Source organism: Vibrio sp. YT-17 (assembly GCF_033337375.1).
GTDB classification, from domain to species: Bacteria; Pseudomonadota; Gammaproteobacteria; order Enterobacterales; family Vibrionaceae; genus Vibrio; species Vibrio alginolyticus.
This window is the reverse complement of the sequence record NZ_JAWOQP010000001.1, coordinates 173,015-288,357: the sequence shown is the minus strand read 5'-3', so window position 1 is coordinate 288,357 and position 115,343 is coordinate 173,015. Positions and strand designations below refer to the sequence as shown.

General features: G+C 45.3%; 115 protein-coding genes, 1 tRNA gene and 1 riboswitch (2 of these 117 running past the window's edge). Of the genes, 69 read left to right on the top strand and 47 right to left on the bottom strand.

The window, feature by feature from the left end:
- From rplB to rplQ, 24 genes are all read left to right on the top strand, one after another.
- Nucleotides 1–332, top strand: partial view of a 50S ribosomal protein L2 gene (gene rplB / locus R7F67_RS01305; protein WP_005383168.1) — the 3' portion only. It extends 493 nt beyond the left edge of the window; 332 of the gene's 825 nt are visible here — the last part of the coding sequence; its start codon lies off the left edge, out of view; its stop codon occupies nt 330–332.
- Between the two features lie 21 nt (nt 333–353).
- Entirely contained in the window at nt 354–632 is a 279-nt protein-coding gene (rpsS, locus tag R7F67_RS01300) for a 30S ribosomal protein S19 (RefSeq protein WP_004394525.1), read from the top strand.
- A gap of 10 nt (nt 633–642) precedes the next feature.
- Complete coding sequence (gene rplV / locus R7F67_RS01295) at nt 643–975, top strand: 50S ribosomal protein L22 (RefSeq protein WP_005383164.1); 333 nt, start codon at nt 643–645, stop codon at nt 973–975.
- 18 nt (nt 976–993) lie between these two features.
- Nucleotides 994–1,692 carry a 30S ribosomal protein S3 gene (gene rpsC, locus R7F67_RS01290; RefSeq protein ID WP_005383161.1) on the top strand — a complete coding sequence of 233 codons (699 nt, stop codon included), beginning with the start codon at nt 994–996 and terminating at the stop codon, nt 1,690–1,692.
- 11 nt (nt 1,693–1,703) lie between these two features.
- Complete coding sequence (gene rplP / locus R7F67_RS01285) at nt 1,704–2,114, top strand: 50S ribosomal protein L16 (protein WP_005379577.1); 411 nt, start codon at nt 1,704–1,706, stop codon at nt 2,112–2,114.
- Entirely contained in the window at nt 2,114–2,305 is a 192-nt protein-coding gene (gene rpmC, locus R7F67_RS01280; protein WP_005379576.1) for a 50S ribosomal protein L29, read from the top strand. The genes rplP and rpmC overlap by 1 nt, the downstream gene beginning before the upstream one ends.
- Entirely contained in the window at nt 2,305–2,559 is a 255-nt protein-coding gene (gene rpsQ, locus R7F67_RS01275) for a 30S ribosomal protein S17 (RefSeq protein WP_005379575.1), read from the top strand. The genes rpmC and rpsQ overlap by 1 nt, the downstream gene beginning before the upstream one ends.
- A 162-nt stretch (nt 2,560–2,721) precedes the next feature.
- Complete coding sequence (gene rplN, locus R7F67_RS01270) at nt 2,722–3,093, top strand: 50S ribosomal protein L14 (protein ID WP_004410450.1); 372 nt, start codon at nt 2,722–2,724, stop codon at nt 3,091–3,093.
- 13 nt (nt 3,094–3,106) lie between these two features.
- Nucleotides 3,107–3,424, top strand: a complete 318-nt coding sequence (gene rplX / locus R7F67_RS01265; protein ID WP_005379574.1) for a 50S ribosomal protein L24 — start codon at nt 3,107–3,109, stop codon at nt 3,422–3,424.
- A gap of 23 nt (nt 3,425–3,447) precedes the next feature.
- Entirely contained in the window at nt 3,448–3,987 is a 540-nt protein-coding gene (gene rplE / locus R7F67_RS01260; protein WP_005379573.1) for a 50S ribosomal protein L5, read from the top strand.
- Nucleotides 3,988–4,004: 17 nt separating this feature from the next.
- A complete protein-coding gene (gene rpsN / locus R7F67_RS01255) occupies nt 4,005–4,310 on the top strand; it encodes a 30S ribosomal protein S14 (protein ID WP_004410442.1) in 306 nt (101 codons plus the stop codon).
- Nucleotides 4,311–4,339: 29 nt separating this feature from the next.
- Nucleotides 4,340–4,732 carry a 30S ribosomal protein S8 gene (gene rpsH, locus R7F67_RS01250; protein ID WP_005379572.1) on the top strand — a complete coding sequence of 131 codons (393 nt, stop codon included), beginning with the start codon at nt 4,340–4,342 and terminating at the stop codon, nt 4,730–4,732.
- A 13-nt stretch (nt 4,733–4,745) separates the two neighbouring features.
- Entirely contained in the window at nt 4,746–5,279 is a 534-nt protein-coding gene (gene rplF / locus R7F67_RS01245) for a 50S ribosomal protein L6 (RefSeq protein ID WP_005379570.1), read from the top strand.
- 9 nt (nt 5,280–5,288) lie between these two features.
- A complete protein-coding gene (gene rplR / locus R7F67_RS01240; protein WP_005379568.1) occupies nt 5,289–5,642 on the top strand; it encodes a 50S ribosomal protein L18 in 354 nt (117 codons plus the stop codon).
- A 14-nt stretch (nt 5,643–5,656) separates the two neighbouring features.
- A complete protein-coding gene (gene rpsE, locus R7F67_RS01235; protein ID WP_004745894.1) occupies nt 5,657–6,160 on the top strand; it encodes a 30S ribosomal protein S5 in 504 nt (167 codons plus the stop codon).
- Nucleotides 6,161–6,167: 7 nt separating this feature from the next.
- Entirely contained in the window at nt 6,168–6,344 is a 177-nt protein-coding gene (gene rpmD / locus R7F67_RS01230; protein ID WP_005379565.1) for a 50S ribosomal protein L30, read from the top strand.
- Nucleotides 6,345–6,349: 5 nt separating this feature from the next.
- Nucleotides 6,350–6,784, top strand: a complete 435-nt coding sequence (gene rplO / locus R7F67_RS01225; RefSeq protein ID WP_005383155.1) for a 50S ribosomal protein L15 — start codon at nt 6,350–6,352, stop codon at nt 6,782–6,784.
- 20 nt (nt 6,785–6,804) lie between these two features.
- Nucleotides 6,805–8,139, top strand: a complete 1,335-nt coding sequence (secY, locus tag R7F67_RS01220; RefSeq protein WP_005379562.1) for a preprotein translocase subunit SecY — start codon at nt 6,805–6,807, stop codon at nt 8,137–8,139.
- Between the two features lie 38 nt (nt 8,140–8,177).
- Complete coding sequence (gene rpmJ / locus R7F67_RS01215) at nt 8,178–8,291, top strand: 50S ribosomal protein L36 (RefSeq protein ID WP_000868186.1); 114 nt, start codon at nt 8,178–8,180, stop codon at nt 8,289–8,291.
- Nucleotides 8,292–8,440: 149 nt separating this feature from the next.
- Entirely contained in the window at nt 8,441–8,797 is a 357-nt protein-coding gene (rpsM, locus tag R7F67_RS01210) for a 30S ribosomal protein S13 (RefSeq protein ID WP_005383154.1), read from the top strand.
- Between the two features lie 18 nt (nt 8,798–8,815).
- Entirely contained in the window at nt 8,816–9,205 is a 390-nt protein-coding gene (gene rpsK / locus R7F67_RS01205) for a 30S ribosomal protein S11 (protein ID WP_001118870.1), read from the top strand.
- A gap of 27 nt (nt 9,206–9,232) precedes the next feature.
- On the top strand, nt 9,233–9,853 hold the full coding sequence (gene rpsD, locus R7F67_RS01200) for a 30S ribosomal protein S4 (protein ID WP_005383146.1): 621 nt from the start codon (nt 9,233–9,235) through the stop codon (nt 9,851–9,853).
- A gap of 24 nt (nt 9,854–9,877) precedes the next feature.
- Nucleotides 9,878–10,870 (top strand): DNA-directed RNA polymerase subunit alpha, encoded by a 993-nt coding sequence (locus R7F67_RS01195; RefSeq protein WP_005383143.1) that lies wholly within the window; start codon nt 9,878–9,880, stop codon nt 10,868–10,870.
- Between the two features lie 26 nt (nt 10,871–10,896).
- Nucleotides 10,897–11,277, top strand: coding sequence for a 50S ribosomal protein L17 (rplQ, locus tag R7F67_RS01190; protein ID WP_005383141.1), 381 nt, complete (start codon nt 10,897–10,899; stop codon nt 11,275–11,277).
- A gap of 135 nt (nt 11,278–11,412) precedes the next feature.
- On the opposite strand, the gene R7F67_RS01185 is transcribed toward rplQ, so the two are convergent.
- Nucleotides 11,413–11,892, bottom strand: a complete 480-nt coding sequence (locus R7F67_RS01185) for a DUF2780 domain-containing protein (RefSeq protein ID WP_017820297.1) — start codon at nt 11,890–11,892, stop codon at nt 11,413–11,415.
- A gap of 153 nt (nt 11,893–12,045) precedes the next feature.
- A complete protein-coding gene (locus tag R7F67_RS01180; RefSeq protein WP_005383137.1) occupies nt 12,046–12,666 on the bottom strand; it encodes an FKBP-type peptidyl-prolyl cis-trans isomerase in 621 nt (206 codons plus the stop codon).
- 232 nt (nt 12,667–12,898) lie between these two features.
- Between R7F67_RS01180 and R7F67_RS01175 the strand changes: the two genes are divergently transcribed.
- Nucleotides 12,899–13,495 (top strand): LysM-like peptidoglycan-binding domain-containing protein, encoded by a 597-nt coding sequence (locus tag R7F67_RS01175; RefSeq protein WP_213889136.1) that lies wholly within the window; start codon nt 12,899–12,901, stop codon nt 13,493–13,495.
- Nucleotides 13,496–13,586: 91 nt separating this feature from the next.
- On the opposite strand, the gene R7F67_RS01170 is transcribed toward R7F67_RS01175, so the two are convergent.
- Nucleotides 13,587–14,048: a GNAT family N-acetyltransferase gene (locus R7F67_RS01170; protein WP_017820295.1), complete on the bottom strand. Its 462-nt coding sequence runs from the start codon at nt 14,046–14,048 to the stop codon at nt 13,587–13,589.
- A gap of 142 nt (nt 14,049–14,190) precedes the next feature.
- Here R7F67_RS01170 and dbpA point away from each other — a divergent pair, with 142 nt between their 5' ends.
- Complete coding sequence (gene dbpA / locus R7F67_RS01165; protein WP_005379583.1) at nt 14,191–15,570, top strand: ATP-dependent RNA helicase DbpA; 1,380 nt, start codon at nt 14,191–14,193, stop codon at nt 15,568–15,570.
- A gap of 54 nt (nt 15,571–15,624) precedes the next feature.
- Here dbpA and R7F67_RS01160 read toward each other — a convergent pair whose 3' ends face one another.
- Both R7F67_RS01160 and cpdB read right to left on the bottom strand, forming a co-directional pair.
- Entirely contained in the window at nt 15,625–16,203 is a 579-nt protein-coding gene (locus R7F67_RS01160; RefSeq protein ID WP_005379584.1) for a Crp/Fnr family transcriptional regulator, read from the bottom strand.
- Between the two features lie 97 nt (nt 16,204–16,300).
- Nucleotides 16,301–18,262, bottom strand: a complete 1,962-nt coding sequence (gene cpdB / locus R7F67_RS01155; protein WP_047101902.1) for a 2',3'-cyclic-nucleotide 2'-phosphodiesterase — start codon at nt 18,260–18,262, stop codon at nt 16,301–16,303.
- A 275-nt stretch (nt 18,263–18,537) separates the two neighbouring features.
- On the opposite strand from cpdB, the gene cobA reads away from it, so the two are divergent.
- The 5 genes from cobA (at nt 18,538) to cysC (ending at nt 24,447) form a co-directional block, all read left to right on the top strand.
- Nucleotides 18,538–19,413: a uroporphyrinogen-III C-methyltransferase gene (cobA, locus tag R7F67_RS01150; RefSeq protein ID WP_031780800.1), complete on the top strand. Its 876-nt coding sequence runs from the start codon at nt 18,538–18,540 to the stop codon at nt 19,411–19,413.
- 59 nt (nt 19,414–19,472) lie between these two features.
- Entirely contained in the window at nt 19,473–20,381 is a 909-nt protein-coding gene (cysD, locus tag R7F67_RS01145; RefSeq protein ID WP_005379592.1) for a sulfate adenylyltransferase subunit CysD, read from the top strand.
- Between the two features lie 18 nt (nt 20,382–20,399).
- Nucleotides 20,400–21,830 (top strand): sulfate adenylyltransferase subunit CysN, encoded by a 1,431-nt coding sequence (gene cysN / locus R7F67_RS01140; protein WP_017633444.1) that lies wholly within the window; start codon nt 20,400–20,402, stop codon nt 21,828–21,830.
- Between the two features lie 250 nt (nt 21,831–22,080).
- Nucleotides 22,081–23,805, top strand: a complete 1,725-nt coding sequence (locus R7F67_RS01135) for an SLC13 family permease (protein ID WP_054574242.1) — start codon at nt 22,081–22,083, stop codon at nt 23,803–23,805.
- 24 nt (nt 23,806–23,829) lie between these two features.
- Nucleotides 23,830–24,447, top strand: a complete 618-nt coding sequence (cysC, locus tag R7F67_RS01130; RefSeq protein ID WP_033906013.1) for an adenylyl-sulfate kinase — start codon at nt 23,830–23,832, stop codon at nt 24,445–24,447.
- 89 nt (nt 24,448–24,536) lie between these two features.
- Here the strand turns inward: cysC and R7F67_RS01125 are convergent, their stop codons facing one another.
- The 7 genes from R7F67_RS01125 to R7F67_RS01095 all read right to left on the bottom strand — a co-directional run bounded on the left by R7F67_RS01125 (nt 24,537) and on the right by R7F67_RS01095 (nt 30,167).
- The gene (locus tag R7F67_RS01125; protein WP_005379599.1) at nt 24,537–25,442 is read right to left on the bottom strand and encodes a TIGR03899 family protein; all 906 of its coding nucleotides are present in this window, start codon (nt 25,440–25,442) and stop codon (nt 24,537–24,539) included.
- 322 nt (nt 25,443–25,764) lie between these two features.
- Nucleotides 25,765–26,259: a DUF3299 domain-containing protein gene (locus R7F67_RS01120; protein WP_005379600.1), complete on the bottom strand. Its 495-nt coding sequence runs from the start codon at nt 26,257–26,259 to the stop codon at nt 25,765–25,767.
- Between the two features lie 4 nt (nt 26,260–26,263).
- Nucleotides 26,264–27,523 carry an ABC transporter permease gene (locus R7F67_RS01115; protein ID WP_213891728.1) on the bottom strand — a complete coding sequence of 420 codons (1,260 nt, stop codon included), beginning with the start codon at nt 27,521–27,523 and terminating at the stop codon, nt 26,264–26,266.
- The gene (locus R7F67_RS01110; protein ID WP_042522447.1) at nt 27,520–28,248 is read right to left on the bottom strand and encodes an ABC transporter ATP-binding protein; all 729 of its coding nucleotides are present in this window, start codon (nt 28,246–28,248) and stop codon (nt 27,520–27,522) included. Before R7F67_RS01110 ends, R7F67_RS01115 begins: the two co-directional genes overlap by 4 nt.
- Nucleotides 28,249–28,300: 52 nt before the next feature.
- Nucleotides 28,301–28,954: a zinc uptake protein ZrgA gene (zrgA, locus tag R7F67_RS01105; RefSeq protein ID WP_017633449.1), complete on the bottom strand. Its 654-nt coding sequence runs from the start codon at nt 28,952–28,954 to the stop codon at nt 28,301–28,303.
- A 134-nt stretch (nt 28,955–29,088) separates the two neighbouring features.
- A complete protein-coding gene (locus R7F67_RS01100; RefSeq protein WP_080996158.1) occupies nt 29,089–29,388 on the bottom strand; it encodes a DUF2607 family protein in 300 nt (99 codons plus the stop codon).
- Nucleotides 29,389–29,615: 227 nt separating this feature from the next.
- Nucleotides 29,616–30,167, bottom strand: a complete 552-nt coding sequence (locus tag R7F67_RS01095) for a YtfJ family protein (RefSeq protein WP_182015966.1) — start codon at nt 30,165–30,167, stop codon at nt 29,616–29,618.
- A 215-nt stretch (nt 30,168–30,382) separates the two neighbouring features.
- Between R7F67_RS01095 and R7F67_RS01090 the strand changes: the two genes are divergently transcribed.
- Entirely contained in the window at nt 30,383–30,583 is a 201-nt protein-coding gene (locus R7F67_RS01090) for a DUF1107 domain-containing protein (RefSeq protein ID WP_005379612.1), read from the top strand.
- 70 nt (nt 30,584–30,653) lie between these two features.
- On the opposite strand, the gene msrA is transcribed toward R7F67_RS01090, so the two are convergent.
- Nucleotides 30,654–31,292, bottom strand: coding sequence for a peptide-methionine (S)-S-oxide reductase MsrA (gene msrA, locus R7F67_RS01085; RefSeq protein ID WP_017633451.1), 639 nt, complete (start codon nt 31,290–31,292; stop codon nt 30,654–30,656).
- 167 nt (nt 31,293–31,459) lie between these two features.
- Here msrA and R7F67_RS01080 point away from each other — a divergent pair, with 167 nt between their 5' ends.
- Genes R7F67_RS01080 through R7F67_RS01065 form a run of 4 tightly spaced genes read left to right on the top strand, consistent with a single transcriptional unit; the run spans nt 31,460 to nt 37,737 of the window.
- Nucleotides 31,460–33,172: an autotransporter assembly complex protein TamA gene (locus R7F67_RS01080; RefSeq protein WP_005383121.1), complete on the top strand. Its 1,713-nt coding sequence runs from the start codon at nt 31,460–31,462 to the stop codon at nt 33,170–33,172.
- The gene (locus R7F67_RS01075) at nt 33,169–36,933 is read left to right on the top strand and encodes a translocation/assembly module TamB domain-containing protein (RefSeq protein ID WP_213869769.1); all 3,765 of its coding nucleotides are present in this window, start codon (nt 33,169–33,171) and stop codon (nt 36,931–36,933) included. Before R7F67_RS01080 ends, R7F67_RS01075 begins: the two co-directional genes overlap by 4 nt.
- A 44-nt stretch (nt 36,934–36,977) precedes the next feature.
- Nucleotides 36,978–37,325, top strand: coding sequence for a gamma-glutamylcyclotransferase (locus tag R7F67_RS01070; RefSeq protein WP_033906019.1), 348 nt, complete (start codon nt 36,978–36,980; stop codon nt 37,323–37,325).
- Between the two features lie 49 nt (nt 37,326–37,374).
- On the top strand, nt 37,375–37,737 hold the full coding sequence (locus R7F67_RS01065) for a DUF2799 domain-containing protein (RefSeq protein WP_182015963.1): 363 nt from the start codon (nt 37,375–37,377) through the stop codon (nt 37,735–37,737).
- 73 nt (nt 37,738–37,810) lie between these two features.
- Here R7F67_RS01065 and ppa read toward each other — a convergent pair whose 3' ends face one another.
- Together ppa and fbp are read right to left on the bottom strand one after the other, a co-directional pair.
- Nucleotides 37,811–38,341, bottom strand: coding sequence for an inorganic diphosphatase (gene ppa / locus R7F67_RS01060; RefSeq protein ID WP_005379635.1), 531 nt, complete (start codon nt 38,339–38,341; stop codon nt 37,811–37,813).
- A gap of 127 nt (nt 38,342–38,468) precedes the next feature.
- Entirely contained in the window at nt 38,469–39,485 is a 1,017-nt protein-coding gene (gene fbp / locus R7F67_RS01055; protein WP_005383114.1) for a class 1 fructose-bisphosphatase, read from the bottom strand.
- Nucleotides 39,486–39,797: 312 nt separating this feature from the next.
- On the opposite strand from fbp, the gene mpl reads away from it, so the two are divergent.
- From mpl to thiQ, 5 genes are all read left to right on the top strand, one after another.
- Nucleotides 39,798–41,156: a UDP-N-acetylmuramate:L-alanyl-gamma-D-glutamyl-meso-diaminopimelate ligase gene (gene mpl, locus R7F67_RS01050; RefSeq protein WP_213883842.1), complete on the top strand. Its 1,359-nt coding sequence runs from the start codon at nt 39,798–39,800 to the stop codon at nt 41,154–41,156.
- Between the two features lie 5 nt (nt 41,157–41,161).
- A complete protein-coding gene (locus tag R7F67_RS01045) occupies nt 41,162–41,800 on the top strand; it encodes a flavin prenyltransferase UbiX (RefSeq protein WP_025768362.1) in 639 nt (212 codons plus the stop codon).
- A 37-nt stretch (nt 41,801–41,837) separates the two neighbouring features.
- Nucleotides 41,838–41,974: riboswitch (TPP riboswitch) on the top strand.
- 72 nt (nt 41,975–42,046) lie between these two features.
- Nucleotides 42,047–43,039 (top strand): thiamine ABC transporter substrate binding subunit, encoded by a 993-nt coding sequence (gene thiB, locus R7F67_RS01040; RefSeq protein WP_025768363.1) that lies wholly within the window; start codon nt 42,047–42,049, stop codon nt 43,037–43,039.
- A 41-nt stretch (nt 43,040–43,080) separates the two neighbouring features.
- Nucleotides 43,081–44,667: a thiamine/thiamine pyrophosphate ABC transporter permease ThiP gene (gene thiP, locus R7F67_RS01035; protein ID WP_017820277.1), complete on the top strand. Its 1,587-nt coding sequence runs from the start codon at nt 43,081–43,083 to the stop codon at nt 44,665–44,667.
- Nucleotides 44,667–45,371, top strand: coding sequence for a thiamine ABC transporter ATP-binding protein (gene thiQ, locus R7F67_RS01030; RefSeq protein ID WP_005379648.1), 705 nt, complete (start codon nt 44,667–44,669; stop codon nt 45,369–45,371). Before thiP ends, thiQ begins: the two co-directional genes overlap by 1 nt.
- 18 nt (nt 45,372–45,389) lie before the next feature.
- Here the strand turns inward: thiQ and R7F67_RS01025 are convergent, their stop codons facing one another.
- The gene (locus R7F67_RS01025; RefSeq protein ID WP_005379650.1) at nt 45,390–46,337 is read right to left on the bottom strand and encodes a LysR family transcriptional regulator; all 948 of its coding nucleotides are present in this window, start codon (nt 46,335–46,337) and stop codon (nt 45,390–45,392) included.
- A 92-nt stretch (nt 46,338–46,429) separates the two neighbouring features.
- Between R7F67_RS01025 and R7F67_RS01020 the strand changes: the two genes are divergently transcribed.
- Complete coding sequence (locus R7F67_RS01020; protein WP_053349696.1) at nt 46,430–47,506, top strand: alkene reductase; 1,077 nt, start codon at nt 46,430–46,432, stop codon at nt 47,504–47,506.
- Between the two features lie 63 nt (nt 47,507–47,569).
- Here R7F67_RS01020 and R7F67_RS01015 read toward each other — a convergent pair whose 3' ends face one another.
- From R7F67_RS01015 to argR, 4 genes are all read right to left on the bottom strand, one after another.
- A complete protein-coding gene (locus R7F67_RS01015; protein WP_017820275.1) occupies nt 47,570–48,007 on the bottom strand; it encodes a universal stress protein in 438 nt (145 codons plus the stop codon).
- A 45-nt stretch (nt 48,008–48,052) separates the two neighbouring features.
- Nucleotides 48,053–50,632: a TRAP transporter permease gene (locus R7F67_RS01010; protein ID WP_115385708.1), complete on the bottom strand. Its 2,580-nt coding sequence runs from the start codon at nt 50,630–50,632 to the stop codon at nt 48,053–48,055.
- 291 nt (nt 50,633–50,923) lie between these two features.
- Entirely contained in the window at nt 50,924–51,892 is a 969-nt protein-coding gene (locus tag R7F67_RS01005; RefSeq protein WP_005379657.1) for a TAXI family TRAP transporter solute-binding subunit, read from the bottom strand.
- 405 nt (nt 51,893–52,297) lie between these two features.
- A complete protein-coding gene (gene argR / locus R7F67_RS01000) occupies nt 52,298–52,768 on the bottom strand; it encodes a transcriptional regulator ArgR (RefSeq protein ID WP_005379659.1) in 471 nt (156 codons plus the stop codon).
- A 359-nt stretch (nt 52,769–53,127) separates the two neighbouring features.
- Between argR and mdh the strand changes: the two genes are divergently transcribed.
- Nucleotides 53,128–54,063: a malate dehydrogenase gene (gene mdh, locus R7F67_RS00995; protein ID WP_005379660.1), complete on the top strand. Its 936-nt coding sequence runs from the start codon at nt 53,128–53,130 to the stop codon at nt 54,061–54,063.
- Between the two features lie 113 nt (nt 54,064–54,176).
- Nucleotides 54,177–54,368 (top strand): hypothetical protein, encoded by a 192-nt coding sequence (locus tag R7F67_RS00990; RefSeq protein ID WP_005379661.1) that lies wholly within the window; start codon nt 54,177–54,179, stop codon nt 54,366–54,368.
- Between the two features lie 93 nt (nt 54,369–54,461).
- On the opposite strand, the gene ispB is transcribed toward R7F67_RS00990, so the two are convergent.
- The gene (ispB, locus tag R7F67_RS00985) at nt 54,462–55,433 is read right to left on the bottom strand and encodes an octaprenyl diphosphate synthase (protein ID WP_005383097.1); all 972 of its coding nucleotides are present in this window, start codon (nt 55,431–55,433) and stop codon (nt 54,462–54,464) included.
- A gap of 256 nt (nt 55,434–55,689) precedes the next feature.
- On the opposite strand from ispB, the gene rplU reads away from it, so the two are divergent.
- From rplU to folA, 6 genes are all read left to right on the top strand, one after another.
- Nucleotides 55,690–56,001, top strand: a complete 312-nt coding sequence (rplU, locus tag R7F67_RS00980) for a 50S ribosomal protein L21 (RefSeq protein WP_005383096.1) — start codon at nt 55,690–55,692, stop codon at nt 55,999–56,001.
- 20 nt (nt 56,002–56,021) lie between these two features.
- Complete coding sequence (gene rpmA / locus R7F67_RS00975; RefSeq protein WP_005383095.1) at nt 56,022–56,279, top strand: 50S ribosomal protein L27; 258 nt, start codon at nt 56,022–56,024, stop codon at nt 56,277–56,279.
- Nucleotides 56,280–56,491: 212 nt separating this feature from the next.
- Nucleotides 56,492–57,664: an Obg family GTPase CgtA gene (cgtA, locus tag R7F67_RS00970; RefSeq protein WP_042522432.1), complete on the top strand. Its 1,173-nt coding sequence runs from the start codon at nt 56,492–56,494 to the stop codon at nt 57,662–57,664.
- A gap of 195 nt (nt 57,665–57,859) precedes the next feature.
- Nucleotides 57,860–58,660: a threonine/serine exporter family protein gene (locus R7F67_RS00965; protein WP_005379664.1), complete on the top strand. Its 801-nt coding sequence runs from the start codon at nt 57,860–57,862 to the stop codon at nt 58,658–58,660.
- Nucleotides 58,660–59,133, top strand: coding sequence for a threonine/serine exporter family protein (locus R7F67_RS00960; RefSeq protein ID WP_005379665.1), 474 nt, complete (start codon nt 58,660–58,662; stop codon nt 59,131–59,133). The genes R7F67_RS00965 and R7F67_RS00960 overlap by 1 nt, the downstream gene beginning before the upstream one ends.
- Nucleotides 59,134–59,203: 70 nt before the next feature.
- The gene (gene folA / locus R7F67_RS00955; protein WP_017633464.1) at nt 59,204–59,704 is read left to right on the top strand and encodes a type 3 dihydrofolate reductase; all 501 of its coding nucleotides are present in this window, start codon (nt 59,204–59,206) and stop codon (nt 59,702–59,704) included.
- A gap of 72 nt (nt 59,705–59,776) precedes the next feature.
- Here the strand turns inward: folA and apaH are convergent, their stop codons facing one another.
- The 6 genes from apaH to lptD all read right to left on the bottom strand — a co-directional run bounded on the left by apaH (nt 59,777) and on the right by lptD (nt 66,537).
- Nucleotides 59,777–60,583 carry a bis(5'-nucleosyl)-tetraphosphatase (symmetrical) ApaH gene (gene apaH, locus R7F67_RS00950; protein WP_054728446.1) on the bottom strand — a complete coding sequence of 269 codons (807 nt, stop codon included), beginning with the start codon at nt 60,581–60,583 and terminating at the stop codon, nt 59,777–59,779.
- A gap of 15 nt (nt 60,584–60,598) precedes the next feature.
- Complete coding sequence (gene apaG, locus R7F67_RS00945; protein WP_206971392.1) at nt 60,599–60,979, bottom strand: Co2+/Mg2+ efflux protein ApaG; 381 nt, start codon at nt 60,977–60,979, stop codon at nt 60,599–60,601.
- Nucleotides 60,980–61,054: 75 nt separating this feature from the next.
- Entirely contained in the window at nt 61,055–61,864 is an 810-nt protein-coding gene (gene rsmA / locus R7F67_RS00940) for a 16S rRNA (adenine(1518)-N(6)/adenine(1519)-N(6))-dimethyltransferase RsmA (RefSeq protein WP_005379669.1), read from the bottom strand.
- Complete coding sequence (pdxA, locus tag R7F67_RS00935) at nt 61,861–62,859, bottom strand: 4-hydroxythreonine-4-phosphate dehydrogenase PdxA (protein WP_005383085.1); 999 nt, start codon at nt 62,857–62,859, stop codon at nt 61,861–61,863. The genes rsmA and pdxA overlap by 4 nt, the downstream gene beginning before the upstream one ends.
- On the bottom strand, nt 62,849–64,132 hold the full coding sequence (surA, locus tag R7F67_RS00930) for a peptidylprolyl isomerase SurA (protein ID WP_258624973.1): 1,284 nt from the start codon (nt 64,130–64,132) through the stop codon (nt 62,849–62,851). The genes pdxA and surA overlap by 11 nt, the downstream gene beginning before the upstream one ends.
- A gap of 59 nt (nt 64,133–64,191) precedes the next feature.
- Entirely contained in the window at nt 64,192–66,537 is a 2,346-nt protein-coding gene (gene lptD / locus R7F67_RS00925; protein ID WP_005379673.1) for an LPS assembly protein LptD, read from the bottom strand.
- A gap of 266 nt (nt 66,538–66,803) precedes the next feature.
- Between lptD and djlA the strand changes: the two genes are divergently transcribed.
- Nucleotides 66,804–67,658: a co-chaperone DjlA gene (djlA, locus tag R7F67_RS00920; RefSeq protein ID WP_005383076.1), complete on the top strand. Its 855-nt coding sequence runs from the start codon at nt 66,804–66,806 to the stop codon at nt 67,656–67,658.
- A 140-nt stretch (nt 67,659–67,798) separates the two neighbouring features.
- Here djlA and R7F67_RS00915 read toward each other — a convergent pair whose 3' ends face one another.
- The 5 genes from R7F67_RS00915 to leuA form a co-directional block, all read right to left on the bottom strand.
- Entirely contained in the window at nt 67,799–68,581 is a 783-nt protein-coding gene (locus R7F67_RS00915) for a DUF547 domain-containing protein (protein ID WP_258475904.1), read from the bottom strand.
- Nucleotides 68,582–68,916: 335 nt separating this feature from the next.
- Entirely contained in the window at nt 68,917–69,519 is a 603-nt protein-coding gene (leuD, locus tag R7F67_RS00910; protein ID WP_005383071.1) for a 3-isopropylmalate dehydratase small subunit, read from the bottom strand.
- Nucleotides 69,520–69,530: 11 nt separating this feature from the next.
- Nucleotides 69,531–70,931 carry a 3-isopropylmalate dehydratase large subunit gene (gene leuC / locus R7F67_RS00905; RefSeq protein ID WP_005383069.1) on the bottom strand — a complete coding sequence of 467 codons (1,401 nt, stop codon included), beginning with the start codon at nt 70,929–70,931 and terminating at the stop codon, nt 69,531–69,533.
- Between the two features lie 194 nt (nt 70,932–71,125).
- On the bottom strand, nt 71,126–72,217 hold the full coding sequence (gene leuB, locus R7F67_RS00900; RefSeq protein ID WP_258494449.1) for a 3-isopropylmalate dehydrogenase: 1,092 nt from the start codon (nt 72,215–72,217) through the stop codon (nt 71,126–71,128).
- An 82-nt stretch (nt 72,218–72,299) separates the two neighbouring features.
- Entirely contained in the window at nt 72,300–73,847 is a 1,548-nt protein-coding gene (gene leuA, locus R7F67_RS00895; RefSeq protein WP_005379685.1) for a 2-isopropylmalate synthase, read from the bottom strand.
- Nucleotides 73,848–74,366: 519 nt separating this feature from the next.
- Between leuA and R7F67_RS00890 the strand changes: the two genes are divergently transcribed.
- The 8 genes from R7F67_RS00890 (at nt 74,367) to R7F67_RS00855 (ending at nt 85,191) form a co-directional block, all read left to right on the top strand.
- Entirely contained in the window at nt 74,367–75,164 is a 798-nt protein-coding gene (locus R7F67_RS00890) for an SH3 domain-containing protein (RefSeq protein WP_318056773.1), read from the top strand.
- Nucleotides 75,165–75,316: 152 nt separating this feature from the next.
- Nucleotides 75,317–75,865 (top strand): phosphatase PAP2 family protein, encoded by a 549-nt coding sequence (locus R7F67_RS00885; protein ID WP_005379690.1) that lies wholly within the window; start codon nt 75,317–75,319, stop codon nt 75,863–75,865.
- Nucleotides 75,866–75,868: 3 nt separating this feature from the next.
- Nucleotides 75,869–76,915, top strand: a complete 1,047-nt coding sequence (locus R7F67_RS00880; RefSeq protein ID WP_047101943.1) for an MJ1255/VC2487 family glycosyltransferase — start codon at nt 75,869–75,871, stop codon at nt 76,913–76,915.
- Nucleotides 76,916–77,468: 553 nt separating this feature from the next.
- The gene (gene calR / locus R7F67_RS00875) at nt 77,469–78,428 is read left to right on the top strand and encodes a LysR family transcriptional regulator CalR (protein WP_005379693.1); all 960 of its coding nucleotides are present in this window, start codon (nt 77,469–77,471) and stop codon (nt 78,426–78,428) included.
- A gap of 293 nt (nt 78,429–78,721) precedes the next feature.
- Nucleotides 78,722–80,530 carry an AMP-dependent synthetase/ligase gene (locus R7F67_RS00870; protein WP_053349689.1) on the top strand — a complete coding sequence of 603 codons (1,809 nt, stop codon included), beginning with the start codon at nt 78,722–78,724 and terminating at the stop codon, nt 80,528–80,530.
- 449 nt (nt 80,531–80,979) lie between these two features.
- Entirely contained in the window at nt 80,980–82,704 is a 1,725-nt protein-coding gene (locus R7F67_RS00865) for an acetolactate synthase 3 large subunit (protein ID WP_005379695.1), read from the top strand.
- 1 nt (nt 82,705) lies between these two features.
- The gene (gene ilvN / locus R7F67_RS00860; RefSeq protein ID WP_053349688.1) at nt 82,706–83,200 is read left to right on the top strand and encodes an acetolactate synthase small subunit; all 495 of its coding nucleotides are present in this window, start codon (nt 82,706–82,708) and stop codon (nt 83,198–83,200) included.
- A 110-nt stretch (nt 83,201–83,310) separates the two neighbouring features.
- Nucleotides 83,311–85,191: a diguanylate cyclase gene (locus R7F67_RS00855; protein WP_318056770.1), complete on the top strand. Its 1,881-nt coding sequence runs from the start codon at nt 83,311–83,313 to the stop codon at nt 85,189–85,191.
- Between the two features lie 54 nt (nt 85,192–85,245).
- Here R7F67_RS00855 and R7F67_RS00850 read toward each other — a convergent pair whose 3' ends face one another.
- Nucleotides 85,246–85,932, bottom strand: a complete 687-nt coding sequence (locus R7F67_RS00850; RefSeq protein ID WP_080659233.1) for a GntR family transcriptional regulator — start codon at nt 85,930–85,932, stop codon at nt 85,246–85,248.
- A gap of 157 nt (nt 85,933–86,089) precedes the next feature.
- Nucleotides 86,090–87,502, bottom strand: coding sequence for a pyruvate kinase PykF (pykF, locus tag R7F67_RS00845; RefSeq protein ID WP_005392243.1), 1,413 nt, complete (start codon nt 87,500–87,502; stop codon nt 86,090–86,092).
- Nucleotides 87,503–87,935: 433 nt separating this feature from the next.
- Here pykF and R7F67_RS00840 point away from each other — a divergent pair, with 433 nt between their 5' ends.
- Nucleotides 87,936–88,697 carry a DeoR/GlpR family DNA-binding transcription regulator gene (locus R7F67_RS00840; protein ID WP_005379701.1) on the top strand — a complete coding sequence of 254 codons (762 nt, stop codon included), beginning with the start codon at nt 87,936–87,938 and terminating at the stop codon, nt 88,695–88,697.
- 110 nt (nt 88,698–88,807) lie between these two features.
- Nucleotides 88,808–90,640 (top strand): glutamine--fructose-6-phosphate transaminase (isomerizing), encoded by a 1,833-nt coding sequence (gene glmS / locus R7F67_RS00835; protein WP_033906046.1) that lies wholly within the window; start codon nt 88,808–88,810, stop codon nt 90,638–90,640.
- A gap of 82 nt (nt 90,641–90,722) precedes the next feature.
- Here the strand turns inward: glmS and R7F67_RS00830 are convergent, their stop codons facing one another.
- Nucleotides 90,723–91,805, bottom strand: a complete 1,083-nt coding sequence (locus tag R7F67_RS00830; RefSeq protein ID WP_005379703.1) for a glycerol dehydrogenase — start codon at nt 91,803–91,805, stop codon at nt 90,723–90,725.
- A gap of 353 nt (nt 91,806–92,158) precedes the next feature.
- On the opposite strand from R7F67_RS00830, the gene dhaK reads away from it, so the two are divergent.
- Genes dhaK through ptsP form a run of 3 tightly spaced genes read left to right on the top strand, consistent with a single transcriptional unit; the run spans nt 92,159 to nt 96,269 of the window.
- Nucleotides 92,159–93,217, top strand: a complete 1,059-nt coding sequence (gene dhaK / locus R7F67_RS00825; RefSeq protein WP_138938979.1) for a dihydroxyacetone kinase subunit DhaK — start codon at nt 92,159–92,161, stop codon at nt 93,215–93,217.
- Between the two features lie 15 nt (nt 93,218–93,232).
- Complete coding sequence (gene dhaL / locus R7F67_RS00820; protein WP_005379705.1) at nt 93,233–93,868, top strand: dihydroxyacetone kinase subunit DhaL; 636 nt, start codon at nt 93,233–93,235, stop codon at nt 93,866–93,868.
- Between the two features lies 1 nt (nt 93,869).
- Entirely contained in the window at nt 93,870–96,269 is a 2,400-nt protein-coding gene (gene ptsP, locus R7F67_RS00815) for a phosphoenolpyruvate--protein phosphotransferase (protein ID WP_225466386.1), read from the top strand.
- A gap of 80 nt (nt 96,270–96,349) precedes the next feature.
- On the opposite strand, the gene dhaR is transcribed toward ptsP, so the two are convergent.
- The 5 genes from dhaR to R7F67_RS00790 all read right to left on the bottom strand — a co-directional run bounded on the left by dhaR (nt 96,350) and on the right by R7F67_RS00790 (nt 104,609).
- Entirely contained in the window at nt 96,350–98,275 is a 1,926-nt protein-coding gene (dhaR, locus tag R7F67_RS00810) for a dihydroxyacetone kinase operon transcriptional regulator DhaR (RefSeq protein WP_054576652.1), read from the bottom strand.
- A 145-nt stretch (nt 98,276–98,420) separates the two neighbouring features.
- Entirely contained in the window at nt 98,421–98,951 is a 531-nt protein-coding gene (locus R7F67_RS00805) for an MltR family transcriptional regulator (RefSeq protein WP_005379708.1), read from the bottom strand.
- Between the two features lie 86 nt (nt 98,952–99,037).
- Entirely contained in the window at nt 99,038–100,186 is a 1,149-nt protein-coding gene (locus R7F67_RS00800; RefSeq protein ID WP_225466385.1) for a mannitol-1-phosphate 5-dehydrogenase, read from the bottom strand.
- A 111-nt stretch (nt 100,187–100,297) separates the two neighbouring features.
- Nucleotides 100,298–102,250, bottom strand: coding sequence for a PTS mannitol transporter subunit IICBA (locus tag R7F67_RS00795; RefSeq protein ID WP_225466384.1), 1,953 nt, complete (start codon nt 102,248–102,250; stop codon nt 100,298–100,300).
- A gap of 595 nt (nt 102,251–102,845) precedes the next feature.
- Nucleotides 102,846–104,609 (bottom strand): lysophospholipid acyltransferase family protein, encoded by a 1,764-nt coding sequence (locus R7F67_RS00790; protein WP_064368969.1) that lies wholly within the window; start codon nt 104,607–104,609, stop codon nt 102,846–102,848.
- Between the two features lie 232 nt (nt 104,610–104,841).
- Here R7F67_RS00790 and R7F67_RS00785 point away from each other — a divergent pair, with 232 nt between their 5' ends.
- Entirely contained in the window at nt 104,842–105,561 is a 720-nt protein-coding gene (locus R7F67_RS00785) for an SIMPL domain-containing protein (protein ID WP_225466383.1), read from the top strand.
- A gap of 223 nt (nt 105,562–105,784) precedes the next feature.
- Nucleotides 105,785–106,060 carry a hypothetical protein gene (locus tag R7F67_RS00780; RefSeq protein ID WP_005379716.1) on the top strand — a complete coding sequence of 92 codons (276 nt, stop codon included), beginning with the start codon at nt 105,785–105,787 and terminating at the stop codon, nt 106,058–106,060.
- 95 nt (nt 106,061–106,155) lie between these two features.
- Here the strand turns inward: R7F67_RS00780 and R7F67_RS00775 are convergent, their stop codons facing one another.
- The 6 genes from R7F67_RS00775 to rpsU all read right to left on the bottom strand — a co-directional run bounded on the left by R7F67_RS00775 (nt 106,156) and on the right by rpsU (nt 112,018).
- A complete protein-coding gene (locus tag R7F67_RS00775; protein WP_017633488.1) occupies nt 106,156–106,959 on the bottom strand; it encodes a MetQ/NlpA family ABC transporter substrate-binding protein in 804 nt (267 codons plus the stop codon).
- A 263-nt stretch (nt 106,960–107,222) separates the two neighbouring features.
- Nucleotides 107,223–107,298, bottom strand: a tRNA-Ile gene (locus tag R7F67_RS00770).
- Nucleotides 107,299–107,453: 155 nt separating this feature from the next.
- Complete coding sequence (gene rpoD / locus R7F67_RS00765) at nt 107,454–109,316, bottom strand: RNA polymerase sigma factor RpoD (RefSeq protein ID WP_005395986.1); 1,863 nt, start codon at nt 109,314–109,316, stop codon at nt 107,454–107,456.
- Between the two features lie 99 nt (nt 109,317–109,415).
- Nucleotides 109,416–111,182, bottom strand: coding sequence for a DNA primase (dnaG, locus tag R7F67_RS00760; RefSeq protein ID WP_005379719.1), 1,767 nt, complete (start codon nt 111,180–111,182; stop codon nt 109,416–109,418).
- 149 nt (nt 111,183–111,331) lie between these two features.
- Nucleotides 111,332–111,775 carry a GatB/YqeY domain-containing protein gene (locus R7F67_RS00755; protein WP_005379720.1) on the bottom strand — a complete coding sequence of 148 codons (444 nt, stop codon included), beginning with the start codon at nt 111,773–111,775 and terminating at the stop codon, nt 111,332–111,334.
- Between the two features lie 27 nt (nt 111,776–111,802).
- Nucleotides 111,803–112,018, bottom strand: a complete 216-nt coding sequence (gene rpsU, locus R7F67_RS00750; RefSeq protein ID WP_001145625.1) for a 30S ribosomal protein S21 — start codon at nt 112,016–112,018, stop codon at nt 111,803–111,805.
- Nucleotides 112,019–112,248: 230 nt separating this feature from the next.
- Between rpsU and tsaD the strand changes: the two genes are divergently transcribed.
- Nucleotides 112,249–113,265 carry a tRNA (adenosine(37)-N6)-threonylcarbamoyltransferase complex transferase subunit TsaD gene (tsaD, locus tag R7F67_RS00745; RefSeq protein ID WP_005379854.1) on the top strand — a complete coding sequence of 339 codons (1,017 nt, stop codon included), beginning with the start codon at nt 112,249–112,251 and terminating at the stop codon, nt 113,263–113,265.
- A 176-nt stretch (nt 113,266–113,441) separates the two neighbouring features.
- The gene (locus R7F67_RS00740) at nt 113,442–114,257 is read left to right on the top strand and encodes an alpha/beta fold hydrolase (protein WP_005379855.1); all 816 of its coding nucleotides are present in this window, start codon (nt 113,442–113,444) and stop codon (nt 114,255–114,257) included.
- 34 nt (nt 114,258–114,291) lie between these two features.
- On the opposite strand, the gene plsY is transcribed toward R7F67_RS00740, so the two are convergent.
- Entirely contained in the window at nt 114,292–114,903 is a 612-nt protein-coding gene (gene plsY, locus R7F67_RS00735) for a glycerol-3-phosphate 1-O-acyltransferase PlsY (RefSeq protein ID WP_005379857.1), read from the bottom strand.
- Nucleotides 114,904–115,153: 250 nt separating this feature from the next.
- Between plsY and folB the strand changes: the two genes are divergently transcribed.
- A protein-coding gene (gene folB, locus R7F67_RS00730; protein WP_053350198.1) for a bifunctional dihydroneopterin aldolase/7,8-dihydroneopterin epimerase crosses the window boundary here: on the top strand, nt 115,154–115,343 show its 5' portion. It continues 170 nt past the right edge of the window; only the first 190 of its 360 coding nucleotides appear in the window; the start codon lies at nt 115,154–115,156; its stop codon lies off the right edge, out of view.

The window sequence follows — 115,343 nt, the reverse complement described above, 5'->3', positions numbered from 1 at the left end:
TTGCTCGCGACGGTGCGTACGTAACTATCCGTCTACGTTCTGGCGAGATGCGCAAAGTTCTTTCTGAAGGCCGTGCAACAATCGGTGAAGTTGGTAACTCTGAGCACATGCTACGTGAACTTGGTAAAGCAGGTGCATCACGTCATCGCGGTATCCGTCCAACGGTTCGTGGTGTTGTAATGAACCCGATTGACCACCCACATGGTGGTGGTGAAGGCCGTACTTCTGGTGGTCGTCACCCAGTATCTCCTTGGGGTATGCCTACTAAAGGCTTCAAGACTCGTAAGAACAAACGCACTGACAAGTACATCGTACGTCGTCGTAACAAGTAATCTATATAAAGAGGAATCGCCATGCCACGTTCTCTCAAGAAAGGTCCTTTTATTGACCTACACTTGCTGAAGAAGGTAGAGAAAGCGGTGGAAAGCGGAGACAAAAAGCCTATTAAGACTTGGTCCCGTCGTTCAATGATCATCCCTACGATGATCGGTTTGACCATCGCTGTCCATAATGGTCGTCAGCACGTACCAGTATTTGTAACTGATGAAATGATCGGTCACAAACTGGGTGAATTCGCACCAACACGCACTTACCGCGGTCACGCTGCGGATAAGAAAGCTAAGAAGCGCTAAGGAGTAGATAATGGAAGCAATTGCTAAACATAACTTTGCTCGCATTTCGCCTCAGAAAGCTCGCTTAGTTGCGGATCTAATCCGTGGTAAATCTGTTGACCAAGCTCTAGAAATCCTAACGTTCAGCAACAAAAAAGCTGCTGCACTAGTTAAGAAAGTTCTAGAGTCTGCTATCGCTAACGCGGAGCACAACGAAGGTGCAGATATTGACGATCTGAATGTCGCAAAAATCTTTGTAGATGAAGGCCCAACCATGAAGCGTATTATGCCTCGTGCTAAAGGTCGTGCGGATCGTATCTTGAAGCGTTCAAGCCACATCACTGTTGTTGTAGCAGATCGCTAGAGACTAGGAGAGTAAGCAATGGGTCAAAAAGTACATCCAAATGGTATTCGTCTAGGCATCGTTAAGCCTTGGAATGCTACATGGTTTGCTAACACCAAAGATTTCGCTGACAACCTAGACGGCGACTTCAAGGTACGTCAGTTCCTTACAAGTGAACTGAAAAAAGCGTCTCTATCACGTATCGTTATCGAGCGTCCTGCTAAGAGCATCCGTGTGACTATTCACACTGCTCGTCCAGGCGTTGTTATCGGTAAGAAAGGTGAAGACGTTGAGAAGCTACGCGCAGCTGTAGCTAAAATTGCAGGTGTACCAGCGCAAATTAACATCGCTGAAGTACGTAAGCCTGAACTAGATGCGCAACTTGTTGGTGACAGCATCGCGTCTCAGCTAGAGCGTCGTGTTATGTTCCGTCGTGCTATGAAGCGCGCAGTACAAAACGCAATGCGCCTAGGCGCTAAAGGTATCAAAGTGGAAGTAAGCGGTCGTCTAGGCGGCGCTGAAATCGCACGTTCAGAGTGGTACCGTGAAGGCCGTGTGCCTCTACACACTCTACGTGCTGACATTGATTACGCAACTTCTTCGGCTCACACTCAATACGGTGTGATCGGCATTAAAACTTGGATCTTCAAAGGTGAAATCCTAGGTGGTATGCCAGCAGCTAACGCTGTAGAGCCTAAAGGCGACAAGCCTAAGAAGCAGCGTAAAGGCCGTAAGTAAGGAGTCGACAGATGCTACAACCTAAACGTACTAAGTTCCGTAAGGTTCAGACTGGTCGTAACCGTGGTCTAGCTAAAGGTACTGATGTAAGCTTCGGCGAATTCGGTCTTAAAGCTGTTGGCCGTGGTCGTCTAACTGCTCGTCAAATCGAAGCGGCACGTCGTGCAATGACACGTCACGTTAAGCGTCAAGGTAAAATCTGGATCCGTGTGTTCCCAGACAAACCAATCACAGAAAAACCACTTGAAGTTCGTCAAGGTAAGGGTAAAGGTAACGTTGAGTACTGGGTAGCCCAAATCCAACCTGGTAAGGTTATGTACGAAATGGGTGGTGTACCTGAAGAATTGGCACGTGAAGCGTTCCGTCTTGCGGCACGTAAACTGCCTTTCAAAACTACATTTGTAACTAAGCAGGTGATGTGATGAAAGCACAAGATCTACGCGAGAAAAGCGTTGAAGAGCTTAACGCTGAGCTAATGAATTTGCTACGTGAACAGTTCAACTTGCGCATGCAAGCTGCGACTGGTCAACTACAGCAAACTCATACTCTGAAAGCTGTACGCCGTGATATCGCACGTGTGAAAACTGTTTTGACTGAGAAGGCAGGCGCATAATGAGCGAAGTAAAACGTACTCAACAAGGTCGTGTTGTTAGCGACAAGATGGACAAGTCTATCACTGTTGCTATCGAACGTTTCGTAAAACACCCAATCTACGGTAAATACGTAAAACGTACGACTAAAGTACACGCACATGACGAGAACAACGAGTGTGGCCTAGGCGACACAGTTGAAATCGCAGAGTGTCGTCCACTGTCTAAGACTAAGTCTTGGACTTTGGTAAAAGTTCTAGAAAAGGCGAAGATTTAATCTCGTTAATTCTATGAAACTAAAGCGGCTCCAAAATATTTTTGGAGCCGTTTATTTTTTGACTACCCAATCACAAAAAAGGGTGGTACAATTCGCGTCCCTTTTAAAGAGGCAGCCCGACCCGTGATGGGTCTAGTTATTAATATTTAGCGGAGCACTAACATGATCCAAATGCAAAGTATGCTGGACGCAGCTGATAACTCAGGCGCACGCAGCGTAATGTGTATTAAGGTTCTGGGTGGCTCTCACCGCCGTTATGCACATATCGGTGACGTCATCAAAGTTACTGTGAAGGAAGCAATCCCTCGCGGTAAAGTTAAAAAAGGTGATGTTCTGAAGGCGGTGGTAGTGCGCACCCGTAAAGGCGTACGTCGTCCTGACGGTTCTGTCATTCGCTTCGACCGAAATGCTTGCGTATTGCTAAACGACAATACTGAGCAACCAATCGGTACACGTATCTTTGGTCCTGTGACACGCGAACTTCGTGGCGATAAGTTCATGAAGATCGTTTCACTGGCTCCAGAAGTTCTGTAAGGAGCACGTAGAAATGGCAGCTAAAATCCGTCGTAATGACGAAGTAATCGTTCTTGCTGGTAAAGACAAAGGCAAGAAAGGTAAAGTAACTAAGGTTCTAGCAACTGGTAAAGTTATCGTTGAAGGTATCAACCTAGTTAAGAAACATCAGAAACCTGTTCCAGCTATGGGTATCCAAGGCGGTATCGTAGAGCAAGAAGCAGCTATCGACGTTTCTAACGTGGCTATCTTTAACGCAGCTACTGGTAAAGCTGACCGTATCGGTTTCCGTTTTGAAGACGGCAAAAAAGTTCGTTTCTTCAAGTCTAACGGCGAAACCGTTTCTAACTAATAGAAGTAATTTGGAGTTCTACTATGGCGAAACTGCATGATTACTACAAGTCGTCTGTAGTCGCTGAACTGACCAAACAGTTCGGTTACACAAGCGTCATGCAAGTCCCTAGAATCGAGAAAATCACCCTAAACATGGGTGTTGGTGAAGCAATCAACGATAAGAAACTGCTAGAAAATGCAGCGTCTGATATGGCAACGATCTCTGGTCAAAAGCCACTTATCACAAAAGCGCGCAAATCTGTTGCAGGTTTCAAAATCCGTGAAGGCTACCCTATCGGTTGTAAAGTAACCTTGCGTGGCGAACGTATGTGGGATTTTCTTGAGCGTTTAATTAACATCGCTCTTCCACGTGTACGTGACTTCCGTGGTGTTAGCGCTAAGTCTTTTGACGGTCGCGGTAACTACAGCATGGGCGTTCGCGAGCAAATCATCTTCCCGGAAATCGACTTTGATAAAGTTGATCGAGTACGCGGTCTAGACATCACTATTACGACGTCTGCTGGTACTGATGAGGAAGGCCGTGCTCTGCTGGCTGCCTTTAACTTCCCATTCCGTAAGTAAGGTGAAGGGTTACTGTTATGGCTAAAAATTCAATGAAAGCACGTGAAGCAAAACGTGCGAAGCTAGTAGCTAAGTTCGCTGAAAAGCGTGCAGCGCTAAAAGCTATCATCAGCGATGTAAACGCATCTGAAGAAGATCGTTGGAACGCGGTTCTTACACTGCAATCTCTTCCACGTGATTCAAGTGCATCACGTCAGCGCAACCGTTGCAACCAAACTGGTCGTCCACACGGTTACCTACGTAAGTTCGGTCTAAGCCGTATTAAGGTTCGTGAAGCTTGCATGAAAGGCGAGATTCCGGGTCTTCGTAAGGCTAGCTGGTAATTGCCACTTAATCATTTGGAGTAAATCATATGAGCATGCAAGATCCGATTTCGGATATGCTGACCCGCGTTCGTAACGGTCAGGCAGCAAACAAAGTTGCTGTAAAAATGCCTTCTTCAAAGCTTAAAGTTGCAATTGCTGCACTACTAAAAGCTGAAGGTTACATCGTTGACTTCGCTGTTGAAGGCGAAGCAAAACCTGAGCTAGAAGTTACACTTAAGTACTTCCAAGCTAAACCAGTAATCGAGCAACTTAAACGTGTTTCTCGTCCAGGTCTACGTGTTTACAAGAAGAAAGATGAACTTCCTTCTGTAATGGGTGGTCTTGGTATTGCTATCGTTTCTACTTCCAAGGGTCTTATGTCAGACCGCGCTGCACGTAAAGCAGGTCTTGGTGGTGAAATCATCGCTTACGTAGCTTAATAAGGAGTAGACTATGTCTCGTGTTGCAAAAGCACCTGTCGCTATTCCAGCTGGCGTAGAGGTGAAACTAAACGGCCAAGAAATCACTGTAAAAGGTGCGAAAGGCGAACTAACTCGCGTTCTTAACAACGCAGTTGTAATCGCTCAGGAAGAAAATAACCTGACTTTCGGTCCTAAAGAAGGTGTTGCTAACGCATGGGCTCAAGCAGGTACTGCTCGCGCTCTAGTTAACAACATGGTTGTTGGTGTTACTGAAGGCTTTACTAAGAAGCTAACTCTTAAAGGTGTAGGTTACCGTGCTGCTATCAAAGGCAACGCTGTAGGTCTAACACTAGGCTTCTCACACCCAGTTGAGCACGAGTTGCCAGCGGGTATTAAAGCTGAATGTCCAAGCCAAACTGAAATCGTGATCACTGGTGCTGACAAGCAACTAGTTGGTCAAGTTGCGGCTGACATTCGTTCTTACCGTGAGCCTGAGCCATACAAAGGCAAAGGTGTTCGTTACGCAGATGAAAATGTGCGTACTAAAGAAGCTAAGAAGAAGTAAGGTAACACTATGGATAAGAAAGCATCTCGCATCCGTCGTGCTACACGTGCACGTCGTAAGATTGCAGAACTGGGTGCGACTCGCCTAGTTGTACACCGTACTCCTCGTCACGTGTACGCACAGGTTATCGCGGCTAACGGCTCTGAGGTTATCGCAGCAGCTTCTACTGTAGAAAAAGCGATCCGTGAGCAAGTGAAATACACTGGTAACGTTGATGCAGCTAAAGCAGTGGGTAAAGCTATTGCTGAGCGCGCTCTAGAGAAGGGCGTAACTGCAGTTGCATTTGATCGTTCTGGTTTCCAATACCACGGTCGAGTAGCGGCGCTAGCAGAATCTGCTCGCGAAGCTGGTCTGAAATTCTAAGGTAGGGTTGGAAGATGGCTAAAGAACAACAAGTTCAAGCGAATGATTTGCAAGAAAAGCTAATCGCAGTTAACCGTGTTTCTAAAACGGTTAAAGGTGGTCGAATCATGAGCTTCACTGCACTAACAGTAGTTGGTGACGGTAACGGTCGTGTAGGTTTCGGTTACGGCAAAGCTCGTGAAGTACCTGCAGCGATTCAAAAAGCAATGGAAAAAGCGCGTCGTAACATGACTACGATCGCTCTAAACGAAGGCACTCTTCACCACCCAGTGAAAGGTCGCCATTCGGGCTCTAAAGTTTACATGCAGCCTGCTGCAGAAGGTACTGGTGTTATCGCAGGTGGTGCGATGCGTGCAGTACTAGAAGTTGCTGGTGTACACAACGTACTATCTAAAGCGTACGGTTCTACGAACCCTATCAACATCGTTCGTGCAACGATCGATGCACTAGGTAGCATGAAGTCACCAGAAATGGTTGCTGCTAAACGTGGTCTAACTGTTGAATCTATTTCGGAGTAAGAACACCATGGCAACTATTAAAGTAACTCAAACTAAAAGCTCAATTGGTCGTCTGCCAAAGCACAAAGCTACTTTGCGCGGTCTAGGTCTTCGTAAAATCAACCACACAGTAGAACTTGAAGATACTCCGTGTATTCGCGGTATGATCAACAAGGTTTACTACATGGTTAAAGTTGAGGAGTAATCAGAATGCGTTTGAATACTCTAGCACCGGCTGCTGGCGCGAAAACTTCTGCGAAGCGAGTAGGTCGTGGTATCGGTTCAGGCCTAGGTAAAACTGGTGGCCGTGGTCACAAAGGTCAAAAATCACGTTCTGGCGGCAGTGTTCGTCCAGGTTTCGAAGGCGGTCAGATGCCTCTGAAACAACGTCTACCAAAATTCGGTTTCACTTCTCGTAAGAGCCTAGTGTCTGCTGAAGTTCGTCTAGCTGAGCTAGCGAAAGTTTCTGGTGACGTAGTTGATCTAAACAGTCTTAAAGCTGCTAACATCATCACTAAGAACATCGAATTTGTAAAAGTTGTTCTTTCTGGTGAAATCAACAAAGCAGTGACTGTTAAAGGTCTACGTGTGACTAAAGGCGCTAAAGCTGCAATCGAAGCTGCAGGCGGTAAAATCGAGGAATAATCTCGAGGAACGAGGTACAGATGGCTAAGAAACCAGGACAAGATTTTCGTAGTGCTCAGAGCGGCTTAAGTGAACTAAAGTCGCGCTTGTTATTCGTAATTGGTGCACTTTTAGTATTCCGAGCCGGCTCTTTTGTGCCGATTCCTGGTATTGACGCTGCTGTACTTGCCGATTTGTTCGAACAGCAAAAAGGTACCATCGTTGAAATGTTTAACATGTTCTCCGGTGGTGCTCTTGAGCGTGCATCTATATTAGCATTGGGCATCATGCCGTATATTTCGGCATCTATTGTTGTCCAATTGCTAACTGTAGTTCATCCAGCGTTAGCTGAACTCAAAAAAGAGGGTGAAGCAGGCCGTCGTAAGATAAGCCAATACACACGCTACGGCACGCTTGTACTTGCAACCTTCCAAGCTATAGGTATTGCAACTGGCCTACCAAACATGGTCGACAATCTGGTTGTTATCAACCAAACCATGTTTACGCTAATTGCTACCGTAAGTTTAGTAACCGGTACCATGTTCTTGATGTGGTTAGGTGAACAAATTACAGAGCGCGGAATTGGTAACGGTATTTCGATACTGATTTTTGCAGGTATTGTTGCTGGATTGCCTTCTGCAATCGGTCAAACAATCGAGCAAGCGCGTCAAGGTGAATTGCATGTACTTCTTCTGTTGCTAATCGCGGTATTAGCTTTTGCAGTAATTTACTTCGTTGTTTTCATGGAACGTGGTCAACGCCGAATCGTCGTTAACTATGCGAAACGTCAACAAGGTCGTAAAGTATTTGCTGCGCAAAGCTCGCACTTGCCTCTTAAAATTAACATGGCAGGTGTAATTCCAGCGATTTTTGCATCAAGTATTATCTTGTTCCCAGGAACATTGGCTCAGTGGTTTGGTCAAAACGGTGAGAGCAGCGCGTTCGGTTGGTTAACTGACGTGTCTTTGGCTCTTAGCCCAGGTCAACCGTTGTATGTAATGCTTTATGCAGCAGCAATTATCTTCTTCTGTTTCTTCTACACGGCGTTGGTTTTCAACCCGCGTGAAACAGCAGATAACTTGAAGAAGTCTGGTGCATTCGTACCCGGTATCCGCCCAGGTGAGCAGACAGCGAAATACATTGATAAAGTAATGACACGTTTAACCCTTGCTGGTGCACTGTACATTACCTTTATCTGTCTGATTCCCGAGTTCATGATGGTCGCGTGGAACGTACGTTTCTACTTCGGCGGTACATCGCTACTAATCGTAGTTGTTGTAATTATGGACTTTATGGCACAGGTACAGACTCATCTGATGTCTCAACAGTATGATTCTGTGTTGAAGAAAGCGAATCTGAAAGGCTACGGCCGTTAATCCGGCGGTAGACTCAGTTTCATTTACGGAGTTTAGCAATGAAAGTTCGTGCTTCCGTTAAAAAAATCTGCCGTAACTGTAAAGTAATCAAGCGTAACGGTGTCGTTCGCGTGATTTGCAGTGAGCCAAAGCACAAACAGCGCCAAGGCTAATTAGCAGAAATTTTTACTTGAAAATGAAGGTTGGGTCGAGTATATTCCTCGGCCTACCTTTTGCGTGCAAAAGAAGTAGTATTCCGCAGCGTATCCATAACGGGCTTTGCTGCGGCTAATTCTTTTATAGAAACACTTAGGAGTGAATAATGGCCCGTATAGCAGGCATTAACATTCCTGATCAGAAACATGCAGTAATCGCTCTAACAGCGATCTACGGCATCGGTAAAACTCGCTCTCAAGCTATCCTAGCTGAAGTGGGTATTGCTGAAAATGTTAAGATCAGTGAACTAACTGAAGAGCAGATCGATCAACTGCGTGATGGTGTAGCTAAGTACACTGTAGAAGGTGATCTACGTCGTGAAGTATCTATGAACATCAAGCGTCTTATGGACCTTGGCTGTTACCGTGGTCTTCGTCATCGTCGCAGTCTACCACTACGTGGACAGCGTACTAAAACCAACGCTCGCACCCGTAAGGGTCCGCGTAAGCCGATCAAGAAATAATCGGGAAGGTAGAGTACAATGGCTAAACAACCAACTCGCGCTCGTAAGCGCGTACGCAAGCAAGTTGCAGATGGCGTTGCGCACATCCATGCTTCTTTCAATAACACAATCGTAACCATTACTGACCGTCAAGGTAACGCTCTTGCATGGGCTACTGCAGGTGGTTCTGGTTTCCGTGGTTCTCGTAAGTCTACTCCGTTCGCTGCACAGGTTGCTGCTGAGCGTTGTGCTGAAATGGCTAAAGAATACGGCCTAAAGAACTTGGAAGTTATGGTTAAGGGTCCTGGTCCAGGTCGCGAATCTACTGTTCGTGCACTAAACGCCGCTGGTTTCCGCATCACAAACATCGTTGATGCTACACCAATCCCTCATAACGGTTGTCGTCCACCTAAGAAACGTCGCGTATAACGTTTCTAGGACAATTGGAGAAGAATCATGGCAAGATATTTGGGTCCTAAGCTGAAGCTTAGCCGTCGTGAAGGCACTGACTTATTCCTTAAGTCTGGTGTTCGCGCGATCGATACCAAGTGTAAAATTGATAACGCACCAGGTGTACACGGCGCTCGTCGCGGTCGTCTATCTGAGTATGGCGTTCAGCTTCGTGAGAAGCAAAAAGTACGTCGTATGTACGGCGTTCTAGAAAAACAATTCCGTAACTACTACAAAGAAGCTGCTCGCCTAAAAGGCAACACTGGTGAAAACCTACTTCAGCTTCTTGAAGGTCGTCTTGATAACGTAGTTTACCGCATGGGCTTTGGCGCAACTCGCGCAGAAGCACGTCAGCTAGTTAGCCACAAAGCTATCCTAGTAAACGGTAAAGTTGTAAACGTTCCTTCTTTCAAAGTAGCGGCTAATGACGTTGTTTCTATTCGCGAGAAAGCTAAACAGCAAGCTCGTATCAAAGCAGCTCTAGAAGTTGCTGAACAACGTGAAAAACCAACTTGGATTGAAGTAGATGGTGGCAAGATGGAAGGTACATTCAAGCGTATGCCTGAACGTTCTGATCTATCAGCTGACATCAACGAACAATTGATCGTCGAGCTTTACTCTAAGTAAGGTTTAAACTAAAGAGAGGACACAATGCAGGGTTCTGTAACAGAATTTCTTAAGCCACGTCTAGTTGACATCGAACAAATCAGCTCGACTCACGCAAAAGTAACTCTTGAGCCATTAGAGCGTGGCTTTGGTCATACTCTGGGTAATGCACTTCGCCGCATCCTTCTATCTTCTATGCCAGGTTGTGCTGTAACAGAAGTAGAAATTGAAGGCGTACTTCATGAGTACAGCACGAAAGAAGGCGTTCAAGAAGATATTCTTGAAATTCTTCTAAACCTTAAAGGTTTGGCTGTGCGCGTTGCCGAAGGCAAAGATGAAGTGTTCATTACTTTGAACAAATCAGGCTCGGGCCCTGTGGTTGCAGGTGACATCACCCATGATGGTGATGTAGAGATCGCTAACCCTGAACACGTAATTTGTCACCTGACGGATGACAACGCTGAGATCGCAATGCGTATCAAAGTTGAACGTGGTCGTGGTTATGTTCCAGCTTCTGCGCGTATCCATAACGAAGAAGACGAGCGTCCTATCGGTCGCCTACTAGTAGATGCTACTTACAGCCCAGTAGACAAAATTGCCTACGCTGTAGAAGCAGCTCGTGTAGAACAGCGTACTGATCTAGACAAGCTTGTTATCGATATGGAAACAAACGGTACTCTAGAACCTGAGGAAGCAATCCGTCGTGCAGCTACAATCCTAGCTGAACAATTGGATGCATTCGTAGATCTTCGTGATGTACGAGTTCCTGAGGAGAAGGAAGAGAAGCCAGAATTCGATCCGATCCTACTGCGTCCTGTAGACGATCTTGAACTAACAGTTCGCTCTGCTAACTGTTTGAAAGCAGAAGCGATTCACTACATCGGTGATCTAGTACAACGTACTGAGGTTGAGCTACTTAAAACGCCTAACCTTGGTAAAAAATCTCTTACTGAGATTAAAGACGTACTTGCGTCACGTGGTCTGTCTCTGGGCATGCGCCTAGAAAACTGGCCACCTGCATCAATCGCTGAAGATTAATCGATACTAGTTAGAAGGATTAGGTCATGCGCCATCGTAAGAGTGGTCGTCAACTCAACCGCAACAGCTCACATCGCAAAGCGATGTTCAGCAACATGGCTAGCTCTCTAGTACGTCATGAAGTTATCAAGACTACTTTGCCAAAAGCAAAAGAGCTACGTCGCGTAGTTGAGCCTTTGATTACACTAGCTAAGACTGACAGTGTTGCTAACCGTCGTCTAGCATTTGCACGTACTCGTGACAACGAAGTAGTTGCAAAACTATTTAACGAACTAGGTCCACGTTTTGCTGCTCGTCAGGGCGGTTACACTCGTATCCTAAAAGCTGGCTTCCGTGCTGGTGATAAAGCTCCAATGGCTTACATTGAGCTTGTAGATCGCCCAGCTGCTGAAGAAGCTGCTGAGTAATCAGTTCGTAAGAACGAGAAAGCCGAGCATTAGCTCGGCTTTTTTGTATCTGTAATTCAGTAAACCTTTATATCCAGCCTGCATTTATTTCAACCCATGCAGACTGGCAATTTAAAAAGTGACTATCACTTGCGCTTATTTACTAGTATTCCACAACCCGCCCAACGAACTTAGAAGCCCTTCGCTAGCGCCTTGCTTGTTCAAGTAATCCAAGATTACTGGAGCAAACTGACTGATCATAGATGGGTCTAAACCTAACGTATCGAATGCACTTTTTACTGCACTGATATTCTCAATATTTCCTAGTAAGCTTTGTGCTCCTTGCAAGTTTGAAAGTCCAGGAATCAAAGACTGTAACTCACTACTATTTTCTTGCGAAAGCTGGCTTTGAGCCAAAGCGAGTAGTGCACCACTGCCTCCGGCTGCTTGCTCAGTGGATACTGGTAATTGGCTAGTTAGCATGTCTGTTAATGGAGACGACTCGGTGTTCAAGCTGCTGCCGACCATGTCCATCAGGCCACTTTCTTTACTTTTTTGAGTGACTGAATCTAAGAATGCGTGCGCACTACCAATGTTGATTGATAGGAGTGCTAGAGTTAGGAGTGTTTTACGCATAGTACCTCCAAAGGTTGAGCGTTTTTTAAAAGTGATTTTATTTTTAAAGGCTATCAGAGTGAAAGGTTCAGAGGTGAGAAAGTCTATTCAGTTTAGACAAAAAAACGGCGCTAGTGCGCCGTTTTATTTAATCATAATTGAAAATGGTTTCAATTAGATAATATCTAATAGTTCTACTTCGAAAACTAAAGCTGCAAATGGAGGGATAGCCGCACCAGCGCCACGCTCACCGTACGCAAGATCTTGTGGTACGTATAGCTTCCACTTAGAGCCAACAGGCATTAGTTGTAGTGCCTCTACCCAACCTTTGATTACACCTGTAACAGGGAATTCAGCAGGTTGACCGCGAGATACAGAGCTATCGAATACAGTACCGTCAGTTAGCTCACCGTGGTAGTGAACGCGAACTGAGCTTTCTGCTGTAGGAACTGCACCAGTACCTTCAGAAATGATTTCGTACTGAAGACCAGAGTCTAGAACGTTAACTTCAGGTCGTAGAGCGTTGTCTTTTAGGAACGCTTCGCCTTCTGCTGCCGCAATTTTTGCTGCTTCTTGGCGAGCTGTTTCTGCACGAGTGTGAAGTTCTTGTAGTGCTTTGTTGATTTCATCAATTTCGATTGATGGCATGTCACCAGTTAGTGCTGTTGCAATACCTGCTGCGATAGCATCAACGCTAAGACCTTCAAGACCAGAGCCTGCAAGTTGCTGACCCATTTGCAGACCAATGCCGTAGCTTGCTTTTTGTTCTGCAGTTTCAAATTTAATTTCAGACATGAATGTCGCTCTTATTAGAAGTGATAAAGGTAACAGGATATCAGTTTCGAGCTTAGGTTTAAATGATTGCGACTGAATGCTTAATTGAGGCGGCCAGGTTGTGACTTATCTCTTACTCCAAGTGAAATTTCTGCTAATTTAATCCCAATTCCATTTTAGTTTGGTGAAAAACATATACTCTCCGCGTCGGTATTTTTATACTGACCGTAGAAGTATTAAGGGACTCATTACAATGAATCGTCGCAGAAAGAAAAAGCAGCAAGTCGACTATGTCGAATTGGTTAAACAAAAATTCGCTGCTATCGACTGGAAGCAGCCGTTCAACAAAGAGCAATGGTTGGAGCGTATACAGCCTGTTAAGCAGTTTTGGTTGCGTCTGCCTAAATTTCATCAGCGTGCTTTGATGGTCTTAGTGCCATTGATTCTGGTACTCCTTGTTATTCCTTTGCCAAATAAAACAGATCAACCAGTTGAGCAGACTGAGGTCGATCATCCACGCGTAGCGATTGAGCTGAACGCGCAGAGTTTAAGCCAGCAGAGAACCTCTCAGAACTCTGGACCGAAATCTGAAGATTGGAAAGAGTACACGGTTAAAAATGGTGATACATTAGCGCAGGTTTTCAGAAGTAATCAGCTCTCTATGGCGGATCTTAGCGCTCTGGTCAAAATAGAAGGCAGTGATAAGCCGCTAAGCCAAATAAAGCAGGGACAGTTGATTCGCTTTAAGCTTAGTGACGAAGGCGAGTTAGATATGCTACAGCTGGAAAAAAGCGGGCGGTCCGTTATGTTTTTCCGTTTGTCGGATGGGACCTTTGGGCGTAACAAGTAAACGCTTCAAATGAAAAGACGCGAATATATCGCGTCTTTTTAGTTAGTTTTTTAATTCGATTAGTTTTCATAGTAACCAATCGAATTGAAACTTATAGCGCTACGGATTCTTTCCGCATATCCACATGAGGGATACCATCTTCAAGATAGCACTCTGAGATAACCTTGAATCCATGACTAGCATAAAACTGGATGAGGTGTTCTTGAGCACCTATATCTATTGTCTGTCCTGGCCATAATGTTTCGCATTGTGCCAAGGCCTTGTCCAATAACTTATGACCTAAGCCACCGCCTCGCGCGGTCTGCTTTGTCACCACTCGACCAATACTCACATTGTCATACGTAGTGCCTGCGGGCAGTAATCTTGCGCAAGCAACCAGTTCATCACCGTGATAGCCTATTAGATGATAAACGCCTTCCAGTGTGTCCTTACCATCAAGTTCAGGGTAAGGGCAGGTTTGTTCAACAACGAATACATCCACACGCAATTTCATCATTTCATACAGCTGTGTGGTTGTTAGCTGAGCAAAGGGCAAAGTAATCCAAGTGAGCATGTTGTTATCCGTAATGAGAATAGAGTGACTGACTTTACTTTGTTTTGAGCTCATACTCATTAACAAAGGTTAATTAGCACTGGTTTTCCCACCAAACCTGGTGATAATGTGCCCTCTTTCCATCTCACCTGAGGATATCCCCGTGAGCAAACAAACATTCGATCAAGTTGGGCTGAACCCAGCGTTACTCGCCACACTTGATTCCCTGAACTATACCCACATGACGCCAATTCAAGCTTTGAGCTTGCCTGCAATCCTAAAACATCGTGATGTCATCGGGCAGGGTAAAACGGGCTCAGGTAAAACCGCTGCATTTGGTTTAGGGGTTTTATCGAACCTCAACGTCAAACGCTTTCGTGTCCAGTCATTAGTATTGTGTCCAACACGTGAGCTTGCAGATCAAGTAGCGAAGGAAATTCGTACTTTAGGTCGCGGCATTCATAATATTAAAGTGCTTACTCTCTGCGGTGGGATGCCAATGGGGCCACAAATTGGTTCGTTAGAGCATGGTGCGCATATCCTAGTTGGTACTCCTGGTCGTATTTTGGATCACCTTGAGAAAGGCCGAATTGATCTTAGCGAACTGAATACCTTGGTGCTAGATGAAGCTGATCGCATGTTGGACATGGGTTTCCAAGACGCATTAGATGCAATCATCGATGCAGCGCCAAAGCAGCGCCAAACTCTACTTTTCAGTGCTACTTTTCCAGAGAAAATTGAGCAAATTGCGCAGCGTATAATGCAGACACCGGAAGTGATTAAGGTGGAATCGACGCATGATACCTCAAGCATTGCGCAGTACTTCTATAAAGTTGAAGGCTCGGAAGCACGTGATGAAGCGTTGGCGAATTTGCTGCTGACTCACCAGCCAGAGTCCGCGGTGGTTTTTTGTAATACCAAAAAAGAAGTGCAAAGTGTCGCAGATGAGTTGCATCACAAAGGATTCAGCGTTATCGATATCCATGGGGACTTAGAGCAGCGTGAACGCGACCAAGCATTGGTGCAGTTTGCTAACAAGAGTGTGTCTATCCTTGTTGCAACAGACGTTGCGGCGCGTGGCTTAGACGTTGATAATCTTGATGCTGTCTTTAACTTTGAGCTATCACGCGATCCTGAGGTTCATGTGCACCGTATTGGTCGTACAGGTCGTGCGGGTAGTAAAGGTTTAGCGTTTAGCTTTTTTGGTGAGAAAGACGGTTTACGTGTAGCTCGTATTGAAGAATACCTAGAGATGGACGTGGTACCAGCAACATTGCCTGCCAAATCAAATCAGCAGCCATACCAAGCGAAAATGGTGACGATTAACATTGATGGCGGTAAGAAACAGAAAGTACGACCGGGTGATATTTTAGGTTGTTTGACAGGAAAAAATGGTATTCCAGGCTCTCAAGTCGGAAAGATTCACCTATTCCCTGTGCGCGCTTATGTTGCCGTCGAAAAGTCTGTGGCTAAAAAGGCTCTACAAACCATTAGTAACGGCAAGATGAAAGGGCGCCAATTCCGGGCGCGAATTCTTAAATAGCTCAAATAGCAGAGAAAAAGCTCTTCGTTTGAAGAGCTTTTTTCTTTTTTGAGTTTATTTGAGAGTGTGATCTTTGGTTAAGCGTGCTTTGATTCGACTCAAACTGATTGGCGTAATGCCCAGGTAGGCCGCAATTTGACTATCGGTAATACGTTGCTTTAAATCTGGGTAATGAGCGCAAAATAATTGATATCGTTCCTCTGGAGAGTAGAGCAACATAAAGCGTTCTTTATTCTCTTTATTAACCAGTTGGTTTTCGAGTAGCTTTAAGTAAATGGCGTGCTTTTCTGCTCGCCAGTGATGCAACGTTTCAATTGGCAAGCAAAATAGCTGACAAGCGCTCAGCGTTTCCAATAAGTAAGGCGAAGGTTGGTCCTTTATTATGCTCTCAAACCCGATAACCCAGTCCTTCTCCCAGTAAAATTCTTTACTGAATTCTTTGCCGTGCTCCGTGAGATAGCTTGCGTGGCATAACCCCTCAATGATGAAGTAAAGGTGTGAGCTCAACTCCCCTTGGTGATTAAGAATGTGGCGTGTAGGCAGTTCGAGCAACTCACCATTTTCAATAAGTTGGTTTGCTTCTGTCTCTAAAAAGCCATGATTGACTAAGTCTGAAAAAAGATCGATGTGCATGTGATAACTCGGAAACGGTTTTCTTTATTTTAACGGGTTTTATTGATAACAAAAAAGCGGCTCATGAGAGCCGCTTAGTGTTGCTGTCAAATCAACCTTATTTATTCAGATCGATTTGATAAATTGCGAAACCAATGTCGTCTGTTGACACGCGTTTCATTGGGTATTGTCCTTTCTCTTTGATGAACTGCGCCGCTTTATCGCTAGGGGAGGTTTCGAAACGAATATCTAGCTTGTTATCGGACTTAATCGGTGCGAAAGACCAGTTGTTGTCAGCGCTTGGTGTCACTTCTCCTTTTTCTTCACTCACGCGAGAAATATAAGTGGCGACGACAGAGCGGTTTTCATCTGGTGCGTCAAATGCAATGAAATCTGGGCCTGTACCAGGGAAAGTATTGCTATAAGCACGGTAGTTATTGGTTGCGATGATGAAATCTTGCTTCGGATTGACAGGCTTACCATTGAACGTCAGATTCACAATGCGCTGAGAATCTGGATTAATCACTTTACAATCCGCATCGTACTTCGGCGGTTGGGTAACGTCGATTTGGTAGTTAACCCCATCAATAACATCGAAGTTGTACGTACGGAAATTATCCCAATCAATCAAAGATTGCGGTTTAGGATTGTTGATGTCGATGTGGTTGAATTGACCCGCACTGCACTCTAGCCATTCGCGAACTTCTTTACCTTTCACTTTCATCGCAACCAAGGTGTTTGGATATAAGTAAAGATCGGCCGCATTACGGAAGGTGAGCTGACCGGATTCTACTTCTGTAAAGTTATTCGGATCGTTCTTACGACCGCCGACTTTAAATGGTGCTGCCGCACTCAGTACTGGAATGTCAGAAAGGTCTGGGTCGCCTTGAATAAAGCGTTCTACGTAGTCTTTCTGAGCAAGGTTAACGATTTGAATGGTGGGGTCGTCCTGCACTAATGCCAAGAAGCTGTACATGACATCATTTGCTTTGCCGATTGGTTGGTTTACAAATTCACGAGTGCCTTTGTGATCTTCTTCTAACGCTTTCACAATATCTGCATCGGCTTTAGCTAATGACTTCTTATTTACTTTATCGAAGATAGGGCGTGCTTCTGCTTGGCCTTCGACGACTTGCCATCTGCCGTCTTTCTCTTTCAGCATCAAATCCATCACACCTACGTGACTTCCCCAGCGGCCCGGCATCACGGACGTTACACCATTGATGGTCCCTTTATCTATATCAACACCAGGTAGGTTTGCGAAGTCTTTCCCTGGGAAGACGGCGTGAGAGTGGCCAAAAGCAATCGCATCAATACCTTCAACTTCTGTGAGGTAGTAAACAGAGTTTTCAGCGCCTAGTTTGTATGGATCAGTAGAAATGCCTGAGTGTGGAATCGCCACAATAACGTCTGCGCCTTCTTTCTTCATCTGAGGAACCAGCTTTTTCGCTGTCTCAGTGATGTCTTCAGCGAAGACTTTTCCTTCTAGATTCTTCTTATCCCATACCATGATTTGTGGCGGGACGAAGCCGATGTAACCCACTTTGATTTCGTGGCTTTGACCATCAGTGTCTTTGAACGTGTGCGTTTTAATTAGATAAGGTTTGAAGTAGTGCTCGCCTGTCTTCTTGTCGAAAACGTTAGCACTAACATAAGGGAAGTTCGCACCGTCGATAGAGTTTTTCAGGAACTCAAGGCCGTAGTTGAATTCGTGGTTACCAATGTTACCCACATCGTAATCCAACTGGTTCATCGCTTTGTATACCGGGTGGATTTCGCCAGCGTTAATCCCTTTCGCCGCCATGTAATCGCCCATTGGGCTGCCCTGAATTAAATCACCGTTATCTACTAGTACCGTGTTTTCTGTCTCGGACTTAGCTTGTTTCACTATTGTCGCTGCGCGACTTAAACCGATTTGCTGTGATGGTTGGTCTTTGTAGTAATCGTAATCCATCACGTTGGTGTGAATGTCGGTGGTTTCGATAATACGAAGCTTGATGGTATCGGCCATTGTTGGGCCAGCAAGCGTTAGCATGCCACTTAATACTGCGAGGGATATAGGATGAACTGCCACTTTCATTTGGTGCTCCAATTCAATGATAAGGGGAAATCGCACTGCGTAATGTATCAAACACAGATGCAACTCGATGATAAAGATACAGAAAACTGTGAACATTAATCAGTTTACTGAACCTTATTCATATTAACCGCCGACTTTTTCACGCTTTTGAATGAGACCAAACAAAAACTTCTTAGCAGATTTTTGAATAAAAAATGAAATTTTAGAATTTCAGGTAATATAAACGCCCCGCCATAATGCTTGCATGACGATATCAATGGACGATGAGCAAGCACATGGCAACGAACGATTCAGTCACTTCTTTTCCTAAACCAAAGCCCCGGTTAGTTTCTGACAACCCAGTCGCTGGTGTTACTCGTTTTGCAAAGCAATCGCTACAGCCTGGTGAAGTCGCCTTAGTAGGTGCAGGACCAGGCGATCCTGAACTTCTGACGGTGAAAGCACTGAACTGCTTGCAGCAAGCTGACGTGGTTTTGTACGACTACTTGGTGTCTGAAGAAATCATGGCATTGATTCCAAGCGATACGATTTTGGTGTGCGTTGGGAAGCGAGCTGGGCATCACAGTGTGCCGCAGGAGAAGACGAATCAGCTTTTGGTGGATTTTGCCAAGCAGGGCTACAAAGTAGTGCGCATTAAAGGTGGGGATCCGTTTGTATTTGGTCGTGGTGGTGAAGAGTTAGAAGTGCTTGCTGATGCCGGCGTTCGTTTTCAAGTTGTCCCTGGCATTACCGCAGCAGCTGGCGCAACCGCTTATGCTGGTATTCCACTGACTCATCGTGATTATGCGCAATCGGCCATCTTTGTGACTGGCCACTTGAAAGAAGAAAGTGATGAGATGGATTGGTCCACGTTGGCGCGTGGGAATCAGACTTTAGTGATCTACATGGGGCTGATGAAATCACACTATATTCAGAATCAACTCATTAAGCATGGCCGTTCAGCGTCGACTCCGATTGCCATTATTGAGCGTGGCACGCAGATTCAACAAAAAGTATTTACGGGAGAACTCTCCCAACTCTCTGATTTATCGAAGGAAGCACAATCGCCATCTTTGATTGTTGTCGGAGAGGTAGTGCGACTGTCTCAAAAGTTAGACTGGTTTTTGTCTAGTACTGAATTCAACAAAAGTGCTATTGCCAACTCCATATAATTTCAGACCAAAGATTAGAGACGTAATGCGCCTTCAAGCTTAAAAAGGAAATACAAAACATGGACCAACAACGTTTAACTCACCTTAAACAACTCGAAGCGGAGAGTATCCATATTATCCGCGAAGTTGCGGCTGAGTTTGATAACCCAGTCATGATGTATTCGATTGGTAAAGACTCATCAGTGATGCTGCACCTAGCGCGTAAAGCTTTTTACCCAGGTAAGATTCCATTTCCATTGCTGCATGTCGACACCGATTGGAAGTTCCGCGAGATGATTGAATTTCGTGATCGCACCGCGGCCAAATACGGTTTTGAGCTTTTGGTACATAAGAATCCAGAAGGTCTAGCCATGGGCTGTAGTCCGTTTGTTCATGGTTCTTCTAAGCACACTGACATCATGAAGACTCAAGGCTTAAAACAAGCGCTGAACAAGTACGGTTTTGATGCGGCCTTTGGTGGTGCGCGCCGCGACGAAGAGAAATCACGGGCGAAAGAGCGCGTGTATTCATTCCGCGATAAGAACCATACATGGGATCCTAAAAACCAACGTCCTGAGCTATGGAAGACGTACAACGGCCAGGTCAATAAGGGTGAGAGCATTCGTGTATTCCCGCTGTCTAACTGGACTGAGCTTGATATCTGGCAATACATCTATTTAGAAAACATCGAGATCGTGCCGCTTTACCTCGCGGACAAACGCCCAGTTGTTGAACGCGATGGCATGCTGATCATGGTTGATGATGATCGTATGGAGCTTCAACCGGGTGAAGTGATTGAAGAGAAGAGTGTGCGCTTCCGTACCCTTGGTTGTTATCCATTGACCGGGGCCATCGAGTCTGAAGCAAACACTTTAACTGGCATTATCGAAGAGATGCTGGTGGCAACGTCGAGTGAGCGCCAAGGCCGAGCGATCGACCACGATCAGTCAGGATCGATGGAGCTTAAGAAACGTCAAGGTTACTTCTAAAGGATCTAAGGAAAGATAATGAACAGTGCAGTTGAAGCTCAATTAGCCGAGCTTGGTATCGAAGGCTATTTAACACAACACCAGTACAAGTCGTTACTTAGATTCTTGACTTGTGGCTCGGTGGATGACGGTAAAAGTACATTAATCGGTCGCTTACTCCATGACTCAAAACAAATTTATGAAGATCAGCTAGCGGCAGTGCATTCAGACAGCCAACGTGTGGGTACCACGGGTGAAAAGCCCGACCTTGCGTTGTTGGTCGATGGCTTACAAGCTGAGCGAGAGCAGGGGATCACGATTGATGTGGCTTACCGCTATTTCTCGACGCAGAAACGTAAATTCATCATTGCAGATACTCCTGGACACGAGCAGTACACACGTAACATGGCTACAGGCGCATCGACATGTGACTTAGCTGTGATTCTGGTTGATGCACGTAAGGGCATTCTCGATCAAACTCGTCGTCACTCTTTCATTTCCAACCTGTTGGGTTTGAAGCACTTTGTTGTGGCGATCAACAAGATGGACTTAGTGGATTACTCCCAAGAGCGCTTTGAAGAGATCCGCGATGAGTATCTGAAGTTCTCTGAGAATCTGACAGGGGATATTGATATTCAAATCATCCCGATCTCAGCGCTTGAAGGGGACAATGTGGTGGATAAAGGCCAAAACCTGACTTGGTTTAAAGGCCCATCACTGCTTGAGCTTCTTGAAACGGTCGATGTGGATCAAGAAAAAGGCGCGGGTGAATTCCGCTTCCCTGTGCAATACGTTAATCGTCCTAACCTCGATTTCCGTGGTTTTGCGGGGACCATTTCTTCTGGTTCGATCAAAGTCGGTGATGCCATTAAAGCATTGCCATCGGGTAAAACGTCAACTGTGGCACGTATTGTGACCTTTGATGGTGATATCGAAGAAGCTCGTGCCGGATTAGCTGTCACTCTGACGCTAAGCGATGAGATCGATATTAGCCGTGGCGATTTGATTGTTCTAGATAATGCTCAAGTGGAAACCACAAACCATTTGCTTGCCGATGTGGTGTGGATGACAGAGCAACCCCTGCAACCGGGTCGTGACTATGACATCAAAATCGCAGGTAAGAAAACCGTAGGTCATGTTGAAGCGATTCGTCATCAATATGACATTAATAATCTCTCGACTCATAGCTCGGCAGAGCTGCCATTGAATGGTATTGGTTTGTGTGAATGGTCTCTTAATGAGTCAGTCGCGCTGGACAATTATCAAGACTGTGCAGATACCGGTGGCTTTATCATTATCGATCGTCTGACAAACGTGACGGTTGGTGCTGGCATGGTTAAAGAGAGCCTCGCCGTGGTTGAGCGCGATTTGACGGACATCTCTGCGTTTGAAGTTGAGCTTAATGCGCTTGTCCGTAAACACTTCCCACACTGGGAAGCAAAAGACGTCAGCCAGTTTCTGAAAAAGTAACTGGCTCACCCAAGTACGATAATTTCAGGCACTGTTTGCTGTTGTACTTGGGGTGTCGCTACCTAACTGAATTGCGAAATGTCGTTAGGTATTCTCCTAATACCAGAGTGCTTCGGTGGAGCCCAAGAAACCGAGCATTCTGATGTTCTTTTCGCTTGCGCTGATTTTTGTCTGTTTGCTCGTTTGTCGGTGATTCATGGATAAATGAGTCGTTGTTGTGCCCTTTAGGGCTATTTGGTAAGGAAAGGCTATGTGGGAACAAGGGTTTGTGTTAGCGATTTTGCTTGGCATTATCACTTGCTTGCTTGTCACGAAAATTAAGCCTAGTTATGTCTTTGCGGGTGCCGCTTTTATTGCATTCATGGCTGGGATGATGGATTCAGCCACTATCGCATCCAATTTTACCAACTCTTCATTGTTAACCCTGGTTCTATTGATTCTTGCATCCTGTGCTCTAGAAAAAACACTGCTGATCAGTTGGGTGAGCCGAAGTATCTCTGAGGGCCAGTTAGGCAGCGTGATTGCTAAGCTCGGTGTATCGACAGCCTTGCTCTCTTCATTTACGAATAATACCGCTGTGGTTGTCTCATTGATTGGGGCGATTAAGCGTAATCAGCAGCATGCACCTTCGAAATTACTTATTCCCTTGTCTTATGCCGCCATTTTTGGTGGCACGTTAACTTTGATTGGTACGTCGACTAACTTAATCATCAACAGCTTTGTCGAAGACGCAGGCTTACCGAGCCTGAGCTTTTTTACACCTACGATGATAGGTTTGGCTGTGCTGGTGGGAGGGATGCTGATTCTTATCCCACTGAGCTACTTGCTACCGAATTATGATGATCAAAATCAAGAAGATTTACCTTACTTTCTTGAGTCTCGCGTTGAGCCAGGCTCACCGCTAGTTGGGCGTACGATCAGCGAGAATAATTTACGTGCGCTGCGCAAACTGTTTCTTGCAGAAGTGGTGCGCGATGGTGTTACTGTTTCTTCTGTGGGACCGGATTTTGTGCTCAATGCAAAAGACCGCCTGTTATTTTGTGGCGATGTTGAGAGCGTCGCGACCCTGCAAGAAATTCCGGGCCTCAAGTTGTTTGGTCAGCAGCACTTAAATGGGCAAAACTTTATCGAAGTTGTGGTGAGCTCGTCGGCGACATTTTGCTACAAAACCCTCAAAGAGAGCCGATTCCGCGACCGATTCGATGCCGTTGTTGTGGCGATTCGCCGAGGCCACGAACGCCTAGAAGGTGGCTTGGGTAGTATTGCCTTAGCGCCAGGAGACACGTTAGTTCTGGTTCCAGGAAAGCGTTTTGAGTCTGAACGCCGAGCTCATCGTAAAGAGTTTGTTTTAGTGCATGACTTGGACTCTAGCGCTCGGCTTGATACGAATAAGTCTTCTATTGTATTACTGGGCTTTGCAGCCGTAATTGGATGTGCTCTATTAGAGTTAGTACCGATTATTAAAGGTCTAGCTGCGTACCTTATCGCGCTTATTGCGTTTGGTATTGTGCAGATTTCAGAACTGCGCCGCCGTTTTCCGATCGATATCGTCGTGATTGTCGGTTCCGCTTTGTCTATTGCTCAACTGATGATCTCTTCTGGATTGTCAGAAAGAATGGGAGTGATGTTTATTGAAGCGTTTAATGGCTGGGGAGTATTTGGTGCCTTGGTGGCGACTTATATCATGACATTGGTACTCACTGAATTGGTGACAAACAATGCCGCGGCTGCGCTTTCTTTTCCTATCGGCTATAGCATGGCGGTGGGTTATGGCGTGGATCCGATGCCATTCATCATGGCGGTTTTGTTCGGCGCGAGTGCGAGCTTTATCTCTCCCTACGGTTACCAAACTAACCTGCTGGTGTACAGCGTAGGAAATTACAAATTGACCGACTACGTGAGAATTGGAGTGCCAATTTCGATTGTGTACTCTGTATTAGTACTTACTTTGATCCCGGTCTTTTTCCCGTTTTAATTCCGATATTTACAAGGATACGTTATGACTGCCGAAACGACGGTAAAAGATGAAAACATTGTTTGGCACCAGCATTCGGTTGATAAACAGTTTCGTGCTGAATTAAAGAAGCAAAAACCTGCCGTATTGTGGTTCACTGGTTTATCTGGAGCGGGTAAATCAACCGTAGCAGGGGCGTTGGAAAATCGCCTTGCAGCATTGGGTTACCACACCTATTTATTGGATGGTGACAATGTACGGCATGGTTTGTGTAGCGATTTAGGTTTTTCTGAACAGGACCGTCGCGAGAACATTCGTCGCATTGGTGAACTGGCGAAGTTGATGGCAGATGCGGGTTTAATTGTTCTGTCGGCGTTTATTTCACCGCATCGTGCAGAGCGGAAGTTAGTGCGCGATTTATTGCCAGAAGGCGAGTTTATTGAAGTGTATGTCAATGCATCTCTAGAGGTTTGCGAAGGTCGAGATCCTAAGGGTTTATACCGTAAAGCCCGTGCGGGAGAGATTCCTAATTTCACTGGTATTGATTCGGAATATCAAGCGCCAGAGAACCCTGAAATCGATTTGCCCGCAGGAGAAAAGAGTGTCGAGGAGTTGGTGGATTTGTGCTTAATCGATCTTAAACAACGCGGTGTGATCCGATAAAAAAGCATTTAGATCATAGGTGACCTAAAGCTCTTTGAGCGGCTGGAGAAGTATTTGGATCATAGGTGGTCAAATGCTTCTCCAACTGGCTAGACAGTATGATGAACCGTACTTTTAGCTTCACTATGGACACTAAATCTATGATTTAACAGTGCAAGCATTTGATCGTAGTATTCGGCATGTGGTTTGTTTCCGAGCAAGGTACAGAGCTCATTGCCTGTGGGTGTGAAGCGGTAATATAAAAGGCGGACACCTTTACTGTTTACGTTCAGCGACAAGTTTTTACCTTGGTAGGTGAGGACCAACGGTGTCTCGATACTAATTTCGCCAGATTCAAGTTCGGCACTGTGCAGCAGCCCTAATTCAATTAAGAGCAACAAGCTTGAATACGGCAGTTGAAAACTTCCCATATTTAGGCTGTTGGCGACGTCTCGCTTGCCGAAGCTAAATATGCCTCCTTGCGCTTTGTAACCAATCAGCAGTTTTCTGCTGTGATCCCCTCCAAAACTGCACGCTAAAGAGGCGGCTCTTTGCAGAGTTTGTGCTTCCTTTGGTGACATATCTTTGAGGGTTTTCAACGCTTTCATGGATGTTGAACCCGGATTGGTCACTTCACGCTTCATCACTTGAGCCCATAGCTTTTGCATCGCGCTGTTATGGATGTCTTGAGCCATCTCAAAAAATCGATGCAACCAATCTTGGTCTGGCTCTCCCGCTGTCTCATCTCGGCATGAACTGTGCGCTAATTTTAAAATCTGTTCTAAGTTTTTTTGTCGCTGTTCTTGGCGTCTTTGCTCTCGCAATTGGGCTCTTTCAAACGCAGATTTGGCTGGCGGTTCGGTTTGCAGTAAGGCGTCAAGACCGTGTATTTGGGCAATGGTTTTTACCTTACTAGCACTGTCTTTTATGTAGCCTTGTTTCTTTTCTTGTTGCGTATTTTTTTTTGTGTCTGACTGATGTTCGATGACAACAGGTTGCTTTGTCGGGTCTGCCATTCGTTTTCCTACCAAGAACTGCGCGGTTCGCACGTTTAAATTTACACCTTATCTGACCAAGCGACCAGACAGGAGTTCTCAGTTTTTGAACGAATAGGGCTATTCAAAATGATAATGAGTTGTTAAAATTGTTATCGTTATTTTGGAGGGGCTATGAAGTTCTCAGAAGCAGGTAAACTCAAAAAGCACCTGTCGATAGCGTTTCTTTTGGTTATTTATGTGGGCGTATTAGCGTATTTATCTCGTTATATCGTGTAGCACAAAGCTAAAAAAGGCGCCAGTGTGACGCCTTAGGTGTAGCGAGGCTTATCGACGACTTAAATTACATATCGTCGTAGGCTTCTATTTCTGATCCCTCAATAACGTAAGCCGTTTCTGCCAGTTCGTGGTTTATCGTCTCGGTTTTCAACGTTCCAACCACATATATAACATCCCACAACTCTTGAACAGGCGCGCCTTTCGGAAACTTCACGTAAATGATCTGGTTTGGAGGCGGTGGTGGCACGTGAATACAAGCTCCAAAATATGGCACCAATAAAAATTCGGTGACGGTATCGGCATCACCTTCAAGTGGGATAACAAACCCCGGAATTTTAACTTGGCTTCCGTTCAGTTCTGGTCGAACGTTACCAATCTTGGACTGCTGGGCTGCGCCACCACTGTGATCAGATGCGGGCATGCCTATACTGTCGAACAATTTACGCTCTTTTTCTGGAACAAGGTCAATCCAGTCAAGCTTTAATGGTTCTTCGCTGGCCATAACAGGCGCTGTGAATGCGACGACCAGCAAGCAACTTGCGAGTATTTTTTTCCACATTTTATTAAATCCTTATTGTCATTCCGTCACTCAGTGACTGTCGGTAGGCGCGGAGTGCGGGAATGAAACCAATCACAATACCAGCGCATTGTACGAAACCTAATAGCATCCACTCATAAGTAGATAAGATGCTTAAGGTGAGATGTATTCCATAGTGCTGTTGGATGATCGGCTGCGCGATAGCCAGAATGGCATACAGCCCAGTAACGCCAGTAATAATACCAGCAGCAGTGAGCAAGCTGGCTTCACTAATTAATAGTGAGAAAACATGACGAGGCCTTGCTCCCATGGCTCGCAAAATCGCCATTTCACGGCGGCGTTCCTGTAGGCTAGTTAATAGACTGCTTAACATACCTAACAACCCTGCGATCACGACAAAACCAGATACTGCCATTAGGGCTTGCTCTGCAACCGACATCATTCCCCATAACTCATGCAACGCAACGCCGGGCATAATGGCGCTGAGCGGCTCTTTGGGGTAGGTGTTAATTTGTCTTTGCAGGGCGAAAGTTTGAATACGAGATTTCAAACCAACGAGCATAGCGGTAATTTGTTTGGGCTGAAAGTCTCTGTTTTTGAGATCTTGTGCCTTGGGTGTCGGGCCCAAACGCGCACCACTTTCCCATCCGACGTGAATGGCTTCGATGGCTTCCAATGATACATGGACAGTTTTGTCGACTGGTGTTCCTGTAGGTGCAAGGATACCGACAACTTTAAATGGCAGATTGTCATGACGGCTAAAGCCAACGTCGCTAATGCCGTGGGCAATGATGATTTCGCTACCGATATCATAACCAAGTTGTTTAGCGACATCAGAACCTAGCACGGTTTCAAATAAACCATTGAATTCTCTGCCCTTGCTAAATGTTAGTGGTTGCTTACTTCCAAACTTGTAATGCTCAAAGTAACTGTGATTGGTTCCCATAACTCGGAAGCCTTTATGCGAGTCGCCAAGCGAGATTGGAATAGCCCAATCGACTGAACGATGATTGACAAACTCTTGGTAGCTTTTCCAATCGATGTTGTTGGTCGCATTACCAATACGAAACACAGAATAGAGCAATAGGTTCACTTGCCCAGAGCGTCCACCAATAATGAGGTCAGTGCCTGAAATTGTATTGGAGAAGCTATCCTTGGCTTGAGTTCGGATACGCTCGACGCCCAAGAGGAGTACCACTGAAATCGCAACGGTCATGATGGTTAGAATTGCCGTCGCTTTGCGGTTCATCAAGCTTTTCCAGGCGAGCTTTACAACAGCACTCATGATATGGCTCCTAGGCTAGATACTTGATTAATGTCGGGTAGATTGAGCGTGCGATCGAATAAGGGTTCGAGTGTTGGGTCGTGGCTAACGAATACCAGTGTGGCATTGGCTTGATTCGCTTGCTCCATAAGGAGCTCAATAAATGCTTTACGATTGTCATAGTCTAAAGCTGAGGTTGGTTCGTCAGCGATCACTAACTCTGGATGTCCTATCAGAGCTCGAGCCGCAGCCACACGTTGTTGTTGACCAATACTCAATTCAGAGACAGGGCGTGTATGAAGCTCGTTTGGCAAGTGCAGTCGTTCTAGTAGGGCCTGAGCCTGTTCATTTAACGTTTGAGATGAGGCACCTAAATGGGCACGGTCACGTCGTATTTTACTGAACTGACATGGCAATAATACGTTTTCAAGTACGTTAAGGTACGGCAATAAATTGAACTGTTGAAAGATGTAGCCAATATGATTGGCGCGAAAGCGGTCTCTCTGACTGGCACTTAAACTAGCAAGGTCAGTATCGAGTACAGATAGAGAGCCTGAAGTTAATGTGTTAATCCCCGTCAACAAAGCGAGCAAGGTCGATTTACCGCAGCCACTTGGACCTTTGATAAACACATGCTCGCCTTGTGTAATGTGTAATTTGGGGATGTGGATGGTTGCGTTGGTTGAACCGGGCCAGAAAAATTGGGCATCCTCTAGCTCGACAACATTTGGTGTGGTTTCAGTCATATTAAATCACCAAAGCTGTGGCGTGTAAGTGGGTACTTACACGCCACTCGTGTTATTTGATTACGATTTGGGTGTTATCTTTGCTTAATTTAATTGCTGATTGCATGGTATCAGTGAATATATTGACGCTGATGGACTCTGTAGTTGGGAATTGGTTGAACCAATCGGTTTGGATTTGGCTAAGCTGATTAACTTGTTCGCAATTGAAGCGATATTGCACCGAAAATTCACCGTGACCGCCATGATCGTGCGCCTCATCATGAGCGTCATGGTGGTCATGTTTATCATGATGTTCATTATGATCATGGTGTTCGTGCCCTTCATGATCGTGATGTGCATGGTCATCATGGTCGTGCTCACTATGATCATGTTCCTCATGAGTTTCGCTTAGGTTGTGGCTCACGTAAGCTTCTTCAATATTACAATCAGCTTGTGAGTTAATAGCGAACAATGCGTTGCTGTCTTCGAGTGTAGCGACGGCTTGTTTAAGCGCTTGCTCTTGTTGCGCGTTTTCTGGAGCATGTTCGAAACCCACAACATCAGCTCCAGGAGCTGTGATCTCTACTAACAGATCTTTGCCATCTTGGGCGATATTAAACTCGACGTGACCATGCACATGAGCACCATGCTGGCGGTATTCGTTTGCATTCGCTGCTGTCGATAAAGTGAGGCCAATAGCAAGGGCTAAAACGTGTTTTGATGACATTGTATTTTTCCTAATTTTACTGGCATTAACCAAAGGCGGTATTGCTCAGATTCGAGTTTCACTAAGTTATTGTTCCCTGACACACTAGGTGCGGAAATGAACTCAATAATTTTGAGTGTGGAATAGTTTGGAAATTAAGCAAAATAAGGAGGGGCACGAGCAGCGCCAAGAACTTCTTCGCCGTACACGAGATGCAAAAAAACATGATGATGCTGGGCGCGCGTAAAAGTCGGTGTAGAGAGGGTAGGTTGTACCTTTGCTATACCGTGCTGAACACCAGAAAATAATTGGCAATGATGATGGGTATGATGGTCGGGCGTCAGATCGACTTGATGAAGTACAACCGCAAAGTTCCAAGCGATCAGCAACGCAACACTGAAAAATAAAGCAGTGCGATACCAATATCTTAGTATTTTTTGCTGGTGGTGGTACATCTGAGCTCCTCTTACCGACTGTTATAATATAACACCCATAATGAATAAAAGTTCACTCTTTTGTTGGCTAGCAGAAAAATTTAACTCAACACATACGTGCCGAAAAATATTGGTAATACTCTCTGATGGAAGTGTCGCACTTATAAAGAGCAGAGTTATCACTGCCCATGCTTCTAATCAAATTCATATAGCTCCTTACAACAAGAACAAGGAGCCATTCAATGAAGCTAGATGTTCTGTTTAATAAGCTCAATGACTTTTGTTATCTCATCTTGCTCAAGTGCGCCCTCTTTGACGAACAGAATTTTGCCCGTTTTGTCTTGAACAATAATGGCCGAACTTTCTTCTTTCAGGTCCCAAGTATTGGCAACTACGCCATTTTCATCAAGAACCATGGATGACCATGGAAACTCTTTTTTGCTGTCTTGAGCTGAAGACTTCACGAAAGAGCCTGTCCCCCAAATTGCATCATCTTGGTTGATGATAGTCGTGGTCTGGTAGCTTTCTTGTGGAAAGTTTTCCGCAGTTATTGCCGACATTAATGGGGCATTCATTTCTTTTGAACTGCTACGGCCTGCAATGGCTTGAATGACACGAACTTTGCCTTGCATATGTTGAGTTGCCCAGGGTTGGTATGCAACGCCTTCGCCTTGTAAAACAATCTCGCCGTAAGCGGCAACATTGACAGGAGGAACGCTTTTTCCCACTGACAAGTTGTGTGCAAAGGTCAAGCTTGGCGTTAAGGCCAGTAATAGAGGTAGGAGAGTCTTAGTTTTCATATTGTTATATTCCGTACGAGGTTTGGAAGCTTCCAGTATATATCCAGATCCTAGAAATTTGTAGGACCGTTGATAACATTTATTTAACGTATGGAGTGGTGTAATCTTGCGTTATATTTAGAATTTGCTAAAATGAGTTCCGTCGCAAATTGCGCATTAAGATTGCAGAGGAAAAATAAGCAATCCGTGTTTTCTCAAAGGAATTGAGGTGAGTTATGCTACGTGAGTTTGCTGTATATCGACCATTACAAGTGGCCCGTTTTGTTAAAACGTTGTTCAAAGGTCAATTTTTTATTGTTGGGGTTGGCTGTTTTCAGTTCGACAATGGCAAAGTGTTACTACCTGACGTCAACGATCATAAAAGGCTCACCATCTTTAAAGAAGTCAACCAAGTGATAGCATCATTATCGGCTTAGTTAGCTTGGTACCCACTTAGATTTAGAAAAGAGCGACCATATCGGTCGCTCTTTTTGTTGCTGGTTAGGTTTATCCTTGGAGGCTTGGTGGGAAGCAAACTCCCGTTCCTCCGATGCCACAGTAACCATCAGGGTTTTTCGCCAAATATTGCTGGTGGTAGGTTTCCGCAAAGTAATACGGACCTGCTGGTTGTATTTCGGTGGTGATGTTCGCGCGCTGCTCTTCTTGCAGTGCTTGCTGATACAAGAGTTTCGATTTCTCTGCGCTCTCGAGTTGCTCCGTCGAATAAGTGTAAATTGCAGAACGATATTGAGTACCTAAGTCGTTACCTTGACGCATTCCCTGAGTTGGGTCGTGTTTTTCCCAAAAAACAGCCAGTAGCTTTTCTAATGAGATGACGCGTTCATCGAAAACGACTCGTACGACTTCTGTATGACCCGTTTTACCCGTACAGACTTCTTCATACGTGGGATTGGGTGTGTAACCCCCAGCGTAACCGACTGAAGTAGATACAACGCCGTCGAGTTGCCAAAATACGCGCTCAGCGCCCCAAAAACAGCCCATTCCGAGCAAGATCTGCTGTTGGTGTGACGTCAGAGGCGCCTTTAGGTTAGATTTATTTACAAAATGATGATCGTCAATCTGCATTGGTTGATCTCTACCTGGCAAGGCATCTTCTATACTGATCAATGTTTGTTTGTTGAGCATGGTATTTGTCCTTCAATACGTGTCTTAAATTTGCGAACTTTTTCATTTCGTCTGTATCTGATGCTGTGATGACATAGACCGCGTTAAACCTATTAATATTACAGACTTAGAATCTAATTGGCGTTATCATTATTTACGTTTACTTAACCTCATTCAGCCATAAAAGCATGATAAAAAAAGCTCTCCCCACCATTGTTGGCCTGTTTGCCTTTTCTCATGGTGCCTATGCCGATGTTTCTTTGACTTTGAAAGGCATTGATGGCGCTTTAGAAGAGAATGTCAGTGCGTATCTATCATCTATTCCAGAGAAGGATTACTCCACTTCTCTGCGTTTTCAAGCGAGATTAGATCAAAGTATCACTGAAGCGCTTAACGCGCTTGGGTATTATCATGCAAAAATTTCATACTCTATTCCTGAAGCGAATGATGAGTTAATTGTGCTCATCAAGCCGGGCTTGCCAGTGAAAGTGAAAGTCATGGATGTGGTCATCACTGGAGAGGCTAAGGACGATGAAGAGTTTGCAAAACTTATTGAGCGCTCTCCGCTAAAAGTTGGTCAAGTTTTGAATCAAGGCCAATACGACAGCCTTAAGTCAGGCATTCGTAACTTGGCGCTTCAGCGTGGTTACTTCAATGGTGAGTTTACGCTAAGTCGATTAGAGGTTATCCCTGATCTGAACGAAGCTAATGTCCGTTTGCACTACAGCAGTGGAATACGTTTCAATTTTGGCGACGTTTCTTTTATTGGCAACCACATCTGGGAAGACCGTGTCGCATCACTACAACCTTTTAAAGAAGGGGACCCATACAACGTTTCGAAGCTGGGCGAGTTTAACCAGAAGCTATCAAATACGGAGTGGTTTTCCTCAGTTTTTGTTGAGCCTGAATTGGATAGGCTTGATGATGGCCGAGACTTGCCAATTAAAGTGTCTTTATCTCCTGCTTCGAAGAATCAGATCGAGACGGGTATTGGTTACTCAACGGATGTTGGCGTTCGAGGAACGTTGAAGTGGAAGAAACCTTGGGTGAGCTCCCGAGGACACAGTTTCAACACTGCTTTATCCCTATCTAAGCCAGAGCAAACCGTGACTGCTTCTTACAAAATTCCTTTAGAAGATGTCGCTAACGATTATTATCAAGTTCAATATGGGCTTAAAAACCTAGACAACCGTGACACGCAGAGTATCGAGTCTAACCTTGCAGTTGAGCGTCATTGGTTAGCAGACGGTGGTTGGCATAATACCGTTTATGTTCGTCATTTGTACGAGAGCTTTACGCAAGGTTTACAAGATGATGAATTCAACTTCGTACTTCCAGGTGCGACATTTTCTCGGACTAGGGTTCGAGGGGGCAATATGCCAATGTGGGGAGACAAGCAAAGCATCACTATTGAGTATGGTGATACCGCTATGCTTTCTGAAACTAGAGTGCTCCGCTTAATTGGCTCGACTTCTTGGATTCGTGGTATTGGAGAGAATCATCGTGGTTTGTTCCGCTTAGAAGGTGGTGCGAATATTACCGATGAACTTGAAAAACTATCACCGTCGCTGCGTTTCTTCGCTGGTGGTGACAATAATATTCGTGGTTACGGCTATGAATCTATTTCACCTGTGGATGAGAGTGGTGCTTTGACGGGTGGTAAATACATTGTTAGCAGTACATTAGAATACCAATATCGTGTTTATGGAAACTGGTGGGCTGCAACGTTTTACGATATTGGTGATGCGTTTAATGAAACACCAGATTGGAAATCAGGTGCTGGTGTTGGTATCCGCTGGGCGTCTCCGGTGGGCCCTGTTAGTTTTGATTTTGCATGGGGGTTGGATGCAAAACCAGAACGAGAGTTTCGTATCCACTTCTCATTGGGGCCTGAGCTATGATCAAAATGATGTTTAAGTGGACCAAATGGCTGTCGCTCAGTTTGATTGGTCTATTGCTGTTGCTCATCATTATTGTCGCGACAGTTTTATTTACCCACCCAGGCCTCAAATTTGCCTTGTGGGGAGCTGAAAAAGCACTACCACAATTGCAGATTGAAAAAGTGCAGGGTTCATTGTTTCCTCGCTTCGAACTGCATAACGTCAGTTTTGTCGATGAGTCTTTGAATATCGATGCCAAAGTCGAGCGTTTAGCTTTGGCAGTGAACTTCCGCTGTTTCTTTGACCCTAAGGTCTGTGTCGATGAGTTAAGACTGCAGGGGCTTGACTTTAAGATGCCAGAACTACCGCCAGCAAGCGAGGAGCAAGAGGAAACACCACCACTGCGTTCTATCAGTACGCCAGTGCCAATTTTTGTTAATAAAGTCCGCTTTAATGACATCAATGTCAATGTGCTGGGCAATCAAATTGATTGGCAAACATTCTCGACCGCTTTGTCGATGCAGGGTGATCGTTTGGTGATCGCACCTACCGCGTTGAAAGACATTAATGTGGCTTTAGCACCAAGTGAGGCTGAACCTGAAGCGGCTGCCGAGGAGCCGAAAGAAACTGACGTTACGCCGCAAGATATTGTGTTACCCGAAGTATGGATTCCACTGACGGTTGAAGCGCGTCGTCTTGATATTCACAATTTCAAACTGGCGGGTGAAACGCCAGTGATCGTCAATCATCTTGGTTTGGTTGCAAGAGCAGGCGGTGAACGTGTTGATGTCAAAACGTTAGAGCTCGACATGCCAGAAGTGGAAGGCAAGTTGAGCACACAAGTGACGCTTTCTTCTGATTACCCTATCAAAGCGCAATTGGACGCGTTAGTGAAGCAAGCGGATGCGAAGGGACAAAAACTGTCGCTTTCGGTCTCGGGTTCGGTTGGTGATTTGTCACTAAATGCTACGCTTTCTGAGCTTGTACAAGCGGAGATCAAAGGTGATATTCAACCGCTTAAAACACAGTTGCCGTTTGATGTCGCGATTAAAAATGTACAGGCGCAATGGCCGCTATTTGGACAAAGCGATTACCAGGTTTCTGTACCAAGCTTGGCGGCAAAAGGCTCACTTGATGGCTACGAAGTCGCATTAGAAACCAAAGCTTCGGGCAAAGATATTCCCGCCGTTGATGTCGCACTAAACGGCAAAGGTACGTTAGAGCAAATTGACCTCGAAAGCCTTGTAGTGAAAACCCTGGGAGGCGAACTCTCTGGGAAAGTCATGGCCAATTGGGCCGCGCCAATCAACTGGCAAGCTGACTTAAACCTGAAAAACATTCAACCAGGTTTACAATGGAAAGAAGCCGAAGGGGATATCAGCGGTAATCTTTCGACTTCGGGGTCGTTAACAGAACAAGGCGGTTGGCAAGTCAGTTTGCCTAAGTTAGACATTGACGGCATTTTGCGAGGTTATCCGCTGAATGTTGAAGGGCAACTTGAAGCGTCTGATAAGAACGGCAAAGGCGAAGACATCCAACTTACCACTCAGGGTTTAGCGCTTTCTCATGGCCCGAACCAACTGAGTGCAAAGGGTAAGATCGATAAGCAAATTCTGATGGATGTTGAGGTTAACTTCCCTGATTTTGCGAAAAGTGTTCCGGACCTTGCAGGTAAGATGCAAGGTAAAGTCGCACTACGTGGTAGCTTGAAAGAACCAGACATCAATCTTGATCTCGCTTTAAATCAGATTAACTGGCAGCAACAGGCGAACGTAGAAACGATCACCTTAAAGGGTGATGTGAAGCCTCTGCCAGCACCAAAAGCGAACATAAGCCTTATTGCGAACAACATTACCTATGACGACATAAAAGTTGATAGTGCTGACCTTGAAGTCTCTGGGGATGAAAAACTGCATCAACTGACGCTCGATGTAGTGTCTGACCTGGTGTCGACCAGTTTAGAAATTGAAGGGACATTCCAGCAGAAACCAGAAATGATTTGGGATGGGGCGCTGCGCCGCTTGACGCTGAGCTCGCAACAAGGCCCGTGGGCGTTGCAAAAATCGACCGCGGTGAAGGTCAATATCGACAAACAGATCGCGAACGTTCAAGCGCATTGTTGGTTGCAAGCGGAGTCGAGCGTATGTCTAACCGAAGACATTAGTGTTGGTAAGAGTGGCCAGGCGAAGCTAGCCATCAATGATTTTGATTTTGACCAAATCAAGCAATTCCTGCCGCCAGAAACCAAGCTGCAAGGCTCGGTTAATGCACAGGTTTTTGCTAAATGGGCACCAGAGAAAAAGCCCGAAGTAACCTTAAGTGTCAATATGCCAAAAGGCCAAGTTGAACAAGCACTTGAGCAGCCAATTAAAGTCGGTTGGGAAAGCTTCAACTTTAAAGCGGCATTAGCGAAAGACAAGCTTGATGCCGAGTGGCTATTTGATGTGAAAGATAACGGTGACTTGTCTGGTAAGGTTTCTTTACTGAATGTCTCGTCTGAAAAGCCCACTATTGATGGTAAGGTTTCACTCTCTACGTTCCACTTGGACTTCTTGGCACCGTTGATTGGTGAGTACAGCTTGTTTAAAGCAAACATGAATACTGACCTAGCGATATCAGGTGACGTTATGCATCCGAAGGTGAACGGTCAGTTCTTGATTGACCAAATGAAGCTACAGGGTGAAGTCACACCGATAGATATAAACTCAGGACAGGTCGTCATCAACTTTAAAGGTCATCAAGCGGACTTGGATGCTGGAATTTTAACCCCGGATGGTGAGTTGAACGTTACCGGTGATGCCGACTGGCAGGACTTACAGAACTGGCGCACTAAAGCGCGTGTATTTGCTAAAGAGCTCAATGTTGATTTGCCCCCAATGGTAAAAATCAAAGTTGAGCCTGACATGACAATAGATGTGACTCCTCAGCTTGCGAAAATTGAGGGTGATATTAATTTGCCATGGGGCAGAATTGTCGTCGAAGAGCTTCCACCAAGTGCGGTAGGCGTATCGAGTGATACCGTTATTCTCGATAAAAACTTGCAGCCAGTGGACGATGTGGCTGCGATGCCGTTTGATGTGGAAACGAACATCAACATTAAAATTGGTGATGACTTCCAACTTGCCGCTTTTGGTTTAAAAGGTGGGTTGAAAGGGAACCTAAACGTGACACAAAAAGACAAAGGTCCTTTCATCGTTGGTGAAGTGAATGTTGTCGACGGTTCTTATCGTTCGTTTGGTCAGGACTTATTGATTAAAGAAGGTAAGATTCTGATGAATGGTCCACCAGATCAACCTTACTTGTCTATCAAAGCGATTCGTAATCCAGACAATACCCAAGATGATGTCATTGCGGGGGTACAAGTGTCAGGCCCAGCATCTGATCCGAGTATAGAAATTTTCTCAGAGCCCGCGATGAACCAAGCCAATGCACTTTCTTATCTACTTCGTGGTCAAGATATTGATGGTGAAGCCGGTGGTAATGCAATGACGACTACCTTAATTGGTTTAAGCTTGGCGAAGAGTGGTCGTGTGGTTGGTGAAATCGGTGAAGCCTTTGGCGTACAGGATTTACAGCTGGACACTGCTGGGTCGGGCGATGATTCGCAAGTGACGGTGAGTGGTTATATTCTGCCAGGTTTGCAGGTGAAATATGGTGTCGGCATCTTTAACTCCCTAGGTGAGTTCACTGTGCGTTACCGATTGATGCAAGACTTGTATTTAGAAGCGGTATCTGGTGTAGATAGCGCCGTTGACCTACTCTATCAGTTTGAGTTCGATTAAAGTGCTTTAACCTAAGCATACACAGTCATGACTAAGGAGTGGTTATGCAGCATTTGATTTTTGTCTACGGCACGTTACGCAAGGGAGAGTACAACCATCAGTATTTGCGCTCGGCGCAGTTTCTTGGTTTACATGAAACGGATGCTCAATTTGCAATGTATGACTTAGGCCCTTATCCAGCGTTGTCTGATGGGCAACGCTCGATTCAAGGTGAAGTGTATCTGATTGATGATGAAACCTTATCCGAGCTAGATAGGTTAGAAGATGTGCCAGTGGAATATCGCCGAGAGAGCATCGTTACGCCGTTTGGCCAAGCTTGGATCTACTTATATCAAGATACTGAGCAATTAACCGAAGAAATCGCTTCCGGAGATTGGTGTCAAAAGGTGTGAGCTATACTGACATTATCAATAGCAACGAGCTAAACACTAAGGAGTCACGATGAAAACATTCGTAATTGGATCAATGGCGTTGCTTCTTGCTGCATGCGCACAAACAACACTACCGACTTCGAATAATGTGACCGATTGGCAAGTGTTTGGTAAGCAGTCAGCTTTAGATGGATTACGGGAGTTATCTGAGGAGCGAATTGCGAAGCTGGATGATGTTAACCATGCGACGGCAGAACTGATAATGGCTTATCAAGCGGGTTACCAGCAAGGCAAGCAAGAGTATTGCGATCAAAGTGCTTATATGCTCGGTGTTATCGGGCGGCCGTATTTTGGCATTTGTGATGATGTTGACCCCTTCTTTCAACATGACTACGACGCTGGACGAATGTCTTCAGCAGGCGCACCTATCTAGTTGACACAGGTAAGATGAAAGCAAAAGAGCTGCCCTAGAGCAGCTCTTTTTAATTTTGTATCAGCAGTGATGCTTATTTTTTCTGAGCTCGCTCGTAAGATTCTAGGATTTCAGCTTTGGCGGCAGCAACATCTGCCCAACCATCCACTTTCACCCATTTGCCTGCTTCAAGCTCTTTGTAACGCTCAAAGAATTGCGTGATCTGCGCTTTCAGTAGTTCTGGGATATCGTCCACATCTTGGATGTGCTCGTACTCTTTCGAGATTTTTGAGTGGGGAACCGCAAACACTTTTGCATCTTCACCCGATTCATCTGTCATCTTCAAAACGCCAACAGGACGGCAGCGAATGACTGAACCTGGCATGAGTGGGTATGGTGTTGGTACCAATACGTCGACTGGGTCGCCATCAAGAGACAGGGTATTGTTCACGTAGCCATAGTTGCATGGGTAGAACATTGGTGCAGACATGAAACGGTCGACAAATACAGCACCAGAGTCTTTATCTACTTCGTACTTGATTGGATCTGCATTTGCAGGAATTTCGATCACGACATAGATATCTTCAGGCAGCGACTTGCCTGCTGGTACATGGTTTAAGCTCATTAGAATATTCCTTTTCATTAACGATGAGTCACACAAAAGCGGCTTCATCTGATGATAAATTCGCGTTTCACTTTAGCGACAAAAACGCGGCAGGTAAACACCTGCCGCGTTGGACAAAGGTCTGAAATTATTCTTCGTCGCGGTGCAGTTCAAGGAACTCTTCAACTTTGCGAACCATGTTCTTCGAACCCACAAAGAAAGGTACACGCTGGTGCAACTCAGTAGGCTTGATGTCCATAATGCGATTCACGCCGTCCGATGCAATGCCGCCAGCTTGCTCAATGAGGAATGCCATAGGGTTACATTCGTAAAGCAGGCGTAGCTTGCCTTGCGGGTGGCTTTGTGTGCTTGGGTAAAGGTAGATACCGCCTTTCAGTAGGTTGCGGTGGAAATCAGCAACCAGCGAGCCAATGTAGCGAGAAGTGTATGGGCGACCGTCTTCTGGCACGTTTTCTTGGCAGTACTTGATGTACTTCTTCACCCCTTGAGGGAAACGAATGTAATTACCTTCGTTGATGGAGTAGATCTTACCATCATCAGGAATCATCATGTTTTCATGAGAAAGACAGAAGCTGCCGATAGATGGGTCGTAAGTAAAGCCGTTTACACCGTTACCAGTTGTGTATACCAACATGGTGGAGGAGCCGTAAATTACGTAGCCCGCAGCCACTTGTTTGTGACCAGGTTGTAGGAAGTCTTCTTCAGTTGGTGGGGTACCGATTGGAGAAACACGACGGTAAATCGAGAAGATAGTACCAACAGAGACGTTCACATCGATGTTAGAAGAGCCATCAAGTGGGTCCATCAGTACTACATATTTGGCGTTTTGGTTGAGTTCTTTATTGAACGCAACTGCTTCGTCTTCTTCTTCACTGGCAACGCCACACACTTGATCACGAGCTTCGAGCGCGGCTTTGAACTTATCGTTCGCGTAAACATCGAGCTTTTGCTGATCTTCACCTTGGACATTTTCCGTACCTACAGCACCAGTGATATCACCGAGACCCGCTGCGTTGATTTCGCGGTTAACGATTTTTGCAGCTAAACGAATGGAGGCTAAAAGGGATGATAGATCACCGCTAGCGTGGGGGAAATCCGCTTGTTTTTCGACAATGAACTCGCCTAGGGTGCGCAGTCCTGACATGGTTAATCCTTACATTTTCATTTCATTGGGGGTAGTGCGCAAGTGAGCATCTCTTTATGGATGTTAAACGATTGCGCTGGATGTAAGTTTAAGTCGCAGATCTTTTTAATGGTAATGAAGTAACTGTTTGAGATCTCAATTTATTTGTAGACTTGTTTGAGGGATTCATCAGTAAGCAAGAGGTTGTACAGTCTGTGTTCAACCTTGTCATATTTGTGAAAGGGACTGCAAGAAGAAGGCTAAAGTCACTCGCTTTTCAGGCGGTAATCGCGATAATGAAAGCATTAAAAAACGCATTACAAGGTTTAGTTTATGCACATTCATATCTTGGGTATCTGTGGCACATTTATGGGCGGCGCAGCGATTCTAGCGCGCCAATTAGGACATAAAGTCACTGGTTCTGATGCCAACGTTTATCCGCCAATGAGCACACTGCTTGAGTCTCAAGGTATTGAAATTATTGAAGGCTTTGACCCGTCTCAACTCGACCCTCAACCAGATCTTGTGGTGATTGGTAATGCGATGAGCCGTGGCAACCCTTGTGTCGAGCATGTGCTCAACACTAACATGCGCTACACCTCTGGTCCGCAGTGGCTCAACGAGTTTTTGCTGCATGATCGGTGGGTATTGGCGGTATCGGGTACACATGGGAAAACGACCACGTCGAGCATGCTTGCCTGGATACTTGAAGATTGTGGTTATCAACCGGGTTTCTTAGTCGGTGGGGTACTCGGTAACTTCGGAGTGTCTGCTCGTTTGGGTGAAAGCATGTTTTTTGTCGTTGAAGCGGACGAATATGACAGTGCTTTTTTCGATAAGCGTTCTAAGTTTGTGCATTACCATCCTCGCACTTTAATCATGAATAACCTTGAGTTCGATCATGCTGATATCTTCGATGATCTAGAGGCGATCAAGCGCCAATTCCATCATTTAGTGCGAACGGTTCCCGGCAATGGCTTAATCTTAGCTCCGAAGCAAGACCAAGCTTTGGCGGATGTATTAGAGCGTGGCTGCTGGACTGAAAAACAGTTCTCTGGTGAGAATGGTGACTGGCAAGCGCACAAATTAGTGCTTGATGGCTCAAAATTTGACGTTGCGTTGCAAGGCGAGAAGGTTGGTACCGTCGAATGGAATTTGGTGGGTGACCACAATGTGGATAATGCGCTGATGGCAATCGCTGCTGCACGACATGTTGGAGTCACTCCGGATCTTGCTTGCCAGGCATTAGGGCGTTTCATCAATACCAAGCGCCGTTTAGAGCTGAAAGGTGAAGAACAAGGTGTGACGGTTTACGATGATTTTGCTCATCACCCAACGGCAATTGAACTTACTGTCGGTGGTTTGCGTAACAAGGTAGGTGAAAAACGCATCCTTGCTGTGTTAGAGCCGCGTTCTGCTACCATGAAGCGTGGCGTACACAAAAACACACTTGCAGAGTCACTACACAGTGCAGATGAAGTCTTCTTGTTCCAGCCAGATAATATCGAGTGGTCTGTGCAAGACATTGCCGACCAATGCACACAGCCAGCGTTTGTCGATGCGGATATAGATAACTTTGTAGCCAAGATCGTCGAACGTGCGCGACCAGGTGACCAAATTCTAGTCATGAGTAACGGTGGCTTTGGTGGTATTCACGGAAAACTTCTTGAGCAGTTAAAACAAAAAGCCTGATTGATATGCAAAACAAAACACAACCCTCTCATAAAAAAGCCATCACGTTGGCATTAACGGGGGCTTCTGGTGCTCCCTATGGCCTTCGTCTTTTAGAATGCTTGGTTGCGGCGGATTATCATGTCTACGTTCTGATTTCTTCGGCGGCTCGTGTTGTGATGGCAACCGAGCATAATCTTAAGTTGCCAAGTGGCCCAGAAGCGGCGCAGCAAGCATTGGTAGAGCACCTGAACTGCAATCCAAATAACATCACCGTTTGCGGTAAAGACGATTGGTTCTCGCCGGTTGCGTCTGGTTCTGCTGCACCTAAGCAAATGGTGGTTTGCCCATGCTCTGCGGGAAGCGTTGCGGCCATAGCACACGGTATGTCGGACAACTTGATCGAACGGGCCGCTGATGTAGTAATGAAAGAGCGCGGGCAGCTGTTGCTCGTGGTTCGCGAAACGCCATTTTCAACGCTACATCTGGAGAACATGCACAAGCTATCGCAAATGGGCGTCACCATCATGCCAGCAGCTCCAGGCTTCTATCATCAGCCAAAGAGTATTGAAGACTTAGTGGATTTTATGGTGGCGAGAATTCTTGACCACTTAGGTATTGAGCAAGGTTTGGTGCCTCGTTGGGGTTATGACCAGCGCTCGTGAGCTGATTGTGTAACCACTCAAATACCTTTACAATCCATCCAACTCATCGGGGAGCAAACCCATTTAGCATTGAGTCAATCAATGCATTGGGGCGCTGAGACCTAAGTGTTTAACTAGGGACCCGTATTACCTGAACCAGATAATGCTGGCGTAGGAATTGAGTCTGGATATTGGAAATCCTTAATAGCCGCCTCAAACCCTGTGCCGCTCAACTTATTTCTCTGAAATACTCATGGAGAGCGAGCAGTGAAAACCACTCTAAATCTGATTGCCTTAGCTGCAATCACCTCTACTTCAGCGTTTGCCGCTGAAAACACATTAACCATCTATACCTACGACTCTTTTGCCGCAGATTGGGGGCCGGGTCCTAAAATCGAGCAAGCTTTTGAAGCAAAATGTGGCTGTGACGTTAACTTCGTGGCATTAGACGATGGTGTGTCGATCCTGAATCGTCTTCGTCTTGAAGGCGGTAATAGCAAAGCCGACATCGTGTTAGGTTTGGATAACAATCTGATGGCAGAAGCGAAGAAAACCGGTCTGCTTGCCGAGCACAATGTGGATACGGCTAACACAGTGTTACCAAACGGTTGGAGTGACACGACGTTTGTACCGTACGATTACGGCTACTTCGCGTTTGTGTACAACAAAGAGAAACTGGCTAATCCGCCGAAAAGCATGAAAGAGCTGGTGGAAACGCGCGACGATCTGAAAGTGATTTACCAAGATCCGCGGACTTCAACGCCGGGCCAAGGCTTAATGCTATGGATGAAATCTATTTATGGCGACGATGTGACGCAAGCGTGGCAGAAGCTAGCGAGCAAAACCGTAACGGTCACGAAAGGTTGGTCTGAGGCGTATTCTATGTTCCTCAATGGTGAGTCCGATTTAGTGCTTTCTTACACCACTTCACCTGCGTACCACTTAATTGCGGAAAACGATTCGAAGTTTGCTACGGCGAGTTTTGCTGAAGGCCACTACATGCAAGTTGAAGTCGCCGCCAAAGTGAAAGGGGCAAAAAATTCAGAACTTGCTGATCAATTTATGAGTTTCATTTTAAGTGATGAGTTCCAATCGGCGATGCCAACGGGTAACTGGATGTACCCAGTCACTGACGTTGAGTTACCTAAAGGTTTTGAAACTTTGAGTGTTCCAAGCAAGTCGTTGAGCTTTAGTGCTGATGAAGTGGCAAAAATGCGTAAGTCTTGGATTCGCGAATGGCAAAGCGCATTGACGTTTTAGCTGACGTTTCCACCCTCATCTGAATGAGATAGGTTTTACCTTTGAATTCTGTTCCAAAAATAGGTTTAGGGGTCGCGATGATCATCGCGACCTTTGTTATTTCTGCCCTAGGTGCTTTGATTGTTCAAGCCCCTTCACTTGATGTGTCTGTGGTATGGGGCGACCCGTACTATCAACATGTCACCAAGTTCAGTTTCTACCAAGCGTTTCTTTCCACATTGCTCAGTGTTGGCTTTGCCATTCCAGTAGCGCACGCACTTTCGCGTCGCCAATTTATTGGTAAATCATTACTGCTTAAGCTGTTTGCATCGACACTGGTTTTGCCGGTTTTGGTTGGTGTTTTTGGGCTGTTAGCGATTTATGGCAACAGTGGTTTGTTGGCGCAGTGGTTGCAAAGTTTCGACACTAAACTGCCATTCTCTATTTACGGTTTGAACGGCATTTTACTCGCCCATGTGTTCTTTAATTTACCTTACGCGGCACGATTGCTTCTGCAAGCCTTGGAGTCTATTCCTGCCGAGCAGCATAAGCTTTGCGCGCATCTTGGGATGAGCCATTGGGATAAGTTTCGTTGGGTAGAATGGCCGCGTTTAAGGCAGCAGCTTCCCCACGTTTGTGGGTTGGTGTTTATGTTGTGCTTTACCAGTTTTGCCACTGTAATGGCGTTGGGGGGCGGGCCAAAATCCACCACCATTGAATTGGCCATTTACCAAGCGATTAAGTTTGATTTTGATTTACAAGCTGGGGCGTTATTGGCGCTGTGGCAGATGCTGTTATGTGGACTGCTTGCTATTGGAGTGCAGAAGTTAACAAGGCCTGTTTCTATCAGTGCTGGAAGCACATCGGTACAGCAATATTTAACGAAGGATCATGGGTGGTCAAAAGCTTGGGATAGCTTTTGGATCATAGGTGCCTTTTTACTGGTAATACCGCCGTTATTGATGGTGTTACTGAGTGGCATCAACCAACAAGTTTGGACAGTATTAACCGATGAGCGTTTTTGGTCTGCGCTATTGAACTCCCTCAAAGTCGCCTGTGTCGCTAGCGCGCTTGCGGTCGCTGCAGGGGTGTCCATACTATTGACCAGTCGCCGTTGGCGGTTGCAGTACAAAAACACGCGAGCCGATCAGATTGAGTTAATCGGCACCGTTATTTTGGTGACTCCAGGTCTGGTGATTAGCACCGGTTTATTCTTACTACTGCGCGCATTTACCGATGTTTTTAGCTTGGCATTTTTTGTCGTGATTTTGGTGAACGGTTTGATGGCTTTGCCTTACGTGATCAAAACGCTAGCGCAGCCAATGCTGCACATTGAACAACAGTATCAGTATGTATGTGCCAGCTTAGGCATGCGTGGCTGGCAACGGTTTAAAGTGGTGGAGTGGCAGGCGCTACGCAAGCCGTTTGCACATGCGTTTGCGATCAGCTTTATGTTTGCAATAGGGGATTTAAGTGCCATAGCACTGTTTGGTGGACAAGAGTTTCGTACCTTACCTCTGTATTTGTTCCAGTTGCTTGGCAGTTATCAGATGGACGCAGCTGCGGTGGTATCGGTGACCCTATTGTTGTTGAGTGTGGGCTGTTTTGCCTTGATTGAGAAAGTATTGAAAACGAAGGAGAGAGCGTAATGTTAGTGTTGGATGATGTGCAGTACACCTACCAACGTGAACTGTTTCGTTTTGACTTAACGATTGAGCAAGGACAGATTGTGTCGCTGATGGGACCAAGTGGGGCAGGGAAGTCAACCTTGCTGGCGTTGGTGGCAGGATTCATCCATCCTGACCGTGGTGATATTTGTGTTGATGGTGAGTCCATTGTGCGTAAAGAGCCTTATCTGCGTCCGTTCTCTATGTTGTTCCAAGAGCACAATTTGTTTGCTCACTTATCGGTGCGTGACAACATCGGTTTGGGCTTACACCCAGGGCTAAAGCTTACGGTGGACCAAAATCGTCAGATTGAACAAGCCGCGCAGCAAGTTGGTGTTGCAGAGTACCTCGACCGTTTGCCAGAGCATCTTTCTGGTGGCCAGCGTCAACGTGTTGCCTTAGCGCGTTGTTTTGTTCAGCCTCATCCCATGTGGCTATTGGATGAGCCGTTCTCGGCGCTTGATCCGGTGTTGCGTGAAGAGATGCTGAGCTTGGTAAAAAAACTCGCAGCAGAGCGGGGAATAACCGTATTGATGGTCACGCACCATTTAAGCGATGCCAAAGCGATTGCCAGCCACTTTGTGTTTGTGGCAGATGGTAAAGTGGAAGCCGCGGGTGATATGTCTGCATTGAGTGAACAGCATGCTAGTGAGAAGCTTGCGGCATTTATCCGAGCCGCATGCTAGTGCCTGATAGTTGCTAGGTTATGCTTCTCCGCAACACAAACCATGCCTAGGGCCAAATTCAAATTGAGATCTTAAGCTCATGATATGGTCAATCATTGCTTGTACGCGCCGTGGGCGGTTTGCTCCAGGACGATAGACTAGATAAATAGGCATTGGTACCGTGTGCCATTGCGGCAACACTCTGACTAAGGTGCCACTTTCTAGCTCTTGCGTCATGTTTTGCACAGGTAAGTTAGCGATGCCTAGTCCTTTAAGTGCACCTTTCAATATTGCTTCTACAGTTGTACTTGAGAAGTTACTGGTTATTGAAACATTGACGGTATTATCGTGTGAGATCAGCGTCCAAGGCCCTATTTCTGAAACATATTGATACCTCAAACAGTTGTGTTTTGTCAGATCTTCTGGCGTTTCAGGTACGCCGAACTCAGCTAAATACTCAGGGCTAGCAGCCAGAACTCGAGTGGTATAGCCTAATTTTTTTGCGATCAATCGATCATCAACTATCTGACCGACTCTAATTGCCATATCAAAGCCGTGTGAAAACAGATCAACAAAATCGTTCGATGCTTCTAACGCAATTTGTACTTTTGGCCATTGTTTTAAAAATGGCAAAAAGATGTGCTCCGCCATATACGCATCCAACGCTGGTGGCGCGGAAATACGCAGCCGGCCTTGGATCTGTTGTTCCATCTCCTGAACGTCATGGCCAATTGAGTGGAATTCCTCAACTAAGCTTGCAGCACGCTCTAAAACCATTTGGCCAGCTTCGGTGATCACTAACTTTCGGGTTGTGCGCTCTAGCAGTTTGGCTTCAAAGTGTTGTTCGAGTTTGGTTATGGCTTTGCTAACAGTAGATTTTGGTAGGTTTAACTCCAGCGCGCACTTGGTTAAGCTCAGTAGTCGACAGCTTGTGACAAAGATAGAAAGCGTTCTAAAGTCAATTGTTTCTAAATTGCGAACAATCACTTTCAATTATCCATATTGTTTCAATATTAATCTGATTATAGTCTGGCACCTCATCCTTAGCCATCAAGTTATTGTCATTTGAGGTAAACAACATGTCCAACTCTGTAGACTTATTTTCTCCTATCGAACTCGGTCAATTAGCATTAGATAACCGTGCCATTATGGCGCCTTTAACGCGAGCTCGTGCTGGCGCAGACCATATTCCTAATGACCTTATGGTTGAATACTACGCTCAACGTGCGAGTGCCGGACTTATCATTGCTGAATGCACCATGGTGATGGAAGGTACGTCTGCTTTCATGGCAGAGCCGGGCATTTACAACGAAGAGCAAATCGCAGCTTGGAAAAAGGTAACGGATGCGGTTCATGAGAGAGGCGGTAAGATTGTACTGCAAATTTGGCATGCGGGACGAGCTTGTCATCCTGATCTGAATGAAGGAAAAACACCTGTAGCGGCGAGCGCATTGGCCATTCGTGATGAATTAGTCCATACCCCTTCGGGTAAGCAAGCATATACGGTACCACGAGCACTCGAAGTGGATGAGATAGCTTCCATTGTTGCGGCGTTTAAACAAGGTGCAGAAAACGCCAAGAAAGCCGGCTTTGATGGGGTCGAGATACATGGCGCCAATGGTTATCTTATTGATAACTTCCTTCGTGACGGCTCAAATTTACGTACCGATGAATACGGTGGCTCGGTTGAAAATCGTGCTCGATTTTTACTTGAGATAGTGAAAGAAGTCGTTGAGGTGTGGGGACCCGGAAGAGTCGGTCTGCGTACATCTCCGCTAAATGGATTTAATGACATGAAAGACAGTGATCCAGTTGGCTTGGTGCGTTACTTAGCAGAGCAACTTAATTCTTTCGATCTTGCTTATTGGCACGTGATGCGTGCGGATCTGAAAGGCGTACAAAAAGCAGATGTTCTCAAGCCAGCACGCGAAAACTATAAAGGTCACTTAATGGCGAACGTGGGCTACAGTGCACAAGAAGCGGCAACAGCAATTGCAGAAAACAAAGTTGATGTGGTCGCATTTGGCGTTCCCTTTATCGCAAACCCAGATTTAGTTGAGCGATTTAAGAAAAATGCACCTCTTAATGAGGCGAAACCAGAACACTTTTATTTGGGTGGAGCAGAAGGTTATACCGATTACCCAGTGATGGCATAACCCTTACTTGTTTAATATAAAAAGGACGCTAATGTTAGCGTCCTTTTTCGTTTCTGTATTTACTTAGCCTTGCGGTTTTACGACCATCACATTGATTGGAGAATATTCCACAACCTTACTCGCGACAGAGCCAAGCATTACTTTATTGATTTTAGAGCGCTTGTGGCTTGGCATAATGATGAGATCTGCGCCTAAACGTTCTGCATAATCAAGAATGGTCGCGTAGGCCTTGCCTTCAGCAACATGCACTTGGTAAACCACATCTTCAGCAATATGCTCATTAGCGAAAGCTTTTAGTTGCTGCTTCACGTCTTGCTTCATTTTGGCTGCAGCATCTTTCGGAAAGTATGTGGCAACCATCGACATGTGAATACCAGGTAGTACCGTCAGAAGATGGATTTGAGCATTTGCTTGCTTTGCCTGCCAAACCGCTAGTTCAACTGCTCGGTCTGAAAAGCCTTGGTCATTTAGATCAACCGGAACAAGAATTTGTTTGTACATTCAATGTCTCTCATTAAGGCCCCTTTATCCTCGGGGCCAAATCGGTTATGCGCTCAATTGTTCCTTACGAGCACGACGTTTTTGGTTCATGGCAAGCACCAGCAGAAGAATCAAGCAAGGTACAAACACCCACTCTTTCATCGGACGGTCTGCATCCTGGATAACCCACTTGATTTCCCAATCAAAGTCGATACCTGCGGACTCTGCTGGACTACCAAATTCAACCATATCGACAATCATTTTGTTGTCACTTTCGGTCAGCATCAGACCCATAGATGAAATACGTGCGTCTGCTGTTGTCGCACTGTCTTCGAATGGAAGACGAACCGTTTTCTCAATGTAGTCGCCCTCAAGGTTTTCACCGGCAACACGTAACTCCAATGATTCTCCTACATTTAGTGTTTCCGTGATTTGAGCTACCTCAACGCCAGGAGAAAGAACTTTCGCTGGGTACAGCATGTCCCACCAAAAACCTGGACGGAAAAACGAAAACGTCAGTACTAATAATAGGACTGTTTCCCACCACTTGTTACGCGTGAACCACCACCCTTGAGTTGCCGCAGAGAAAATCAGCATTGCAATGATCGATGAGATGACCGTGAGTGCCAAATGCCACCAAGAGTCGATCCCCATTAACAATAGCTGGGTATTGAACACAAACATGAACGGCAAAATAGCGGTTCGAATATCGTAAGTAAAACCTTGGATACCGGTACGAATTGGATCTGATTTCGCAATTGCGGCTGCTGCAAAAGCCGCAAGACCTACAGGTGGGGTATCGTCGGCCAAAATACCAAAGTAGAAAACGAACAAGTGCACCGCTATCAACGGAATAATCAAGCCATGCGCTGCGCCGAGCGTAACAATGACCGGCGCCATTAGCGTAGAGACCACGATGTAGTTCGCCGTTGTTGGCAGACCCATCCCCAGAACCAAGCTAATGATGGCGGTAAACAGCAGCATAAGAATGATACTGCCACCAGAGATAAACTCGACGAAGTCGGTCATCACTAGGCCGATACCCGTTAGTGTAACAACACCAACAACGGTGCCCGCTGCCGCGGTTGCAACGCCGATACCAATCATATTGCGCGCACCAGAAACTAAGCTCTCGGCAAGATCGACAAAGCCATCTTTGGTTTGCTGAAGCATGTCACCTTGCTTTGACAGCAGTGCAATCAACGGACGTTGAGTAAGCAAAATGAAAATCATGAACACCGTTGCCCAGAATGCCGAAAGGCCAGGTGAGAAACGTTCGACAGTCAAACACCAAACCAATACGACGATAGGGAGTAGGTAGTGCAAGCCTGACTTAACGGTTGGGCCAGGATCAGGTACTTCTGTTAATTCTGCATCAATCTCAATTGCGCCATCTTGCACGTGATTTGCTGAGACTTTCACCAACCCAACGTACGCGATTAATAGTGCGACGGTAACAATTGGTGTCGCGGCATCGCCAAAGACGTCCTTTGTCCAACCCACTCCGTAGTAAACCAATGCGCTGATCACACACAATCCTAAGATTGTGCCAGTAAAGGACAGCAGACTTTGTACTAGTGTTGGGTTGTGGCGACGAGGAAGGCCTGTCATGCCTGCTTTACATGCTTCAAGGTGAACAATGTAAATTAAAGCAATATAAGAGATTAGCGCTGGAAGTAGGGCGGCTTTAATCACTTCAACGTAGGAGATACCGACGTATTCCACCATCAAAAATGCTGCTGCACCCATGATTGGCGGTGTTAACTGACCATTGGTTGAAGCCGCTACCTCTACCGCCCCCGCTTTTGTGCCGGGAAAGCCAACACGCTTCATCAGTGGAATCGTAAAGGTGCCAGTTGTTACTACGTTTGCGATTGAAGAACCAGAAACCAGACCAGATAAACCTGATGCAACAACGGCCGCTTTAGCTGGACCACCTTTCATATGGCCAAGCAACGAGAAGGCAACTTTAATGAAGTAAGCACCAGCACCAGCGCGTTCCAGCATTGCTCCAAACAATACAAACAAGAAGACAAAAGAGGTAGAAACACCTAGCGCAACTCCAAATACGCCTTCAGTTGTTAGCCACAAGTGAGACATGGCCTTGTTCAAGCTTGCCCCTTTGTGCGCGATAACGTCAGGCATGTAAGGGCCTGCAAAGGTGTAAGTAAGGAAAACAGCAGCCACGACCATTAATGGTGGACCAAGTGCTCGGCGTGTTGCTTCTAAAAGGAGGAGCATACCGATAACAGCAACAACGATATCAACTGTTGTCGGTGCGCCTGAGCGTCCTGCTAGCTCAGTATAAAAAAGGTATATATAGGCTGCTGAAAAGCTGCCTGCCAACGCGAGTATCCAATCAACAAGAGGGATATGATCGCGAGGAGAATTCTTCATCGCTGGATAAGCAGTGAAAGCCAAAAAGATCGCGAAAGTAAGGTGGATAGATCGCGCTTCCGTGTCGTTCAGTACGCCAAAATTGAAAATAAATGGTAGCGGGGATGCGTACCATAATTGAAATAGTGACCAACACAGAGGAACAAACCAAAGGATTCGTCCTTGCATTCCCGAAGGGCTACGTGCACCTGTGTCTGCCTGAGCCACCATTTCTTGCACATCTTGTGACGGAGCTTGATTCGTCGCCATGTACTTTTTCCTTATTATTGATGGTCCTGTCTGATTTTTATCGAGAACCACACTTCGCCTCTATCAGTGTAGTGAATGGAGCGAAGTTTGCTTTCGAGTATTTTGCTGCCTGAACTCAAAGTGTTGATTGTTGGATACTCTGTTAGGCGGCGTTTAAGTTTTCTTGGGTATGAGCTCGCAGTTTTCAGAAGAAAACTGGCGAATGAAGCATACAGTTAGAACGTGCTACAACCTGTATGCTCAAACAGGCAGAAAATATTCTTTCCTGCCTGTATGTAGAGTCTGAGGAAATTACTTAATTAGACCCATTTCTTTGTAGTATTTTTCTGCACCTGGGTGAAGAGGAATAGAAAGACCAGCTTTCACCATGTCTTCTTTCTTCAGGTTTGCAAATGCAGGGTGTAGACGCTTGAACGTATCGAAGTTTTCGAATACCGCTTTTGCAACGTTGTAAGCGACATCGTCTGAAACATCAGAGGTCGTTACCATTGTTGCTGCAACACCAAAGCTGTTTACGTCTTTGTCTGTACCGCGGTACATACCAGCCGGTACTGAGCTAAAGGCGTAGTATGGGTTGTCGGCAACAATTTTATCGATTTTAGGGCCTGTTGCTGAAACTAGCTTCGCATCACATGATGTGGTTGCTTCTTTGATTGAACCGTTCGGGTGGCCGACCATGTAAATGAAGGCGTCAATTTTGTTATCACAAAGTGCCTGAGAGCGTTCAGAGCCTTTTAGCTCAGACGCCAATTTGAAGCTGTCGTTTGTCCAACCCATCGCTTCCATGACAACGCCCATCGTTGCACGGTCACCAGAGCCTGGGTTACCGATGTTTACTCGCTTACCTTTCAGGTCTTCAACGTTTTCAATACCTGAATCTGCACGCGCAATGATGTTGAAAGGTTCTGTATGAAGAGAGAACATTGCGCGTAGCTTCTTGTACGGGCCTTGTTCTTCAAACTTGCTCGTACCGTTGTAGCCGTGGTACTGCCAATCCGATTGCACGATACCAAAATCTAATTCGCCTGCACGGATAGTGTTAACGTTGTAAATTGAGCCACCAGTCGATTCTACTGAACAACGGATGTTGTGGTCTTTACGACCTTTATTTACCAACTTACAGATAGCACCACCAGTTGGGTAGTAAACACCTGTCACAGAGCCAGTACCGATGGTAATAAACTCTTGAGCGTTAACTGCGCCTGCGCCCATTACGGCTGCAGCGATAGCGCCTACTTTGAGAAGTTTGTTAAATGCCATGAATTTCCCTTCCTTATATTCATTATTTACCCGGAAATAACCATAAATCACTTCTGGAGTTTCCTATTTGGAAACGGCACCTTTTTCAATCCAATCGTTTGAAAAAGCGAGCGAATCATAACAAAAAATTGGCAGAAAATTATCCAATTGTTAAATGTTATAGTTGATAAGTCTGAATTTTGTATCAGGGGATAGGATTCAATTTGTGATTTAATTCTTTTTAAAACAATTGCTTAATTAACGTTTAGTGACTGAAATGAAAAAGATCAATTGCGTGATGTTAATCACAAAATGGATGGTTAAAGAATGAGCGGAGTAAGCAAAAAATTTACATAAATTATGGGCTACAAAATGAGACTTCTTTTATAACCCACAATGAGTTAGCTGATTGAAGCTTTATAGAACTTAACCAGTATATTCGAACAGCTCGCACACTGATTTGAAGAGTTGCTCAGTCGTAATTGCCATGGTTGGCGTAATGAAAATGGTATCGTCACCTGCGACAACACCAAGAATACCTTCGGATTTACCGAGTGAATCAAGCAAGCGAGCAATCAACTGTGCTGCACCTGGGCCAGTGTGAATTACTACTAACGCTGCGTTACGATCGATGTCTAGTACTAGTTCACGCAGAGAACTGCTGACTGTTGGGACACCTAGCTCAGCAGGAAGACAGTAAACCATTTCCATTTTTGCATTGCGCGTACGGACGGCGCCAAATTTAGTCAGCATACGTGAGACTTTAGATTGGTTGATACTCTCAAACCCTTGCTGTTTGAGTGCGTCAACAATCTCGCCCTGTGAGCCAAAGCTTTCTTCTTTTAACAGGGCTTTAAAGGCGCGAACTAAGTTGTCTTGTTTTTCTGAATTGCGCATAGTCATTACAAATCTCTTATTACGGGTCAGCAATTTTGCATATTCTCGCATATATATTCAGGCGGTGCCAAAGAGTCCCAGGATTATGTTAGATGCGTCACTGTAAACTATATACCACATAGAATTCTTTAGCGCGCTGAAGTAGGGCTGTATCTGTTTTCTTGAATTCCTTGTCATTTCAACAGAATAAAAGAATAATCCAAGCCCCATTTGTAGCACGGTAACAGCGAGTTGCGCGAGGTCGCAAAGCTAGCGTTAATTGATTGTAATCAAGTTGTGATTCCGATAGCTTTATTTAAGTTGGTTACAAACTACCCTACGAATACGTTTATAAGAGAAATACTCTCAAGGAGAACTACATGAAAGTAGCCGTTATTGGTGCCGCTGGTGGCATCGGTCAAGCCCTGGCCCTTCTACTTAAGAACCGTCTTCCTGCTGGTTCTGATCTAGCCCTATATGATATTGCTCCAGTAACTCCTGGTGTGGCCGCTGATCTTAGCCACATCCCTACGCCAGTTTCTATCAAAGGTTACGCTGGTGAAGATCCTACTCCAGCACTAGAAGGCGCGGATGTTGTGCTAATTTCTGCTGGTGTTGCGCGTAAGCCAGGTATGGATCGTGCGGATCTATTTAATGTAAACGCTGGTATCGTTAAATCGCTAGCGGAGAAGATTGCGGTTGTTTGTCCGAAAGCTTGTGTTGGTATCATCACAAACCCTGTAAATACAACAGTGCCAATTGCTGCTGAAGTTCTTAAAAAAGCGGGTGTTTATGATAAGCGTCGTCTATTTGGTGTAACAACGTTGGATGTTATCCGTTCAGAAACGTTTGTTGCTGAGCTTAAAGACAAAGATCCAGGTGACGTTCGCGTGCCAGTTATTGGTGGTCACTCTGGCGTAACGATCTTACCTCTACTGTCTCAAGTAGAAGGTGTTGAGTTTACAGCTGAAGAAGTAGAAGCATTAACGAAACGTATTCAAAATGCAGGTACTGAAGTTGTAGAAGCTAAAGCGGGTGGTGGTAGTGCAACACTATCAATGGGCCAAGCTGCATGTCGCTTTGGTCTGTCTCTGGTTCGTGCTCTTCAAGGTGAAGAAGGCGTAGTTGAGTGCGCTTACGTTGAAGGCGACGGCGAACACGCGACTTACTTCGCGCAACCTGTGAAACTGGGTAAAGAAGGCGTTGAAGAAGTACTAAGCTACGGCAAACTCAGCGATTACGAAAAGTCTGCATTAGACGGTATGCTAGAAACACTAAATGGCGACATCAACATTGGTGTTGAATTCGCAAAGTAATCTAGAAAGCCTATATAAGAAGAAAGCCGATCATTTTGATCGGCTTTTTTGATCCTTGATTTCTCAACTTCGTAAAAATGGTCGAATAAAACCACGTAGTGAAGGAGAAGATGATGGAAGCGAGTCGAATCCGTAAAGGCATGGTTGTTGAGTGCCAACAAGGCGTCGGTACGATATTAGTGGTTGACCATGAAGCAGAGACGGTACTGTTGTCCAAACAAGGGACTGAACAGCAGCTCGCCGTTAGCTTTGATGAAATAGAAGATGATCCACAACTGCATGGCGGTAGTGACAGATATTACTAGCGCCTCCGGCGTCGTCATTAGGTATCAAACGTAAAAAAGGAAGAGCATGCTCTTCCTTTTTGCTATAAGTCTTGCGTTATGGGTAGCTATTGATTACTTCGTGCGTTGTACTGCGACATGAGCCAGAGTAACAAGCGCTTGTTTGTATTCAGACTCTGGCAACACTGATAGTTCTGCGATTGCTTTGTCTGCTTCTTCTAGAGCTTTTTGCGTTGTGTATTCCAGAGAGCCTGCTTCTTTCATGACCGCAAGAATTTCTTCTAAGCGATCCATGCCATTCGCTTTCTCAATCGCTTCACGAATCATGATGGCGTTTTCTGGTGTGGTATTACGCATAGCATGGAGCAGAGGTAAAGTTGGCTTGCCTTCGGCCAAGTCATCACCCACATTTTTACCCATGTCTTCGCCATCAGAAGTGTAATCCATGACGTCATCAATGAGCTGAAACGCAGTGCCTAGATACTTACCGTAATTTTGCATTGCGATTTCCACATGCTCAGGAGCATCATTTAAGATTGCACCGATTTGAGTTGCGGATTCAAATAAGCGCGCAGTCTTAGAGTAGATGACTTGCATGTAGCTTTCTTCTGTCGTGTCAGGGTCGTTACAGTTCATCAACTGCTGTACTTCACCTTCGGCGATCACGTTTACGGCATTGCTCATTAGTTTAAGGATCTTCATGGATCCTAGTTCCGTCATCATCTGAAATGAGCGTGTATAGATAAAGTCCCCAACTAATACGCTAGCCGCATTGCCAAATGCTGCATTCGCAGTGGCTTTACCACGGCGCATGTCTGATTCATCTACCACGTCATCATGCAGCAAAGTCGCTGTATGGATGAACTCAATAAACGCAGCTGCCATTGTATGACCATTGCCTTGGTAACCAAGTGCACGGGCTGACAGTATCGCTAAAAGCGGTCTTAGACGTTTGCCTCCACCACTCACGATATAAAAACCGAGCTGGTTGATTAAAGAGACATCAGAATTAAGTTGGGCTTGAATTGTTTCATTCACTTTTGCCATGTCATCGGCAGTAAGCGCTTGGATAGTTTTAAAATCCATCGTATATCCGGCTGAAGTTAGACCCTGCAAGGCTTATTCGATTTATATAATTGTCGAATAATACACTAAAAAACGTTGATTAATACATTACTAAAGGGCATGATTGCCGCACTTTTCTTTGGCGATTAGCTTTTCGCCAATTTTTTCAAAATATGGCTTGTCATAGGAGCATCTATTCTGTAGAATCTGCGCCCTATTGATGATTAGTTTAGCGCACACCCTCAAGAAAGGCTGTGCGGAAAAAGCGGAGTAAAATATGTACGCTGTTTTCCAATCTGGTGGTAAACAACACCGTGTAAGCGAAGGTCAAACTCTTCGTTTAGAGAAATTAGACGTTGAAACTGGTGCAACTGTAGAATTTGATAAAGTTCTTCTTGTTGCTAACGGCGAAGACATCAAAGTTGGTGCTCCTCTTGTAGAGGGCGGCAAAATTGTTGCTGAAGTTGTACAACACGGTCGTGGCGATAAAGTTAAAATCGTTAAGTTCCGTCGTCGTAAGCACTCTCGTAAGCAACAGGGTCACCGTCAGTGGTTCACTGAAGTGAAGATCACTGGTATCAACGCTTAATCTATTAGGAGAGTTTAACAATGGCACACAAAAAAGCTGGTGGTTCTACTCGTAACGGCCGCGATTCAGAAAGCAAACGTCTAGGTGTTAAGCGTTTCGGTGGTGAATCTGTACTTGCAGGTAACATCATCGTTCGTCAACGTGGTACTAAGTTCCACGCTGGTAACAACGTAGGTATCGGTAAAGACCACACTCTATTCGCTCTTACTGAAGGTAAAGTGAAGTTCGAAGTGAAAGGTCCTAAGAACCGTAAGTTTGTAAGCATCGAAGCTGAGTAATTAGGTTTTTAACCAAATTACTTAATAGCTTTAAGCTGAATTCAAAAGCCCTGCCGAATCGGCGGGGTTTTTTATTTGTGGCAGTCGACATATCGAAGTTTCTCGCTAAGATCCTAAGCGATTTGAATCTGGGAGCTTAGATCTGTCATCTGCTAAAATTGTCGGATGACATAGTAAGATTTAATCCACGCACGAAGTAGTCGGAGTAAAAGATGAAGTTCGTAGATGAAGCGGTAGTAAAAGTTCAGGCTGGTGATGGCGGTAGTGGCGTTGTCAGTTTCTGGCGTGAAAAATTCATCACTAAAGGTGGCCCTGATGGCGGTGATGGCGGTGACGGTGGTGATGTTTATATCCAAGCCGATGAAAACCTAAATACCCTGATTGATTACCGTTTCCAGCGCTTCTACGAAGCTGAGCGTGGTGAAAACGGTCGCGGTGGTAACTGTACAGGTAAGCGTGGTAAAGACATCGTTCTTCGTGTACCTGTGGGTACGCGCGCTGTGGATATCCACACAAATGAAATCGTGGCGGAAGTTGCTGAACACGGTAAGAAAGTGATGATCGCAAAAGGCGGTTGGCACGGTCTAGGTAACACGCGTTTCAAATCTTCAGTAAATCGCGCGCCTCGTCAGAGAACATTGGGTACAAAAGGTGAAGTACGCGAAATTCGCCTTGAGCTATTGCTTCTTGCTGATGTGGGTATGCTTGGTCTACCTAATGCTGGTAAATCAACCTTTATCCGCGCAGTATCAGCAGCAAAACCGAAAGTCGCTGATTACCCATTCACGACGTTGATCCCAAGCTTGGGTGTCGTAAGTGTCGTACCAGAGAAAAGTTTTGTTGTTGCAGACATTCCTGGTTTGATCGAGGGTGCAGCAGATGGCGCTGGCCTTGGTATTCGATTCTTGAAGCACTTAGAGCGTTGTCGAGTGTTGCTGCACATGATCGATATTATGCCAATTGATCAGTCCGATCCGGTGCAAAATGCATTGACGATCATTGATGAATTAGAACAATACAGCGAAAAACTGGCAAGTAAGCCGCGCTGGTTAGTGTTCAACAAAGTTGATCTAATGCCTGAAGAAGAAGCGAATGAGAAGATCCAAGAAATCTTAGACGCACTAGGTTGGGAAGACGAGTACTTTAAGATCTCGGCGATCAATCGTAACGGTACTAAAGAGCTTTGTTACAAACTGGCTGACTTTATGGATAACCTACCTCGCGAAGAGGAAGAAGTGGCTGAAGAAGATAAAGTTAACTTCATGTGGGATGATTACCATAAAGATGCGATGGCGGGTAAAGACGTTATCACTGAAGATGACGACGATTGGGATGACTGGGACGATGAAGAAGATGACGGTCACGTTGTCTACGTTCGTGACTAATCAGAACGGTCAAACAATGCCTGTTTGCCTATAATTCATTAAGCCGCAATTATTTATTGCGGCTTTTTTTGTATCTAAATCATATTTAGGTGATGTGATTTACGGCACAATAACCGATACGTCGTGTTTTTTGAGGGTTAGTTTGGCCTTCGCGCGTATGAATGAGTAACACCCTAAAAGGAATTAGACTTATTTATGACTCTAGAAACCATACCGCCTAGAGAGTTGGCGGTATCTACTCAACGATCGATTTCTCGTCTTGTCGCCCAAGCCGGACAAATGCTACTTGCTCATGGTGCTGAAAGTACTCTTGTGAGCGATATTATGCGTCGTATTGGCCTTGCTTGTGGGGTGAATGAAGTTGCGGTAGCACTATCAGCTAATGCATTGGTTGTGACGACGGTAATGGATGGGCATTGCATCACCACCACCCGAAGCTGCGCTGATCGTGGCATCAATATGCGCGTTATTACGCAAATTCAACGAATCTGTATCATGATGGAACGTGGTTTGCTCGATTCAACCATGGCGCAGAAAAAGCTGAACGCTATCAGTCCAGAGCGTTATAACCGCTGGTTGGTGGTGTTTATGATTGGCTTGTCTTGTGCGGCATTCAGTCATCTAGCTGGTGGTGATTGGGGAGTCTTCATCATGACCTTTTTAGCTTCAGCTGGTGGCATGATCGTTCGCCAAGAAATTGGTCATCGTCATTTCAACCCTCTATTGAACTTTGCTGCGACCGCTTTTGTGACTACCTTAATTTCAGCACAGGCGGAAATTTACCAAATCGGTAATCTACCTACCGTAGCAATGGCATCGTCGGTATTAATGCTTGTACCTGGTTTCCCACTCATTAACTCTGTCGCAGATATGTTGAAAGGCCACATTAATATGGGGATTGCTCGATTTGTGATGGCTAGTTTACTAACGTTGGCGACATGTTTGGGGATCGTTGCTGCGATGAGTGTAACTGGAATTTGGGGGTGGGCAATCTAATGAGTTTATTTGATTTGATGTTTGGCCTGTTGAATGACATGTTTTTTGCGGCGATTCCCGCCGTAGGATTTGCATTGGTTTTTAACGTGCCACAAAGAGCTTTAGTGTATTGCGCTGTTGGTGGCGCGATTGGTCATGGTAGCCGCTACTTGATGATGCAGTTTGGCATTCCTATTGAGTGGGCAACCTTTTTTGCTGCGACGTTAGTTGGGATGATTGGTGTGTACTGGTCTCACCGTTTTCTCGCGCATCCAAAAGTGTTTACTGTGGCTGCTTTGATCCCGATGGTGCCGGGTGTGTTTGCGTACAAAGCAATGATCGCTATGGTAGAAATCAATCATGTTGGCTACTCACCCGAGCTTGTCGCAACCTGTATGGAAAACTTTCTTAAGGCCATGTTTATTATTGCAGGTTTAGCAGTTGGTCTTGCGGTTCCTGGGTTACTTTTTTATCGAAGAAGACCAATTGTTTAGGCGATCGTTTGTTCTAAAGTGTTATTTAGGTATAATTTGCGCTCAAATTTCTTCAAGGTAAAGTATTTCTATGATTAGCATGATTGCGGCAATGGCACATAACGGTGCTATTGATAAAGAAAAGCCAATGATCATCGGTAACAATAACTCAATGCCTTGGCACCTTCCTGCAGACTTTGCTTGGTTCAAAGAACATACACTAGGTAAGCCTGTGGTCATGGGGCGTAAGACTTTTGAGTCAATTGGTAAAGCTCTACCAAATAGACTCAATATAGTCATTACCAGAGACCGATCTTATGCAGCAGAAGACGTAATAGTAGTGAGCTCTACTTTAGAGGCGCTAGAAGCTGCCAAAGGTCATAATGAGGTTATGATTATCGGCGGTGGTAGTATCTATGAAGCATTTCTTGATAAAGCTGATAAGTTGTATCTAACTTTTATTGATGCTGATGTTGAGGGAGATACTCAATTTCCTCAATGGGATGATGAATTCCAAGAAACGTACACTAGAGAATATCAAGCTGATGAGAAAAACGCTTATAACATGCGTTTTACGATTTTAGAAAAATAATCAAATTGAGCCGAATAAGAAAAGCACCGCAAATGCGGTGCTTTTTGTTTTCTAGTCCGGCAATCAGAGCCGTTAACTGAGTGCATCCTGAGTAAAAATTTTCTTATCTTCCCAACGGATCATGGTCAGGCTTCCTCCCCAAACGCAGCCAGTATCTAGCCCGATGACTTCGTTGTTCATATAGCCTTGTAGTGCAGCCCAGTGCCCAAAGAGCACCGCTTTGTTTAAGTGGATACGTTTAGGCACATCAAACCATGGAATAAGTTCGTTACCGGAAACTTGTTGCGGTGGCAATTTACAATCCATATCCAAACGACCATCAGGGAAACAAAAGCGCATCCGCGTAAAAGCATTGATAATATAACGGTATCGGTCCAAACCCTGTAGAGAGTCATCCCAGGAATCAGGTTGATTGCTGTACATGTTTTTTAATAGCCAAGGCAGCTCTTCACTTTGGATGATGCGCTCAACTTCACGGGCACACTTTCTCGCTGTTTTTAGATTCCATTGCGGTGATATGCCAGCGTGACACATCACGAACTCGTCATGCTCGGTCAATAGAGGTTGCTGAGCTAGCCATGTCAGTAGTTCCTCTTTGTCAGGGGCCGTGAAAATAGGTGCGGTTTTATCTTTGTCTTTGACCTTTTTTATCCCGTGAGCCACTGCGAGAAGGTGAAGGTCGTGATTACCAAGCACCACGATTGCGTTTGCGCCAAGTGACTTCACAAAGCGTAACGTTTCTAGTGATTTAGGCCCTCTGGCGACCAAATCACCAGCAAGCCAAAGTTGGTCTTTTTTCGCAGAGAAAGATACTTTTTCTAGTAGTCGCTGCAATTCATCAAAACAGCCTTGGATGTCACCAACAATATAGGTAGCCACTGAATCTCCAATTTACTAATTTAAAACATTTGGAACAGCCAAGCGAAATGGTTCAATTTCGGTGATGAACTTTTGCCCTTTTTCATCCAGCATTTTGTAGTGTCCTTGCATAACGCCGACAGGGGTTTCTAACGCTGTTCCGCTACTGTACGTGTATTCATCATTGCTTGGAATAAAGGGCTGCTGGCCTACCACTCCGTCACCTTCAACCGTCATTTGCTTGCCATTCGAGTCTGTGATTAGCCAGCGGCGGCTCACTAACTGTACGGTTTGTTGGCTAAGGTTTTTGATGGTGATGATATAAGCGAAAACGTAGCGTTGTAGCTCTGGGTTGGACTGTTCTTCGATGTATTTGGTGTGAACTTGAATTTTGATGCAAGGTTGAATGACGTCCATGTGCACTCCTCAGAAACGTAATATCCCAATAATAATAAGCCAAACCTACAAGGGTTTGGCTCATTGTTTGAGTTCTTAGTGCTGCGGGTTATCCGCAAGCCAGTTCGCCATTGCGACGAATTGTTCTAGCGTCAGGTTCTCTGGACGCATGCTTGGATTAACACCTAGCTCTTCTAGTACTTCTGTGCTTAACAACGATTTGTAGCAGTTACGAACTGTTTTACGACGTTGGTTAAAGCCTTCACGACAAACGCGATCGAGCAAACGCAGATCTTTCGCCGGGCATGGCAGCTCTTCGTAAGGCACTAAACGAACAACGGCAGAATCCACTTTCGGTGGTGGAACGAATGCCGTTGGCGGTACTTCCAGTACTGGTACCACTTTACAGTAGTACTGAGCCATTACCGTTAAACGGCCGTAAGCTTTGCTGCCAGGGCCGGCGGCTAAGCGGTTTACCACTTCTTTTTGCAGCATAAAGTGCATGTCTTGAATGTCTTTATGGAACTCAAAAAGGTGGAACATCAATGGTGTAGAGATGTTGTATGGCAAGTTACCAAAAATGCGCAGCTTGTTGTTTGGCTTCACTAGTTGAGTGAAGTCAAAACGCATAGCGTCACCCTCATGGATGGTCAACTTATCTGCCAGTTCAGGGTGAGTACGTAGGCGTTCCGCCAGATCGCGGTCTAATTCGATAACTGTGAACTTATCCACTTCACGACCTACTGGCTCAGTGATTGCACCAAGACCAGGACCGATTTCAACCAGGTTTTGACCTGGTTTTGGGTTAATCGCTGATACGATTCCATCAATAATGTATGGATCGTTCAGGAAGTTTTGACCAAAACGTTTACGCGCTTTGTGTCCTAAATGGACATCATTTCTCATTGTTTCTTCTCTACCAAATCTATCGCATGCGTGAGCGCTGTTCGGAAACTCCCTGTATCCGCTTGACCTGTCCCTGCCAGATCTAATGCAGTACCGTGGTCCACCGATGTTCTAATAAAAGGTAGACCAAGAGTAATATTTACTGAACGACCAAAGCCTTTGTATTTTAATACTGGCAATACTTGATCATGGTACATGCCTAAAACAGCATCAGCATCATTTAAATATTTTTCATTGAAAATGGTATCAGCCGGCAGAGGGCCGATCAGGTTGATACCTTTTTCTTGTCGAATTTTTTCCAGTGTCGGAGTGATGGTCTCGATCTCTTCACGACCTAAGCAGCCATCTTCGCCAGCATGAGGGTTAAGCCCGCAAACGTAGATGTTTGGTTGTGCGATAGCAAACTTTTCTACAAGGTCTTTATGAAGAATATCGATGATTTTTTCTAATCGCTCTTCGGTGACAGCTTTGGACACATAAGCTAAAGGAATATGTGTTGTAACCAGCGCCACGCGTAGTCCTTCCGTTGCTAGCATCATTACGACTAGCGGCGTTTGTGACTTCTCGGCGAAAAATTCAGTATGACCACTGAATGCAACACCTGCGCGATTAATCACCCCCTTATGAACAGGGCCGGTGACAATAGCATCAAATTCATCATTCATACAGCCTAAAGCCGCTCTTTCTAGCGTTTTTAGTACATAGTGGCCATTCGCTTCATTGAGCTCGCCTGCGACCGCAGGTTCCGATATTTGGATATGGTCAACGATAAGCGTGCCCGCTTTTTGTGCTTTAGGTGCTTCTTCTGGATTGTAATCAGACAGTTGGACTTCGATGCCAAGCTGCTTGGCTCGCTCCGTCAGCATATTCTTATCGGCACAGACGACAATTTGGTGCGCCCAATCTTCTTTCGATAGGGCAAGCACTAAGTCTGGGCCGATACCCGCAGGTTCCCCTGCGGTTACGACAATTCTACGAATTGTATTAGTTGTCATTGTTGTCATCCACGATTTCAACAAACGCACTTGCGCGTAGCTCTTGCATCCATGCGCCCGCTTCTTCATTAAATTTACGGTTAAATAGAATACGGTAAGCTTTGTTCTTCATCGCTGAGTCAGTACGGTCAACTTGGCGACGATCCAACACTTCAACGATATGCCAGCCGTGAACGGTTTTGAACGGTTCGCTCATTGAGCCAACTGGCAGAGTTTCTACTTGGTGCTTGAATTCTGGCACGTAAAGATCTGGTGTTTGATAACCTAGTTCACCGTCTTGTGCTGCCGAGCCAGGATCTTGACTGTATTGTGTTGCCAATTGAGCGAACGTTGCTTCACCGGCTTTGATGCGGCGTACAAATTCATTCAGTTGCTTCTTCGCCCCTTCGTCGCTCAGAATCACTGTTGGTTTAATCAAAATATGACGCGCATTTACTTCCGTTACCGCAACCGTTTCTAGGCCTTTTACATCCTCTATTTTTAGGATGTGGAAACCAACGCCACTACGGAATGGACCAATAATGCTGCCTTTGTTTTGCATCTTGATCTGATCAGCAAAGATGGTTGGCATCTCTTCTTTACGCATCCAGCCCCAATCACCACCCTGTAAAGCTTTAGGACCTTTTGAGTAGGTGTAGGCCATCTCCGTAAAGTCTGCACCTTCGTTTAGCTTTTTCGCGAGCGCTTTAGCTTCTGCTTCTACAGCTGACTTTTCTTTATCGTCAGAGAAGCGCAGTTGAATGTGTCCAATTTTGTATTGAACAGTCGCATTGGTTTCTTGTGATAGTTGCTCAGCAAGGCTATCGACCTCTGCTGGAAGGATATTAATACGGCGACGAACCAGTGCATTGCGAGCTTCTGATGCGGCGATTTCCTTACGAATTTGTTCGCGGAATTCTGGGTAACTTAAACCTTCACTTTCTACAGAAGCGGCGAGTTGTTCTACCGATTGCTCATTATTACGTGCGATCTCTGCAATCGCTTGGTTTAAACGGTTGTCGTCAATACGCACACCAATACGGTCTGCTTCTTGGCCTTGCAACGTATCAATGATAAGTTTTTCAACGACTTGTTCTTTTAACACGCTGGTGGAAGGTAAGCTCTTTCCACTTTGACGTGCGTTGGCTTGCAGCGTTTTCATCGCTGTTTCGATGTCGCTTTGTAGAACTACACCGTCGTTCACGATGACCGCAACCTTATCGATCTCTACTGGTGCTGCAACCGCTCCGCAAGAGAGTAGGGTCGTGAATAAGATTGATTTCCAAATTTTCATTTAAAATTCCGTCAGTATTTTTGAATAGGCGTCTTATTCATTTAAGACGCCTATTTTGATTAATTGTTCAGATAGAATGGGCGGCCGTACTTAATCGCGTTGTCAGAACCATCCAGTTCTTTGACAGCAGTGTCTTCACGCTGGTTGGTCGCAAAGCCTTGAATACCGAAGTTAACGCTGAAGTTATTTTCGTATTCAGGTGATGCCCCGGTGCTGCCGATAGCTTGGTCTTCCCAACCAAGCAATTGGTTTGAGTAAGTGACGCCAATGTACCAACAGTCAGATTGGTAACGTAGGCTCGCTAACCATTCTAGGTCCGCATTTTCATTGAGGTCGTAGTAGTATTGACCACTCGCAGACCAGTTCGGGTTGAACTCGTAGGCCGCTACAATACCTGCTTGAGAAATACCTTTACGAGTAATTGTGTCTAGGTTTTCGAGAATGATCGTATCTTCGATGTATTCACGCGTAACGTAGCGATAGTTACCCTGAATAAAGCCGCCGTTGAATTGGTATTCCAAGGTACTGTTTGCCAACTGCATGGAGCTCAAATCAATATCGTATTGAATTCCACCGTGATAGAACAAGTAATCGTTGTAGTTGAAATCAGCTTCAATTGCCCATGATGAGTAATTGGTTGTCTCATCCGGAAGATTTGGGCTGTTGCTCAGTTTGGTCTTTTTATCGAAGTAGTAAATCTGACCAAATGAAACGTTAAGACGCTCTTTATAGTCATCATCAAAGAAGCGAGTACTCGCACCGTAGCTTAACTGGTTCGCCGAGGCGATTTTATCAATGCCACTGTACTTACGACTGCGGAATAGCCCGTAGTAGTCGGTTTGTAGCAAGGTGGTATCGTAGTTGTAGATGTTGGTTTGATCTTCTTCAGGTACGTACAAGTACTGCAGTTGAGGCTCCAGTGTTTGTGTGTAGCCCTTGATCCAGCTTGTATCTCGCTCTAAGTAAAGTTGCGCATGCGTACGGAACTCAGGAATAACACGAGAAACTTCATCATCCAACTGGTTTTGCAAGTTTACATCAGTCAAACCCGTTAAGTCTTGAGAGTAATACGTAGAGAGCACACGCGCTTCTGTTGTCCACGTTGCCCATGAGTTTGAGAGTGGTAATGTAAGCCCTGGTTCAATGTGAACACGGGTCGCATTTGGTCGCGCAGCATCGCTGGTATCGAAGCGGCTGACTTGGCTCTTCACGTCAAAGTTAAGGTAGTCTCCCCACAACGGCGTGTAGTAGTTCAAGTCTAACTGAGGAAGCAGGCGATAAGGGCGGTTCTCTTCTTTCAATAAGATTTGGAAGTCACGAACGGTTAACGAGGCATCCCAGAAGTCAGAACGATATTGTACTTGTCCTTCTTGAACCAGTTGACCATCTTCACGGTTACCAATGTCGGAGTCGAGATCGAGGAAGTAATCAATATCACTCACTTTTGAGTAATCGACTTTGACTATCCACTGTTTATTGATAATACCGTCGTGTTTAACTTGGTAGCCCCAACGAGACTCGTCCTGATATTTGCGATCACTATTGAGGTATTCGCCTTTGATTTCTCCATTTCCCCAACCATCTGTTAGGTAGCGGAAGTCAGTATCGAGTTTTGTACCACGTTGCTGCATATAGAGCGTGGTGAGTGTCATGTCATATTGAGGCGCGATGTTCCAATAGAATGGCACCTCGACTTCCATACCATCACTAGAACCGTACGATAAAGAAGGGAAGAGGAAACCCGTTTTACGCGTATCTCCAATTGGCATGGTTAGATACGGCACATAGAAAACAGGCACATCTAACACTTCAAATCGAGGATGGTGCAGCGTCGCTGTCTCTTCATCTTGGTCAACATCGATGCCTGACGCAACCAATCGCCATGAATTATCGCCTTGAGGGCACGATGTGATAGAGCCGTCTTCGAGTTCATAAACCGACTGACCTGTGCGAGCGATATAGGCTGCAGTGCCTCGGCCTTGTTGGCAAAGGAACTGATAATCGGTGTTCTCAAGCGAAAACGTATCTTGATTAATGTCGTTAGTAACACGATCAGATCGAGCTTTGACTTGGCCGTCATTGAAAGTCACGTTGCCTTCGGCAACCACGACGTTGTCTTGTTGGTGCAGCGTTACGCTATCTGCGGTAATTTTCTTCTGGCCTTGGGTGACTTGTACATTACCTGAGTACTGAGCTTTGTCACCATTGATGGCTTGCAGGGTGTCAGCTTCTACCACTACTGGGGTATTAAGAGCGTCCTCCTCGCCACTTGTATCGACCAAACATTGATCTGTGGCGGGCATTTCCTGCACACTATCATGGATATTCGCTTCAGCTTGAGTGGTGGGTACAAACAAGGCGGTGCTGATAGAGGCCGCTAAAAATGTGCGGGAGAAATGTTGCATTGAATTGAACTTTCCTGTGTCACTACTACTCGATGGCTATAGGGCTTGTTGTACCCTAGCGTAATAGCCAAATGAATCAACTATAGTCGCATTTATCCCAGCGTATTGATTCACTGTGGCATAATGACGACAAAATAGCTGCAAAGATAAGCAGGCGAAATGGCCTAGCCGAAATAAAACTAATTCCATTATCATAAAGGAAATCGTTGCATCCGGCACTATAAGACCGCCGTCGTCGATAAAAATTCATTGATAGAGAACACATAATGCATATTTTTGGCAAAATTCTGGGTGCCTTTTTTGGCTTGTTACTTGGCGGGCCGCTAGGTTTACTCTTTGGCTTATTTATTGGCCATCAATTCGATAAAGCACGTCGCTTGAGTCAAGCCGGGTTCTCTACTGGCGGCTTTGGAAAAGGGCCAAGTCAAGCTCAGCGCCAAGAAGAGTTTTTTAAAGCGGCGTTTGCGGTAATGGGACATGTGGCAAAAGCGAAAGGCCAAGTCACCAAAGAGGAAATCCAACTGGCTTCAGCCATGATGGACCGCATGAATTTGCATGGCGAACAGCGTCGCGCAGCGCAAGACGCGTTTCGTGAAGGTAAAGACAGCGACTTTCCGTTAGAAGATGTTCTTGTTCGTGTGAAAATTTCGACAGCTGGTCGCTTTGACTTGTTGCAATTTTTCTTAGAGCTGCAAATCTCGGCGGCCTTTGCAGATGGCTCGATCCACCCGAGTGAACGAAATGTACTACACAAGATTGCACGTGGTTTGGGTTTCTCTTCTGAGCAATTAGAGCGTCGTTTGCAAATGCAAGAAGCCGCATTTCGTTTCCAAAGCCAGGGCGGTTTTCATGGTCAGCATCAAGGCCAATCTTCAGGTGGTAGCTGGCAACAAGCTTCACAAGCGGATCAGTTGGCCGACGCGTACAAAATTCTGGATGTGTCTTCAGATGCAGACAGTAAAACCGTTAAGCGTGCTTATCGTAAACTGATGAACGAGCATCACCCGGACAAATTGATGGCTAAAGGTTTACCACCAGAGATGATGAACGTCGCGAAAGAGAAATCTCAAGAGATTCAAAACGCTTACGATCTTATTAAGAAGGTTAAAGGCTTTAAGTAGTCGGACGTTTTCTATCAAACATTTGGATGTAAAAAAGGGCACTCAGTGCCCTTTTTCATGTCTTAGTCTTTGAGTTGCCTGTGTCTTTAGCTTTTGGCCTATCATGTCCCTAATGCTAATTGACCTCACATCCCCCCAGTTTAGTTGGCTTGATTCAAGTCCCAATCGTATTCGTATTTCACTTTGCCAGAGAAGTTTTTGTATTGCGGAGCATACTTTGCGATGTGTTTGAAGATTTGTTTTTCTCCACCAAAGTCCGTTGCAAACCAATCATAAATAGAAGACAGCTGTGCCGTGTTACCTTGGATAGATACGCCTTTGCTGCTGTTGATAAATGTTTTGGCGGCACTATCCAGTAGAGCTTGCGTGTTGTCAGCAGTGAATGCTTGAGATTGCAGATTAGGGCATCCTAGGCTGGCACAGTTAACCGCGTAATGCGTTCTTGGGTCATTCCAAATTGGACGCAAAATTCGATGTTCAATATCGTTTAAAGTTAGATCCTTCCCATTGACCACGACCACATCGTCTCCCCAAGGACCAAAGCTAAATAAACCACCTAGCTTGGTGATTGATTCGACTGGATAGTTATCCAAAATAAGATCTACCGTGATGGCGTTGTAAAGGTTTACCCAATAGGCATATTGCTCTGCTTGGTTGTATTGTAGAGGGTCTAGATTTGCCAAACGCTGGATGTATTGTTTCAGCTTAGTTTTATCGACAGAGGAGACTTGGCTATAACGAAACAAGGTATTCTCGCCTTGTTCAACTAAATAAGTATCGAGCAGTTGTTGCCATTCTTGATGAGAAATTTGGGTTTGGTTGGCTTGATTCGATTGTTTCCAATATGGCCATAAGTCGGATTTAGGCGCGGACAATGTCGAGAAAGAAACCAGAGCACACAACAGCAATAACAGACGCTTCATAGAGATACCTTTGAATGAGATATTGTTGATAGTGTAGACCAGTTTAGTGCTTGTTTTCTTTCAGTAATCAGTGGCCTTTATTCGCTGTCATTCCGAGGAGCATAAGCGATATCAGGAATCTAATACCCACAAACTCTTGAGTAAAGACAGTATGAATCTGTACAGTGCGCTCTGGTAGTCGATCCTGAATCACGTTCCTTCGTCGCTGTTCAGGATGACGAATTTCAACAGAGGCGTTCGGTATTCTGTAAGCAAAGCGATATGAGATCAGTCACCCAAAACAAATCAAGGGCCGACAATTGCCAGCCCTTGATTTGTGTATTTACTAACGCGTCTTAACGCAAGAAGCTTGGAATATTCGCTTCGTACTCAGCAATCTTATCTTCGTGTTGAAGGGTTAGGCCAATGTTGTCCAAACCGTTTAGCAAGCAATGACGACGGAACGAATCGATTTCAAAACCATATTCTTTGCCGTTGGCACGAACGACATTCGCTTCTAGGTCGACCTCGACTTCTGCACCTTCATTTGCCTCAACAAACTGGAAGATTTCATCCACTTCTTGTTCAGTCAAACGAACTGGCACCATTTGGTTGTTGATCGAGTTGCCGTAAAAAATATCGGCAAAGCTTGGTGCGATCATCGCTTTGATGCCGTAATCCGCTAGTGCCCACGGTGCGTGCTCACGAGATGAGCCACAGCCGAAGTTTTCACGAGCCAGCAAGATAGACGCGCCTTGGTAGCGAGGTGCGTTCATCACGAACTCTGGATTTGGCTGTTCGCCAGCATCGTCTAGGAAGCGCCAGTCATGGAATAGGTGCTTACCAAACCCTAGGCGGGAGACCTTTTGTAGGAACTGCTTTGGAATGATGGCATCAGTATCAACGTTCGCTGCATCTAGAGGAACAACTAAGCCTGTGTGTTGTTTAAAGCCTGACATTGGTTTGCTCCTTAGTCTAGTTCACGAATATCTACAAAGTGACCAGCAATTGCTGCTGCCGCTGCCATCGCAGGGCTCACTAGGTGGGTACGGCCATCACGACCTTGGCGGCCTTCAAAGTTACGGTTTGAAGTAGACGCACAACGTTCATGTGGGCCCAAACGGTCATTGTTCATTGCTAGACACATCGAGCAACCTGGTAGGCGCCACTCAAAGCCCGCTTCTTTAAAGATAACGTCCAAGCCTTCCGCTTCTGCTTGCGCTTTTACTTGCTCAGAGCCAGGAACGATCAGCGCTTGAACGTGAGGCGCGACTTTGCGACCTTTCGCTACTTCAGCGGCTGCGCGCATGTCTTCGATACGTGAGTTAGTACAAGAACCAACGAAGACTTTATCGACGTTGTAATCAGACAATGACTTGCCTGCCTCTAGGCCCATGTAAGCCAATGCTTTTTCTGCCGATGCTTTTTCTACTGGGTCGGCAAAGCTTTCTGGTGCTGGGATAGGTTGATCTACTGCGATCACTTGGCCTGGGTTAGTACCCCAAGTGACTTGTGGTCTGATATCCGCTGCGTTTAGTGTCACGACTGCATCAAACTGAGCATCATCGTCAGTTTTTAATGTCTTCCAGTATTCTACTGCTGCATCAAAGTCGGCACCTTGAGGTGAGAATTTACGGCCTTTGATGTATTCGAACGTGGTTTCATCTGGCGCAATCAAACCGGCTTTCGCACCTAGCTCTATCGCCATGTTACATACGGTCATGCGGCCTTCCATTGAAAGGTCAGTGATCGCTTCACCACAGAATTCAACTACGTAGCCTGTACCGCCTGCTGCTGTCGTTTCACCGATGATTGCTAGCACGATATCTTTCGCCGTGATACCCGGAGCCACTTTGCCTTTTACTTCGATCTTCATCGTTTTAGCGCGCGCTTGTTTTAGCGTTTGAGTTGCTAATACGTGCTCAACTTCAGATGTTCCAATACCAAAAGCTAGCGAGCCGAACGCACCGTGTGTAGCAGTGTGCGAGTCACCACAAACAATGGTCATGCCCGGTAGGGTAATACCAAGCTCTGGGCCCATAACGTGCACAATACCTTGATATTTATGGTTAATGTCGTAAAGCGTAACACCAAACTCTTCACAGTTTTTCGATAGCGTTTCCATCTGGATACGAGCCATCTCACCGGATGCGTTGATGTCTTTGGTGGTTGTTGAAACGTTGTGGTCCATGGTGGCAAAAGTTTTGCTGACCTGACGCACCTTACGACCTTTTTCACGCAAGCCGTCAAATGCTTGCGGAGACGTCACTTCATGTACCAAGTGACGGTCGATGTACAAGATTGGGTTTTCCCCTTCTGCTGCGACGGCAACGTGTGCGTCGTAGACTTTTTCGTATAGTGTTTTGCCCATTGTTTGCTTCCTTTCCTCATCGCCGTTGCCGCAATAACTGCGTTAGCGACACCCGTTTATCCAGTTATTTAGCTTATTTAGCGAACTAAACGCCTTAATATAAATGGGCTTGCTGCCTTGCTATTGCACCAATGACTTAGAGGAAAGCCATTGGTTGACCGAGGATTTAGTATTTATTATGAATCTGTTTTGTATTAAGAGTTTAAGACGTACTCAGCGATCTTATCGCCCATCTCAGACGTCGAAAGTGCTGGGTTGTCACCAGCAAGGTCACCCGTTAGTTCCCCCGCTGATAGCGCTTTTGAAACTGCCGTTTCGATGTCTTGTGCCGCCATTTCCTCACCTAGGCTATAACGTAGCATCAGTGCCGCAGACAGGATTTGTGCCACAGGGTTAGCGATGTTCTTACCTGCGATATCTGGTGCACTGCCACCTGCTGGCTCGTACAGACCGAATTTGCTTTCGTTTAGACTTGCTGATGGCAACATACCCATAGAGCCTGTGATCATCGCACATTCATCAGAAATGATGTCGCCGAAGATGTTTGAACACAGCATTACGTCGAACTGAGCAGGGTCTTTGATAAGCTGCATAGTCGCGTTATCAATGTACATGTGTGACAACTCGACATCTGGGTAGTCTTTTGCGATTTCTTCGACTACTTCACGCCATAAGATAGAGCTTTGTAGAACGTTCGCTTTGTCGATAGAGCACACTTTCTTGCGACGTAGACGAGCAGAGTCAAAAGCGATTTTTGCAATACGTTCGATCTCAAAGCGGTGGTACACCTCAGTATCAAATGCTTTTTCTGTTGCGCCTTCACCTTCACGACCTTTCGGTTGGCCGAAGTAGATACCACCCGTCAGTTCACGGACTACCACGATGTCAAAGCCGCGACCCGAGATGTCTGCACGTAGCGGTGAGAAAGCTTCAAGACCTGAGTGAATTCGCGCTGGACGTAAGTTACAGAACAGTTGGAAGTGTTTGCGTAGTGGAAGTAGGGCACCACGTTCAGGTTGGTCGTTTGGTGGTAAGTGCTCCCACTTAGGGCCGCCAACCGAGCCGAATAGGACTGCATCAGACTCTTCACATGCTTTTATTGTGCTCTCTGGAAGTGGGCAACCGTGGTTGTCGATCGCGATACCACCGACATCATGCTCGTCACGCTCAAACGCAATACCATGTTTCTTTTCGATTGCATCCAATACTTTATGTGCCTGCGCCATTACTTCCGGGCCAATGCCGTCACCGGGTAGGACGGCAATTTTGTACGATTTGTCTGTCATGTTAATCCTTTAAGTTTTCTAATTTTGAGCTTAATTATTTCAACGAGCGTGTTCTTTCCTGAGCCGTGTAGCCCGGTTGTTATTACACAGTCGCAATCTTTTTCTGCTTCATTTCTTCGATTTTATCTGCACGATGAATGCTGTTAATAACGTGCAATAATGCTTGGCCGGAAGCCTCAACGATGTCGGTGGAAACACCCGTACCGTGGTATTTGCGACCTTTGTAGTTGGCAATGATGTCTGCTTGACCCAAACCATCTTCACCTTCACCTTTCGCGGTTAGGTCGAATTTATCCAGAACGATGTCGTAGCCTGTCACGCGGTAGATACATTGGTATAGCGCATCAACTGGGCCATTACCGACCGCTGCTTCACACATTTCTTCATCACCGCATTGCATTTTGATGCTGGTGGTAGCCATTACGCTGCCAGACTGCACGCTTAGGTAGCTCAATTTGTAGAAGTCATCTTCTTCACGCAAGTTCGAGAAGTGCATTAGGGCTTCTAGGTCGTAATCGAACACTTGGCCTTTGCGATCAGCAAGTTTCAAGAAATCCGCATACAGCGCGTCTAGGTTGTACTCGTCTTCGTTGTAACCCATGGTATCCATATGGCTCTTCACGGCAGCGCGACCGCTGCGGCTGGTTAGGTTCAGAGCTTGGTTTTTTAGGCCAATAGACTCAGGGGTCATGATTTCGTAGGTATTCTTATTCTTCAACATGCCATCTTGGTGGATGCCTGAAGAGTGGCTAAACGCATTTGCACCCACAATTGCTTTGTTGCTTTGAATAGGCATATTGCATAGCTGGCTAACCAACTTACTGGTGCGGTGAATTTCATCATGCTTAATGCCAGTGTGAACGCCCAAAAACTCTTGACGAGTCTTGATGATCATTGCGATCTCTTCAAGTGAACAGTTACCCGCTCGCTCTCCAATGCCATTGATCGTGCCTTCTATCTGACGTGCGCCAGCTTGAACGGCGGCAATAGAGTTGGCAACTGACATCCCCAAATCGTCGTGACAGTGAACGGAGATGATCGCTTTATCAATGTTCGGAACGCGGTTAAATAGGGTTTCAATAATCCCACCAAACTCACTTGGTACGGTGTAGCCAACGGTATCTGGAATGTTGATTGTACTCGCACCTGCATTGATGGCGGCTTCTACCATGCGACATAGGTTGTCGATTGGAGTACGACCAGCATCTTCACAAGAAAACTCGACATCATCAGTGTAGTTACGTGCATGTTTAACGGCGTTGACTGCCATTTCTAGTACATCGTCGTAGCTGCGGCGTAGTTTGTCTTCTACGTGAATGGTGGAAGTGGCTAAAAACGTGTGGATACGGAATTGGTCAGCCACTTTTAAGGCTTCAGCGGCAGCATCAATGTCTTTCGCAACGGCACGCGAAAGGGCACAAACTCGACTGTTTTTTATGTTTTTTGCGATGGTTTGTACAGACTCGAAATCACCTGGTGAAGAGATTGGGAAGCCAGCTTCGATAACATCAACGCCGAGTCTTTCCAGCGCATAGGCAATCTGCAGTTTTTCTTTAACCGTCAAGCTTGCTGACAACGCTTGCTCGCCATCACGCAATGTGGTGTCGAATATAATGACCTGATCGTTCATGTTTGCTTCCTTCCTGATTTCTGCACTTTCGCGCAAGTGAATCGTTTACTTCCAGTATTTAGATATAAAAAAACCCGCATTCTCATGCGGGTTCTTAGAAATTGGTGTGGTTATTTTTCTTCCACAGCCTACCCGCGCGAACTGGTCACGATCAGGAGGAGGCTAAGCAGGATAGAAAAATGAGCTGACATAGTTGTTAAGCTTTCCACATAATTAAGTTAACAAATTAGTACCGCACTCCATGAAGCGCGTCAACCCTAAAGTCGATTTTTTATTCATATCGGATGAGTCTTTTCGTTTGCTTGAGAAAAATGATGCACTAAGTGAAACGGCATGATGCGATAGAAACGTGCTAGAAGAAGTAAGTTCTCATCAAGTTTGCGACGTTTCATTACCAAAACAAGCATCGGGATTGCGACTTGTCACACAAAGGTCCGAATTGTTTGGCAAAAGTTTTGAATGACCATTTATAGTAGTGCAGTTGCACTAGGTAAAAGAAATATAAGGGTTAGGGAAAGAATGAGGTTAACAAAACAATTTGGACGTTCAGCCATAGTATTTACTCTGGTCAGCTTGTCGGGTTGTCAGCTGTTTCAATCGCAGACCTATGTGGAAGTGGCTTCCCCCGTTGTTATGAATAATCACTCACAGAGCGTCATGGTCATCAATGATCAAATGGATCGATTTTTGAGTTATGAAGGACGCGAATCGTTCTTGAATCAGATGCTTGTTGCCCTTGAGTCTGACAGCCGAAATAAGTTTAAAGGTAAAGATCCGGAAACGTATTCTTGGTGGAAGATCCGTGTCCAGCCTAGTGAGAAACAGCAAGCGGAAGTTTTCCGACCAACCACTGAAGGTGTCGATACCTCAAACCCAGTAGAGTTTATGGATGTCTCTTACCGCTCTAAGACCACATTAAACCTACGCTCCAAACCGAGTCTTGAAGGGGCAAAGCTTGGCGTATTATCGAAAGGGGAAGTCTTTAATGTGCTAGCAAAAGTGGTTGATCAACCTTGGTTTCTCGTTGAACAGAAAGGAGTGATAAAAGGTTATGTCCATAAGGATTATGCGCGCAGCAATGTGATAAATCGTGACATTTTATCTACTCAGCCTAACCCTCTACTAGAGCCTAACTCGTGTAAAACGGAGCAAACGAGTATAGAGCATGAACTGTCGGGAAACTATACTTGCCGCTCACTGAGCTATGAGCTTACAAAAGATGGCGACATGACGACGGGCTCTTTGCGCGCCTGCCGCAAGAAGAGAAAAGTCTGGTATATAGACACCCCTCAACCGCAACCATCAAACCCTTCTTAATGTTCTATTTTTATGGTTATGCCCAATAGATAAATCGTTGGGCACACCTTAATTTGGCCTTTGTCATTAATTGTCCAAACTCCCGTCATGCTGTTGTCACCTAAACCTCCTACTTTTCACACAAAGGCGTTGTCAAAGTAAGGAAAGGTCACATGCGAACCATAGAGACAATTACACAGCCAATTGCAACCATTGCTAAGTTTGATTTAGCGCTCTCTAGTGTTTGTCTTAAGCACCGTTTTAATCAACAAGTCGCCAATATCAGTAAAGGAGTTTCCCACAGTGGTGACGGGCATCTTTACTTGGTGTTGGGGTTATTAGCTTGGTATTTAGATAAGGAGCAAGGAGTCTGGTTTTTACTGGCGGGTTTACTTGCTTTTGCTATCGAGCTACCAATTTATTGGACGCTGAAAAATAGTTTTAAGCGTCGTCGCCCTGAAGAGCTTAGTGCACTCCTTCCTGCTTTTATTACCCCCTCTGATCGCTACAGTCTTCCTTCAGGACACACTGCCGCTGCGTTTGTCATGGCGACGCTGATTGACCATTTCTATCCGAGCCTAGGCGTTGCTGCATTCTTTTGGGCAAGTTTAATCGGAACCGCGCGAATCTTATTGGGTGTGCACTTTTTTACCGATGTCATCATTGGTGCACTGCTTGGCAGTCTTTGTGGTGGATTAGCGATTGCGATGTTAGGAGGCTAATTGATGAAAATCTTGTACGGTGTTCAAGGGACAGGAAACGGACATATTGCACGCGCAAGGGCGATGAGTCATGCGTTTAAAGAGCACAATGTTGAGGTCGACTTTTTGTTTTCTGGGCGAGCGCCGGAAAAATACTTTTCAATGGAAGCATTTGGCGATTACCAGACTCGCCGAGGCTTCACCTTTATTACCGAAAAAGGCTCTGTAAACTACGCGAAAACAGCATTGAATAACAATTTGGTGCAGTTTTTCAAAGAAGTTAAGCAACTCGATCTGTCGTCCTACGATCTTATCATTAATGATTTCGAACCTGTGACTGCGTGGGCAGCGAGACAACAAAATAAGCCTTCTATTGGTATCAGCCACCAAAATGCTTTCCGTTATCCGGTGCCACTAAAGGGAGCAAGTTGGTTAGATAAATCCGTCATTGAATACTTTGCGCCTTCTCAACATCACCTTGGTTTGCATTGGCATCATTTTGATCAACCTTTGTTACCACCGATAGTGCATACCGTCGATAGCCAAGCAGAAAACGACGACTTCGTGTTGGTGTATCTACCGTTCGAATCGATTGAAGATATCTCAGACTTATTGTTCCACTTTAATCAACAAGCGTTTATCTGTTATCACCCGGATGTGATCGAATGTGAGCAGGTAGAAAACATAGAACTGCGCCCTTTATGCCACAGCAACTTCCAGCATCATTTGCATCGCTGTAGTGGTGTCATTGCTAATGGTGGGTTTGAGCTTCCTTCAGAAGCCTTGTCTTTGGGGAAAAAATTGTTACTAAAGCCACTCGCGGGTCAATTCGAGCAGCAGAGCAATGTTGCGACCTTAGAAGATTTAGGGCTTGCGATGTCGATGGAGAGCTTAGACATTTCCGCAGTACGCCAGTGGCTGAAGGAGCAACAAGCCGAAAGTGTGAAATACCCAGATGTTGCTCAGGCTATTGTTCATTGGGTATTGCAAGGTGCATGGGATTCAAAAGCAGAGTTATCCAGACAGCTGTGGGAGCAGGTTGATTTTCCAAGTTACGTGTCGAACATTTAAGTACGTTGTTCAGTACATTGTTCCTTCCATTTTTGACACGATTTTGTTGCAGCCTTTCTGTTTGGAAGGCTGCATTTTTATTCTTCCTCTCTCATTTCTATTCAGTGTGTATTTGCTGATAATTTGACTGATAAGTGCAAAATTCAATCAGAGATATAGCTGCTATATGTTGTTCTCATCCCAACCAATAACTGAGCTAAATGCATGCTTGTGTTAACCGCCTGTCCTATCAATTTGCTAAATACGTCCTCAAAGAATGCATTTTTACGTGTTTTATAGTTTTTTATATTTTTATCAAGTATTTGTTATTTAACAAATAAATACCTAATTGGCTAAAATTTACTGATTAAATATCAATCTAGTTGCGAAACCGCAATCGATTAGTTGATAGTACAGTTCGAGCCGGAAGTATCCTGACGATAAATATAATAAAAAGTTAGGTTATCTATTCGTAAAATGATTCGAATCCAGCCGCCGTCTTTTGTGCGAGATGGGATTCTATTCGTTATGAATTTAATGAACAAAGTTGACGATTACAAAAGAGGCGCACTCAATGTTAGAGAAGAAAGACGCGATGAGCGCAATTGCTAGCTACCGTATGGAAAGCACTTTGCGTGGTGTAGATTTAAACCTACTGACTGTATTTGATGCTGTAATGCAAGAGCAAAATATTACTCGTGCAGCACATAACCTAGGCATGTCTCAACCGGCGGTAAGTAACGCCGTGGCACGCTTAAAAGTGATGTTTAACGACGAGCTATTCATGCGCCAAGGCCGTGGTATTCAGCCTACGCAACGAGCACGTCAACTGTTTGGTCCTATTCGCCAAGCACTGCAGCTGATTCGCAATGAACTTCCTAGCTCCGTATTCCAGCCAGAATCTTCGACTCGCTTATTCAAGCTTGCGATTTGCAGCCCTTGCGACATGCGTTTTGCTCCGAAGATCATGGCAAAAGTGAATCAACAAGCACCAAACGTTCAGCTTCACCTAGATGCAGAATTTGACCGTTTGTTGTCTGAGCGTATGCGCTACCAAGAAATTGATTTCGTGATCGACTACGCTCGTTTTGATGAGCAAGGTTTCTCAAGTACTGAAATCTTCAAAGATGAATTAGTGGTTATCGCATCAAAAACACACCCACGCATTCAAGGTGGTGTGACGGCTGAGCAACTGCTTAACGAAAAGCATGCGAAGTTATCGAAAGTGCATGGCCAACGTAGTTTCTCAGAGCAAGCGTACCGTGAACTGGATTGCCAAGCGGCGTATGAAGGTTCTAGTTTAAGCAACCTACTATACGTGGTGGGTCAATCTGAGCTTGTGACTATTGCACCACGTTGGATGGCGGAAAATGCGGTAAACAGCGATCAACTGCAAATTCTTGATTTTCCATTTGCGAACAAAGAAATCAGCGGTTTCTTAAGCTGGCATGAATCAAGTGAAAAAGATAAAGGCCACATTTGGCTACGCGATCAACTGATGATCACTTGTGGTGAAGTCGTTGCCGCAAAATAAGATGACGTTTGGTCTTCTCGATTAGACCATATTGGTAATCATCAATTTTTACAATTCATTGGTCCCCGAGCGATTTTTGTCTCTCGGGGCTTTTTGTTTTCGTAATCAACAATCGAAACAGTAAGTTAAATAGAGTAATCATTCAGCAATTTGAGGTACGTTCGCGACGTATAAGTGATAGTTGTCTCTTATTAGTGATAAGTTTGATACTGGTCAGTTGCGTTTTAGCAAGCCGTGAGTACACTTGTTCGCTCAATTAGCTTACGCCTGTAAGCCAAAAGGTAAGTAAAAGAATGGCCAAGTTAGATTTTCATATCGTTAAACGTATTCGTGAACAAATTGCGAACGGTGGTACACGCGTTGCACTCAAGCATAAAGTGGGTGAGGAGTGGCAAGGTATTACGTGGACGCAATTTGGTCAGCAAGTTGATGCTTTATCACTTGCACTTTTGGCTCAGGGATTAGGAGTCCAAGATAAGATCGGCATTTTCTCGAACAACATGCCGCAATGGACGATCGCTGATATCGCAGCACTGCAATTACGCAGCGTGACAGTACCTATTTACCCAACCAATACTGCCACTCAGTCGGCGTACATCATCAACAATGCAGACGTCAAAGTTCTGTTTGTTGGTGAACAGCCTCAATTTGATGCAGCAGTGAGCATTTTCGACCAGTGCGAACAGTTAGAGCTCATTGTTGCGATGTCTGATGATATAGAACTTGGCGATCATGATTTCGTTATCTCTTGGCAAGCATTTGTTGCCAAAGGCGACACTACATATCAAGTTGAATTGGACGCGCGTTTAGATCAGGCAAAAGAAGATGATCTACTCACGCTCATCTACACCTCGGGTACAACAGGACAGCCAAAAGGCGTTATGTTGGACTACGCAAACATTGCGGCGCAATTGGAAGGGCACGATCAGCGCTTGAGCCTTTCTCAAAGTGACGTGTCATTATGTTTCCTGCCGTTGTCACACGTATTTGAGCGCGCTTGGACCTTTTATGTATTGTACAAAGGGGCGACCAACTGCTATTTGCAAGACACCATGCAAGTACGTGATGCACTGAGCCAGGTGCGACCTACCGTGATGTGTGCCGTACCGCGTTTCTATGAGAAGATCTTCTCTGCGATTCATGAGAAAGTGTCTCGCGCGCCGATTCATCGTAAGATCATGTTTACTTGGGCAGTCAACATGGGCGCAAAAATGGCCGCTTGTCATCAAGAAAAACGTCAGCCATCGCTCTTGCTGCGTAAGTCATACACTTTGGCGGATAAGTTGGTTCTGAGCAAACTGCGTGCGCTACTTGGCGGGCAAATCAACTTTATGCCTTGTGGTGGTGCAAAGCTGGATGAAACCATCGGTCGATTCTTCCATGCGATTGGTATCAACGTTAAGTTGGGCTACGGCATGACTGAAACCACGGCGACAGTATCGTGTTGGGATGATAAATGTTTTAACCCCGACTCTATTGGTATGTCGATGCCTGGCGCACAGGTCAAGATCGGCGAAAACAACGAGATTCTGGTTCGTGGTCCAATGGTGATGCGTGGCTATTACAAAATGCCAGAAGAGACGGAAAAGACCTTTGATGAGCACGGTTTCCTAAAAACGGGCGACGCTGGTTACATTGATGAAAATGGCAACTTGTTCATCACCGATCGTATCAAAGAGTTGATGAAAACTTCAGGTGGTAAATACATCGCTCCACAAATGATTGAAGGTGCGATTGGTAAAGACCACTTCATCGAGCAAATCGCAGTCATTGCGGATACTCGTAAGTTTGTTTCTGCGCTTATCGTGCCTTGTTATGACTCGCTAGAAGAGTACGCGAAAGAGCTGAATATCAAATATCACGATCGCGTTGAGTTGATTAAGCACCACCAGGTGGTCGAAATGCTTGAGAAGCGTGTGAACGATCTTCAAAAAGAGTTGGCAAAGTTTGAACAAGTGAAGAAGTTTAAATTGTTACCAAGAGCTTTCTCTATGGATGATGGTGAGTTAACGCCAACTCAAAAACTTCGTCGTAAAGTCATCAATGACAAATACCAAGATGAAATTGAAGAAATGTATAAGGAAAAGTCGGATAAAAAGTAACTTAAGCTGACTTAGGTTTTATATTGATGAAAAAATCCCCAGTGATGTGATTGCGCATTGCTGGGGATTTTTGTTTGTATTGATTTTTTCTGTTTTGCTCGTCAAATAACGCTATTTCGCACCCTATAGCTAAAAGCTTATGAAATAATGTTCTTTTTTTGAGCGTTAATTTTTTAGGTTGTACTGTGAAATAGGAGATGTGTGGCTGCTATTCCTACTAACATTCTAATTACTAGTATCTTGTTTAAAAAGTAGACCAATCTCTCATTAGACCCTTTGATAATAAAACGTTACATTTGTTGGGTAACCTTGCGGGATGTTATGACGAACGCAAGACATAGCCGAAAACGTGGAAGTATTTCGATTAGGCTACGAATAAGACCTAGACTATGTAAAACCAGACCAATCCGTTGACCTTACGGTGAGGAAACTGGCTAAGGAGAGCAATTATGACAGCAATGTTGTCAGGCGCAGAGATGGTGGTTCAATCTCTGATAGAAGAGCACGTAGAGCAGATCTTTGGCTACCCAGGTGGCTCTGTTTTGGATATCTACGATGCACTGCATGCCAAAACCGATCAAATCAAACACGTACTTGTAAGGCATGAGCAAGCCGCCACTCATATGGCAGATGGTTACGCTCGAGCTACCGGTAAACCGGGTGTCGTACTTGTGTGCTCGGGGCCGGGCGCGACCAATACCATTACGGGTATTGCAACAGCGTATATGGACTCTATCCCAATGATCGTTATCTCGGGTAACGTACCGAATAGCCTAATTGGTAATGATGCTTTCCAAGAGTGTGACATCGTCGGTGTCTCCCGCCCAGTGGTCAAACACAGCTTTTTAGTAAAAAAAGCGGAAGATATTCCTGAAACAATCAAAAAAGCGTTTTATATCGCGACTACAGGTCGACCTGGTCCAGTTGTGATTGATTTGCCAAAAGATGTAATGAACCCGCAAATCAAACTGCCTTATCAATATCCAGAAACGCTTTCAATGCGTTCTTACAAGCCGACAACTTCGGGCCATAAAGGCCAGATTAAAAAAGCGCTTAAATCGCTATTAGAAGCGAAAAAACCAGTGCTTTATATCGGTGGTGGTGCGGTGATTTCTGGCGCCCATGAACATATTTTAGAGCTTTCCGACAAACTGAACCTACCCGTTGTGAGTACTTTGATGGGCTTGGGGGCATTCCCGGGTACACATAAAAACTCACTGGGCATGTTGGGTATGCACGGCACTTACGAAGCTAATATGGCAATGCATGAAGCGGATCTTATTTTTGGTATCGGTGTGCGTTTTGATGACCGTACAACCAACAACCTTGAAAAGTACTGCCCAAACGCAAAAGTGATGCATATTGATATCGATCCGTCATCGATCTCGAAAAACGTGAAAGTGGATTTGCCGATCGTAGGTTCTGCGGAAAAAGTGCTGACAACCATGCTCGGGCTGCTTGCAGAGCAAGGTAGTGGAAATGATCAAGATGCTATCACTGCATGGTGGGATGACATTCAAGTATGGCGTGACCGCAACTGCTTGTCTTATGAAACGTCTCCAGAACGAATCAAGCCACAGCAAGTAATTGAAACGCTGCACAAGCTAACTAATGGTGACGCATATGTGGCGTCTGATGTGGGCCAGCATCAGATGTTTGCGGCGCTGTACTACCCATTCAATAAGCCGCGCCGTTGGATAAACTCTGGTGGTCTTGGCACCATGGGATTTGGTCTTCCGGCTGGCATGGGCGTGAAGTTTGCCATGCCACAAGAAGAGGTCGTGGTTGTGACTGGTGACGGCAGTATTCAGATGAATATTCAAGAATTGTCGACAGCCATGCAATACGACATTCCAGTGAAGATCATCAACCTGAACAACCGATTCTTAGGCATGGTAAAACAGTGGCAAGACATTATTTATCAAGGTCGTCACTCTAATTCTTACATGAGTTCTGTTCCTGACTTTGCAGCGATTGCAGAAGCTTATGGTCACGTCGGTATTCGTATCGAAACGCCTGATCAGCTCGAAGAAGGGCTACAAAAAGCGTTGGATATGAAAGATCGTCTGGTGTTTGTGGACATCAACGTAGACGAAACCGAACACGTATACCCGATGCAAATCAAAGGTGAGGGTATGGATAAAATGTGGCTAAGCAAAACGGAGAGAACTTAATATGAGACACATTATTTCATTGCTATTGGAAAACCAACCGGGTGCGTTGTCTCGTGTTGTTGGTTTGTTCTCTCAACGTGGTTACAACATTGAATCTTTGACGGTATCACCGACTGATGATGAAACCCTGTCGCGAATGAACATTACCACGACATCTGATGAGATGCAGTTGGAACAAATTCAGAAGCAGTTACACAAATTGATCGATGTGCTGAAAGTGCAAGAAGTCACCGAGTATGATCACATTGAGCGTGAACTGATGATGGTGAAAGTGAAAGCCAGTGGTTTTGCGCGAGCAGAAGTGAAGCGTACGGCAGACATCTTTCGTGGCCAGATCGTGGATGTCACGGCTTCCCAATACACCGTACAACTTGCGGGTACGAGTGAAAAGCTAGATGCCTTCATTCAAGCGATATCCGAAGTTACCGAAGTTGTCGAAGTTGCTCGTAGTGGTGTCGTTGGCATTGCGCGAGGAGAGCGAGCTCTCAAACCTTAACTCTCTGATTGCATATAGAAAAGCCACTTAATCTAAGTGGCTTTTTTGTTTAGAAAATAACAATTAATGATATAATTGTCGTTTTAGTAAGCATGATAGGCATTAGACGTGTGAAAGTACCTAAGCGAGTCGGCACCTTATTGGCGACAGCACTATTTTTTAGTGCACTCACTGCCGCTTACTACTATCAGAAATATCTGACGTTGTTAGAAAACAATGTTGAGAACACCGCTCAAGAAGCGTTACATCAATTGGCCTATACTGGCCGTGAATACAGCAATATTCAGGATCAAATCGAAACGATCAGTGACCTACTTGGTCACAGCCAAAGTCTGTATGAATATCTGCGCCAACCTAACCGGGTGAACCGTTCCATCTTAGAAGACATGTGGATCTCGGTCGCAATCAATCAAAAGTTGTATAAGCAAATTCGCTTTCTTGATGTTTCTGGTCGAGAAAAAGTGAGGATTAATTATGAGATTGAAACAGGCGCTGCGTTGCCCGCGATCAAATTGCAAAATAAGTCAGAGCGAGATTACTTTCAATTCGCTAAGAACTTAGACGATGGCGAAATCGCTTCGTGGGGGATAGGTTTAGAACGAGAGTATGGCGAGTTAGTCTATCCCTATAGCCCGTCACTGCGTATTTTGATGCCTATTTCGCTTAACGGAAAGCGCGAAGGGTATCTTGTGCTTAATGTTGATATTGACTATTTATCCTCTCGACTCAACTATTCGTCAGTGCTTGATTTCCATATTGAGCTGATTAAGAGTGACGGATTTTACATTGATAGCCCTAAATCAGCTCGTTTGTATGGCCATATAATTCCCGCTCGCTCTCAATTTAATTTTGGCCGGATGTACCCAAACATTTGGCGTAGTTTAAATTCAAAAGATTCGGGCTATGCTTACAATGGTTCGAATTTGGTCGCGTATCGCACCATCCAGTTTGTTTCTAGCGAACCTCTTCATCTGGTTATTGATCTTACCAATGAGCAGTTATTATCCCGAGCTCAGAGGGATATTGATGACTTAATCCAAGAAGCGTTTTTTGTTCTAAGTTTGGTGCTCGGCTTCACTTTGCCGACGGCAGCCCTTGCTCTGCATTATCGGCGTCATAGTATGGAATCGAAGTTGGCTCGAGCTGCTCTTGATGGTATGACTGCGGTGATGATCTCGGATGCTTCACATAGAATCATCATGGTTAATCAAGAGTTTGAAAACATGATGGGTTACTCAACCAAGCATGCCCAAGGTTGGAGTGCACATCATTTAATTCTCTTACCTGAAGAGCTCGAAGCAAACCTGAGTATCTGGAAAACACTGAAGAGTGAACACGTATGGGAAGGGGAGATTCGTTGTCGAACTAAGTTTAATCAAGTCTTTACCGCAATAATGCGTATTCAGGCGAATTTAACCAAATCAGGTAAAGTGAGTTATTACATTACGTCGCTGGTGGATATCTCTGGGCAAAAAGAGTTAGAAGAAAAATTACGAAACCTAAGCGAAAAAGATGGCTTGACGGGGTTGTGGAACCGCCGAAAATTTGAAGAGCAATTGGCGCAATATGCGGGGATTATTGAACGCTATCCTGATAGCCCTCCTGCTTGTTTGGCGTTGTTTGATATTGACCACTTTAAACGTATTAATGACGAGCTTGGCCACGACGAAGGAGACAAGGTGATTTGTAGTGTCGCAGAAACCCTCCTAGAAGAAGTCCGCAGCACAGACTTTGTATCTCGTGTCGGTGGTGAGGAATTTGCAGTGATTATGCCGCATACAACACTAGAAGAGGCTGAAATTGTATTGAACAGGCTACGTGTCGCGGTTCAAATGCGTAGTGATAGAGGTATTACTGTAAGTGCTGGATATAGTGATTTAACCTCTGATCGTACAAGAACGTATAAATGTGCTGATATTGCTTTGTATGAGTCAAAAAGTGCAGGGCGTAACTGCGTATCGCTGTGTCATAGTTATGATGATATTGCTTAGCGCTTTTGCAAAAATGAATAAACGGGGATAGCCCCCGCTTTTTCAGTCTGAGCGTTATTCGCTAGCCAGTATGCGACATTGGTTGTCGATGGCGGCTTCGATACACTGTATTGACTGTCTCAAATAACGCTCTAGATAACCTAAAGCATCCTGACTCTTTTTGTCTAGCGATGCCTTCATCAGTATTTCTTGCTCATCGAGATTACAGTGCCCAGGGTTCCCTGTGCCTAAAATCTGCATCGCGAAGTATTGGTAGCGTTTAATTTGCGTGAGTAGATCGCGGAAAAAACCAAACATATTGACAGAGCCAGCACCTTCAAACAGCGCAGTAAGAAACTGATTTTGGCGCTCTTCCCATTCCCTCCAACAAAAGCTTTCGCCAGGTTTTACTCGGGATAACTTGTGATAAGCAGTTAGTACATCCAGTTCCCATTTTTCATCGCCAATCATAATTGCCTTACTGAGTAAGCATGCGGAGACCATTTGCAGGCTTTCGTACAAGTCATGTAACTCATCTTTACATACAGGTGCAACCCAGCAGCCTTTTTGCGGCTCGAGTTTGACGTATTTGCTCCAAGATAATTGCACCAATGCTTCTCGAATGGGTGACGCTCCTACGTTGTACTTCTCTTTGAGTTCGGCAACCACGAGTTTTTGACCTGGTTTAAGCTCGCCATCGAGAATATCCTGACGGATCATTCTTAATACTTTGTCGGTAAGAGTGGGACTAGACACATACACCTCATAGAAACTTTAATCGTGACGATAAAATTAAACAGTACGAAATTCTGATAGAGGTAAATAATACAATTAGCCTATTATGAGAGCAAGAAAGCCATATAAAAAAGGAGGGCATAAGCCCTCCTTCTCAAGAAACTGAAGTGTTAAAAGTTCAGTCTTATAGTACGTGTACAGAAGCTGTGTTCGTAGTACCTGAAGCAACTAGAGCGCCAGAAACCATAACAACGATATCGCCTTTGTTACCTAGACCTGATTCTAGAGCAAGTTCTTTACCCGCTACGTAGAATGCGTCAGTGCTTTCGATTGAATCAACAACTACTGGAGTAACACCTTTAGTTAGAACTAGCTGTGCAGCAGTTTTCTTGTTAGTTGTTAGCGCTAGGATGTTTGCAGTTGGGAAGTACTTACGTACTGAACGTGCAGACTTACCACCTTCAGTTGCAACAACGATAAGTGGAGCAGCTAGTTTCTCAGCTGTGTCTACTGCACCTTTACATACTGCTTCAGTGATACGTAGGCGTGGGCTGTCTAGACGAGAACCTAGTTCAGCTTTTAGCGCTGAGTCAGTACGGTTCGCGATTTGAGCCATGATAGTTACCGCTTCAACAGGGTATTTACCTTTCGCCGTTTCACCAGAAAGCATTACTGCGTCAGTACCGTCCATTACCGCGTTAGCAACGTCGCCTGCTTCCGCACGAGTAGGACGTGGGTTGTTGATCATAGAATCAAGCATTTGAGTTGCAGTGATAACCATCTTACGTGCACGGTTACACTTCTCGATCATCATTTTCTGAGCGAAGATTACTTCTTCAGCTGGGATTTCAACACCTAGGTCACCACGAGCAACCATGATGCCGTCAGAAAGCTCTAGGATCTCGTCGAAGTTATCAACACCTTCTTGGTTTTCGATCTTAGAGATGATGTGGATGTTCTCGCCGCCGTTTGCAGCAAGTACTTCACGGATTTCTTGAACGTCAGACGCTTTACGGATGAAAGAAGCTGCTACGAAGTCAACGCCTTGCTCACAACCAAATTTAAGGTCGTTCTTATCTTTTTCAGATAGTGCAGGTAGGTTTACAGAAACGCCAGGAAGGTTAACACCTTTGTTTTCGCCTAGTGCACCGTTGTTAAGAACTTTACATTTAACTTCAGTTTCAGTCTTAGAGATAACTTCCATCTCGATTAGACCGTCGTCTACTAGGATAGTGTTACCTACGTTTAGGTCTGCTGCGAAACCAGCGTAAGTTACTGCAACTTTATCTTTGTTACCTACAACTGAAGTGTCAGTTGTGAAAGTGAATTCTTGACCTGCTACTAGATCAACATCGTTACCGCCTTCTAGCTTGATAGTGCGGATTTCTGGACCTTTAGTATCTAGAAGAATTGCTAGTGGTTTGCCAGTAGCTTCCATTACTTTACGGAAGTTCGCGATACGAGTGCCGTGTTCTTCGTAGTCACCGTGAGAGAAGTTAAGGCGCATTACGTTCATGCCTGCGTTAACTAGTTCAGTTAGCTTCTCTACAGATTCTGTTTTAGGGCCAATCGTACATACGATTTTGGTCTTTTTCATGGAAGATACTCTCCGGTAAGTATAGTTACAATTTGAAAGTCGGTTATTTACTCTGAAGTCAGGACGTTTTTGATGACATTTAGTACCTGTCACCCACCGATTTTTCGTCTCATTATTAGAACTTCAGATTCTGAAAGTCTTTCACCAAGTTTAGTCATTTTATGACTAAAAGATCGGCGATTTTGGTTACCTTTTTGTGACTAATCCCACTTTATATGCAGAAAGTTGCAAAAAAATAGCCTTCAATTCTGTAATTTTTTTTCTTTTCGGTGGCGAATTCTACCACTGAATGAATCCAATATCACTGTTTAAGAATTGTCTTAGGACAAGGTTTTATCGAGAAATATTAATTTTTTGGATCGAAATAAATGGACTTAAAAGTTTCGGTTTGACTATAATAAGTTTCACACCGAAACTTAAAATCAAAACTTAAATGTCGAAACGAAATACTCAATTAAGAAGACACGCCATTTCTAACTTGGTTTCTGAACTAGGAGAAGTTAGCGTTGATGAACTTGCTCAGAAATTCGAAACCTCAGAGGTCACGATTAGAAAGGATTTAGCTTCTTTAGAGAAAAACGGCCAACTTCTACGCCGCTATGGCGGTGCGATTGCTATCCCAAAGGAAGTCATTCACGAAGAATTGGGCGCTAATGTTTCGACTCGAAAGTTAAGCTTAGCAAAAGCAGCTGCATCATTGATTCGCGATCATAATCGCATCGTGATCGACAGTGGCAGCACGACTGCCGCGCTGATTCAACAGTTGAATGACAAACGTGGCTTAGTGGTCATGACCAACTCGTTGCATGTTGCTAACGCCCTAAATGAATTAGAGAGCGAACCGACACTGCTGATGACTGGTGGTACTTGGGATACGCACTCAGAGTCCTTTCAAGGCAAAGTGGCCGAATCTGTATTACGAGCTTACGACTTTGACCAACTATTCATCGGTGCGGATGGCATCGATCTCGAGCGTGGAACCACCACATTTAATGAGTTGGTTGGCTTAAGTAAGGTAATGGCAGAAGCGTCACGTGAAGTGATCGTAATGATCGAGTCCGAAAAAATCGGCCGTAAGATCCCAAACTTAGAGCTCGCTTGGCATCAAGTTGATGTGTTGGTGACCGATGCAGATATCCAAGCAGAGCATAAAGTACAGATTGAACAACATGGCGTGAAAGTCATTTGCGCCTAATAATGTAATCAGTTTCATATTTTACTTCCCTCTGGATAAAGGCCTTTGCTTGCTGCCTCTATTTGAAATCATGGCTAGGGAAGAACAAAACTACAAACGGAGATAAACACATGTGTGGAATCGTAGGTGCAGTAGCACAACGAGATGTTGCAGAAATTTTGGTTGAAGGTCTACGCCGCTTAGAGTACCGCGGTTACGACTCTGCTGGCGTTGCGGTTGTTGATGGCGAATCAAACCTAACGCGCGTTCGTCGCTTGGGTAAAGTACAAGAATTGGCTGATGCAGTAGAAGAAGCAAAAGTGATCGGCGGAACTGGTATTGCGCACACTCGTTGGGCGACGCACGGTGAACCTTCTGAAATCAACGCTCACCCACACATGTCTGGTGATATCGCAGTGGTCCATAACGGCATCATCGAAAACCATGAAGAGCTGCGTGAGCTGCTTCAATCTCGTGGCTACGTGTTTGAATCGCAAACGGATACAGAAGTTATCGCACATATGGTTGAGTGGGAACTTCGTACTTCAGAAACGCTATTAGAAGCGGTACAAAAAACAGCAAAACAACTTGAAGGCGCATACGGCACGGTAGCGTTGGATCGCAAAGATCCTTCACGCATCGTAGTAGCGCGTTCAGGCAGCCCGATCGTGATCGGTTTTGGTGTAGGTGAAAACTTCCTAGCGTCTGACCAACTTGCATTACTTAACGTTACGCGCCGTTTCATGTACCTAGAAGAAGGTGACGTAGCAGAAATTACTCGCCGTGAAGTCACTGTGTTTGATGCAACGGGTGAGCCAGTTGAGCGTGAAATTGTTGAATCTAACGCAGAGCATGATGCAGGTGATAAAGGCCAATACCGTCACTTCATGCAAAAAGAAATCTATGAGCAACCTAAAGCGTTGATCAACACAATGGAAGGTCGTATCACGGCAGACTCTGTTGTGACAGACGCGATCGGTGTGCACGCGGCAGACATTCTAAGCAAAGTAGAACACGTACAAATCGTGGCGTGTGGTACGTCTTACAACGCAGGTATGACGGCACGTTACTGGTTTGAAGACATTGCAGGCGTTAGCTGTGATGTAGAAATTGCGTCTGAATTCCGTTACCGCAAGTTTGTGACTCGTCCAAACAGCCTATTGATCACGTTGTCTCAGTCTGGTGAAACCGCTGATACCCTAGCAGCACTTCGCCTAGCAAAAGAGAAAGGTTACATGGCGGCGATGACCATCTGTAACGTAGCGGGTTCCTCTTTGGTTCGTGAATCAGATTTTGCATTCATGACTCGCGCTGGTGTTGAAATCGGTGTGGCTTCAACCAAAGCGTTCACGACTCAACTTTCTGCACTACTTATGTTGGTAACGGCACTGGGTAAAGAGCAAGGTCGCATTAGCAAAGAGAAAGAAAAAGAGATTGTTGAAGCGCTACACGCACTTCCTAAGCAAATCAACGCGGCACTTTCTTTCGAGAAAGAAATTGAAGCACTAGCAACGGATTTTGCAGACAAGCACCACACATTGTTCCTAGGCCGTGGCGAGTTCTACCCAATCGCGATGGAAGCGTCTCTAAAACTGAAAGAGATCTCTTACATCCACGCAGAAGCGTACGCGGCGGGTGAACTAAAACACGGCCCTCTTGCGCTGATTGATGCTGACATGCCTGTTGTTGTGGTTGCACCAAGCAACGACCTACTTGAAAAGCTAAAATCAAACGTTGAGGAAGTACGTGCGCGTGGCGGTCTTCTGTATGTATTCGCAGATGCAGACGCAGGCTTCGAAGGCGATGAGACAATGAAGATCATCACGATGCCTCACGTTAGTGAAATCACGGCGGCGATCTACTACACCATCCCTATGCAGTTGCTGTCTTACTACGTAGCACTGATCAAAGGTACGGACGTAGACCAACCACGTAACCTGGCGAAAGCGGTAACGGTTGAGTAATTACGCTTAACAGCAAAAATCCAAGCGGCACATGCGAGAGTATGTGCCGCTTTTTTATTTAAGCCCACTTTAAGGGGGTGAGTTATTGACCCAACTGGTGAGCGGTTAGAATTGCAGAGTAGACATTTTCTGCCGTCACTGGGAATGGCATATTGTGGATGGTTTCTCCCTCGGCCGTTGAGGCTTCGGCGACCTCGCGCAACTTAGCGTGGTTAAGCTCTTTAACGCCCATATCAAATAAGTTGGTTGGTAGACCTACAGAGCGGCAGAATGCAAGAACCGTATTAATCTCTTCCATCGCTGCGTTTTCTAGTACCAGCTGAACAAGTGTGCCGAACGCGACTTTCTCACCATGATAGAGATGATGACACTCTTCAAGCTTAGTTAGGCCGTTATGAATAGCGTGAGCACCCGCTAGACCACTGCTTTCAAAACCGATACCGCTTAGGTATGTATTGGCTTCAATAATGTTTTCTACCGCTTTGGTGCTCACACCATTTTCTACCGCAGCTTTTGCTTTTACACCATCTTCAAGCAAGGTTTCATAGCAAAGTTTCGCAAGCGCTTGTGCTGAACGCGTCGCTAACCCACCAGCCATTGTTGCCTTACCAGAAGTCATGTTGGCACGAGCTTCAAAGTAGGTGGAAAGCGCGTCGCCCATCCCCGATACAAGTAAGCGAACAGGGGCTTTGGCGATGACTGACGTATCCATGATGACCATGTCTGGGTTTTTAGGGATCATCAAATATTCTGCAAATTCACCTTCAGGTGTGTATATCACCGCAAGCGCTGAGGTTGGCGCATCAGTCGAGGCAATCGTAGGAACCACCACGACAGGAATTTTGGTGTAAAACGCAACAGCCTTTGCTGTATCTAACGTTTTACCACCACCAATACCGACAATGACATCGTGTTTCTGAGTGGCACAAATGTCCGTGATGCGTTCAATCTCAACGCGCGAACATTCGCCACCAAAAATGTTCATAGTGAGTGGAAGCTTTTCGTCAGCAAAACTTTGCTTGACGTCATCACCAACCAGGTTAGTCACGAACTCATCGGCAATTACTAACGGACGTTCACCCAATGTTTTCACATAGTGAGCGATAGATGTAAGTACTTGTTCACCTTGGACGTATTTGCTTGGGCTGATAATAATTTTGTCCATAATTCAAACCTTTAACCTTTTTTATGTGTGTTTTGGACTGCAATGAATATCCATTGTAGGGATAAGGTTTATATTAGGTTTGGTGTGGTAAGTGGTGAAGGATATCTCTGGTTTTGTTCCATGCTTTTATGACCTCTGTGTCAAACCGACTGTCAGAAGTAATAAGCATCAGCATGCTTTATGGCGACGATCACTATTCAGGAAAATTTGTCGTTTTACGTTTCATATTGAAACAAAAATGCCGAAGATTTCGTTTCAATATGAAACGGATTGATTTTTGTTGAGCACGCTTTTTCTCTGTTTAAGATGAATTCATACCCTACATAAAAATATAAATGGAATGAGATAGAACGATGAAAAAATTAATTAACCAAGTTGATGATGTTGTATTGCAGCAAATGGAAGGCCTGGCATTGTCCCGCTCTGAGCTAAAAGCGAACTACGAACCTCGTTACATGTGGCACGAGGAAACACCGGGGCAAGTGGCACTGGTTTCTGGTGGTGGCTGTGGTCATGAACCTTTGCACGCTGGTTTTATTGGTAAAGGCATGCTGACAGGCGCCTGCCCAGGAGAGGTATTTACTTCACCTACGCCTGATCAAATGTACGAATGTGGCAACCAAGTGAATACCGGTGAGGGCGTGCTGTTTATCATTAAAAACTACACTGGTGATGTGTTGAACTTTGAAACGGCCGTGGAGCTCCTTCATACCGATGGTATCAAAGTTGGGTCGGTGTTGGTGGATGATGATGTTGCAGTTAAAGACAGCCTGTATACCGCTGGTCGCCGTGGCGTCGCTGGAACGGTATTGGTTGAAAAGTTAGTTGGGGCTGCCGCGAGCAAAGGTTATTCGTTGGAGCAATGTGAAGCACTGGCTCGTCGCGTTAATAACCACTGTCGTTCATTTGGCGTGGCGCTTAATGCTTGTGTTGTACCCGCAGCAGGTAAACCATCTTTTGTTCTGGAAGATGATGAAGTGGAGTTTGGTGTTGGTATCCATGGTGAACCAGGTATCAAGCGAGTGAAATACACCGATGTCGATACGTTAGTGGATGAAATGTTTGCTGAAGTTGCTGAAAACACACCTTATCAGCGCACATTGCGTATTTGGAATCGTGACGAAGGTGAATGGGATGAAGTGGAATCCAGCATTGAGCCTTTCGCCGCTGAACACGACTACATCGTGATGGTGAATGGTATGGGTGGTACGCCAACTTCAGAGCTTTACGGAGTGTACCGTCGTCTGGCTCATAACTGCGAGCAAGCAGGGTTCCGTATCGTGCGTAATATGGTTGGTAACTTCTGTACGTCACTCGATATGGAAGGCGTTTCGATTACGTTGCTAAAGGCAGACAAAGAGATGTTGGAGCTGTTTGATGCTCCTGTCGATACGGCCGCGATCAAGTGGTAACAGGGGAGAGCAAACATGCAAATTGAAAAACAACATATCGTTCACTGGCTAGAGTTATGTGCAAAAACGTATCAAGAGAATCAAGATTTTCTGACCGACCTTGATCGTGATATTGGTGACGCCGACCACGGTCTCAATATGAACCGTGGCTTTAAAAAAGTTGCTGAAAAACTGCCGCAATTTGCGGACCAAAATATCGGCAGCATTCTCAAGAATACGGGTATGACCTTGCTTTCTAGTGTCGGTGGGGCAAGTGGCCCGCTGTATGGCACGCTGTTTATTCGTACGGCTGCCGCTGTCGGAACTCGAGAGCAATTAACGTTTGAAGAGTTAGTGGATGCACTAAAAAGCGGTGTGGATGGCGTGGTGTCTCGTGGTAAAGCAGAGCTGGGTGATAAAACCATGTGTGATGTTTGGTTACCCGTTTTAGTTAGCGTGAAGGCGTCGTTAGAAAATGGCATGAGCGCCGATCACTTACTGAATGAAATGGTTGAGCTAGCAGAAACGAACGCGGTTGCCACGATTGAAATGTTGGCGAAAAAAGGGCGAGCAAGCTATCTGGGGGAACGTAGTATTGGTCACCAAGATCCCGGTGCAACCTCTTCTTTGTTAATGATTAAAGCACTACAGCAGGCAATAGCAGGTAATTAAGATGGTGGGAATTGTAGTTGTATCTCATAGTCGTCGACTTGCCGAAGGGGTGGCAGAACTTGCCACCCAAATGACGCAAGGCAAAGCCAAGCTTGCGATTGCTGCTGGGATTGATGATCCAGAGAACCCGATCGGAACCGATGCCATTGCCGTGATGGAAGCGATTGAGCAGGCACAAGATCAACAAGGGGTTGTTGTGTTGATGGATCTTGGCAGCGCGTTGCTTAGCACGGAAATGGCTCTGGATCTGATTGATGATCATGTGAGGGAAAATGTCACCCTTATCTCGGCACCTATTGTTGAAGGAACCATGGCGGCGTCGGTGGCTGCCGCCGCCGGACTGCCTTTATCGACGGTAGTCGAAGAGGCACAGAATGCGTTAAGCGTAAAACAAGAGCACCTTGGTGATCAGCCACTAACATCCGCTGAGATAGCGCCAGTATCAGAGAACTTTGAGCAAGAACGGACATTTGATTGGGTGGTGCAAAATCCGCATGGATTACATGCTCGTCCCGCTGCGGCCATTGTTGGTGCACTCGCGCCTTTTGACTGCCAATTATGGTTGAAAAAAGGCGAGCGCCGTGTGAACGCGAAAAGCTTAAACAGCATTGCGAAACTTGGCGTTCGTAGTCAAGAGACGATCACGCTGTGCGCACTCGGCTCTCAATCCAGTGAAGCAATCAAGGCATTTGAAGCCTTAGCTTATGAGCACTTCGGAGAAAAAGAGGCGGTTGAGCAAGGCATTGTCGAACCTGAAGAAAGCTCGGATACTCTGCTCGATGGCATGGCCTCAAGTCAGATTGAAGGTGCTGTTGTTGGTATTCGAGTCAATGACGGTATCGCTACTGCTCCTGCTGTCCTTTTTACTCATGAAATGCCAGCTGTGCCTGAACGTGATTTCCAAAGTGAACAAGATGAAATTGAACGGGTTAAGCGTGCGATAGGCGTGGTTGTTCAACATTTGCAGGAGCAAGCGAAGCAGCCGAAAGGGGAAATATTTGCTGCTCATAGCATGATGCTCAGTGACCCAGAATTATGGGCATCGGTCGAGTCGCGAATTCAAACGGGCATGATAGCCGAGCAAGCTTGGGTAGAATCACTGCAAAGGTTGGCCGAAGAGTTTCGCCAGGCAGAAAGTCAGTACATGCGGGAACGCGAAGCAGATGTCCATGATATCGCACGCCAAGTTATGGTCGAAATGACAGGCGTAACGCCTAATGCCATCGACATTCAGGAACCGAGTATTTTGTTGGGCCGCGACCTGATGCCTTCTGATGTGGCTGGGCTTGATAAATCGAAAGTGCTTGGTATCTGTTTGAGTGAGGGAGGGAAAACCTCTCACAGTGCGATTCTTGCTCGTGCGATGGGTATTCCTGCCATCGTTAAAGCTCAGGGCTGCCTTGATGCTGTGCGTGCTGGTCAAGTGGTGACTATTGATGGCTTCCGAGGGCATTTATGGTTCTCTCCTTCAGATGCCGTACAGCAGGAATTAGAAGCTCAGCAAATTGAGTGGCAAAACTCCCGACAGAGTGCACTAGCGAGTGCTCAGCAAGTCGCAGTCACCTGTGATCGTGTCCATATTCCAGTATTCGCCAATATTGGTGGACCGAAAGATATTGATGATGCACTAACATCAGGAGCTGAGGGCGTTGGTCTATTCCGGACTGAGTTTCTATTTCAAAACAGTGATGAGTTGCCGACTGAGGAAGCGCAATACCAAGTGTATCGTGATATTGCTGCCGCACTTGGTGATAAGCCACTTACGATTCGTAGTCTAGATGTTGGCGGTGATAAGCCTTTAGCCGCTTATCCTATGCCAGCAGAAGATAATCCATTTTTAGGTTTGAGAGGGGTGCGGTTGTGCCTTCAACATGAGTCATTGTTTACCGCTCAACTTCGAGCCATTCTGAGAGCCTTTCACGAGCAACCGAATATTCAATTGATGATACCGATGGTGGCTCAGGTTGAAGAAGTGAGAAAAGTAAAAGCGCTGTTGGCGCATCAAGCAAACCAACTCGGCTTGGATGCGACTCATTTGCCCGTTGGTATTATGATTGAGGTGCCAGCCGCGGTATTAAATGCTGATGCGTTAGCCCAAGAAGTCGACTTTTTCTCTATCGGCACCAATGATTTGACTCAATATGTTATGGCCGCCGATCGAGGTAACGCTGCTGTTGCTGAATTGGTGAACTACTTTGAACCATCGGTACTAAAAGCCATTGAGCTCACGTGTGCAGCAGGCGATCGCGCGGGCATACCGGTTAGTATGTGTGGTGAGATGGCTGGCGATCCAAATGCCACAGAAACATTGCTTCGCGTGGGGTTGCGAAAATTCAGCGCCAGTTCGAGTCTGCTACCGGGACTAAAAGCGCAGATTCGTCAGTTGTCTGTTGATGTTTAATCGACATCTTGTCGTTAGTACATCTATACCGGCGTGCTTACGCCGGTCTTACTTTTGTTATAGGAACGCCACTTCTTGGCTTAATACAGCTTCATTTGCTCCTGCAGCCCAAACTTATTAATTTTTCTCCATAAGGTCGTGCGGCCAATTTGCAATGCTTTCGCCATATCATGCATTTTGCCATCACACTGATTCCAAGCCTGAACGATAGCTCTTCTCTCGGCTTCTTCTAACGTGATTACTGGCGTATTTTCTGCGGTATGGCGAGAATTCAGTTTAATGTCTTCAGGAATATCGTTCAGCTTGATTAAGTTGGAACTGCGGTTCAGCAAAATTCGCTCAGTTCGGTTTCTTAATTCAGAGTTGTTGCCTGACCAACGAAAATTCATCAACGCTTCCAGTGCGACTGGCTCTATCGAGATCGTCACATTGTGGCGGCGTTCATAATGGCTGATAAGCTGCTGGACGAGAAATTCAATGTCTTCTTTACGCTTTCGTAGTGGCGGAATATGCAGCTCGTTCGAGGAGATTTCATAATAAAGTTGCCGACCAAATGAGCGCTGAGTGACATACTCGCTGATCTCTGAAGCGGTGCTCGTAATAAGTTGAAAGTCTACGGGGATCAATCGCAAACTGTCGCTGCGGCTGACGAGCCCAGTTTTTAACAACTTAAGTAACACGGCTTGTAAATCGGGCGACAGATATTCCACCTTCTCTAAAAAGAGCGTACCGCCATGGGCGAGTTCAAACTTAGAAGGCATGCCTTGCCCTTCGTCGTAGCCTAGGGTTTCTTTGACCAGTTGCTCTGTATTGATGGAGCGGCAGTTGAGCGTAATGAACGGCCCTTCTTTGTAAGTGCTTTCGTTATGGATCGCCATGGCGAGAGTGGCTTTTCCTACACCTTCTTCACCTGTAATTAGAATCGGTGATTTGGACTTTATGGCCCGTTTTGCAACGGTAATGACATGCTTCATTTTTCGTGAAATGACAGGCAAAGTGCTGAACGTATAGCGCGCACTGCCACCTATTTGTTGTTGAGCAAGTTCGCGAATTTTATCGATAGGGTGCAAGAACAATAAGTGTGTGCCGTCGTTGAGTGGACGCAAGGTGATGATCGCCTCAACAAACTCGCCACGAACCTCTACCGTTGTGAGTTTTCGGTTGATGCTTGCACCCGACTCAATACTATTGAGGACATTTGGCGGGAAGCGTAAAACAGCAAAGACTTCTTTATCCAAGACCTGACTGGCTTCAATGTTTAACAAACGCTCGGACTGGTGATTTACCATGGTTATACGGCTTTCTTCATCCCAGGCCAGAAGGCCGTCATCCATGCATTCTAACGTTGCGTTGTGCGCACAAGTAAGGCGGTTCATGTTTTCTTGTTCCGACTGAATGTGGATTTGCAAACTGACTTCTTTCGCGCTCGACGCGATGATGACTAAGTCTTCTTTCTTATAGCTTTCCGTTTTTTTGAAAAGGCATGTTGTACCGCGTAATTTGCCAAATTGGTCGAAAACAGGCGCCGCTACAGAGGCATAAGAGTGCAAGTGGCGATTGAAATGTTCTGCAGCAAAAACTTCACATGGGATGTGAGTGTTGATACAGAGATTGACTGCATTTGTGCCAATTTTCCCTTCAGACAGAAAGCAGCCTTGTTTAATACCGAGTGCTTGCATCTCTTGTCGCATAGAGTCGTGCCCGACGGTGGAGAGAATACAGCCGTTGCCATCAGTCACCATCAATAGCAGGTCTTCGTCTCCTAGCATATCGTAAGTGTCTTCAAGTACGGTAGTGGCGCATTCGATGAGGTGCTCGTTGCGTTTCATCAGAGATGAGAAGGTAAAACCAGAGGCAATATGTGGTTTTGACCAGGTATAAGGGCTGCATTGCTTTATGCAACGCTCCCACGACTCGAGGACGGGAGTGCGGGAAAATTCTGGAGATACCCAGTGGTGTTTCTGGAAAAACTCCCACTTAGTTTTAGTGTCTTCGATTGAAAGCATGCGATCCCGTTTCAATACTAGCGATAGATTGGTCTGATGTTACAGAGACATCGGAATATGGACTGTGATGGCTTTCACGCACGTTGTATAGAAGAATGTGCAAAAAGAGGGGCGAGTTGAGGAGGCTTCCGTGCCAGTTTTTCGATTAAAAAGGGCTGTCTTTGCCGAGCTCATTGCAAATCTCGACAATGGCAAGTGAGAGCCCTGACTTAATGATTTGTTGTTGACGTTGCAGTTGTAGCTGATAAAACTCAAGGTCGATGTCGTCATCTGGTTCGCTGACTTCCAGTTGCACCATGCCCATTTTCTTCACCAAGTGCAGTTTCTTAATTGGTTCTAGAATATTCGGGTCAGTGAATTCGTAATCTGAAGCGTCACTATTGAGTTGGTTTTTGAGTTTGATGATGTCTTCGATGTCGTGGTAGATGTCATCGGGGAGCACTCCCAAGCCAAACAATAACTTCAAACGAACAGACAGATCGCCCAGCGGTCCAGAGTCTTGTAGCAGCGGACCGACAACCGATTGAACAGCGAAGTTATCTTTACGAAAGATTCTTTGCACCAACCCGTCGATCGAATCGTTAAAAACGTCGACTGCTGCAATGAAAAAGCCTCGTACCGATGGTGCGCTGTTTAATCGCTCAATGATCTCGGTTTCGTTGATGTTATCTGCCATATACTGAATACATTTCTAATTATTAGCTATCCCAACTCTTCAAGCAGAGAAGGACATAGAAGGGGAGCCGAGCTCCCCTAGGTAAATCAAAGTTGGTTGTAAAGTGTCTCGATTTGAGCCACTTCATCGCTGTCTTCTGCAAGACCTGTGTATGTCGCTAGCGTCTTCTTCATACCCACTTCTTTTAATGAGTTTTGTAGCTCTACGGCTTGTGGGTCAGTGTCGTTAGTGTACTTCAACGCAGCGGCAATGCCTTTCAAAAGTGTTTGATTTTCAGTGCCATACTCAATTGTACCGAGTAAAGGCTTCACTAATCTATCGTTTGCACCCAATTTTCGAATTGGTTGACGACCTACGCGGTCCACCTCATCCACTAAGTATGGGTTGGCAAAGCGTCCTAAAATCTTCTCGATGTAGGCGTTGTGCATGTCACGGTCGAAGCCGTAACGTTTGATCAGCACTTCACCACTTTCTTGCATCGCCTGTTTTACTTCAGCGTGAATGCTTGGGTCTTCAATTGCTTCACGAATGGTACGATGGCCTTTCAAGCAACCTAGGTAAGCGGTAATGCAGTGGCCTGTATTGAGAGTGAATAGCTTGCGTTCTACGAATGCCATTAGGTTGTTGGTTCTTTCCATGCCAGCTATGTCAGGGATTTCGCCCTTGAATTGCTGCTCATCCACAATCCATTCGCTAAAACTCTCTACAGTGACTTCTAGTGGGTCATCGTTCGCCGCTTCTGCTGGTGGTACGATGCGGTCCACTGCGGAGTCGACGAAGCCAACTAGCTCGTCTGCTTTCGCGTGTAATGATTCATCCAAATGTTTGTACACTTCACCTTTTAGGTGAGTCGTGCCACGAACCATGTTTTCGCACGCGATGATGTTCAATGGTTTATCGTTACCTGCTGCAAAGCGTTTAGCAATGCCGGTAGCGATGGTTTTTGCAATGATGTCCAGTACGTTAGGGCCAACCGCTGTTGTGACCAAGTCGGTTTTTACAATGCGGTCGATGACATCTTCACTGGCTGAGTTTACCGCGGTGACGTGAGTTACTGTGTCGATTTGGCACTCAGTACCGACCACTTTTACTTTGTATTCTTGCTTGTGACTCAGTTGGTCGACGAGTGGAGCGTCAACGTCTGCAAATGTGACCTCGACTTCTGCATCTGCTAAGAGTTTTCCGATGAAGCCACGACCAATGTTACCTGCGCCAAAATGAACTGCGTTTTTCATAATTCTTACCTACCAATGTCTAAAATGTTGACTTACGAAACTAGGGGGAGGCCAACCGCATAGGGGGTGACAGCTGACCTCATTTGCCTCAGGAGCAAATTAAAGGGGTAATTAAGCCGCTTGTTGACCGCCAAGGATGTTTAGAATCTCTTCCACATCGTTGGTGCTGGTTAGCTTCTCAATTGCCTCCGGCTCATCGAGCGCGTTCGTAATGGTGGTAATCACCTGGATGTGCTCATCGTTCTTAGCGGCAATGCCGATAACCAGTTTCGCTACATCATCGTCGTCTTCAGTAAATTGGATACCCGATGGGTATTGGCAGATTACAATGCCGGTTTTCTTCACGCGGTCTTTCGCTTCTACCGTGCCGTGAGGCACTGCGATAGATTCGCCTAGGTAAGTAGAAACCAATGCTTCACGCTCAAACATCGCGTCTACGTATTCTGGTTCTGCGTAGCCAAGTTCGACCAACTTGTTGCCCGCGAAGCGAATCGCTTCTTCTTTGTTGGCAGCTTTCAAACCTAGGTGAATGTTCTCACGCTGGATTTGGAACACCGACGTTTGCTGTGGCTCGAAGTTGTCGTCGTTTGCTGCCACGAGCGACACTTTTACCATTTGGTCGTCATTGGCTGCGGATTGGTTTTGTGCGGCTAGTAGTTTGGTGACTAGCTGGTTGTACATTTCGCTGTCTAGGAAGTTAGTCAATGAAATGTGGTGTGCGTTTGGAGCATGCTTACGTGCACGATCCGTTAAGTCTTTATGAGTAATCACGATATCTGCACTCTCTGGTAAGCTGTTAATGGCAAGGTTGGTTACGTGGATGTTCAGACCTGCGTCTTGAACCTTTTTGCGTAGCATGCTCGCGCCCATTGCACTCGAGCCCATGCCCGCATCACAAGCGACAATGATGCTTTGTACTGTCGCTAGGTCTACGTCACCTTTGCTTTGGCTGTTTACCACCGCATCGTTTTTAGATGCAGATTTCATGTCTTTCATTTGTGATGTTGCTTTCTCTAGTGCTGCTTCATCACCGTCTTCTTCTGTTGACGTTTGAGTCTTCATTAGCAGTGCTGCTACGGCGAATGACACGCCTGTTGCTGCTGCGATAGACGCTAGAACACCAACGATTGAGCCTTTCTGAGTCATCAACAAGATTGCAAAGATTGAACCTGGTGATGCCGGAGAAACGATACCTGCGTTAAAGATAGTTAGAACGAATACGCCAGTCATACCACCTGCGATAGCCGCAAGGATTAGGCGAGGGTTCATTAGGATGTATGGGAAGTAAATCTCGTGGATACCGCCGAAGAAGTGGATGATTGATGCACCACCTGCAGTTTGACGAGCCGTACCTTTACCAAACACCATGTAAGCTAGCAGGATACCTAGACCAGGACCTGGGTTTGCTTCGATTAGGAAGAAGATCGACTGACCTGTTTCAGACGCTTGCTGGATACCCAGTGGAGAGAAAATACCGTGGTTGATCGCATTGTTTAGGAAAAGGATCTTCGCAGGTTCAACGAAGATTGAAGTCAGTGGTAGTAGGTGAGCAGAAACTAGGAAGTTAACGCCAGCCGCCAAGCCACCAGAAAGAATTTTTACGAATGGACCGATAAAGATGAAAGCAAGGATCGCACACAGCATGCCGATGATGCCCGCAGAGAAGTTGTTAACCAACATCTCGAAGCCACTTTTTACTTTACCATCGATGTAGTTATCGAATTTCTTGATAGCCCAGCCGCCCATTGGGCCGACCATCATTGCACCCATAAACATTGGGATGTCTGTGCCGACAATCACACCCATTGTTGTGATTGCACCGACTACCGCACCACGATCGCCACCAACTAATTTACCACCGGTGTAACCGATAAGTAGTGGCAGCAAGTAGGTAATCATTGGGCCAACCATAGAGGCTAACGTTTCGTTTGGTAGCCATCCAGTTGGGATAAATAGAGCAGTGATAAAGCCCCACGCGATAAACGCGCCGATGTTTGGCATTACCATGTTTGACAGAAAACGACCAAAATTTTGTATCTTGATCTTGGCATCTGGTGATATCATAACAATTCCCCGTTCGATGTTCTGATGTATCTTGTTGTAGTAAACGGTTCGCCAAAACCGTTTGTTTGATTGCTTAGTACCCAATCAATTTACCACACATTTTCCAATTGGAACTGACAACGGGTTTTTTGTGATCTACGCCCGCATTTCTTAGGCTGAGAAACGGTTTTTAAGTGACCAAGTTCAACTTATTAACTTGTAACTTAATAACAAAAAGCAACTTTCAAACCTGTCAATAAAAATCTTAGTGATCAATCCGATCTTCTGACAAATTTAAAATAAAAATACTTTGTGACTTTGATCACTTTTGATTTTTTTTGAAATTCGAATTAAATGCTTGTGATGATCAATATCACGTTTTGTGTTGAGTTGTGGTGGATTTAAAGTGTGACTTGGATCTGTTTTTGTTTTTTGTGAAAGTTTGTGACGGAATTGGTGAGATAAATGCTATCTAGATCTTTCGATAGATTGTATCTATAAGAGTCTTTTCGGCGCACTTCACGGAGCACGCCTAATTAGTTGATGAAAGGGTAAATAAAGAGAGTCGCCACACGGTTCTTCTTGTGATTCCCAACTCTCTACTTAATCACTGTTCTTAATCATCGTTGCTATTAGTATGATAGACGAGGTAGTCATGAGCTTGCTCGCGTCCCATATACCTTGCCAACGTCTTTTCTTGAACATCGCGCAAATCCACCATAATCAATCCATCTAGAGCGTTATTGAATGCAGGGTCGACGTTGAAGCATACCAGCTTGCCATTGAGGCTTAAGTACTGACGCAGCAAAACGGGCACTCCTTTCCCTTCATCGATTCTGGCAATGACACGTGACAATAGCTGTAAATCACCCAGAGCAGTGAGCATGCTGGTGTTCCAGTCACGGTGGTGCTCAGGAAGTGGGTTAGAAGGTGTGACGTACTCTGCGCAATTGTTGTCGTAGTGGTGCAGTGTCATTGATTGAGCCAGTAATTGACGTGCAGTATCGCTATAATCGTTGCTAATGCTTACCGGACCAAATAGGTGAGTGTAATCTGGGTTTTGATGAACGAACGTTGCGATGCCTTTCCACAGTAGCAGTAGCGCGCTCATGCTCTTTTGATATTGCTGTGCAATCACAGAGCGCCCCATCTCAATGGATTTACCCATTTGGTCGATAAAGCGTTGGTCATAGTTAAACAACGTTCGTGAATACAGACCTGCTACGCCGCGCTTTTCAATCAGTTGATCAACCAGACCTAAACGATACGCGCCCACCAAGCATTGGTTCTCTCTGTCCCACACAAACAGATGCAGGTAATCATGATCGAAATGGTCAATGTCTATTGCTAGTCCAGTCCCTTCGCCAACTTGTCGGAAATTGAGCTCACGTAGGCGACCAATTTCATGCAGTAGGGAAGGGATACTCTGCGACTCCGTGCAGTAAACATCGAACTCACCACTTGTTAGCAGCTTGGACTCTTTTGGTAAGTTGTTCAGCTCTTCAAGCAATTCGCCTACGGGTAACCCTGCCGCTATTGGAGAGAGCAGTTCTGATGAAGAAGAAGGCTTAACTGATTGGGTTTCACGATTGAGCAAGTAAGTGTTGAGCCGCAAATAGTTCACCACTTGATCATCGTTAAGTGTGTTGATCTCTTTGAATTTAATCGCTTGGCCAAAAGACAAGTTGATGGTTTGTGCATGTTTGTTCAGTAGCTCCCGCCCGAGCATTAGGGTACGCAAAAGTGGATGGATTTTCCCTGCCATATAGAAGCGTTTCGAGTTCTGACCACTGATGAATACTGGAACTGTCGTTGCTTTGTTTTTGCGGATCAGGCTACTTACGCTTCGACTCCACGCTTTGTCTTCCAAGCGTTGCTGTTTGGCATCGACTAACTGGGAAACCTCACCGGCAGGAAAGACAAGCAATAAGCCGCCACTTGCGAGGTGTTTATTAGCCGCTCTGAGGGCCTTCATATTCGATTTGACGGCGTCTCTGCCTTCAAACACATCGACACCAATGAAGAGCTGATCTAACTCTGGTACGGTTTTCAGGTATTGATTGGCTAGAATTTGGATATCGTCTCGTACCATCAACAAGAGTTCGGCCAAGATGACGCCTTCCACACAACCAAGCGGGTGGTTCGCCACAATGACGGTAGCTCCTTGTTTAGGTACTGAGTCGAGTGAACCATGAGCAATGCGATAATCGATACCTAAGATATCCAGCGTGAAGCGGAGAAAAGTTTTGGTATCGGCATTAACGGGGCGTTGGGCGTAGAACTTATCGAGTTGGTTTAAACCGGTTGCCCATTCAGCAACGTTTTCACCAATGCCAAACGGCGTTTTACGAGGGAGACGAAAAGGGGTTGAACTATCCATATTTACCTCAGCGTACAAGTTGCTGATTGGATAGTAGAAATTACAGATGACAGTTAAGAGGCAAAAGCATGAGCCTTTGGTGACAAACCAATGAAGCTTTATTGACTAAAGAAAACGGTATATCACTGTGCTATGAATCAAAACTCGCGTTATGTCTCCCTCTTAAAATAATAGATAGGCTATCTTATCTAGAACAAAGATTAAGCTAAGTTGATATTTATCAGGGGAAATAATGGAACGAGTTTCCAATAAAGCAGCACTTTGGATTGGGCTAAGTTTGATACTTGGTCTTGGCATCCTTGGCTATTTTATGCAGCAGACGGCGGTGAAATACCGAGCCTATGAAAGAGTCGTGACAGTAAAAGGTTTGTCGGAGCGTGAGTATCCTGCTGATACGGTGATTTGGCCGATTCAATTTACTCTAGCGAGTAATGATATGGGGGTCATGTTTGATGAAATTGACCAGCAAACCCGTTTGATTTTGGACTTTCTAAGTGCCAAAGGGCTTCCTGAAACCAGCGTTTCCCTCTCTTCCCCAGCGGTCATTGACAGAAAAGCACAGCAATATGGGAGCGAGCAAGACATTGAGTATCGTTATTTGGCCTCGCGAACCGTTACGGTTTACAGCCAGAGTGTTGATGTTGTTCGAGCGGCAATCAATGAAATAGGTGAGTTAGGAAAACAAGGCGTTTTGCTTAACCAAGATCCTTATGCAAATCGTGTTGAGTACAGCTTTACTAAGCTGAATGATGTGAAGCCAGACATGATCGAAGAAGCGACTAAGAATGCGCGTGAAGTGGCTGAGAAATTTGCGAAAGACTCACAAAGTTCACTGGGTAAGATCAAACGTGCAACTCAAGGGCAGTTCTCGATTTATGACCGAGACAGCAACACGCCTTACATTAAGAAAGTACGAGTGGTATCGACGGTTCAATATTACTTATCTGATTAAAGTTGCGCTCATATAGTCAATAGTTGGTCGTTCCATCACCTTCTATTTGTAGAGGTATCTATGCTCTGTGATAGGGAAATCAGTCTTCGATGACGCTATATACAAGTACTTTTTTATAAAACTAAGTTCTTAACAGTGATGAGGTGAGTTTGATAATAATCAAGCTCACTTGTTTCTTATGAGCGTAAGTTAGTATGACTTATTGCTAGAAGGAATTAGTATCATGGCATACAAGCACTTTGTTAGAGAACTACTGGGTTTAGCGATTGTTGTCTCTGTCGTCTTTGGCGTATTAGGCGTGATGTTAGAGCTCTTCGCACTGACGGCACTTTGGGAGCATCAGCAAACGATAGCCGATGTTTTCTTCCATGAATCTCTCTACTTCATCGTATTTTTAATCCCACCATACTTCCTCTGGAAGTTGATTAACCGTCCTGAATTGGTTTCTGCTGACCAAGCTTATTTGGCAATGAAGTTAGAGGCTGAAAGTCGACAATGAGTCGATTTAGTGAGTAATGAAAAGAAGAGGCTATGAGAAAACATTAGCCTCTTTTCTATCTGATTCGTGGGGCAAAGTATTCGCTGCTTTATTGATTAAAAAGCTGCTTCGATTGTGCCTTTGAAAGTGCGATCGAGATAATCACGAATCGCTTGAGATTGATAAATAGAAACGAACTTTTTATACGCTTCATTATTTTTGTCTGCGTCACGAGTGGCGATGACCATGACTGCTAATGGGGCGTCTTTTGCTTCAAGATAGATACTTTGTTTCTTCGGATCTAAACCAGAAGACATTACGTAGTTCATTGTAATCGCAGCCGCGTCCACATCATCTAATGTTCTTGGTAGCTGAGCGGCATCTACCTCGACAAATTCAAATGATTTTGCGTTTTTTGTGATATCAGTTAGGGCGGCTTTATGGCCAACACCCTGTTTCAGCTCAATTAAACCTGCATCGGCGAGTAGCAACAGACCACGACCACCGTTGGTAGGGTCATTTGGAAGCGCTATACGTGCATTGTTTGGAAGCTCTTGCAGTGAGCGATACTTATTGGAATAAAGCCCCATACGCATAAGAATGGACTGACCAATTGATACTAATTGGGCGTTATGGCTACTGTTGAAGTTGTCTAAAAATGGCTGGTGCTGATAGCTATTAATATCGATGCTACCATCGCTAAGAGCGGCATTAGGTGTCACGTAGTCAGAAAACTCAATGACTTCGACATTCAAACCTTGCTTCGCTGCCTCCTTCGCTACCGCCTCGACTACTTGTGCATGTGGTCCAACTGTCGCGCCCACTTTAATGACAGAGTCATCTTTTTCTCCACAAGCGCTTAAGCCGACTACTGCCGTGAGAATCAAAGCTAGTTTCTTTAAGTGACCAATACTTTTCATTGTAGCTCCATTTTTTTGTTTTAGACGTCTATACGTTTGTATGTCCATCCTATCAGAAGTTGTCTGAGGGTCAATGGTTTAAATCACGAGCGGACATTTTGTTTCATTGCTACATATAGAAAGCCAGATAATAGTTAAAGAAAAGGGGAAGAGGAAAAGCTATTACGAGGTTAATGACGAGTTACCGCAACCGAAACTGTACCCAAAGATATAAGATACAAAAAAAGCGTAGTAGGTATTAACCTGCTACGCCTTTCGGAATATGGTGGCCCCTCGCAGACTTGAACTGCGGACCAATCGATTATGAGTCGACTGCTCTAACCACTGAGCTAAGGGGCCTTAATAGGACAACGATTATAGGGGAAGCGTTGCAAGGTGTCTAGATACCAACTAGGGCAATTGCGCTTAGTTTTTATCCACTTAGAACAGTAGATAATAAAAAAGGTGACCTAAAGTCACCTTTTTTGATTTCTAAAAGCTTGTATGCGCTGCGATTATTCGTCTAGGAAGCTGCGCAGAGTCTCTGAGCGGCTTGGGTGGCGAAGTTTACGTAGTGCTTTTGCTTCGATCTGACGGATACGCTCACGAGTAACGTCGAACTGCTTACCAACTTCTTCTAGAGTATGGTCAGTGTTCATGTCAATACCAAAACGCATACGAAGTACTTTCGCTTCACGTGGCGTTAGACCTGCAAGCACGTCTTTTGTTGCCACCTTAAGGCTAGTTGCAGTTGCAGAATCTAGCGGAAGTTCTAGCGTTGTATCTTCGATAAAATCACCTAGATGCGAATCTTCGTCGTCACCGATTGGTGTCTCCATTGAGATAGGCTCTTTAGCGATTTTTAGAACTTTACGAATCTTGTCTTCTGGCATTTGCATGCGCTCTGCCAGTTCTTCCGGTAGTGGCTCGCGACCCATCTCTTGCAACATTTGACGAGAAATACGGTTTAGCTTGTTGATCGTTTCGATCATGTGTACCGGGATACGAATCGTACGTGCTTGGTCCGCGATTGAACGAGTGATTGCCTGACGGATCCACCACGTTGCGTAAGTCGAGAACTTGTAACCACGACGATATTCGAACTTATCTACCGCTTTCATCAGACCGATGTTACCTTCTTGGATCAGATCCAAGAACTGTAGGCCACGGTTGGTGTATTTCTTCGCGATAGAAATTACAAGACGCAAGTTCGCTTCAACCATCTCTTTCTTCGCACGGCGAGCTTTTGCTTCACCGATAGACATACGACGGCTGATGTCTTTAATGTTCTGTACGTTTAGAGAAGTCTCTTCTTCAATCATTTTTAGTTTAGCGATTGAACGACGGATTTCTTCTTCGTTACGTTTGATCTTTTCAGCGTATGGCTTGTCTGAAGCAAGAACTTCATCCAGCCAAGCTTCACTTGATTCATTACCAGTGAACAGCGCGATGAATGATTTCTTCGGCATTTTGCCGTATTCAACCACAGACTTCATGATCAGACGCTCTTGAGTACGAACGCGATCCATAGCAGTACGCAGTTCATTCACTAGGTGATCAAACTGTTTAGGCGTTAGACGAAACTCGCGGAATACGTCTAGCATCATTTCATTAGCAACGGTTGCTTTCGGGCTGTTATAGCCGTACTCGTTGATTGCTAATTGAAGATTTTGATAGGTGCTGCGTAGTTGGTTGAATTTCTCTAGCGCTAATTCAGGATCGATACCTACATCTTCTTCAGAATCATCTGAATCGTCATCGCTATCTTCGTCGTCATCAACGTCTTCATCGTCTTCTTCTTCTAACTGAGATTCAGTCAGTTCAGAACCGATGTGTGTTGCCGTTGGTGCAGCGGTGTCGTCAGCATCTGGATCTACAAAACCTGAAATTAGGTCTGTAAGACGTAGTTCTTCAGCTTGAACTTTGTCAAATTGCTCAAGAATGTACGGAATTGTGCCTGGGTATTCAGCAACAGACGATTGAACTTGGTTAATACCTTCTTCAATACGTTTTGCGATGTCGATTTCGCCTTCGCGAGTTAGAAGTTCGACAGTACCCATCTCACGCATGTACATACGTACTGGGTCTGTTGTACGACCAATCTCACTCTCTACGCTAGAAAGTGCAGCGGCTGCAGCTTCGGCTGCATCTTCATCGGTAATATTTGTGTCATCGTTCAGTGCTAAATCATCAGCATCAGGAGCAGTTTCTACTACCTTAATGCCCATGTCGTTGATCATCTGAATGATGTCTTCTACCTGTTCTGAATCTACGATTTCAGCAGGTAGGTGGTCATTTACTTCGGCGTAGGTCAGATAGCCTTGTTCCTTGCCTTTAATAACAAGTGACTTTAGCTGTGACTGCGGATTGTGATCCATAGACGGTATCCAACTTCGTAATCTGGTGAAGGAATCAGTATGCGAAATGCAAACCACTTACTATAACAAATTAAATCGTTGCTGACTAATTAAACAGGGTTACGCTTTTAAATCTAGCATAAGTGCTAGCAGCTCCCTTTTCTCTTCGGCTGATAAACCGACACTTCTTGCTTTGGCCTGCAGGTTTTCAATTTGTTTTTCTACGCACTGGGCAATAATTTTATCCAGTGAGTCTAAAAAGATTTCTTCTTGGTTGTCCTCATCGAGTGGAATGTCCCAACTCGCGAGACGAGACAGAAGGGTCTCATTTTGGCTGTTTCGCCAATGCTCTAATAATTGGCCTGTGTTGATATGGGGATGCGCTTGGCATTTATCAAGTACATCAACAAATAAACTTAGACCAGGAATGGGCAAATCTCTAACGCTAGTTAGATCTGGCACCATACTTACGTATTGTGGGTTTTGAATCAGTAACGCGATCACTTCTCGCATCGGCGTTCGCTTGATTTCTTTATGAGGTTGAGGCCTTTTATCCTCTTTACCTTGTTTTGAAATTAGCTGCTGTAGTTGGCGTTCATCAACCAAACCCAAACGGCGGCCAAGCAATTCTCTCAAGTATAGTCTTAAAGTGCCGCCAGGGACTTTATCAATGAGAGGAACCGCAAGAGTACTCAGTTTTGCCATGCCTTCTTTCGTGCTCATATCGACCTGCTGAGTCAATGAGCTGAACATGAATTCAGACAAGGGCATCGCATTAGACACTTGCTGCTCAAATGCTTGTTTTCCGTTTTGTCGGATATAAGAGTCGGGATCTTCTCCATCCGGCAAAAACATGAATTTTAACTGGCGACCATCCGTTAGGTAAGGCAATGCATTTTCCATGGCACGCCACGCGGCTTCACGGCCTGCGCGGTCACCGTCATAACAACACACGACGGTGCTTGTTTGCCTGAATAACACTTGCAAGTGATCGCCCGTTGTCGAGGTTCCCAATGAGGCAACGGAATAATCTACGCCATATTGAGCAAGCGCGACAACATCCATATAGCCTTCAACCACTAAAATTTGTGGTGGCTCACGGTACGCTTGTAGTACTTCATAAAGGCCATACAACTCTTTACCTTTATGAAATATCGGGGTTTCGGGTGAGTTGAGATATTTTGGTGTCCCATCACCTAATACTCGACCACCAAAGCCTATTACTCGACCGCGTCTGTCTCGAATAGGAAACATCACTCGACCACGGAATCGGTCGTAGCGGTTGCCTTTATCGTTTTCAATCAACATGCCGCCAGTGACGAGCATGTCTTGGTTTTCTTTATTCTGGCCAAAGTTCTTACGAACTAAATCCCATTCATCAGCCACATAGCCGATGCCAAACTTCTGGACGATTTCACCAGACAGGCCGCGATCTTTTAGATACTCAATCGCCACCTTACTTGCTGGCTGTTTGAGTTGGTTACGATAAAATTGAGCAATGCTGCCCATTAAGTCGTATAGGTTACGTTTTTCACTGCTGCTTGCTTGTGGGCCTGATTGAAACGAACCATTACCGCCGCTACGTTGTTCGCGAGGAACATCTAAACCCAAGTATGAAGCGAGTTCTTCAATGGCTTCGACGAATTCTAGTCGGTCGAATTCCATCAAAAAATCGATGGCATTTCCATGCGCGCCACAACCAAAACAATGGTAGAACTGCTTTTCTTGACTGACACTGAATGAGGGTGTCTTTTCGTTGTGGAACGGGCAGCATGCGCCGTAGTTTTTGCCTTTTTTCTTAAGTTTCACACGTGCGTCGATGATATCGACAATATCAAGTCGAGCTAGAAGGTCATCGATAAAACTGCGAGGGATGTGTCCAGCCATAAAACCTAACAAAAAAAGAAGATGATGAGTGGAGTGAATGCCTTAAAAGAATGAGCGTATTGCCCATTGATTTCATTCCATCCATCCAGATACAAACAAGCCGTGCGCTCCAAAGGATAGCACGGCTTGCTGCAATTGGGTGGGGTACCTTAAGCCAATTTAGCGCGAACTAAACCGCTTACTTTACCCATATCTGCACGCCCTTGAATTTGCGGTTTCAGAACGCCCATTACTTTGCCCATGTCTTGCATGCCAGCTGCGCCAGATTCAGCAATCGCGTTCTCGATGAGAGCCGCTACTTCTTCGTCTGTCAGTGGTTGAGGCATAAAGTCCTCAAGAACGGTAATTTCTGCTTGTTCCGCATCAGCAAGATCTTGACGACCCGCTGCTTCAAACTGCGCTACAGAATCGCGACGTTGTTTAACCATCTTGGTCAATACTGCAAGAATGTCGTCATCGTTCAGAGTAATCTGTTCGTCAACTTCACGTTGCTTGATTGCTGATAGGGCTAAACGAATAGTACCAAGGCGCAATTTGTCCTTGGCTTTCATCGCTAATTTTTGCTCTTCTTTGAGTTGATCAATCAGAGCCATAACTAAATTCCTTTTGGAGCTCAGTTATTAGTACAGGCGAACGCGACGAGCGTTTTCGCGAGCTAGCTTCTTAGCGTGACGCTTTTGAGCTGCTGCTTTAGCGCGTTTGCGAACTGTAGTTGGTTTTTCGTAGTGCTCACGACGACGCACTTCAGAAAGGATACCTGCTTTTTCGCAAGAGCGCTTAAAACGACGTAGAGCAACGTCGAACGGTTCGTTTTCACGTACTTTAACTACTGGCATATGCCTTTCACCTCAGGGGTTATTCGTTAACGCTGGTATTCAACAGACCAAATCACAATTGTTAGGTCTCTTACCAGCTTGATCAAAAATGGTGCGGAATTTTAATCCGATCACAACTACTTTGTAAAGCCTTTTGTCGATTATTGTCTGTACAAAATTTGTTTGCAGCACCAAGGCGAGGTAATATGACGCCCAAATTTCCTCTATACAGAAAGCATACTGAGAAAACCATGCGCATTATTGGTATTGAAACCTCTTGTGACGAGACTGGCATCGCAATTTATGACGATGAAAACGGTCTCTTGTCACACAAGCTATACAGCCAAGTAAAACTGCACGCAGATTACGGCGGTGTGGTGCCTGAGTTGGCTTCACGTGACCACGTAAAGAAAACCATTCCTCTTATTAAAGAGGCACTAAAAGAAGCGAACTTAACTTCAAAAGACATCGATGGTGTCGCGTATACCGCGGGGCCTGGTCTTGTTGGGGCGCTATTAGTGGGTGCGACTATCGGTCGCAGTATTGCTTATGCTTGGGGAGTGCCAGCGGTACCTGTTCATCATATGGAAGGTCACCTATTGGCCCCAATGTTGGAAGATAACCCTCCACCGTTCCCGTTTGTGGCGGTATTAGTATCGGGCGGTCACTCTATGATGGTGGAAGTGAGAGGCATCGGTGAGTACAAAATTCTAGGTGAGTCGATTGATGATGCGGCGGGCGAAGCGTTTGATAAAACAGCGAAGCTAATGGGTTTGGATTACCCAGGCGGTCCACTATTATCTAAACTGGCGGAAAAAGGTACACCGGGCCGCTTTAAGTTCCCGCGCCCAATGACGAATGTGCCAGGTTTGGACATGAGTTTCTCTGGTCTAAAAACCTTTACGGCTAACACGATTGCTGCAAACGGTGATGACGAGCAAACCCGCGCGGACATCGCATTGGCATTTGAAGAGGCTGTGTGTGCTACGTTGGCTATTAAATGTAAGCGCGCGCTTGAGCAAACAGGCATGAAACGCATTGTTATTGCTGGTGGTGTGAGTGCTAACCGTCGTTTGCGAGCTGAGTTAGAGAAGTTAGCGAAGAAAGTTGGCGGCGAAGTTTACTACCCACGTACTGAGTTCTGTACAGATAACGGTGCGATGATCGCTTACGCAGGCATGCAGCGCTTGAAGAATGGCGAAGTGGCTGATATGTCAGTAGAGGCTCGTCCACGTTGGCCAATTGATCAACTAACACCTGTCGCTTAGTCAAATTTATGCGGTAGGTTTGAAACCGGTTCTTTGTAATAAAGGTCTCTGCTCCTCAGAGGCCTTTATTTTTAATTATTCAATGAACCGCCTCGTTTTACATTCTGACTGATGCGATCAGTTCGCGATTGTTTCAGTGCTAGGATGACGTGGAAGAATAAGAAATGGATATAACAATGAATAAGTTTGAAATTGAAGGTCAGCAACTTGCTTATCTAGATAAAGGTGAGGGCCCTGTGCTTCTATTTGGTCATAGTTACCTTTGGGATAGCCAAATGTGGGCGCCACAAGTTGAGGTTTTAAGCCAGTCATTCCGTTGTATTGTGCCAGATCTTTGGGCACATGGTGAATCGGACGCTGCACCTGCATCGACACAGTCATTGGCCGACTATGCACAACATATGTTGGCATTGATGGATCATTTAGATATCGAAGAATTCTCGATAGTGGGCTTATCTGTTGGCGGCATGTGGGGAGCTGAGCTAACGGCTCAAGCGCCGCAACGTGTTAAGTCACTGGTATTGATGGATACCTTCATTGGCTGGGAGCCAGAAGTTACGTATAAAAAGTATTTTGCAATGCTTGATACCATCAGCCAAGTCCAAGCAGTGCCTGCGCCAATTATTGAAGCCGTTGTGCCGCTGTTCTTTGCCAACAACGTCAATCAGGATAACCCTAAACTTGTCGCTTCATTCAAACGCAGTTTAGAAGAGCTGAACGGTGAGCGTGCGGTGGAAGTAGCTCGCATGGGGCGCATGGTGTTTGGTCGCCGTGATGTGATTGAAGATTCGGAAAAATTCGCTCTGCCGACGTTAATTGCGGTGGGCTGTGAAGATAAGCCTCGCCCGGTTTTCGAATCGTATTTAATGAAAGACTGTATCACGGGCAGTGAGTTGGTAGAAATTCCCCAAGCTGGACATATCAGTTGTTTAGAGCAACCTGAGTTCGTCAACCAGATGTTGTTGAACTTCCTGAATCGAGTTCATGCATAACCAATACATCCTTCTTTAAACGAAAAACTCGGCATTAAGCCGAGTTTTTTTGTGTCAGTTTTTTCTCGCCGATTTTTGGCTCGTCGCCAGACAAAAGCCGACGAATATTTTGATGATGCTTAAATACGATTAAGCAGCACAGCATAGCAACAGGTAACGTGTATTGCGGTTTAAACATCCAAGTATAAAACGGAGTGACCAAAACCGTGACGAGAGCCGCTAAGGATGAATAGCGGAATAGCGCGGCTACTGACAGCCAAGTTAACATTACCAATCCTGTTAAGTCCAAACCAATCGGAGCGATAGCGCCAAGCGCGGTTGCGACACCTTTTCCGCCTTTAAAGTGGAAAAAGATGGGGTACATGTGGCCAAGACAGGCAGCAATGGCGATGACGCCAAGAATGATAGGGTCGATACCAAGAAAGTATCCGCCCCACACGGGGATAGTGCCTTTGAGCATATCGCACAACAAGACTGAAACAGCGGCTCCTCGTCCGCCAATACGCAATACGTTCGTTGCTCCAGGATTGTTAGATCCCACACTGCGTGGGTCTGGCAGTTTTAAGAGTCGACAGATCAAAACCGCACTGGAAACCGAACCTAATAAATAGGCGGCCATTGTCATTATCAGTGCCAGTGCGTCCATAGAAGTCCTTGATGGATTGGAATTTAATGCTCGGTTCCCGCGTAGTTGCTATCATACCCCGAATTTACATAATGCAGAAATCCTCACTGTGATAGAGCTTGCATTATGTGATTTCTTGTATATAAAGATGCTTTCGCAGTTTATACCTAAGTAACATTGTGATGACCAAAGTAAATGTTACTTAGGTATAGAATACTACGATCAAATTACCCCTCACGGGTATCCGACCTCTGTAATAGAAGGACATAAGATGGCTCTGGATAAAGTTTTTATTGAACAGTTAGAAGTAATCACCACAATTGGCGTGTACGACTGGGAGCAACAAATCAAACAAAAGTTGGTTCTAGATATTGAAATGGCACACGATAATAAACCTGCGGGCAAAAGTGATGATGTGCAAGATGCACTGGATTATTCGCAGGTGAGTGAGGCGGTACTTA

Coding starts and splice junctions, on each gene's coding strand:
- rpsS (WP_004394525.1), top strand. CDS start 354: ATGCCACGTTCTCTCAAGAAAGGTCCTTTTATTGACCTACACTTGCTG.
- rplV (WP_005383164.1), top strand. CDS start 643: ATGGAAGCAATTGCTAAACATAACTTTGCTCGCATTTCGCCTCAGAAA.
- rpsC (WP_005383161.1), top strand. CDS start 994: ATGGGTCAAAAAGTACATCCAAATGGTATTCGTCTAGGCATCGTTAAG.
- rplP (WP_005379577.1), top strand. CDS start 1,704: ATGCTACAACCTAAACGTACTAAGTTCCGTAAGGTTCAGACTGGTCGT.
- rpmC (WP_005379576.1), top strand. CDS start 2,114: ATGAAAGCACAAGATCTACGCGAGAAAAGCGTTGAAGAGCTTAACGCT.
- rpsQ (WP_005379575.1), top strand. CDS start 2,305: ATGAGCGAAGTAAAACGTACTCAACAAGGTCGTGTTGTTAGCGACAAG.
- rplN (WP_004410450.1), top strand. CDS start 2,722: ATGATCCAAATGCAAAGTATGCTGGACGCAGCTGATAACTCAGGCGCA.
- rplX (WP_005379574.1), top strand. CDS start 3,107: ATGGCAGCTAAAATCCGTCGTAATGACGAAGTAATCGTTCTTGCTGGT.
- rplE (WP_005379573.1), top strand. CDS start 3,448: ATGGCGAAACTGCATGATTACTACAAGTCGTCTGTAGTCGCTGAACTG.
- rpsN (WP_004410442.1), top strand. CDS start 4,005: ATGGCTAAAAATTCAATGAAAGCACGTGAAGCAAAACGTGCGAAGCTA.
- rpsH (WP_005379572.1), top strand. CDS start 4,340: ATGAGCATGCAAGATCCGATTTCGGATATGCTGACCCGCGTTCGTAAC.
- rplF (WP_005379570.1), top strand. CDS start 4,746: ATGTCTCGTGTTGCAAAAGCACCTGTCGCTATTCCAGCTGGCGTAGAG.
- rplR (WP_005379568.1), top strand. CDS start 5,289: ATGGATAAGAAAGCATCTCGCATCCGTCGTGCTACACGTGCACGTCGT.
- rpsE (WP_004745894.1), top strand. CDS start 5,657: ATGGCTAAAGAACAACAAGTTCAAGCGAATGATTTGCAAGAAAAGCTA.
- rpmD (WP_005379565.1), top strand. CDS start 6,168: ATGGCAACTATTAAAGTAACTCAAACTAAAAGCTCAATTGGTCGTCTG.
- rplO (WP_005383155.1), top strand. CDS start 6,350: ATGCGTTTGAATACTCTAGCACCGGCTGCTGGCGCGAAAACTTCTGCG.
- secY (WP_005379562.1), top strand. CDS start 6,805: ATGGCTAAGAAACCAGGACAAGATTTTCGTAGTGCTCAGAGCGGCTTA.
- rpmJ (WP_000868186.1), top strand. CDS start 8,178: ATGAAAGTTCGTGCTTCCGTTAAAAAAATCTGCCGTAACTGTAAAGTA.
- rpsM (WP_005383154.1), top strand. CDS start 8,441: ATGGCCCGTATAGCAGGCATTAACATTCCTGATCAGAAACATGCAGTA.
- rpsK (WP_001118870.1), top strand. CDS start 8,816: ATGGCTAAACAACCAACTCGCGCTCGTAAGCGCGTACGCAAGCAAGTT.
- rpsD (WP_005383146.1), top strand. CDS start 9,233: ATGGCAAGATATTTGGGTCCTAAGCTGAAGCTTAGCCGTCGTGAAGGC.
- R7F67_RS01195 (WP_005383143.1), top strand. CDS start 9,878: ATGCAGGGTTCTGTAACAGAATTTCTTAAGCCACGTCTAGTTGACATC.
- rplQ (WP_005383141.1), top strand. CDS start 10,897: ATGCGCCATCGTAAGAGTGGTCGTCAACTCAACCGCAACAGCTCACAT.
- R7F67_RS01185 (WP_017820297.1), bottom strand. CDS start 11,892: ATGCGTAAAACACTCCTAACTCTAGCACTCCTATCAATCAACATTGGT.
- R7F67_RS01180 (WP_005383137.1), bottom strand. CDS start 12,666: ATGTCTGAAATTAAATTTGAAACTGCAGAACAAAAAGCAAGCTACGGC.
- R7F67_RS01175 (WP_213889136.1), top strand. CDS start 12,899: ATGAATCGTCGCAGAAAGAAAAAGCAGCAAGTCGACTATGTCGAATTG.
- R7F67_RS01170 (WP_017820295.1), bottom strand. CDS start 14,048: ATGCTCACTTGGATTACTTTGCCCTTTGCTCAGCTAACAACCACACAG.
- R7F67_RS01160 (WP_005379584.1), bottom strand. CDS start 16,203: ATGCACATCGATCTTTTTTCAGACTTAGTCAATCATGGCTTTTTAGAG.
- cpdB (WP_047101902.1), bottom strand. CDS start 18,262: ATGAAAGTGGCAGTTCATCCTATATCCCTCGCAGTATTAAGTGGCATG.
- cobA (WP_031780800.1), top strand. CDS start 18,538: ATGGCAACGAACGATTCAGTCACTTCTTTTCCTAAACCAAAGCCCCGG.
- cysD (WP_005379592.1), top strand. CDS start 19,473: ATGGACCAACAACGTTTAACTCACCTTAAACAACTCGAAGCGGAGAGT.
- cysN (WP_017633444.1), top strand. CDS start 20,400: ATGAACAGTGCAGTTGAAGCTCAATTAGCCGAGCTTGGTATCGAAGGC.
- R7F67_RS01135 (WP_054574242.1), top strand. CDS start 22,081: ATGTGGGAACAAGGGTTTGTGTTAGCGATTTTGCTTGGCATTATCACT.
- cysC (WP_033906013.1), top strand. CDS start 23,830: ATGACTGCCGAAACGACGGTAAAAGATGAAAACATTGTTTGGCACCAG.
- R7F67_RS01125 (WP_005379599.1), bottom strand. CDS start 25,442: ATGGCAGACCCGACAAAGCAACCTGTTGTCATCGAACATCAGTCAGAC.
- R7F67_RS01120 (WP_005379600.1), bottom strand. CDS start 26,259: ATGTGGAAAAAAATACTCGCAAGTTGCTTGCTGGTCGTCGCATTCACA.
- R7F67_RS01115 (WP_213891728.1), bottom strand. CDS start 27,523: ATGAGTGCTGTTGTAAAGCTCGCCTGGAAAAGCTTGATGAACCGCAAA.
- R7F67_RS01110 (WP_042522447.1), bottom strand. CDS start 28,248: ATGACTGAAACCACACCAAATGTTGTCGAGCTAGAGGATGCCCAATTT.
- zrgA (WP_017633449.1), bottom strand. CDS start 28,954: ATGTCATCAAAACACGTTTTAGCCCTTGCTATTGGCCTCACTTTATCG.
- R7F67_RS01100 (WP_080996158.1), bottom strand. CDS start 29,388: ATGTACCACCACCAGCAAAAAATACTAAGATATTGGTATCGCACTGCT.
- R7F67_RS01095 (WP_182015966.1), bottom strand. CDS start 30,167: ATGAAAACTAAGACTCTCCTACCTCTATTACTGGCCTTAACGCCAAGC.
- R7F67_RS01090 (WP_005379612.1), top strand. CDS start 30,383: ATGCTACGTGAGTTTGCTGTATATCGACCATTACAAGTGGCCCGTTTT.
- msrA (WP_017633451.1), bottom strand. CDS start 31,292: ATGCTCAACAAACAAACATTGATCAGTATAGAAGATGCCTTGCCAGGT.
- R7F67_RS01080 (WP_005383121.1), top strand. CDS start 31,460: ATGATAAAAAAAGCTCTCCCCACCATTGTTGGCCTGTTTGCCTTTTCT.
- R7F67_RS01075 (WP_213869769.1), top strand. CDS start 33,169: ATGATCAAAATGATGTTTAAGTGGACCAAATGGCTGTCGCTCAGTTTG.
- R7F67_RS01070 (WP_033906019.1), top strand. CDS start 36,978: ATGCAGCATTTGATTTTTGTCTACGGCACGTTACGCAAGGGAGAGTAC.
- R7F67_RS01065 (WP_182015963.1), top strand. CDS start 37,375: ATGAAAACATTCGTAATTGGATCAATGGCGTTGCTTCTTGCTGCATGC.
- ppa (WP_005379635.1), bottom strand. CDS start 38,341: ATGAGCTTAAACCATGTACCAGCAGGCAAGTCGCTGCCTGAAGATATC.
- fbp (WP_005383114.1), bottom strand. CDS start 39,485: ATGTCAGGACTGCGCACCCTAGGCGAGTTCATTGTCGAAAAACAAGCG.
- mpl (WP_213883842.1), top strand. CDS start 39,798: ATGCACATTCATATCTTGGGTATCTGTGGCACATTTATGGGCGGCGCA.
- R7F67_RS01045 (WP_025768362.1), top strand. CDS start 41,162: ATGCAAAACAAAACACAACCCTCTCATAAAAAAGCCATCACGTTGGCA.
- thiQ (WP_005379648.1), top strand. CDS start 44,667: ATGTTAGTGTTGGATGATGTGCAGTACACCTACCAACGTGAACTGTTT.
- R7F67_RS01020 (WP_053349696.1), top strand. CDS start 46,430: ATGTCCAACTCTGTAGACTTATTTTCTCCTATCGAACTCGGTCAATTA.
- R7F67_RS01015 (WP_017820275.1), bottom strand. CDS start 48,007: ATGTACAAACAAATTCTTGTTCCGGTTGATCTAAATGACCAAGGCTTT.
- R7F67_RS01010 (WP_115385708.1), bottom strand. CDS start 50,632: ATGGCGACGAATCAAGCTCCGTCACAAGATGTGCAAGAAATGGTGGCT.
- R7F67_RS01005 (WP_005379657.1), bottom strand. CDS start 51,892: ATGGCATTTAACAAACTTCTCAAAGTAGGCGCTATCGCTGCAGCCGTA.
- argR (WP_005379659.1), bottom strand. CDS start 52,768: ATGCGCAATTCAGAAAAACAAGACAACTTAGTTCGCGCCTTTAAAGCC.
- mdh (WP_005379660.1), top strand. CDS start 53,128: ATGAAAGTAGCCGTTATTGGTGCCGCTGGTGGCATCGGTCAAGCCCTG.
- R7F67_RS00990 (WP_005379661.1), top strand. CDS start 54,177: ATGGAAGCGAGTCGAATCCGTAAAGGCATGGTTGTTGAGTGCCAACAA.
- ispB (WP_005383097.1), bottom strand. CDS start 55,433: ATGGATTTTAAAACTATCCAAGCGCTTACTGCCGATGACATGGCAAAA.
- rplU (WP_005383096.1), top strand. CDS start 55,690: ATGTACGCTGTTTTCCAATCTGGTGGTAAACAACACCGTGTAAGCGAA.
- rpmA (WP_005383095.1), top strand. CDS start 56,022: ATGGCACACAAAAAAGCTGGTGGTTCTACTCGTAACGGCCGCGATTCA.
- cgtA (WP_042522432.1), top strand. CDS start 56,492: ATGAAGTTCGTAGATGAAGCGGTAGTAAAAGTTCAGGCTGGTGATGGC.
- R7F67_RS00965 (WP_005379664.1), top strand. CDS start 57,860: ATGACTCTAGAAACCATACCGCCTAGAGAGTTGGCGGTATCTACTCAA.
- R7F67_RS00960 (WP_005379665.1), top strand. CDS start 58,660: ATGAGTTTATTTGATTTGATGTTTGGCCTGTTGAATGACATGTTTTTT.
- folA (WP_017633464.1), top strand. CDS start 59,204: ATGATTAGCATGATTGCGGCAATGGCACATAACGGTGCTATTGATAAA.
- apaG (WP_206971392.1), bottom strand. CDS start 60,979: ATGGACGTCATTCAACCTTGCATCAAAATTCAAGTTCACACCAAATAC.
- rsmA (WP_005379669.1), bottom strand. CDS start 61,864: ATGAGAAATGATGTCCATTTAGGACACAAAGCGCGTAAACGTTTTGGT.
- pdxA (WP_005383085.1), bottom strand. CDS start 62,859: ATGACAACTAATACAATTCGTAGAATTGTCGTAACCGCAGGGGAACCT.
- surA (WP_258624973.1), bottom strand. CDS start 64,132: ATGAAAATTTGGAAATCAATCTTATTCACGACCCTACTCTCTTGCGGA.
- lptD (WP_005379673.1), bottom strand. CDS start 66,537: ATGCAACATTTCTCCCGCACATTTTTAGCGGCCTCTATCAGCACCGCC.
- djlA (WP_005383076.1), top strand. CDS start 66,804: ATGCATATTTTTGGCAAAATTCTGGGTGCCTTTTTTGGCTTGTTACTT.
- R7F67_RS00915 (WP_258475904.1), bottom strand. CDS start 68,581: ATGAAGCGTCTGTTATTGCTGTTGTGTGCTCTGGTTTCTTTCTCGACA.
- leuD (WP_005383071.1), bottom strand. CDS start 69,519: ATGTCAGGCTTTAAACAACACACAGGCTTAGTTGTTCCTCTAGATGCA.
- leuC (WP_005383069.1), bottom strand. CDS start 70,931: ATGGGCAAAACACTATACGAAAAAGTCTACGACGCACACGTTGCCGTC.
- leuB (WP_258494449.1), bottom strand. CDS start 72,217: ATGACAGACAAATCGTACAAAATTGCCGTCCTACCCGGTGACGGCATT.
- leuA (WP_005379685.1), bottom strand. CDS start 73,847: ATGAACGATCAGGTCATTATATTCGACACCACATTGCGTGATGGCGAG.
- R7F67_RS00890 (WP_318056773.1), top strand. CDS start 74,367: ATGAGGTTAACAAAACAATTTGGACGTTCAGCCATAGTATTTACTCTG.
- R7F67_RS00885 (WP_005379690.1), top strand. CDS start 75,317: ATGCGAACCATAGAGACAATTACACAGCCAATTGCAACCATTGCTAAG.
- R7F67_RS00880 (WP_047101943.1), top strand. CDS start 75,869: ATGAAAATCTTGTACGGTGTTCAAGGGACAGGAAACGGACATATTGCA.
- calR (WP_005379693.1), top strand. CDS start 77,469: ATGTTAGAGAAGAAAGACGCGATGAGCGCAATTGCTAGCTACCGTATG.
- R7F67_RS00870 (WP_053349689.1), top strand. CDS start 78,722: ATGGCCAAGTTAGATTTTCATATCGTTAAACGTATTCGTGAACAAATT.
- R7F67_RS00865 (WP_005379695.1), top strand. CDS start 80,980: ATGACAGCAATGTTGTCAGGCGCAGAGATGGTGGTTCAATCTCTGATA.
- ilvN (WP_053349688.1), top strand. CDS start 82,706: ATGAGACACATTATTTCATTGCTATTGGAAAACCAACCGGGTGCGTTG.
- pykF (WP_005392243.1), bottom strand. CDS start 87,502: ATGAAAAAGACCAAAATCGTATGTACGATTGGCCCTAAAACAGAATCT.
- R7F67_RS00840 (WP_005379701.1), top strand. CDS start 87,936: ATGTCGAAACGAAATACTCAATTAAGAAGACACGCCATTTCTAACTTG.
- glmS (WP_033906046.1), top strand. CDS start 88,808: ATGTGTGGAATCGTAGGTGCAGTAGCACAACGAGATGTTGCAGAAATT.
- R7F67_RS00830 (WP_005379703.1), bottom strand. CDS start 91,805: ATGGACAAAATTATTATCAGCCCAAGCAAATACGTCCAAGGTGAACAA.
- dhaK (WP_138938979.1), top strand. CDS start 92,159: ATGAAAAAATTAATTAACCAAGTTGATGATGTTGTATTGCAGCAAATG.
- dhaL (WP_005379705.1), top strand. CDS start 93,233: ATGCAAATTGAAAAACAACATATCGTTCACTGGCTAGAGTTATGTGCA.
- ptsP (WP_225466386.1), top strand. CDS start 93,870: ATGGTGGGAATTGTAGTTGTATCTCATAGTCGTCGACTTGCCGAAGGG.
- dhaR (WP_054576652.1), bottom strand. CDS start 98,275: ATGCTTTCAATCGAAGACACTAAAACTAAGTGGGAGTTTTTCCAGAAA.
- R7F67_RS00805 (WP_005379708.1), bottom strand. CDS start 98,951: ATGGCAGATAACATCAACGAAACCGAGATCATTGAGCGATTAAACAGC.
- R7F67_RS00800 (WP_225466385.1), bottom strand. CDS start 100,186: ATGAAAAACGCAGTTCATTTTGGCGCAGGTAACATTGGTCGTGGCTTC.
- R7F67_RS00795 (WP_225466384.1), bottom strand. CDS start 102,250: ATGATATCACCAGATGCCAAGATCAAGATACAAAATTTTGGTCGTTTT.
- R7F67_RS00790 (WP_064368969.1), bottom strand. CDS start 104,609: ATGGATAGTTCAACCCCTTTTCGTCTCCCTCGTAAAACGCCGTTTGGC.
- R7F67_RS00785 (WP_225466383.1), top strand. CDS start 104,842: ATGGAACGAGTTTCCAATAAAGCAGCACTTTGGATTGGGCTAAGTTTG.
- R7F67_RS00780 (WP_005379716.1), top strand. CDS start 105,785: ATGGCATACAAGCACTTTGTTAGAGAACTACTGGGTTTAGCGATTGTT.
- R7F67_RS00775 (WP_017633488.1), bottom strand. CDS start 106,959: ATGAAAAGTATTGGTCACTTAAAGAAACTAGCTTTGATTCTCACGGCA.
- rpoD (WP_005395986.1), bottom strand. CDS start 109,316: ATGGATCACAATCCGCAGTCACAGCTAAAGTCACTTGTTATTAAAGGC.
- dnaG (WP_005379719.1), bottom strand. CDS start 111,182: ATGGCTGGACACATCCCTCGCAGTTTTATCGATGACCTTCTAGCTCGA.
- R7F67_RS00755 (WP_005379720.1), bottom strand. CDS start 111,775: ATGGCTCTGATTGATCAACTCAAAGAAGAGCAAAAATTAGCGATGAAA.
- rpsU (WP_001145625.1), bottom strand. CDS start 112,018: ATGCCAGTAGTTAAAGTACGTGAAAACGAACCGTTCGACGTTGCTCTA.
- tsaD (WP_005379854.1), top strand. CDS start 112,249: ATGCGCATTATTGGTATTGAAACCTCTTGTGACGAGACTGGCATCGCA.
- R7F67_RS00740 (WP_005379855.1), top strand. CDS start 113,442: ATGAATAAGTTTGAAATTGAAGGTCAGCAACTTGCTTATCTAGATAAA.
- plsY (WP_005379857.1), bottom strand. CDS start 114,903: ATGGACGCACTGGCACTGATAATGACAATGGCCGCCTATTTATTAGGT.